Source organism: Staphylococcus sp. EG-SA-17 (assembly GCF_017151845.1).
Classification (GTDB): Bacteria; Bacillota; Bacilli; order Staphylococcales; family Staphylococcaceae; genus Staphylococcus; species Staphylococcus aureus.
In genome coordinates this window covers 1-115,343 of the sequence record NZ_JACVZO010000001.1, presented here as the reverse complement: position 1 = coordinate 115,343, position 115,343 = coordinate 1, and the positions used below count along the sequence as shown (strand labels likewise).

Sequence of the window (115,343 nt, the reverse complement as noted above, 5' to 3'; positions counted from 1 at the left end):
GCCAGTCTCTTAATATTAAACGCTCTGTTTCACAATAAATCATCGATTGACACTCCTATATAATTTCTCAATAAAAAACACAAAATCGATATTTTGATCAACTTTGCGTTTTAGATAGCAGTTTATTTTGATTTAGAAATATAACTTATAAGTTCAACATGAACTGGCACTTCTTTTAAACGTGCTCTATCTGATTTCAGCGCAGTAAAAGTAGCATCTATAAAATCTTGTTGATGGTTTAAACGATATGTAGCAACAAAAGTATCTGTATCGGACTCAAAGTTTGGTAAATGTGCAATTACACGCTTAATTTCGCCAGTAGAATCAGCAATCGTGCGTCCTGTAATATTTTCTAATTCTCTACCTAATTCTGGCAAAGTAATATCTTGACCCTCTAAAATTCTAAAATCTTGTTCATGCATGCCGTTTCTCTCCTTTATTAATTACGTTGTCTATTTTTACATTCTGTTTCAATCATGACCACATTTTAATTAATACATACCCTTAAAATAAGGTTTAAAACGCTGTACCTTTCATCTATAACAAGAAAGCAATTCAATTATGATTGGTGTTTGTCATTAGCTTTTTGATCTTTATCTGTTGATGTAGGCTTTTTGTGATTATCTTTATCCGATGACTTAGTTTGATCTTTTGATTGCTTATCTTGTGATGCCTCTTTATCTTTATCTTTATTTTTGTCTTCGTCTTTTTTATCATCCTTGTTATCTTCTTTTGAAGGTTTTAAATCTTTCACTTCTTTTTCAAGGTCTTTTTGCTTATCTGCTAATTTTTCTTTTTCTTGTTGAAGCTTTTCTTTTTTATCTTTTAATTCTTTATTTTCTTTTTGTAAATTATCGATGTCCTTTTCCAGAGTGGCTTTCTCTTGGCTTTTACCACAACCTGTTAAAAATAGCATGACCGCCATAATACTGATGATTAATTTCTTCATATAAAACTCCTTAACGTCATTAAATCTTTTTTAATTTTAACATGAATTAGCAACATAATCCTAATTCTAATCAATATCTTTATACATTTTCACATGACTCACTTGATAACCTAAATCTTTATTCAAAGATATCATTGGTAAATTACTTTTATGAATTGTACTGCTTATTCGCTTTGCATTCATAGTTTTTGCCCATTTTTCAAGCGCAATCTTCAGTTGCGTAGCTATTCCCAGTTTGCGAAATTGTGGTTCAACATATAGCAGTTCAGTGTTAACCATACTTTTTTCATTACTAAAATGTCCCCAAATAAACGCTATTAATTGACCTTCATTTTCATATATATAAATTTTATCATTTGTATGTTCTAATCTTGAACATATCATCTCGTACCTAAGAGCAATACTCAGTTTAGTACATTTATAGTTGGATTCTACTTGCGACAATAATGTCTCATGTATATTAGCTATTTGCTTGATATAATTATGTTCATCTTTATTAAGTGTCCTCATTTTCCTCTCCAATATTAATCGTTATATTTATGCGTTTAATATGATATGATTGACCTTATTAATACTATAAAATCATTTCCATTTTAATTTGGAATTAAACATTTTTAAAGGAGCGCTTAATTAACAATGAAAAGTACTGCGCAATTAACAAAAGAAAATAATGTTAAATCATTAAGATTAAGCAATACTGATAGAGAAATCTTCGAGAATTATATGACTTATATGCGCTCTGACTTTCGCGTCAATCCTCATGATACAGAGTTAATTATTAACCGTATACTTAAACAATTATTAAGCGCAGAACAACATGGTTTATTAGCCTTAGATTTTTTCAATCACGATCCAAAAGCACATGCAATAAAAGAACTAAAAGCGATGCCTAATGAAACATTTAAAAATATTTTTAAATATATATATCAGCACATCGTTCTATTAATTGGGATTGTTAGTTTTCTCAAAGGATTTTTAGGATTTTTCATGGAAAAAAGTGGAAGTAATTTATATTTTGTTTCGTTCCCGTTTTCAGTAGTCGTCGGATTCTTTATTGTCTTTTTATTTATATGGTTTAGTTTTAAAACAATACAATTGCAGTGTTTTAACAATTCAAATTGGATATGGATATTCACCTATTTAGCAATCATTCTACTAATTGTAGGATTTTTCTATGTATTCTTTATTCCACAATCATTACTTGCCTTTGGACCATATATTCAGGTAAGCAATTGGGTATTTATTATATTTTCATTTATTGTTATGCCTATTGGATTACGCATTGAAAGAAATATTTCGAAAAAACATTCTCATACATTTTTATAAACTAAAAGCTTATTACATCATATGCGAATTTGGTACTGTTCATGATAAAATCACAAAATTACAGTTACCGAAAAACATATTTTGCAATAAGCTTTTTATTAATTAATCAATAAAGCATCTATAAAGAACCATACAATCATTATAAACATAATGATTGCTTGAGCTATACTACTTGTTAAAAATGCTACGATTGAACCTATACTTACTTTAACTGCTCTTTCAAATGAATAGCCTTGTATTAATTCAACTATGAATACCAAAATAAAAGGTATAATAATAATTCCAAATGGCGGTAAAACAAAACATCCAATAACCACACCAATTAAAGCTGCATACTCTCCAAACTTAGAACCACCGAAGCGATTCACAAAATATTTATTAGCTAAAAAGTCCGCACATAAAATTAATATTGTTAGCAATGCCATAGATACATAAAACACCCATGATAAATGCTGATTATGAAAGCCAAATTGATAGATTAGAAAGCCAACCCATAATACTAAAACAGAAGGAATAATCGGCTTAATCAACCCAACAAATGCTAACATGAAGGCAGCAATGATAAGTAGCCATAAAATAATTGTCATGTTGATATCACATCCTCTTTTGTAATTTTTTGATTTTTAGTAAAGAATATAAGTATCATACCTAACATGATTGATGCTGCTGATACAAAAAATACATTTTCCAAACCTACCCAGTGACTCATAGCACCACCTAATAAGTTACCGCCTAACTGTCCAATAACCATTGCATTAGAAAATAGTGTTGAGGCGTATCCTGGGAAATCTGGTAAGATATCTTGGAAATAACTAATACCAATTCCTAAAAGAACCGCTAAGAAAATAGCTAAAAACACCTGTCCTGCTAACATCATATAGAAGTTTTTAAATACCCCAATGCTGAAGTAGAATAAACCACCAAATATCGCTCCATAAATCAACAATGTTCGAGTCTGTAATCTAGATGATAAAACGCCAAGAATGATCATAAATGGCACTTCTAAACCAGCACATAAACTAGCTAAATAACCGACATGTTGCTCATTTTCTTTTAAATAATCAGTAACAAATAAAGGCATATTCATCGTATACATCCATTGTCCAATGTGTAATAAAATAAATGCAATAAATGGTAATAAAAGTGTTTTGTCTTTAAACATATTAGGAGCAATTTTTTCAACATGTTGTTGCGTACTAATAGGGTGTTTAATGTTTAAATCCTTATAGAAAAACACTTGAAGTACTAAAGTAAATAAAATGATACTTATTGTTCCACCAAACAATCCAGCATAGCCTTTTAATCCGATTAATTGGGCACCAATAAATGGACCAAATAAAAAGCCCAATGAGAACATTGAACGTAATACTGTGTTGGCAAATTGAGCTCTATCTTTAGAGCTTGAAACATTGATAGATTCTCTAGCAGATGCGTAAAGTTGGGGCATTGCTGGTGCAAATAATCCTTGGAAAATCGCATATAGTAATATGAATAACCAGATTGTATCTACAAAAAAGTATATTGAAAAACCAAGCGCACCCATTAATAATGCGAGAATAATAATAATTTTTCTATTAAAGTGATGCGTATCCGAAAATCTAGCAATAATTGAATTTACTGTAAACTGGCTAATCGCTGCAGATGCTAGAAGTAATCCATACTGATTTGTTGTCATACCTAAATCTTTAGTTGCAAAAAGAACAAGATATGGGACCGTAACCGCAATACCCATACCTAGTAGAAACATATTAGCAACAAAGAGTTTATAATTCTTTATTTGTAATAACGCTGCAAACATATCCATAACCCCACTTCTTAGAGCCCCTTTTAATTTATTAATTAGGGGCTCTTATGCAGTTGGTGCGTTAGCAATCAACTGTAATCCTTTATCCCCTTTTAATTTATTAATTAGGGGCTCTTTTGCTGTTGGTGCGTTAGCAATCAACTGTAATCCTTTATCCCCTTTTAATTTATTAATTAGGGGCTCTTTTGCTGTTGGTGCGTTAGCAATCAACTGTAATCCTTCGTCCCCTTTTAATTTATTAATTAGGGGCTCTTTTGCTGTTGGTGCGTTAGCAATCAACTGTAATCCTTTATCCCCTTTTAATTTATTAATTAGGGGCTCTTTTGCTGTTGGTGCGTTAGCAATCAACTGTAATCCTTCGTCCCCTTTTAATTTATTAATTAGGGGCTCTTTTGCTGTTGGTGCGTTAGCAATCAACTGTAATCCTTTATCCCCTTTTAATTTATTAATTAGGGGCTCTTTTGCTGTTGGTGCGTTAGCAATCAACTGTAATCCTTCGTCCCCTTTTAATTTATTAATTAGGGGCTCTTATGCAGTTGGTGCATTAGCAACCAACTGTATTCCTTTGTCCCCTTTTAATTTATTAATTAGGGGCTCTTTTGCTGTTGGTGCATTAGCAAACAACTGCGTTCAACTTAACCGAATAGTTTAAAATTAAATACTAACCTTAAATTAGTTTAAGACTACGCCTTTGGTTGTTCAACAAAGCTCGCCATGAGATTTACAAACGAATCAACTTGTGGCAATTGCAACATGCTCGGATCATAACTCATAAATGTCGAACGAATCAGCGGTTCATTATCAATTTCTACTTTTTCAAACTCAAATTGTTCTTTGCTGATATTTTTCATCATAATTTCTGGCAAGATTGTAACACCTACACCACTAATCAACATTTCTTTGCAAGTTGCTACTTGATCCACTGTAATAGTTGCATGGTAATCTTGTTCTAAATTATCGTTATACCATTGTTTTATTTGATTTATATAAATCGGGTCAGCTTGAAACTCTATAAATGGTAACTTTGTAACATCATCTCGTCTATTTTTTGGAAAAATAAAATAATGATCATCATTAAATAAGTGTGTGTTAGCTAAATTCATTACCTTATTTCCACGAGTTATCATAACATGATAATCTCTATGATTTGCTTTAATTTGTTCAGTTGAACCAACTTGCACTTGTATTTCAACATTAGGAAATTGGGCATTATATAGGCTCAAAACTTCAGGAAGTAAGGTTTGTCCAATCAAAGAAGAACACCCGATTGATATTGTTCCATTCACTTCACCAATATGTGCCTGCATTTTGTCAAAAAATAATCGCTCTCTTTTCAACATGTCACGGGCATGCTCAATAATCATTGTTCCTTCAGTTGTTGTAATCAATTGTTTTTTTGTTCTGATAAAAATATCTACTCCAAAAGCATTTTCAATAGCTTTTAGTCTTTGTGTAACAGCAGGTTGAGATATATATAAAATTTCAGCCGCTTTACGTAACGTTTTCGTTTCGTCTAATGTTATTAGTAAACGATAGTCTTCAATCTTCATAATTTCCCCCCCATAAATTATTCAATTATTGAACTTTCATGACTACGAGCATTCAAGAGTTCATTACTAACGAATAATTTTCACCAATTTTATTGGTATGGCTGCAGCTTGAATTACTTAGTTTTCTTTTGTTGTTGGTGATTTTTAGTTTGATTATATTGCTTAGGTTTTATTTGTTTGCTTTTTTCAAAATTAGTTTTATTTTGTGGCTTTTGATGATTTTTTTGAGCCTTTGCATTAATTTTATTAAAGCAGTACATGATTTTCTTTTGGAATCCTTTAAAATCATTTTCTAACTCTGCCATAATTTGATGTGCAATCATATATGCTTCATGAAATTGCTTTTTTGTAATTTGCTCACTTTCTAATGCAAACATTAAATCATCTTCATCTACCAACTCATATTCACCACTTGGTAATGCTAAAACATCTAAACATAAATCTACTGTACGCGCATTACCTTTTTGCGTTATATTTTTGATATTTATATCAAAATAATATTCTAATGGATTGCCTTTATTATCAAACATTACAGTTATACTATAACGTTTCTTTTCAGGTAGTATTTGCAACCATTTATAATTGTCATCTGCGACAATGATATTTTGTCCAACTACCGTCACCTCTAAAGGATCACGAACCTTTTTCATCGTGACTAAGCCTATAATACCCTTAAACCTATTATTATTAACTTTTACCTCTGTGTATTCCCTATCAATTAGGCGACGCCAGTGACGTTTATCTATATACTTTACTTTCACAGTCACCAACTCCTTGTCATTATTATATAAAACTACATAAATGATGTCATGTCATGATACAGTTTTATAGTTTTTGTTAATCATATGAAAATATTTATTATTATTTTACTACAACTCGCTTCAATTTACTTAAAATAGACAATATTAATTAGATAGTACACACATTTCTTCATAAAAGTGATTTTTCAAAAATATAAATAACACACTCTTATCGTTTTCAAAATCATTTAATGCTATTTTCATTAAAAACATCTGAAGCATCAAATCTATTCTGATTCAATCAAGAATACATATAAAAATGAAGTGACTCAAAGGTTTATTAACAACCTTCAAACCACTTCATTGATTCTTTTTTATTTTAAAGCATATTTTTCGATTACTGATTTAAGATGCGGATATTGATCAAATAATTCAGATTGCTTAAACAATTCAAATTGCTTAAACTCAAATGCCGGTTGACACATACAACCTACTAAACTAAAAGTATTTGAATTTTCAATTGAAGAAGCAAAAATTGTTCCTTTAGGCACTACATATTGCAATACATCTCCATTTTGGATATCAGTACCCAATGTTGCAGTCATATATTCTCCATCCGGATTTATCATATGAATTGTTAGAGAATCACCGGCATGATAGTACCATACTTCATCAGCATCAATTCGATGAAAATGCGAAATATTGTCATCTGTAAGTAAAAAATAAATACTGCTAAACGGCGCTCTGTGTCCATCTTTTAATACTTCTCGGATTGTCTCTCTATAAAAACCACCTTCAGGATGCGATTCGAGTTGTAATTCATTAATCCATTGTTCTGCTGTTTTCATTATTTCAAATCCACATTATGGAATACGTTTTGTACATCTTCTAAATCTTCTAATGCATCGATTAATTTTTCAAATGTTACTTGGTCCGCTTCAGAAAGCTCAATATCTGTTTGAGGTAACATTTCAAATTCTGCTACTTTAAATTCTTCTACACCAGCTGCACGAAGCGCATCTTGAACAACCGCAAATTGATCTGGTTCAGCATAGACTATTGTCAATCCATTGTCGTCAATCACATCATTTACATCTACATCTTGTTCCATTAATGTTTCAAGTATATCGTCAACAGATTTACCTTCAATACCAAACGTTGCCACATGGTCAAACATATAAGCAACTGATCCAGATACACCCATATTACCGCCGTTTTTACCAAAAGCAGCACGCACATCAGATGCAGTACGATTTACATTGTTTGTTAACGCATCAACAATAAGCATTGATCCGCTTGGGCCAAATCCTTCATATCTTAGGTGATCAAAGTTTTCGTCTCCAGCACCCTTAGCTTTATCTATTGCTTTTTCAATAATATGATTCGGTACTGAATATGTCTTAGCGCGTTCAAGTACCAATCTTAAAGCTTGGTTAGATTCTGGGTTTGGTTCACCAGATTTTGCTGCAACATAAATCTCCTTACCAAATTTCGCATATATTCTACTTGTATTTTTATCCTTTTGGGCCTTTTTTTCTTTAATGTTATTCCATTTACGTCCCATAATGTCATCTCGCTTTCGAACTGTTTAATTAACAACATATATTATACATGATTTTTTTATGATTATATACATTTTCACAATTAACATTATTGAACTACGATTTCTTCAATCTGTTACTTAGTTTTAAAATATGTATAAATTAAAAATGTGCCGATAAGCAATTTCTATGCTTTCGACACTCAATTTCAATTAAATATTTAAAAATTGTTCTACATCTTCAAATAAAGCATTAAATTTAGATATATCATCATCATTTAAATAAATATAAATTTTACGCTCATCTTTAGATGATCTAACTTTACTAAGTCTTTCTTTTTCAATTAGTCTTCTTATAGAAACTAATAATTTTGTCCTACTTAAATCTAGCTCATCCATTGCAGTTTTTAAAAATGATTGCATAAGTACTTTTTCATCTTTGCAATACTTCATCGTTAAATCTAAGACTGCTAAATCATTTAGCGACAACTTATATTTTTTATCAATATATTCAGATAATGCTTTATATTGTTTATAGAAGCCAAGCAATGTTTCTAATTTCTCAGTATTCAAAATGTTGCACCCCCAAATATATAAAGACAATGCTTCTGTCATTATTATCTTAAATTTTTCTGCCATTGTCTTTCTCATTTGTTTTTAATACGTTGTCAAAATTACCAACAAATGCAAATTAAATTTTGCAATACATATCAAGGTGTTATTTTTTTCCTATTTTAATTATGTATAACGCATTAAAAGTAACGTTAATGTTTAAGGAATTATTACTAAAGTTATGCTCTTTAATCTCGATTGCTGGTTTAAGGTAGTTGTCAATTTTAGAGAGTAAACTGGGGTTCCATTCATATTTATCTCTTAATTCTTTAGAAATCAAATGATTAATGTTCCCACTATTTTCATCTAACGTTTCTATTACAATTAGATATTTATCGTTTAAAACATTATTTTTGAAATTTATATAAACTTGACTATCCTCAAAATTGCTCATAATTGTCTCGCTCTCAATCACTCGCCAATCATAAATAACCAGGCAATGATAATTCTCTATATCAAAAATAGAATAATAACTGTTTTCGTATTTTGGTTTCGAGACATATTCGATAAACTTTTCTAATATAAGACCTAGTGTTGTTTTAAATCCATTTTTATCATATAGATGCATCGCATTAAATGTTTGATGATTATCAAAAATGTTTAATCCAAAACCATCAAAGTTATGATACAGCGCACTTAATGTCTTATAAATTAATGGAGCACTATTACTTAAATCTCGTTCTTTATTATTAAGCAGTTTATGATTTTCAACATTTAGAAAAATCAGCTTTTCTTGTTCTATATCCAATTCGTTAATAACTTTTTTTAAATTTTTAAAATGCAAAATATTTTTCAATAGTAACTCATCACTTTCCCCCATCAAATAAGGGCTACTTAAATTTGCATTATCTATTATTAACGAATTGAATTTAAGTCGCTTTATTTGTGATACTAGTGATTTAAAAACTGAAGGTTTATCAAATAAACAGGTAATATTCAATCCTAATTTCACATTTAACATGATGTTATGTAGTTTTAAAATCATACGGTAAATTGTCCTAATTTCCATCAATGATAAATCAAAAACAAAATGCACTTCGTAATTATTATGATGATTTATTTCGTTTGGAGATAATTGTCTAATAACATTCATAAAAGCTTCTTCAACATAATAAGTCGTTTCAATATCATTTATATTAAATGCTATCTTTAAATCACTTTCAATTATGGTTTTAATGATTGTAAACTTTTCTTCTTCGGACATGGTATTTTTACTTTTTAAAATCGATGGCATGATGAAAAAGACAACTTGGCTGTTCTTGTTCAATAAGGTTTTAAAAATTCCTTCTAAGAAAACAAGTTTCATTTCTGTATAAGTATTAATTTGAACAACCGTTTGAAATAACTTAGGTATTTCAAATTTGTCTTCGTCAATATGTATAACATCAGTTAGGTGATTTTTATAATGATCAATATAATTCAATATGACTTCTTTTACTTCTTGGGCCATACCGCCTACAAGTGGCTCTGGATTAAGCATTATACATTTATTAAATTTTGATAAATTACGATATTCATTCGGTGTTATATCCATATAACTTTTAAACATTTTAGAGTACGTTGAGCTGCTGCTAAATCCTAAATGTTCACTTATATTGCTAATAGTACTATCTGTAGTAAGTAGAATCTCTATGGATTTACCAATTTTCAAAGTATCAATATATTTTTTAAAACCCATGCCCATAAGTAAGTGGAATTGCGAAGACAGATTTGACTTTGAAACAAATAATTTATCAGCGACACTTTTTAATGTCAATCGTTGATTTACATTTTGATAAATATATTCGAGCTCATCTCGCAAATCACCATAATAAGCATAACGATATTGATTTTGCGCAATCTTTTTATCCATACTTGCTTCTTTTGCAATGATTTTAATAATATCCTGTAATTTTCTAATATCAGCGTCATTAAGAGGCTGATTATCAAGGTATCGATATGTCAATTTTAATAATAAGCATTTCAAATTATAGGATGATTTAATTAACTTTGCTGTATAGTGATAATTAAAGAAAGTAAAGCCTAATTCCGCAAACCAATCGCTACTCAAATACAACATGATCGTTTTTTTATTATTCTTAATACTAAATACATCCAGATGATTAATGATATATATATCATCTTCAATTATTTTACTTTTACGAAATTTTTGTAGTTCGATTTCCCCGTCAATTGGCCAAAATAAGACTATGCCATCTTGGCAACGCGTTGTCGCATATTCATTATTAGTAAGTATATGCAAGCATGATTTTGCCATAACTTTACCTCTTTCTATATTTAAATACCACTTTTATCATTCCCTATAATATTTAACTTATTTAATTAAACGTAAATTTAACACAATACGAATACCAAATCAAAAATAAATAAAACTATATAATGGTTAATTTTTAAACTTATATATCAATCATTTAAACATTACAAAAATAGATGTAGTCAGTTTAATTAAACTATCTAATTGAAAACGCACTACTTTTTAGCATTTTCAAAATAATTTTAAATGACCACATCTACAACGTATTACTATTATCTTTTGTTAGCCTTACATTCATTTTCAATTTAAAAATAAACACTTATTTAAATCACATTCTACTTTTGAGATGAGCTCAAACTAACATTAAATTGTTTATATTATCTATACTTATTCCTATTAATATTTCGATTTTAAAATTAATACGTAGCTATACTTTACTCTTCTAATAAAAGTGTAATTAGAAAGGCAAGTATACCTGTTTAAAGTTTATCTTCTAAGATTTGTTTACTTTAGAACTATAGCAGTTAATCATTTCAATGATTAATAATATCTTTACAATTAAGGTAATATATTTAAATTACCCTATCTAAATTTCTAATTTATGACAATCGCTCCAATTTAAGGTTGATATTCATTGTTGATTATTCCAAAACTTTATACAAATTTCTTTATTAATTTAAATGTTTATCTTCTGAACATATTAGCAAGATAAAGTATATCCTTAATAATATTCAACAAATTAATAAATAGATTAAATCCCATTTCTCTTGGTGAATAGTCACCTCTTTTTAAACGATTAAAATCATACAAAGTATAAAGTAGAAATAACAACAGACTAACGACGGTAATAACAGTATAAAAAATAGGATTATGCAGAAAAATACCAATTAGACTCGCAATAATTAAAGTTATTAATGTAACGAATAAATACTTACCTATACTTGATGCATCTCCAACGAAGAAATAACCAATAATACCAAATGCTATAAATGCAAAAATTGCTAATGCGATATTTTTATAGAAAATATCTGGTCCTAAATTTTGTAAATACGTGGTAAACGTTGCGTATGACAATAAGCCAATTACTACAGCGTAAATATGTGAAATGATTAAACCGAACCGTCTCGCTCTCTCAAATACAAGTGTTGCTAAAATAATAATCAGTAATCCAAATGACAAGGGTTGTCGCCAACTTAATGGTAAAAACTGACCTAGATAGCATCCTATGCCAAATATAATCCAGTAATACATAAAATAAAGCCACACTTTACTTATTGATTGAGCATGCTGGTTTTGCTGAAAATATGAATGATTTGTATTTTGCGACAAAATAATTCCTCCTTCTACTGTCGTTTTATGCGTCAAATTTTACAGTAAATTTTGCTTCATCAAAAGAAATAACCTTTAACAAGTACAGTAATTTTACATTTTACAATGTTACAAAATATAAATTTTTATAATTAGTTAAAATCACTAAAACGCTTTTATACACTATCAAATCAGCATTTATAAAAATATGAACCGATATCCTAAAATGTTAATAATATTACAAGATAATAACAAACCACACAAAGCTACTTATTTTTGATAATATGGAAAGCGTAATATAAAACGAAAACTTAATTTACTATATAAATTGTCTTAATAATTTTTAAAAGTAGTAAATCTTAATTTTAAGGAGGAGTCCCTTTGAAAAAATTAGCATTTGCAATAACAGCAACATCTGGTGCAGCTGCATTTTTAACGCATCATGATGCACAAGCTTCTACACAACATACAGTACAATCTGGTGAATCATTATGGAGTATTGCTCAAAAATACAACACTTCAGTAGAGAGTATTAAACAAAATAACCAATTAGATAACAACTTGGTATTCCCTGGTCAAGTTATCTCAGTAGGTGGAAGTGATGCACAAAATACGTCAAACACTTCTCCACAAGCTGGTTCAGCATCATCTCATACTGTACAAGCTGGTGAATCATTAAATATCATTGCTAGCAGATATGGTGTTTCAGTTGATCAATTAATGGCAGCCAATAACTTACGTGGTTATTTAATTATGCCTAACCAAACATTACAAATTCCTAATGGTGGATCAGGTGGTACAACACCAACAGCTACAACAGGTAGCAATGGCAATGCATCATCTTTTAATCACCAAAATTTATACACTGCTGGTCAATGTACATGGTACGTGTTTGACCGTCGTGCTCAAGCTGGTAGTCCAATTAGCACATATTGGTCAGACGCTAAGTATTGGGCTGGTAACGCAGCTAATGATGGTTACCAAGTAAACAACACACCATCAGTTGGTTCAATTATGCAAAGCACACCTGGCCCATATGGTCATGTTGCTTATGTTGAACGTGTCAATGGTGATGGTAGTATCTTGATTTCTGAAATGAATTACACATATGGTCCATACAATATGAACTACCGTACAATTCCAGCTTCAGAAGTTTCTAGCTATGCATTCATCCATTAATTAAATAAATTGTACTGATATATACTAGCAATTCACATCATGTGAGATTGCTAGTTTTTTATTTTTGAAAAAAATTTTCATTTTGGTACAAAAAATTATCTCACCCTTCCCTATCATACTTATTTATATTTTGTATGAATGGTAGTTAGGTAAAAAATAATAACCTACCTATTTGATTAAATTAAATGCATAATATATTAAAAATCAAAATAATGCAACTAAGTTGACTATATAATGATTTAATTTGTTATACCAGTATTTTACGCTTTTTCGTCTACATATACAAATTTATATTAAATAAAGTCCAATACAATTTAGGTTAATCAAACAAGTTGATAGCTATTTAATTATTCATTCATTGCAGAATATAAACTATTAAATCATTATTTTACGCTTACTTATATTTTAATGACCTAACTGTTTATGTTCCATGGAATACATTTATAACTTAGCCCCTAATTAAAATGCTTTGTCTTGGTCATTCTATGTAAATTCTATAAAATATGTTATCTATTTACATAAAAAACTGAACTTCAATACCACCACATTTTTGTGATACTGAAGTTCAGTTTAGTTTTATTTTCAATTAGAAAAATAAGTTAAGTATATAGAATAGTAAACCTGCTAACAATGCTGAAATAGGTAATGTAATCACCCATGTAATGATCATTCGTTGCGCAGTACTCCATTTTACACCTTTAGCTCGGTTAGAAGCACCAACACCTAAGATTGATGATGACACAACGTGAGTTGTTGATAATGGGAAATGTAGCGATGATGCAACAAAAATTGTTAATGCAGATGATAAATCGGCCGCAGCACCATTTGCTGGACGTATTTTCATAATATTACCACCTACAGTTTTGATAATTTTCCAGCCACCAATTGCAGTACCAAGCCCCATTGCTGTCGCACAGGCAAATTTTACCCATAACTGTGGTTCAACGCTGCCATCATTCTGTACATTAGCAACAATCAATGCCAACGTAATAATACCCATTGATTTTTGCGCATCATTCGTACCGTGAGAGAATGATTGTAACGCTGCTGTGAAAATTTGGAAAAATCTAAAGTTACGATTCGCTCTTGTTAAATTTGCATTTTTAAAGATAACTTTAAAAATTGAATACATCAAGAAACCAACACAAAATGCGATAATCGGTGAAACGATTAATACAATAATAATTTTTGTGAAACCTTGGTAATGTAACACTCCAAATGAGCCTTCAGATGCGATTGCTGCTCCCGCAATTGAACCTATAAGTGCATGTGAAGACGAACTTGGAATTCCGTAAAACCAAGTAGCTAAATTCCAAACAATAGCCGCAAGTATTGCAGCTAACACAACAACTAAGCCATTTTCCAATTTAAATGGATCGACAATGTCTTTAGTAATGGTGCCTGCAACGCCCGTAAATGTTAAAGCACCTATAAAGTTCATCACTGCTGCCATTAAAATTGCCGTTTTAGGCGTTAACGCTCTAGTAGATACAGCAGTAGCTACTGCATTGGCTGTATCATGGAATCCATTGATAAAGTCAAATATCAGCGAGAAAATAACTACAGCTATAGTGACGATGATTATATATGACATAAATATAAACTCCCCTTAGCTATTTTTCATAATAATAGTTTCAAAATTATTTGCTACGATTTGACATTTATCAGCGATTTCTTCCATGCTTTCATAAATATCTTTTATTTTAATTAAAGTGATTGGATCTGTTTCGCTATTGAAAATATGTTTAATTGACTGTCTTAAAATACCATCACAGTTTGTTTCAAATTCTTTAATATTAATTGAATGAATACGCATATGTGATAATTTTTTATCGACTAATAAGCCGACAGCAAGTTTCATTTCTGCAACTGCTTTTTGAATGTTATCAACAAACTCAGCCATATATTCATCTGTGTATTCGATTGAATACATTTCAAACATAGCTGCCGTTTCTTCAATTGCATCTAAAACATCATCAATTGCATCACATAATGATAAAATATCTTCACGTTCAATTGGTGTGATAAATGTTTGATTTAAATCAGTAATTACTTGATGTACTAATTCGTCACCATGTGACTCATAAGTTTTAATGTTGTCTGAGTATGCTTTTAAATCTAAATGAGTATTGAAATCCATTTTACCGAATTCAATAGCAGCACGATCCAGATTGAAAACCATCTCTTCTAATTGAACCATAAACTTATCTTTTTTCTTACTAAACATTTAAAATCCTCCATTTAAGCGATTGTCACCAATCACATTCAGTTATAATTTGTTTCAAATTAAGACAAGTGAATTTACAAACTAATGATACAAATTTGTTATTATCAATCGTCAGTATAATTTAAGTGTACTGATATTAATTTCAAAAATGCCTCACAGTAAACAATTTACTGTATTTGCCCTTATATGAAAATAGCACAAAATTTACAATCCCACAATTCAATTTACAAATTTTTAACAATTCCGAAACTTAACTTTTACATAAAATTTAAATAGTGGTAGGCATTTGTTTTGAAAAACTTGATATATAGGCAATTTGTTATCTACAAAACTCTAATAATTGTAAATGGACATAGTTGGAAATTAAACAACGATGCAATATTTATTACATATCTTTTACATATTAAAACTCACTTATCTTTCTTCTAACTATTCTTATTTCATATTTCTTTCAATGCCTATGGCTCTATTTTCTCACATTTAATACAATTTACAAAGTTGAAACATATACATTAAAACTGTCGTGCCCGGATTTATAACTATCCAAAAATAAAAGCTTTCAGTATAGCTCATGAATCTTAATTCACTAGCCTACTGAAAGCTGCTATATATATTAAATTGAGTGTCTGATTGTACGCTTAGAATGATTATAAGCTGTTATTGCAAAAATGGCATACATACAAATATATAATCCCATTACTATAAATATCGGTATTTGATTCGTTGTCCCCATCAATTTCATATATGCTAATGATGTAAAATATGCATGTGAAAGTGCAATGACTAATGGCAATCCAAAATTAAACGCAATTTTAAATTTTAATCCTTTTGCCATATCTTTTTGTGTAAATCCAAGTTTTCTAAGAATACTATAATTTTCTAACTCGTCTTCAGTTTCATCTATTTGTTTAATGTATATGATACAACATACGGCAATTAGGAAACTAATTCCTAAAAATGAGGTTACAAATAACAATATTCCCGTTAAACTCGATATCGAACTTATGGCTTCACTTCTTGTTTCAATAGATTTGTCAACTTTATTTGTTGCTTTTTCCAAAGCTAACATATCTTTTTTATGTTTTAAATCAAATCCAAATTGAGAAACAATGTGTTTTGGCTTAGTATACTTTCTTATCTCTTGATAATCTTGATCGTTTAACACAAATGTCGGTCCACCTAAGTCAACATCAGTCATAAAGTAAATTTTATTGATATCTTTACGTAATTTAATATCCACATGGTGCTTTTTCGTTCCTATCACTGCCTTACCATGTTTCTTATGCTTCACTAAATCTTTAATAGAGCCTTCCGCTACAAATAAATCAGCCTGACCACGTTTCAAATCCGTATTAGGAATATATTTATCACTAGTAATTGTTACATTATATGGTTCCTTTGCTTTTATATCAAATAAGTCATCCTTATAAAGTTTTGTATGAATCACTTCTTTATAATTATAAAAATGAGGAATTTTTTGGTTGTTCAATTCACTTGCTAACTGATTCGCCTTCTGTTGATCTTTAATCGTAACATCATGAGGTGACGTGTACTTAATTTCACTTGATAAAGTTGCTCTACTGATAGCAGCAAAACAAAGTACTGATAAAGTAATAGCTGAAATAATTGCCATAACAGTAAGTGAAAATGCATTTTTCTGAATACGATACATAATAGATGAAGAAAACATGACATCATTTACACTTATTACACCTTTTTTAAACCTTTTAATAATTTTAAATACCAGGGATACTGAACTTTTAAAAAATAAATACGCCCCAATTACTGTCGCAAACAATATAAACATAAGGACGCCAAATGCATCATAGTAATGTACAATGCGTAAAGAGTAGTAATACCCACTGATGATTAAAATAATACCTAGAATTCCTAGTATAACTTCTTCAAATGTAATTTTATTATGATTCATTTGCTTAGCCTGATTATGCTTTGATAGTTCTGAAATAGATTGTTTCAATACTAAGATAAGATTTTGAGCTGCAGTTAGGAAATAAGCAACGCCAATTAATAATAGCGTCTCAAACACTGCTTTAAAGCTGAAAATAATTGGAACCTTTTCTTTGATACCTAATAAAGTAAACACTATCATTAATAAAATTTTAGAACCAAAGATACCAATCGTAATGCCCAATATAGCTGTTATTGAAAATATTAATAATTGTTCAAACATCAATATATATATAATGTTGTATTTGGATAAACCTAATGTTTGATATAATGCAAGTTCAGAACTACGACGTTTAAGAAATAGTAAATTGGCATATAGCAAAAAGGCAATAATGATAAAAAATAGAAAGTAACTACCTACTTGCGATCCTTCTTTAATAATGGGATATGTCTCAGTTATGTTAATGCTATGAGTATATTTTAGTGCTACGAAGCTAAAAAACAAAACTACACTTGTAATTAGCGAAAAAAGATAAATGGCATAATGTGATAAATTTTGGCGGAAATTTTTAAATATAATCTCATTAAAACTCATAATTAATGCCACCTAAAACACTTTGTACACGTATGATTTCTTTAAAGAAAGTATGTTTGTCATCATCACCTTGATATAACTCCGTGAATATTTGCCCATCTTTAAGCATCACTACTCGATTTGCATAGCTAGCTGCAACCGGATCATGTGTCACCATAATAATCGTCGTCTTAATCTCTTCATTCATTTTCATTAATCGCTTTAATAAATCTTGTGTACTTTTCGAATCGAGTGCACCTGTAGGTTCATCGGCAAATATAATAGAAGGCAATGTTATAAATGCTCTGGCAGCTGATGTTCGTTGTCTTTGACCACCAGACAATTCGGATGGATATTTATCACTGATGTCTAATATATTTAATGCTTCTGCCACTTTTTCATAACGATCTAACATTGTGTCCTTATCTAATTTCTGAACCGTTAATGGTAACATGATATTTTCTTTAACAGTCAATGTATGCAGTAAATTATATTCTTGAAAAATAAAACCAATATCATGCTTTCGAATATCAGATAATGCTTTGTTTGAAAGCTTTTCAAGTTTGTGTCCTTTTAGTGTGATGGAACCTTGCGAAATATAATCAATTGAACTCAAAACATTTAATAAGGTCGTTTTACCAGATCCTGAAGGTCCCATAATAGCAATAAATTCACCTTCTTCAACAGACATATTGATATCTCGCAGAACTTCTTGTGCCATTTTCTTATTGCCATATATTTTTGTTAATTGTTTTACTTCTAATATTGTCACTTTAACACTCCTATATTTATCTTAACTTCATTTCCTTTATATTCAATTTGGCACGCTTACCTTCAATTTTGTATTTAATTAACATCTATTTGATTATATCGTTGAAGTGGTCATGATGTATCAATTCTAAGTAACAAAACGCATGTTTAAAATGACAGATTTGTCACTTCTGACATGCGCTCAACAATTTCATTTTGTAATGGGAAGATCAATTTAACCGTTGTTCCTTTTCCAATAGTCGAAGTGACTTGTAATTGTATTCCTAATTGATCTTTCACACTATCCACTAAGTATAGACCCATGCCGGAGGATGTCGTTTCATTTCTGTTAGCCGTTGACGTAAACCCACGTTCAAATATTCGAGGCATATCTTTTTTACTAATACCTCTTCCGTGATCCTTGATGATTAACGCAACATGTTGATCAATTAATTCCGTTGAAATATCAACATTATAATTCTCACTATATTTCAAAGCATTTGATAAAATCTGTCTAATAATCATACGACACCATTTTATATCCGTGTACACATGATTATCCACTTTAAAGTCAACATCAAAACCAATACCTTTAACCTGACTAATATGTCTTGTTAATTGTATTTCATCAATGACCATGCGTTTAAGTGACACGTAATCAAAATACATATCTTTGCGTTGAGATTCTAATCTCGTAATATACAATTGCGTATCTAACATCGAGTTAATACGTGACCATTCAAATAATAGCGCTTGTTTTCTTTCTTGATTCTCTTCTTGGTCAATTAATAATTTCATGGCTGTCACAGGTGTTTTTATGTCGTGCACAAATTCTGTAATGGTTTGTTCATGCATGTTCAATTGTAACTGTTGGTCGACCACTTTATCTTTATGCGCTAAAATTTGACGATATAAATAATCAACTGTATGACGTTGAAATGGCGTTTCCGCTAAATCTTTATGTTTAATTTCTTCTATTTCTTTATCTTTGTCAAAATGCTTATATAATTTTACTTCTTTAAAATATGTCAATATAAGAAAAATCATTGTTAAACTTAAATTCAAAGAAACAATATAAAATAAACTGTCTATTGGAAAATCATAATCGATAAGACTAATGCCTAACATAAGCAAGTTTAAAAACAATATCCAAAATATCCAGTTCATGCGAGATTTCAAAAAATAAGCTACCCATTTCAAATTATTCATGAGCCATATATCCTTTTCCTACTTTTGTTTCGATTGCACTATCCATACTAATTTCAGATAATTTTTTTCGTAAACGATTCACATTTACTGTTAACGTATTATCACTAACAAATGCTTCATCATCCCATAATGCAGTGATAATTGTATCTCTCGAAACGATTTGATTTTTTTTGGTAATAAGAATTTCTAAAATAATCATTTCTGTTTTAGACAGGAAAATCGTCTGATCACCTTTTTGTATACTGTCTTTTGATAGATCAACGACAGCATCTTGCCAAGTCAATGTACGTTTTTCTTCAGCTGTAAACTCATAGACACGACGATAAATCGCTTGTAATTTAGCAATTAATACATTTGTATAAAAAGGCTTTTGCATATAATCATCTGCGCCAAGTTCCATACTCATCACTTGATCCATCGGGTTGTCACGAGATGATAAGAATAATATTGGCACATTGGAAACTTCTCTCATTTTTCTGCACCAATAAAACCCATCATATTTAGGTAATTGAACATCCAATATAACAATTTCAGGATTAAAACTTTCAAATGTATCCATTACTTTGCCGAAATCTTCAATACCAGCAACATTAAAATCCCATTGTCCTAATTCTTTTTTCAATTCTTGAAACAAAGTATTGTCATCTTCTACTAGTAGTATTTGCATCCATATCACCCAATATCATTTAGTATATTTCATATTTTCTCCTGATTTTAATCGACTTTGAAAATCTTTAATCCGGCAGTCAACTTCAAAGCCATGAATCATCATTTTTTGCATTGGTGCTTGTATAAAGTAATAAATCGGCCAAAATAATCGAGGGATATAATCGTATAGATGTATATAAACGACTGCCGACTCTTTGATTAATCTAAATTCTAACTTCCCTTGATTAACTGTATATTTTTTCACTAAACTTCCACTCAATAAAATTAAAGTTATTATTCCATCAGCTGTCTCTTCTATTTTAAATACTGCGAGCGGTCGCACCTTATTCTTAATATATATCTTAAATTGATCATGTGATTTTTCTGTTTTCACAAAAGTTCCTTTAGTATAACCTATCCATGCAATAAAATGGTTTACAACGTTCTTTAATGTCCATCCCTTTGGTAAAACTACCTTCATCGTTGATCTAACATCATCATACTTTGAAACTTGTAATTCTACATTAACTAAAGAACGTTTAAAAACTAAATTTGTTGTTTCTACAGTTGTACCATATGCACCTAGGCGTTCAATTGTTTCATTATCATAACGACTCCCAGGTATGTAGATTACTTTTTTTACTTGATTGATAGCAGCTGCTCGACCAAAATTATCTGCTGCGATTAATGTTAAATCTCTTGCTGATGATTGTGTTATTTTGGCAGAGTTCTTTGTTGGGTCGATAAAGAATACAGCAATATCTACTTGATTCATTGCTGCAACAACCTGTTCGTAATGAAATATATCACACTGAATCCAAGTCATTTCAACATCATCTGTTTTTTTATTGTCTGGATATTTTGATATAGCAAAAAGTTCCGCATCATTTTCAATCACTTCACTTAAATACTTACCAATATACCCTGTTCCACCTGCTAATAAAACTTTAGGTTTCATCTAAAATACTCCTTTAAACTGTAACCAAAAAACATATTACTCTACCTTTTGGTTAAATATATATTATAATAGTAGCAAATGTTTTAAAATTTCAAAATACTGGAGGCTTTTTATGGCCCATATTATACGTAGAGTTAGTATCAAAGATGTAGAAAATTTCATTTCAATGTTAGCGAAAATATACGACGAATCTCCGTATATGTTTTACACACCAGGAGAATATGATCCTAGCGTCACATCGGCTAGTAAACAATTAGAAGAATATATCACTTCTCCACATAAAGTCATCTTTGTTGCTGAAAGTGATGAACAACTCGTTGGCTTTGCCTTTGTTAATACGACACCATTTCAACGCATTAAACATGTTGCTAAAATTGATTTAGGTGTAAAGAAATTATATCAACATCGTGGAATTGGCCAAGCACTTCTTGATGCCATTATGGCTTGGTGTTTAAACAATCAAATACACCGAATTGAAGCAAATGTACCACTCAATAACCAACCTGCCCTCGAGCTTTTTAAAAGTGCCGATTTTCAAATCGAAGGCGTTTTAAAAGATAAGTTATTTATCGATGGTAAATATTACGATGACTATATGATGGCTAAAATTCTTAATTAAAGCTATTTTATCATAATCTTGTATCAGAATCGCATAACAACGAATTTAATGGTTACCTAATACATTACTCATCCTTATCAATGTCATCTAATTTTAAATGAATGCGTATACTCTTATTCATTTATCAAATTTAAATTCAAAATAAAACACCACTAATGTGTAATTGATTAACTATCAACTACGGTTAGTGGTGCTTTATATATGTTGTTTAGTTTTCCTTACTATAAAAATCTTCGAGTCTAAAATCTATATCCGGTAATTTTTCATATATCTTATCCTGATACTGATTGTTTTGATTGTAAGCTTCTTCAGTAATTAACCTACCTTTACGCTTAATTCCATAATCTTGTACGAATAAATTATTATTTCTATTTATTTTGTAATACGGTACAACATTCGCACTAAATTTTACTCGTTGATGAATAAGTTCCATTGCCAATGCATAGTATTTATTTGTCTCATATAACCATAAATGATCTATTGATACACCTGAAACAAATACATCTTTTAATAATATTCTTACATTCGGCTTAAATGTGCTATGTCTATCTAAATAATTTTTAAACAAAACACGTTGTATACGTCCAGTAACCATAACGCGTTTATTTTTAAATGGTTTTAATGCTGACCTTGTCATTCCCTTTCACAACCTTATTTCAAATCACTTCGTGCTCAATCTATATTTTAATTTTTCTTTTGAATTCTTTTCAATTTATAAATTTATTATATCATGTACACACTGTTTTTCGACTATTTAGTTGTAAAAAGTTATTTTCAGGTTTAAAACAAATTAGTTTGTAAAATAAATGTCACATCATAATAGAGTGAGATAGAAATGATAAAGAACCGCTAACAATTTATTATATCTCAGACTCTTACACATTAGCCCCACATGTTTTAAATTCTTCGTTTTCAATTTGAAGGTCTTAAATGTTGTTTAAGTAATAAATTACTACTGTTTATTATTAGTTTAAAGGATTTAACGGTAATTCATTACTCGGATTTTCTATTTGTGGTTTCTCTTCAGTTTGAATACCACTAGAAGATGTATTACGACTTAAGAACAGTAACACTTTTTTGATATTATCTATCGATTCAGGTTTATTAAGGTGAAATTGATACTGATGATGTAAATGATGCGTACCATCATAAAACAAAGTATCTACTGGTACATTCAATTCTTGTAATTTCTTACTGAATTCTATATTTTGACTTTCGAATGGATCGCTATCTCCAACAGATAAAAATGTTGGTGGATAATTTTTTGTCGATTGTTTTACTGTCGACATTTGTGAAATGTTTTTAAAACTCTTTTCCCAATCTTCTTCGCCAGTATAACTTTTCATAAATAACTGTATTCTTGGAAACTCAGTTTCTCTAACTGTTTGCATATTATAAAAACCACCAAATAGTATAGCACCTTTAATTTGCGATGGTTTGAATGACTGATCAAATTTCATGGCTTTTCTTAAGCGATCATTCGTCTGTATTGCCGTAAATTGACTAGCCAGTTGTGCGCCAGCAGAATCACCGCCAATAACTACTTGATTAAAATCAATAGGTAAATTCATTTTATTTTCTTTAATGAATTGAGTTGCTTGATTCATTTGAATTAATGGTGTGGGATATTTATATTGTGGCGCCAATGCATAATTTACATTCACAACAATGTACCCTTGTTCAGCAATTTTCGCTAATAATGGGTTTTTATACTGCTTATCACCCGCAATATAACCACCACCGTGCATCCAAAAAATAACTGGCAGTTTGGCATTAGAAGACATATCAACAGGTGTAATAATATCTAATTTACTGTTAGGGAAAACTCTATTGTATGTAAGATTTTGATAAATGCGCACATTTTTATTTTTAATATTAATTTTGTCTTTATTAGCATGGTTCTCATTTGTAGTTTGGTCATAATGTTGTTTCAGATGAAATGCTAACAATACACTGATTACAGTTATAAAAAGCGCAGTTATCATCGTCCATTTATTATCTCTATTCATTACATCGTACCTCTCTATTTGTTAGACGCTCATATTAATAGACTGAATAAATATAAAAAGCAATTCGCCCAATAAGAGTAGAGACGAATTGCTTTTAAGGTTAAAACAAAGTGATTCAATTGTAAAGTTTCGGATATCCATCATATGATATTAAGCAATATGTTTTTTATCCGCATTTTTACGTTTGAAATATTTAATAATTACAGCTACTACAATAAATAAGCCTACATATCCCATAATTGTATATAACTTATTAATTAATTCAGCAAATCCTACGAAACTTAATAAATAACCTGCTACCATCATTATAATAATAAAGATATGATAATTTTTACTGTATGGTTCTGTAAAACGTGCTGCAAATGAATACATTAGTCCTAGAATAGTATTATACATAACCGCAAGCATAATAACAGATAACACGGTTGCTATTAACGGATGAATGTTATTGGCTAATGTTAATGTTGGAATTGATGCATTTTTAATTGTAGGATATTCACTTTGTAAAGCAAAGTTGATCAATGCTAGTAATACAGTATAGATAATACCACCATACATCGCGCCTGCACCTGACACTGTACGTTTTTCAGTATCCCCACCGATTGCTACGATGGTACTAAAACCTACAGAAAAAGCTAATCCACCATATATTGTACCAAACCAGATTCCCTTCCAGATACTTGCTTCAGGCACTACTTGGTTAACTTCTGCTAATGAAACATGACCTTTAAATAAATAAACGCCAGCGATTAATACAACTAAAACAATTAAAAATGGTGTAACAACACCAAGGGCACGTACTATCTTATTAAAGTCTAATAGCAATGTTACATAAATTGCTAATGTCATAATTAATGCACCTAGCCATGTAGGTATGTTATAACTTTCTTCAAATGTTGCGCCTGCACCAGCTATCATGGTTACAGCTATACCAAATAAGAAGAAGATTAAAATATAATCAAAGACTTTACTAAACTTTTCACCGAATACGTATTGTAATGTTGATTCATGGTTTGTCGCTTCAAAGGCAGTACCAATTTTTGCTACTTGGCGCCCAATAAAAGCTAAAATAAAACCAGATATAATCACACCCAAATAAGCCCACAAGCCATATTTAGTGAAAAATTGCATAACTTCTTGTCCTGTTGAAAATCCTGCGCCCACTACAATGCCGACGTAGGCAAATCCAATTTTTGTTGCTTCTTTATTCATCATCATGTGAATAATAGACCTCCTTAATTTTGCACAGTGTGCATTATAACGTACTGAAAATTAATTGCAAGTCACATAGGTTATTTTTCACTTTTTCAAAATTGCTCAATCCATTCACATTATCACGTTCAATGACATTTAAAAAAATTATAAATTTATGCTTTTATAATGCAGTCATACGAACCTTTGTATAGGAAAAATGATTAATAATTGTGCTTCTTAACTTACGTATTTTTAGTTAAATTTCGAAAAATACATATCAAAATCTCTCAGTTAATAAGGTTTAAACCATCTATCGTATGTTCTTTATTAAAATGTATAAATTTATAAAATGTTGTATAAAAACCATTTGTGCACACAAGTACACTTCGTTAGTTTTTAAGTATAAAAAAAGGCTGGAACATATGTCCCAACCCAACCAAATGTTAAAACTATTATTAAGCTAATATAATTGAAATGTAATTAACGTGCATTACGTTGGTGTAATTCATTTATATCAACAACAACGTTGTCCATACGTTTGGCAGTGTCTTTTAAGACGTTACGAGCAACATTATTATTAGGATCTAATTTTAAAATTTGCTTGGCGATATCAAAAGCCTTCTTATCTGAAATAACAGGTGTTGGTATCGCATGCAATAATAACATTTGTAACAAACTTTTAACTTCTTTGCCGTCAGTAAGTTTTATGGAAGCGTCTGCATGATAATAAGCAGAATCCAAAGCACCTTCATATTCACTTAGTGGATACACAAGCAATAAAAATGCTAAGTCATGCATTTCAGATGATTCTTCGTACTTAATCATATCTAAAATACATGTATAAAACATCATACTTTCTACTTCATGCGCACTTGAAATATATGCTTCTTCAAATTCCATAAAATCTGTTTCGGACATCAATTGTCGTACTAAATCAAACTCGCCATTCAATACATGTTTTTTTATAAGGTGTTGCATGGCAATGTCCTCCTATTTCTCCAGATTTTATTAAACATTTACATATATACTATCATATTTTTTATAAAGTTTCATTTGAAAAAGGTTTACATTTTTCATTATTAGTAAATTTTAACTAAAATGATTGTTTGATTTCTGCTAATGCATCATCAATTGAACCGCCGATTGACAGCTTTACTGCTGCGATAAAACTGCCTTCAACAATTGGTGCATCAACTTTTAACACACGATGATTACCATCATACATTTCAATTGCCATATCTACATTCATTTCTGAAGATCCAATATCGTAAAAACACATTGCATCATCATCTAATTCAGTTAAAGCTTCTTGAATGATATCAAATGAAGTTCCAATTGAACCATCTGGTAATCCCCCGATTGGTATAATATCAACGTCACCAGCCATTTGCTTTAACAAAGATTTTGTACCATTTGCAATTTCTTTACTATGGCTAACAAGTATAATTTTAGGCATTATCTTCATCTCCTATCAAAGCGTTTAAAATATAAACCATACTTTGAGCACCTGGATCTATATAACCTTTTGATTCTTCTCCAAAATATGCAGCTCTACCTTTCGTTGCTACCATATCTTTTGTATTATCTGCTAATTGTTGTAAATCATTAAATGTTAAAGTTTCACCATTTTTAAGCTTCTCTGCTGCTCGTGCTACTACATCATACATTGTCTTTTCATTTAAAGTAACTTTCCCACGTGATTCGACCGCTTCGGCAAATGCTTGAATTAGTGTAGTGAAATCTTGATTATCCATATCATCTTTAGTAACTGCAGACATTTTAACAAAGCTAAAGCCATACAGTGGTCCTGATGCACCGCCAACATTTGACATCAATGCCATACCAGTCGATTTGAACAATGATTGCATTGAGCTATCATCAAGTTTTTCTTTAAGACTACTAAACCCTCGAACCATGTTAACCCCGTGGTCACCATCACCAATTGCTCGATCTAATTCAGTTAATTCAGATTCATGTTTTTTAAACGTTTCTTCTAAATTTAATAAACGCGCTTTCATATCATTCACTTTCATTTGTGCCACCTCATAAATGTATATTTATTCATATTCACTGCTTATTTAAAGTATTGACTTGTTGTTGGTGCTAAAAATGCTTCCAGATATTCTGGTTTATTAGGCACGATAGTTATAGAAAAACCTTGCATGTCTAAAGATGTCATATAATCACCAACAAACCATTTAACAACATTAACCGTTCTTGCAGTTAAATTTTGTTGAATATATTTAGTTACGATATTTAATTCAGATAACGGCGTACCTCCCATTCCATTTACCATTACTATGACCTCATTGGCAGTAACTTCTTTATACAATTCGTCTAATAATGTTCTAACAATATGATCAATATCCTTTACTTCTTCCCTATGAATACCTTTTTCACCATGTATACCAATGCCAATTTCCATTTTGTCGTCTTCAATATCAAAGCCATATTTTCCAGTAGTTGGAACAAGCGGTGGCTCAATTGCCATACCAATACTTTTAATTTCAGGTAACAACGCTTCTACACGCGATTTAATCTCGCCTAATGCGAGCCCTTTTTCTGAAAGATAACCGGCAAGCTTATGAACAAACACTGTTCCTGCAACACCACGACGTTGTGCTTCATTTGTCACAGCAATGTCGTCACGAACAATAACTGTTTCAACATTTATACCTTCCATTTCTGCAAGCTCTTGTGCCATTTCAAAATTCATCACGTCACCTGCATAGTTTTTCACAACTAGTAATACACCATCACCTGTATCTACTGCTTTAATAGCTTCTAATATTTTATCTGGTGTAGGTGAAGTAAATACCTCGCCACAAACCGCTGCATCTAGCATACCTTCTGCAACAAAACCGGCATGCGCAGGTTCATGTCCGCTTCCACCTCCAGAGACTATTGCTACACCATGTTCTTTCTTATCTTTTTTTACAATAACTGTATTAGCAATCAGATCTAACTCTGGGTGCGCAATTAACAATCCTTCAAGCATATCAGTTAAAAATGTTTCTTTTTTATTGATTAACTTTTTCATCATGTTGTACCTCCTTGGTATTATCAGTCATAGTATAAAACAGAATAAATGAATGCGCTATCATAAAGGGTTAACCTGATACCGTTATCAAATATATTTTTGATAAGATCCTCTTGATAACTTAATGGTTCATTATTGAAAAAGTAAATAGTCTTGAGTGACTCATTAAATAAAAAATGCTATGAAAAGCCTTATAATAAAGTGCCTTTCATAGCAATATGTTGTGTCCTTTGACACTATACGTTTTTCGTTTTGTACATTAAATATAAGAAATACGGTGCACCAATAATTGCTACGACAATACCTGCTGGAACCCCACCTGGTTGTAATACAATTTTGCCAATTGTATCAGCTATAACAAGTAAACATGCCCCTACTAAAATGGCAATTGGTAAAAACAACTGGTGACGTGGTCCAACGATACGTTTGGCAATATGCGGGCCCATTAATCCGATAAACGAAATTGAACCTGCTACTGCTACAGCAGCAGATGATAACATCACTGCGATAAAGAATAATATTAAACGTTCTCTGCTTAACCTTACACCTAGACCTCGTGCAATATTATCACCCGTATGAATAATATTTAGTGTATTCGATTTAAATAGTAAGTAAGGAATAATAATCAACACCCACGGTAAAAATGCAATGACAAATGGCCATTCGTCACCCCAAATATTACCTGCAAACCAAGCAGCGATGAAATCAGATTGCTTATCATCAAATTTTGACATAATTGTAATTGAGCCACCATACAATGCTGTTTGTAAACCTACACCTATTAATACCATACTCGCAGGTGTAACACCTTCATTTTTATTAAAACTGAAAATAAAAATAATCAATGCAGCGGTGATACCACCTAGTATACTTATTAACGGCAGTACATAAACAAAGTTGTCAGCATTAATTTTACCAATTGCAATAAATAATGCGATTGCAAATCCGCCGCCTGCATTAATACCTAATATACCGGGTTCAGCTATTGGATTTTTTGTGACACTTTGCACTATTGCACCACTAATACTAAGCGCTGCGCCTGCCAAAATAGTAATCATCATCCGAGGTAACCTGAAATCTAATAAGATTAGCTCATCAATGGCATCACCTTGTCCAATTAAAGTTTTGAAAAATCTTTCAACTGGTATGTTGTATTCACCTGAGGTGATACTCCAAGTACAACCTAGAAATAGTAGAATGCTAAAAACAGCCAGTGCAATCCATCGTCTGCGTTTATTATTTGAACTAATCATATTGAGCGTCCTCCTTTTTTAACTAAATATAAAAAGTAAGGAACACCGATAAATGAAATGATTGCACCAACAGGCGCTTCTCCTAAATATCGTGCTATCACATCGGCAACAAGCACGAGTATCCCACCCAACAAGGCTGTTAATGGTAGAATTTTAGCATAATCAGTTCCAATTAAAAATCTTGCTATATGAGGTACCATCAAACCTACAAATGCAACTTGTCCAGCGATAGCAACTGCTATACCTGCTAGAATCATAGCAATAATTAAACATATGCCTCTGATCATTGTTACATTTTGACCTAAACCTTTAGCTAATGATTCACCAAGATTTAAAATGGTAAGTTGTTTACTAATTGTTAATATAATGAATAACGCAATTCCAATTAATGGAATTGCCCACTTAAGGTGTGACCATGTTGTGCCTGAAACGCCTCCAGCAGTCCAAAATGTTACTGTTTGATTTAGTCTAAAAGCTAATGCAATACCTTGACTTAGCGCTGTTAACATAGCACTTACTGCTGCACCCGCTAAAATAATACGCATCGGATTAAATCCATCACGTCTAGATCGGCCTATCATTAATACAATAGCCCCTCCTAGAATAGCACCTAAAAATCCAGCAAACATCAATATTAAAAATGAAGTGTTTGGTAAAACTGCATATGTTAATGCTAAAGCAAATGAAGCACCTGAATTTAAACCTATGAGCGCCGGATCAGCAAGACCATTACGAGTAACACCTTGTATAATCGCACCAGAAACTGCAAGCGCCATACCCACAATTACTGCTGCTATATTTCTGGGAATCCTAATCTCATTGATGATGTTTTGCTGCTGATTGCTAGGATTATAATTAAAAATAGCCTCTATAATTGTAGAGGCTTGAATTTTGGCGTCACCTATTAATGTAGAAATAAATAGTATGATTAGTAGTATCATACTTAAACCTATAATATAGTATAAAAACTTCAATGGCGTTGGATTCTCTCTATTTGTCATGTTAATTGTCCTTTTTATCATATTAACTTACTTAATTAAGAATAAGCTCTGCGACATAAGTCATAAGTTACCAGTAAAGGTTTTCCAGTTTTAGGATCTTTACTTAAAACAACATCAATATTAAAAACTTTTTCTAAAATTTCCTGTGTTAATACGTCTTCTGTTGAACCTGTAGCGATGATATCGCCTTCTTTCATCGCAATAAGATGATCTGAGAAACGAATCGCTTGGTTAATATCATGAAGAACCATGACAATTGTACAACCTTGTTCCTGATTTAACTTCTGAACTAATTCTAGTATTTCTAATTGATGACAGATATCTAAATATGTTGTTGGTTCGTCTAAAAAGATAATATCAGTTCTTTGTGCTAATGCCATTGCAATCCAAACACGTTGTCTTTGACCACCACTTAAATCATTGATTGAACGGTGTCGAAATGTATCAGTTCCTGTAACTTCCATTGCCCAATCAATTTCTTTCTTATCCTCAGCAGTTAATCTACCAAATCCTTTTTGATGTGGAAAACGACCATATGAAACTAATTCTCCAACAGTTAAGCCATCTGCTACTTCAGGTGATTGAGGTAAAATAGCTATTTTTTTTGCAATCTCTTTCGTAGATTGTGTATGAATATTTTCACCATCTAAAAATACTTCACCTTCTTTAACTGCCAATAAACGTGACAATGCCTTTAGCAAAGTAGATTTCCCGCAGCCGTTAGGACCAATGATTGACGTCACTTTGCCATCTGGTATTTCAACATCTAATTTATTTATAATCGTGTTATCCCCGTAACCAATTTTAACTTGTTGTCCATGCAAACGATTCATAATTTCCCTACTTTCATTAAATTCTTTCTGTTTATAAAAAATAATTTCTATTTTTAAATTATCAATTTTCAAAGGCACCCCAATTGATAATGATTATCATGAACATCATTATAACATTTTTCAATCTTATTGACTAACATTACTTTTTAAATTGGATAGCTCGATTTGTCATGTCTTGTATATTACTTTTATAAAATAAAAAACGCCCACAGATAAGTCTTCATAGTTCAAAAACTTGTCCGTGGACTTCTATTTAAGTATGTGTGCTCATACCATTTATTTATTCATCTGCAAGAAAGCCATTACCATAGACATCTCTTACATCATGAATTACAAGGAATGCATCTTTATCGATTTGTTTAATTAATCGCTTTGCTTTTGAAACTTGTGTTTTAGAAATAACAACGTATAAGACATCTTTTTCTTCACGCGTATAATAGCCATGTCCGTTTAAAATGGTTAAACCTCTTCCAATTTGCTCGTCTATTGCTTTGGCAAGTTTGTCGGGATTAGTTGAAATAATCGTCATAGCTTTTTTAGTGTTTAAACCTTCTATGACATATTCCATCACTTTTGTTCCTATATAAAGTGATATTACTGTTACTAATACTTTATCAAGTGGAATAACTGTAAGTGAAATTGCAACAACGATCATATCGAAGAAAAGCAAAGCATATGGCGTGCTTACATCGAGGTATTTCGTTGCAATTCTCGCCAAAATTGTTGTACCTGCTGTTGTACCGCCTGCAAGGATAATTACTCCGATTCCTAGTCCAACGCTTACACCACCAAAAATGGCATTCACAATGCTGTTTCCAGTTTCAACTTGCCATGATTCTGTTAAACTCAAAAATATTGAAATAAGAATTGTTACAAGAATAGTTAAGTACATACTTCTCTTACTCAAAAATTTATAACCTATGGCAATCAATACTGCGTTGACCAAGAAGTTAGTGATGGCTGGTGAAATATGAAACGCATAATATAAAATAATTGCTAAACCTGTAACCCCGCCTTCACCTAAGTTACCAGAAATAATAAATGCATTTACACCTGCAGCAAAGATAAATGAACCTAAGACAACTAGTATTAAATCTTTAACCGTTTTATTCACGAAACCATCCCCTTTATATATTTATTAGACTATAAAAATAGTAGCACAACAAAAATGCTGTCACAACTCTATGGAAAGAGTTCTAACAAAGATTTACTATTTAACTAATTTATATGAAAAATAGCTTTCCCTTATAAATATCACTCACAATATAATAATTAAAAATATTCTGAATTTTTAATTTACTTTCATTTCATTGTCTGCTATAATGTTTTTAACTTCTTCAATAGAGAAGTTATCTCCTTTGTGTTGTTTATAATAACAAAACAAATTTTGCTCGAAGTACTATGACTGTACCTAGTCCTTACTGTCATATGTACAATAATATTCATTTCCCATAAAAGCCAAGTGTATTACCATGTGCACTTGGTTTTTATAATGCTTCAATTTCGGTAACTTTAAAAATATTTAAATATCTTTATATCAATAATAAAAAAGTCCAAGCATCTCACCTATATCAATAGACGACATGCCTGAACATATTTATTAGTTAAAATGTATTATCGAAGTCACACTTCAACATATTACCATGCAAATAAACCAACGAAAGCTGCTGTTAATAATGAAACTAGGATACCTGATAATAGCATCATAGGCACATATTTAGATACAAAGTCTGATGTCTTTTTATCAACAATGCCTTTCAATGTACCGATAATCATACCAATCGTTGAGAAGTTTGCAAATGAAATTAAGAATGTTGTAATAACCGCACGATGGTGTGGTGTATACGATGCAATATCTTTAGAAATTTCACCCATAACAACAAATTCATTTGTAACAATTTTCTTAGCCATTTGTTGTGCTACCAACCACGCTTCATCATAAGGTAAACCGAGTAATAGCGCAAATGGATACATAAACACACCTAAAATTTGGTTTAAACCGAAACTACCTTTTATGCCTATCCATCCTGCTATCAATCCTGTAATCAAATTGATAAAACGATCAAATAGATCAGCTAACGCTACAAAACTAATAACAAATGCGATGATGATTAATACTAATTTACCTGCTGCTAATACAGAATCTCCAAGGAATGAGAAGAATGGTTGACGTTCAACTTCATTGTTTTTAAGACTGTAAATAATATCTTCTTTCTCTTCAACACTTACTGGATTCAACAAGCATGACACAATAATCGCGTTAACGATATTTAGTGGAATTGCCGTTAGTACCAGTTCTCCTGGTACCATTTGTACATACGCACCTACAATAGCTCCCGATACAGAGCTCATTGACATCATTGCGATTGTTAATACACGCATTTCATTCATACGTTTTAGTTGCTCACTTGATACGGCTAATGCTTCAGTATTTCCTAAGAACATCATTTCTATCCCAAAGAATGACTCGAATTTAGGTTGTCTTGTTACTTTAGCTAGTAACCAACCAATACCTCCAATAATTTTCGGTAAAATATTAAAGTACATTAAGATATCAAATAATGGCACTATTAATAATATTGGGAATAAGGCTGCAACAGCCATATCCATCATTTTAACATTTGTCAAACTTGCAAATGCAAAACCTGTACCAGCATGCGCTGACTGAACTACCCAAGCGATACCATTGGCTGCTCCTCTTACTGCTTTTTGACCCCAATCAAAATAAATAAAGAACCATGCTAAAAACAGGTTTAAAACAACTAAGATCCCAATTGATTGCCATTGGATATTTTTGCGATCTCTTGAAAATAATACCGCAATACCAAGAAATACAATTAGACCAATAATGTTGATTAATAAAAACATTTGGCACCCACCTATGATTTAATTTTTTAAAAATTTAGAAACATTGAAATATCAAACTTCTGTACCGTGGACTCTAAAATCAGTTAAATTGCTATGTAAAATATGAAGAATTATGACTCGTGGCTACAGTATTTAATATATGTATGTTTGCTTATAACTTGTATTATACCATGAGCATTTTTTTCTTAAAATATCGATTTCATTAATTTAAGAATTATTATGTCGTAACTTCTCAAATGATTTAAAATAGACAAAAGCTTGAAGCAATTTATTAACATCTATATCCATCAATGTGCCACGCTTTAATTTCCTCGATGGTATATCTGTACTTGCTCCAAGCTTACTTATATATATAAAATTAATCTGTTAATTTTTGAGACACTACAAAGTTTTTATACTTCGCATGTGATGCCATTAGTTCTGAATGCGTACCTTTACCTGTTACCTGTCCTTTGTCTAAGAATATAATTTGACCGGCTTTTTTAATTGTAGACAAACGATGCGCAATGACAATCGTTGTTCTACCTTCCATCAATGTTTCTAAAGCTTCTTGAATTTTCAATTCACTTTCACTATCGAGATTAGCTGTTGCTTCATCAAGTAACAAAATATCGGGATTTTTAACAAAACTTCTAGCAATATCAATACGTTGACGTTGTCCGCCAGACAGTTTCAATCCTCGTTCACCTACAAGCGTGTCATATCCTTCATCAAATTGCATGATAAAATCATGACAGTTCGCTAATTTAGCATAATTAATAAGTTCTTCATCTGAAACATGACGATTAATTCCGTATAAAATATTGTCTCTAATTGTACCACTCATCATCGAATTTGATTGCATAACATATCCAATTTTGCGTCGCCACTTAGATAACGGGATATCATAGACACTTTCAAGGCCATATTTAATATCACCTGACTCAATTTCATACATACGTTCTATCAGATTAAATATCGTACTTTTACCAGATCCAGAAGGACCTACAAAAGCACTCACTTGCCCTTGTGGGATTTGGAACGACACATCATCTAATATTTTCTTCACATCATATTTAAAGTCTACATGTTCAAATGACAACACACCGTCATCAATTAATACATTTTCAGAATCTTCAAGAGCTTCTGTCGGTTCAATAGGTTCTTGCATGATTTCGTATATTCTACTACTTGCACCGACTGCCTTTTTATAGTCTGTAACTAACGTTGAAAGATTGATTAAAGGCATCGATAATTGAATAACATAAAATATCATTGCAATTAATGTACCTGCAGTGATTGCACCAGTCGCAATTTCTAATGCACCAAAACCTAAAATAATTGCAATTGTTAGCAACATAACAATACCTGAAATTGGTTGTACAACTGCCGCAATTTTAGCCTGTTTCAAACCTAATTTATATATTTCATTCAAATTTTTATGTGCATTATCTAATTCAAGTCGCTCTGTATTTGATATTTTAACAAGACGCATTTCAGTTAGGACACGCCCTAACAAACCACTAAAGTTTGCAATTTCAGATTGTGTATTTGTCGATATTTTTTGCATAATACGTCCTAGAGGAATCATAATTAAAACAAATATCGGTATCGTTATAAATGTTAATAATGTCATTTTCCAATCTAAAATAAATAACATGATTAGTGACCCAACTAATGTAACGATTGATGGTAATAAGTTGGGTAGCTTTTGTGAAATAAATTCATTTATCACTTTCGTATCGTCAGTTAATCGACTCATTAATTGACCACTTTCATTTTTATCAAAGAATGGCATTTTTAATTGTATGATATGCTCCCATAAAACTGAGCGTATCGCGTAAATAATTTTTTCACCAATTTTACTTAATAAATATAAACCTAATCCGCTTAATAAAGCATTGATGACAAAGATACCACCAAATAATGCGATTAGATTCCAATTGATATGGCTCACGGAAAATTTATCTACAATTCGTCCAGTAAACAGTGGCACTAATAGTCCACTTAAGCTCCCTAGTGATGAAATAGTGATAGCTGCAACGATAAGACCCACTGGCCATGATAGTTTTTTAAATAAGAAAAACAATGGATTTTCTCGTTTCATAGTTTTACCTCTTTTGTTTGAAATTTATAGTTAATTCATTTAGATAGATACATGCATTTCTATCATATACTTTCTCCCAACAAAACTTTAAAAATCAAATAAAGTATTGCCCCAAAATACCGTTCATAACATTTATATGATAGAATATTTCTATTGCATTTTTTGTAATAACTTCTCAAAGTTTTTATATTAAAACATGATAATTAATCGCTTTTGAGTAAGTTTGCTCTTCGTACAAACATTATAACACCTTTAGCTACACACGTAATATATTTGCATTATTTTTCAAATAAACCGCAAGAAACTTAATTTTCAACAATTTAATTAAGGTGAAGTGAATTAGCAATGATTTCCGTAATTAGGAATGACCATTGCTTTTAGGGAATATTTAAGAATTGGAAAAGGGAAGATTAACGCTTTATGAAAAATTTAATATCTATTATCATCATTTTATGTTTAACATTAAGTATTATGACACCATATGCACAAGCTGCTAACAGTGACGTAACCCCTGTACAAGCAGCAAATCAATATGGTTATGCAGGTTTGTCGGCTGCATACGAACCGACGAGTGCTGTTAATGTTAGTCAAACTGGACAATTACTGTATCAATACAATATCGATACTAAGTGGAATCCAGCGTCTATGACTAAATTAATGACAATGTACTTAACATTGGAAGCTGTAAATAAGGGGCAGCTTTCACTTGATGAAACTGTCACAATGACGAACAAAGAATATATTATGTCTACACTACCTGAGTTGAGTAATACGAAACTATATCCTGGACAAGTATGGACAATCGCAGACCTATTACAAATTACAGTATCTAATTCTAGTAATGCCGCGGCATTAATTTTAGCTAAGAAGGTATCAAAAAACACCAGCGATTTCGTTGATTTAATGAATAACAAAGCTAAAGCTATCGGAATGAAAAATACACATTTCGTCAATCCAACGGGTGCTGAAAATTCAAGATTACGTACATTTGCACCAACAAAGTATAAAGACCAAGAACGTACTGTAACGACTGCTAGAGACTATGCCATTTTAGATTTACACGTGATTAAAGAGACACCTAAAATATTAGACTTTACAAAGCAGTTAGCACCAACAACGCATGCAGTTACGTATTACACATTCAACTTTTCATTGGAAGGTGCAAAAATGAGTTTGCCTGGTACAGATGGTTTAAAAACTGGATCAAGTGATACAGCAAATTACAACCATACGATTACTACCAAACGAGGTAAATTTAGAATTAATCAAGTTATCATGGGTGCGGGAGACTATAAAAACCTTGGTGGCGAGAAGCAACGTAATATGATGGGGAATGCATTAATGGAACGCTCATTTGATCAGTATAAATATGTAAAAATATTGTCTAAAGGTGAGCAAAGGATAAATGGTAAGAAATATTATGTTGAAAACGATCTTTACGATGTTTTACCAAGTGATTTTAGTAAAAAAGATTATAAACTTGTAGTCGAAGATGGTAAAGTACACGCGGACTATCCAAGAGAATTTATTAATAAAGATTATGGACCTCCAACTGTAGAAGTTCATCAGCCAATTATTCAAAAGGCAAATACTGTTGCTAAAAGTATGTGGGCAGAACATCCATTATTCACTATCATTGGTGGTGCATGCCTAGTCGCTGGATTAGCACTAATTGTTCATATGATAATCAATCGTTTATTTAGAAAAAGAAAATAAAACATACTAAAAACGGACAAGTTGCACATTATAAAGCTGCGAAACTTGTCCGTTTTATATTTATTTTATAATAACCTACGTTAATTTATCGTTTAGTATCGATAGTTCTATATAATTTATTTAGCATCTTTACCATATAATTCTTGTTTGATTTTAGTCGTCGAAATGCCTTCTGTACGTTTTAAATAAATGACTTCACATTTATCCTTTAAGAAGTCGAATTCACCTTCCCAGTCATGTCCCATAACAAAAACATCTACATCAAATTTTTCGACATCGTCTTCTTTTTGTCCCCAGCCCTTTTCTGGAATGACTAAATCGACATAGCGTATTGATTCAAGCATCATTTTTCGTTGTTCATAATCATAATAAGATTTTTTATGTTTAATTTGATTAAATTCATCTGTTGATAATGCTACTATTAAATAATCGCCCATCTCTCTTGCACGACGAAGCAATTCGATATGACCATAGTGAAGTAAGTCATATGTGCCATATGTTATTACACGTTTCATTAAGTTATCCTCCTCATATTGTCACATCATAGGATTGCAGTTTATGGTCATCAATGTACACGTTATCGTTTTAACATTGATTTTGTTCGATGTGCAAACTTTCTCCCTTTAAGTTGTATCAAGAATTTTTTATAAGTCGGCCTATTAATGCCCACTTGAATTAATGTTTGTCGCCACAATTCGTATATTTCTCTATCCCAATTCTCACCAATAAATTCAACTGTATTTATAATGTCAAACATGTTTTGCGATACATAATCAGAATGCTGCATAGACATAATATAGTCTTTTACGAGTTGAATTGTCGTGTGCGTTACTGCTGGGTGTTCATTCATATAATATTTTAATGAATTATTGAATAAAATACGATCAACCATATCACTATATAATAGCCTTTGTTCAGGTAATAGTAACATTTCCATGACTCGTTGTCTTATTTTCATAATTTCTGTGATATATCTATTAAAATCTTCATCGTTACTTGTAGCATGTGTATCTATATCGTTATCTCCGACAATCATCTGTGAAACTAAATGTATATCCGTAGCTTTTTGCATCGCCTTGACAAGTATTGCGTGATTGTATGTGTTAGCTAAAGTTTCGTCACACTGTAATTCAGCAAATTTAGCACTGAATAACTTTCCGTCAAAAGACATCATTGATAACAAATCTGGTTGTTCCATTAATGTAACGATTCGATTGTCTTTAATAAACTCATCAGCACTTTTCAATTTCCATTCACCATGGTAATTGTAAGCTCGCTGCCCTATTACCATATCAATATTATCATTATTTTTGAAAGCTGCAGTTAGACTATCTAATTTACCTGGCAATACGATTGATGTTGGATTTATGACCATAAATGCGTCACTATCATGTGGATCTGTCATTTTGATATCCATCAAACCTTTATTAATACACGTAGCTATCGAAGCATTTTGTAATTGTATTAATGAAATATGCTTGAGTTCTCTTTGTAACCGTTCAATCATAGGAATTGTTTGATCGGTAGAACCTCCATCAATACAAAGGATTCTATAGTGTTCTTTACTCTCAATAGATATTAACAATTGTCGAATTGTTGCCTCATTATTACATGTAGGTATGATTATCGTAAGCCTCATTTTGTCACCATCTTATCTATATATTCTGTGAGCTGATGTAAACTTTTATCAGTATTATACTTATGCCAATCTTTAAATAACGGACTTAATAGATGTTCTTTTTCTTGTATCGTCATTATTAAATCTTCTTCAGTATACACTTTGTAGCTATCCGGTATTGCTTTGTAAAATTGATTCAGGCCTCTCACTTTATCATATGCCTCTTCATCATACACATAAAATATAGTTGGAATATTTAACAAGCTAGCTTCTATTGGCAGCGAACTATAGTCGCTAATAATTATATCTGACATTAGCATTAATGTAGACGTGTCGATTGAAGATACGTCATCAATGTCTGAATGTTCAATTGATGGATGTAATTTATTAATCAGTGTATATCCTGGTAAACAGTTTTCAAAATAAGCTTTATCAATAGCCCTATTATCTGCTTTATCTTCTCTATATGTTGGTACATATAATGCCAACTTATTTGTAATTCCATATTTATGCTTTAACTCTGCCTTAACCGTTGCTCTATCAGCTGTGTAATATTTATTAATTCTCGGAAGCCCAAAATACAACATTTGCTCTTCTGTTGCACCTAAAGACTGTTTAAAACATTGTGACATTTGTTCACAACCCACTAAGTAAAAATCCGTCGCTTGATAAACTTTACGGTACTGCTGAACCATTCCCTTGTCAGACACATCGACTTGATGATCTGTTAATCCAAAGTTTTTTAATGCACCACTTGCATGCCACGTTTGAACAATGTGTTGATTAGAAGTCTTATTATATCCACCTAGTAATAGGTAATAATTATCGATAATAATCATCTGCGCGCTTTTCAAAGCCTTAATTTGTTTTACCAATGTTCGATTAGTCATTTCTATCACATCAACATCGTCGCTAAGTTCAGATAAATAAGGCGCTTGTTTTGGTGTTGTTAAAACAGTTTTCTGATACGACGAATTATTTAATGCTTTGATGATAGGCTTAATATCTTCTGGAAAAGTCATCATAAATACGATATGCGGTTTATCAATCACTTGAGGCGTAATCATTTTAGAAAGTATTCGAACTACCAAATGATAAAATTTCTTTATTAAAACGTTCATAATACACCAACTTAATATGTTATTTACTTAAATTATAAACAAAAATGAACCCCACTTCCATTTATTAATGGTTAGCGGGGTTTCGTCATATAAATATATTACAAGAAATCTGCAAATTGATCTCTATATTTCATGTGTAAGTACGCACCAATTGCAAAGAAAATGGCAACAATACCGAAATTGTATAACATTAATTTCCAATGATCCATGAAATACCATTCGTGATATAAAATTGCTGCACGGTATGATTCAGCAATAAAGTAAACTGGATTATATTTCATCATTTCATGAATTAAACCACTGATACCATGGTTCTTTGGTAGCCACAAAATTGGTGAAAAGTAAAATAATATTCTTAATATTGCTTGCATTAACATTTGTGTATCTCTAACTAACACACCGAGTGTTGATGTTAATAACGTCACCGAGGCAGTTAAGAAAAAACAAAACGGTACATATATCAATAATTGAATGATATGTATTGATGGATAAATACCAGTAAACATACATGCAATTATCACAAGTAAAAGTAAGCCTAAATGTCCATAAAATCTACTTGTCACAATATATGTCGGTATTATCGATAACGGGAAGTTCATTTTCGATACTTGATTAAACTTTTGTGTAATTGCTTTAGTACCTTCTAAAATACCTTGGTTGATGAAGAACCACATACTGATACCAACCAATAACCAATAAACAAAAGGTACACCATGAATTGGTGCATTACTTCTTATTCCTAATCCAAAAACCATCCAGTAAACCATAATTTGCATAACAGGGTTAATTAATTCCCAAGCCACACCTAAATAGTTACTATGATTAATAATTTTAACTTGAAACTGAGCCAGTCTTTGAATTAAATAAAAGTTCTTTACATGTTCTTTAAAAACTGTTCCTATTGCTGACATTCCATTAAACCACACTTTCAAATGTTTAACTATTTCTCTACTTAACTAAATAGTATTATAATAATTGTTGTAAATACTATCACTATACATGGATGCTATCAAAATTATTGTCTAGTTCTTTAAAATATTAGTTTATTACAAATACATTATAGTATACAATCATGTAAGTTGAAATAAGTTTAGTTTTTAAATATCATTGTTATCATTGATGATTAACATTTTGTGTCAAAACACCAACTCTGATAATAACAAAATCTTCTATACACTTTACAACAGGTTTTAAAATTTAACAACTGTTGAGTAGTATATTATAATCTAGATAAATGTGAATAAGGAAGGTCTACAAATGAACGTTTCGGTAAACATTAAAAATGTAACAAAAGAATATCGTATTTATCGTACAAATAAAGAACGTATGAAAGATGCGCTCATTCCCAAACATAAAAACAAAACATTTTTCGCTTTAGATGACATTAGTTTAAAAGCATATGAAGGTGACGTCATAGGGCTTGTTGGCATCAATGGTTCCGGCAAATCAACGTTGAGCAATATCATTGGCGGTTCTTTGTCGCCTACTGTTGGCAAAGTGGATCGTAATGGTGAAGTCAGCGTTATCGCAATTAGTGCTGGCTTGAGTGGACAACTTACAGGGATTGAAAATATCGAATTTAAAATGTTATGTATGGGCTTTAAGCGAAAAGAAATTAAAGCGATGACACCTAAGATTATTGAATTTAGTGAACTTGGTGAGTTTATTTATCAACCAGTTAAAAAGTATTCAAGTGGTATGCGTGCAAAACTTGGTTTTTCAATTAATATCACAGTTAATCCAGATATCTTAGTCATTGACGAAGCTTTATCTGTAGGTGACCAAACTTTTGCACAAAAATGTTTAGATAAAATTTACGAGTTTAAAGAGCAAAACAAAACCATCTTTTTCGTTAGTCATAACTTAGGCCAAGTGAGACAATTTTGTACTAAGATTGCTTGGATTGAAGGCGGAAAGTTAAAAGATTACGGTGAACTTGATGATGTATTACCTAAATATGAAGCTTTCCTAAACGATTTTAAAAAGAAATCCAAAGCCGAACAAAAAGAATTTAGAAACAAACTCGATGAGTCCCGCTTCGTTATTAAATAAACCGAAAAAACCGAGAATCTCCATTTAAGGATTTCCTCGGTTTTATTTTTGTCATCATGATTATTTCGCCTTTTTTATTTTTCTTTTTGCTTTGGCTATTTTATACATAAATATAGGAATACTCTTTAATCTACCAATACGTTTCCAATCTATTAATGCTCTATATATCCATTCAATGTTTAATTTTCTAAAGATATAGGGCGCTCTCTTTTTAGCCCCAGCAAATACTTCAAGAGAACCACCTACGCCCATCATCACTGTAGATTCAAATTGGTTTTCATGTGTCATAATCCATTCTTCTTGTTTAGGGAATCCCATACCTACAAATATGTAATCAGGTTTAAACAGTTTAATTCGTTTCACTACTGTCTCATCTTCCAAATCAATATAACCGTGATGATGTGCAAACGATATGTTTGGATATCTTTGTTGTAATGCATATTGTGCCGCTTCTACAACTTCATTAGTTGCCCCTAGCAAAAATACTTTTTGATGATTTACATGAGCAATTTTCAAACATTCATCCATCAACTCAATACCAGGTATACGATGCGCTAGAGGTTGCTTTAAACGATGCGAAGCTTTGACTACTCCTGTCCCATCAGCAACAATATAGCTCGCTTGATTTATTAACTCTAAATACGCTTGATATGTCGTCGCGTAATTCACTATTTCAGGGTTGGCTGTTACTATAAAAAGATTATTCGTTGATTGATTTGCAAAAAAGGTTTTAATATTTTCAACCATTTGCAACATTGTTGTATTATCAAAATCGACCCCTAAAATGTCAACTTTGGCTGTATTGGATCTTTCTTCAACAGTCATAACAGGAATCTCCTATCTTATTTCATTATTATGTTAGTGTAATCAATATTAACAGTATTTATATTTATCCTATTTATATCGAAATGATTTTGCTTTATTTTAACACATATTCACCTTTTCAAAAATTAAAATTAGTTTAACTAAGGTAAGTCTAAAGTCTAACGCTATTAATGCCAATATCATTTATAATAAGTGATAAGCAAACTTTAAATTAATATCTTATATGAGGTTAACAATGAATTATTTATCAAACTTTTTTAATACGACAATTCAACTTAATATATACATTATCGTTATTGTTGCAGCTTGTTATATTGCTATTCATCAATATAGACATAAGGCTGTTTTGAACTATTTAGATGTCATTTTAAACTATATCCCTGTTTTAACACATGAATTTGGTCATGTATTGTTTAATAAACTCGCTGGTGGCCGTGCAAAAGATTTAGTCATTGTAACAAGTCCACGAGAGCGACAACAGACATTACAACAAGGATTCGCAATTACACAATCTAGACATCTAGCAGGCCAATGGCTTACAACGATTGGTGGTTATTTTATGCCACCTATTATGTTATTGATAGGTTTAGCGTCGAGCCATTATCAGATACCTAGTTTCTTTATATTTACCTACTTATTGATATTTATTTATTTTTTAATTTTAACATCTAGAAAAGGCTCACCCATTGTTGTTATAACTTTAATTTCTATCATGTTGTATTTTATATTAAAAGATGAAAATATAGTAGAAATTCAACTACTTGTCACAATGAGTTATCAATATATTTTAGGTGTATTATTAGGCGAAGTTCTACAATCTAGTTGGACGATTGCTAAATTGACTTTCCAGCGTCCGAGTCCACAGTGGGATGGTAGTGCACTTAAAGAACTCAGTCATGTACCTATCTTCATTTATAGTACAATCTGGATTATCTTCAATCTTTATGCAGTGAATATTTTACTCAAATATACTCACTTGATAAATTAACTAATAAAAAAGAAGCCTAAAGCAATTATCCATATGTCTTTATCAGTACAATCATGGATATCTTTATGGCTTCTTTATTTTATTTTTCAGCAAACATGTTCATTGCATTTTCGTAACTGACAATAATTACATTATCATTACGTTTAATAATAATTACTTTATTCATTTCATCTTTCGATACAATTTCCACTTCATTACCAATAGAAATATCTTTACTAGACAAATATATTAGCAAATCGGTCTTATCTCTCACACGTTTGATTGTAACGATATCACCAGGTTCATAATTCAAAATCGTTGTTATATATTTCTCTTTATATTCATTATTTCTAGGAATCACACCGCCGTGCGGGCAAGTTTCTGGGAAATTTAACAGGCTATCCAGCCTTTCAACAAATAAATCTGAAATTCGATGTTCTAAAATTTCTGCTTCTTGATGTACTTCTTCCCAATTATATTTCAATATTTCTATTAAAAATAATTCTAATAGTCGATGTCTCTTAATGATATCAAGCGTATGCGTTAAACCATCCTCTGTTAATCTAACACCTTTGTATGGTTTTGTTTCAACATAGCCTGCTTTTTCAAGACGTCCTACCATTTCACTTACAGATGGAGGCTTAATATTTAAAAATTGAGATAAGATTTTATTTGTCACAAAGTTTTTATCGCCATTATTCGTAAGGATTGCCTTTAAATAGTCCTCTTTTTCTTCAGTTAACATACTTTCACCTCACATACATTGTCTATATTATATCACGAATTTACTTGACATGATAAATATTCTCAGTTTATTATACAATTAATTAGGTTAGCCTAAACTTTTAATTAGGAGGTATAAACGTTTGTTAGAAACAAAAGATTTAAATCTGTTTTTAGGTAATAAGCATGTACTTAAAAACATTTCCTTATCGATACCAGTACGCGGCGAAATAATTGGTATCATGGGCCCGAATGGTGCTGGTAAATCTTCCCTTATCAAGTCTTTAATTGGTGAATTTAATGCTACCGGTACTAAATTGTTATATAACAAACCTATACAACAACAACTGCAACATATTACATATATTCCACAAAAAGCACATATTGATTTAGATTTTCCTATAAGTGTGGAACAAGTGATTTTATCAGGTTGCTACAAAGAAATTGGATGGTTTAGACGACCTAATAAATCAGCAAGGGATAAACTCAAACAGTTATTAAGCGATTTAGAATTAGAATCTTTACGTCATCGACAAATTTCAGAATTAAGTGGTGGACAATTACAACGTGTGCTAGTAGCAAGAGCATTGATGTCCGAAAGTGAAGTTTATTTTCTAGATGAGCCGTTTGTCGGAATTGATTTTAGTAGCGAAAAATTAATCATGACAAAAATCGAGAACTTAAAACAACAAGGAAAACTTATTCTTATCATCCACCATGATCTATCAAAAGCAAAGCAATACTTTGATCGCATTATTCTATTAAATCAAACATTACGATACTTCGGTGATAGTGAAGAGGCTATGAGTGTCACTCGCTTAAACGAAACATTTATGAGTAGCACTGACTGTAGTGACCCTAGTCAAAGGAGCAATATAACATGTTAGAGTTTGTCGAACATTTATTTACATATCAATTCTTGAATCGAGCATTGATAACTTCAATTATTGTAGGGATAGTTTGTGGTACAGTTGGTAGTTTAATTGTATTACGTGGTCTTTCATTAATGGGAGATGCAATGAGTCACGCAGTATTACCTGGTGTTGCCCTATCATTCTTATTTGGTATTCCAATGTTTGTAGGCGCACTTATAACTGGTATGATCGCAAGTATTTTTATCGGTTATATCACATCTAGTAGTAAAACGAAACCTGACGCCGCTATTGGAATTAGTTTTACCGCTTTCTTAGCTTCGGGGATTATTATTATTAGCTTAATAAACACTACGACAGATTTGTACCATATTCTGTTTGGTAATTTACTGGCAATCACAAATAGTGCATTTTTAACAACTATTGTGATTGGTTCAATCGTCCTTATTCTAATCATTATTTTCTATCGTCCATTAATGATTTCTACATTCGATCCAACGTTTAGTAGAATGAGTGGTCTAAATACGACGTTATTACATTACTTTGTGATGTTGTTACTCTCATTAGTAACAGTAGCAAGTATTCAAACGGTAGGTATTATTCTTGTAGTTGCATTATTAATTACACCTGCATCTACAGCATTTTTAATTAGTAAAAAACTATACTCAATGATGATTATAGCAAGTTTAATAAGTGTCATAAGTTCAATTGTCGGACTTTATTACAGCTATATTTACAACATTCCTAGTGGTGCGACAATCGTACTTTGTACGTTTGTAATTTATATCATCACATTATTTTTCACAAAATTTACGAATAGAAAGAAACGAGGAAGTTTAACATGAAAAAATTAGTACCTTTATTATTAGCCTTATTACTTCTAGTTGCTGCATGTGGTACTGGTGGTAAACAAAGCAGTGATAAGTCAAATGGCAAATTAAAAGTAGTAACGACGAATTCAATTTTATATGATATGGCTAAAAATGTTGGTGGAGACAACGTCGATATTCATAGTATTGTACCTGTTGGTCAAGATCCTCATGAATATGAAGTTAAACCTAAAGATATTAAAAAGTTAACTGACGCTGACGTTATTTTATACAACGGATTAAATTTAGAGACTGGTAACGGTTGGTTTGAAAAAGCCTTAGAACAGGCTGGTAAATCATTAAAAGATAAAAAAGTTATCGCAGTATCAAAAGATGTTAAACCTATCTATTTAAACGGTGAAGAAGGCAACAAAGATAAACAAGATCCACACGCATGGTTAAGTTTAGATAACGGTATTAAATACGTAAAAACAATTCAACAAACATTTATCGATAACGACAAAAAACATAAAGCAGATTATGAAAAGCAAGGTAACAAATACATTGCTCAATTGGAAAAATTAAATAATGACAGTAAAGACAAATTTAATGACATTCCAAAAGAACAACGTGCCATGATTACAAGTGAAGGTGCCTTCAAGTACTTCTCAAAACAATACGGTATTACACCAGGTTATATTTGGGAAATTAACACTGAAAAACAAGGTACACCTGAACAAATGAGACAAGCTATTGAGTTTGTTAAAAAGCACAAATTAAAACACTTATTAGTAGAAACAAGTGTTGATAAGAAAGCAATGGAAAGTTTATCTGAAGAAACGAAGAAAGATATCTTTGGTGAAGTGTACACAGATTCAATCGGTAAAGAAGGCACTAAAGGTGACTCTTACTACAAAATGATGAAATCAAATATTGATACTGTACACGGAAGCATGAAATAACACGCTGTGTTTTAATGAAGTAAGATGAATTGATGTTGATGCAACCTAAAATATTGGTATCTCCAATATTTTAGGCCACACATCAACATAACAAAGTCGAAGGCTAATAGTCCCATATCGTGCGTTAAATATATATTACCCTCCTATTAATATATATACCGTTCCCGATCGCACGATATGGTGGTATTAGAACTTCTCTTTGAACGAAAGAGAAAAGCTAGAAGTTCTTATGCAGTTTTAATTAAACTGTCGTTCCCTTCATCTCTTTTAACCACAGAGATGCGTTAGAAGTTCTTCTAATACAATTTATACAACGCCATTCCCTACACACTCTTATAAAAGAGATTCACGCGCGTCAATAAATTGTATTACATACTAACTAAAAAGCTTTTCTTAATCGTACTAACGAAGTTAGAGGTTCTTATGTGATTGGACAACTGTTCTCCCTACTAGACTTTTAGCATAGCTGGTTAAAAGTACTATTACAGATTGTTCAATTGTATGCCCCTTTCCTTTGAACGGAATATTAAAAGCTATGTGCAGTAACTTTTAATAGGCATACCACTTTTGCATCAAGCTATAAATAATCGCATACTTTGATATTTAATCTGGCCTATCAAAGTAAACATCTATGGTTTCCTCCCCCCATAGATCCTTAAGCCACACTCATCCGATGTCATATGAGTGTGGCTATTTTTTGTGAATGCACGTATCTTCTTAATTTAAATGACTTCGATTAATCTATCTCCTCCAATTTTTAAAACTTATTTCAATTAATTCTCAAATATTAATAATTCGTATAGTTTAAAACTATCTATTCAATTCCCCTAAAATAAAAGGGATTGATGAAAAGCCATTCATTTTTTCATCAATCCCTTTTAGCATAATTACGAACTACGTCATACTATCTACAATAACCATTTCATCATAATTAATGGCCTCTCTTAGTTTTAACGCTGTACCTTCTGATACTTCATCTGTATCAATCAACTCACGTAAAATGCGACGTTGTTCTCTCAATGCATTTAATTTAATTTTAGTAATCGTATCTTCACTTGCTGAGTTGAAGAAATTAGATGGTGTTAAGTTTTCAATTCGCATTAAATAACCGTCACAAACCATTCCAACTTCAAGTGTATTATCTTTTGTTGTTTCCTTAGACAATCGACTAACCACATTATAATGGACTAATTTATTAATTTTATTTAATTCCATTAAGTTATCCGTAACACTAAGTGAAGATGCCGAGTTCACTCTCGTTTGTACTCTTCGTTTTAATAAAGCACCTCGTAATAATACAATCATTCTTCTTATTAATGATGCTTGTCTATATACTTGTGTTCTTTCAGCATAACGCATATAGTTTTCAAGTACACTATTCGTTATTTGTCCTTCATCTACTAAAGACTCTAATGTTTTTGTTTCTACATTAAAAGCAATTTTTTGTAGACGTTCTAATTCTTTAGAGTTTTCATCATCTTTCTCTACAGTTTTTAAAAATGCTAATTTATCATGATATTCTTTAATCACGTTACCATATTTAAAACTTGTTTCGAAAGTAGATTTTTGATTTAGATAATCAATAACTTGTTCTAATATATAAATTCTAGCAACTTTAAACGACATATTGCCAATTACTGTTTTAGGTGCAGGTTTCGTTAATAGTGGCAATAATACTTGCGCAACTACCAAACTAATAATAACCATACCAGATGCAATAAATAATAAGTCGTTTCTATACGTAAAAGCATGATGCCCTGCTAAAAAATACGGTAACGTTAATGCGATTGCTAAAGAAATTGTTCCATGCACACCACATAACGTCATAATTAAAGCGTATAAACTTCGCTTTGGTGGTTTCTCAGTCGTTGGATTATCATCATCATTTTTAGTCATCATTTTTTGGAATGGACTGATGGCTAAATAAAAATAAGGATATAAGACATAAACCCAAACAAATCTAAATAGATAGACAGCTAAAGCAACAACAATAGTGATGCCTATTAAAAAGATTAAATTGTGCGGTTCTGTTTTGATAATTTTAATAATAACTTCAGGTACTAAAAATCCTAATATTGAAAAAACAAAGCCATTTAAAACATAACCTAGTATATTCCATGTATGATTGTAACTCATTTGTAGTTGTGTACGTACTTGCATAATTCTGTCACGTTCGAAACCATGTACAAGTCCTGCAACTACTGCTGCAATGATTCCTGATGCGTGAAACAATTCAGCAATTAAATACGTAACAAATGGTGTTAACAATTGAATAATTGTAAACATATTAATGTTTTCATATCCTCGACGCATCAATGTTAATCGGAACCTTACTAATGCCATACCTATAAGTAAACCAACCACTGCGCCACCAATTGATGCAATTAAAAACAACTGAACAGCATCAACAAGTGAAAAAGCACCTGTAACTAATACTCCAACAGCTATTTTAAATGAAATAATACCAGCAGCATCATTCAATAATGACTCACCTTCAAGAATTGTCATTGCTCCTTTTGGCAAGACCTTTCCTTTAGTGATTGCTTGCACTGCTACTGCATCAGTAGGGCAAAGAATGGCAGCAATTGCAAATGCTGCTCCAATAGGTAAATCTGGCCAAATCCAATGAATAAATAAACCTACACCTATCACAGTAGTAATGACTAATCCTAATGCCATCATCATCACTGGCTTAATATATTTTCTTAAATGGACTCTAGAAACATTAACACCTTCTACAAATAACAAAGGCGCAATCATTGTTACCATAAACAATTCAGAATCAAAATTAAATTGAACAGGGATTGGGGTAATAAATAGTAACATGCCCAAGAAAATTTGTATAAATGCTAGGGGTACTTTAGGTATGAAAGTATGGACAAACGAACTTAGTATCACAACAGCTATAAATATAAGAATTGTTTCAAATATTTCCAAACTTTCACCTCTCTAAAAAGTATTGTTTAATTGAAAATTAAGTATCACATCTCGTTGTAATTATACTTTAGAGGATAAATTGAGTTAGCGACCACAAAAGCACTTTAATATAGATATATGTCTACGATTGCAGTACTTAAATTTGCAATTATTTAATTTTATTTTATCACTAATTGTTTGTATAAATAAACAACTTGCTTTCACATAACAACATTAACTTATAATACAAAAAATGAGCACCTTAAAATCGACTAACCAATTTCAAAGTACTCTTTTAATGATTAATTTTGAAAACAAATCTTCAAAAGCATCGTTATGCTTAACAATTTAGCCAACACTTCAATCGTTTTGATACCATTTCTTACGATGCTCTTCTCGTTTTTTAGCACGTAATTGTAATGCTTCTGTAGAGTTTTGTTCATTTGAACTTAATAATATTGATGCATGTGTGTGATCATCATTTTTTCGATACATATAAGCGCCGTTGCGATAAGCAGCGCGAGCGACTAAGTGCATGCCGACGGGTGAAGTTAAATTAATAAAAACAAGTGACAGTAATAAACGCACACTGAAAAATCCTGTATTCACAATAAAATAAATTAATACACCGATTAAAGTTAATAACACTGATAAAGTTGAACTTTTTGTCGCAGCGTGACTTCTTAAGAAAACATCTTGGAATTTCACGATACCTATTGCACTAATAAGAGCAATAAAACTACCTAACAACAACATCACAGCAGCAATAAGACTAAAGATTTCTTTTGTTATTTCCATTAAACACATGCCCCCCACCAATAAAGCGTGATATTGAAACAGAACTTACAAAAGATATAATGGCAATGAGCATGATTGAATCTAAGAAAGAAACGGTGCCCATAAGTACACTTAACACACCCACAATTGACATTACGACAGCACTTGTTGTATCAAATGTAACGACACGATCTGCTGTTGTAGGTCCCTTGATTAATCTAAATAAACAGATGATTAATGCAATTCCAAAAATAATGAGTGAACTAATAATCATAATATGTGTTATTGTTTGTATCATCGCGACACCTCCAATATTAAGTCTTCATAATGCTTAATACTTCTTAACAAACTATCTTTTTCTTTTTCTGACACGTCGATACTATGAATAAAAAACTTTTTAGAGTCTTGAGAAATTCGTATTACTGTAGACCCTGGAGTTATAATAATTAAAATTGTTAAAAATGTTATTGCCCAGTCACTTGTTAGTCTTGTTTCATATGAAAGTAATCCAGGGTTCATATCTTTTGTTTTAAAAAGAATATAATTAATCGTGCTAATGCTAGATGTTATTAATTGATATAAATAAACACCTAAAAATTTAATAGCTACCCAAATTTTTCTAACATAAAAATCATCGCTGAAAAACCTGTGTAATATATAAATGACAATTAGACCAATTAGATATCCAGAAAAGAAAGTCGAGAATTTAAAATGATCTTCATCTTGAAATAATACCCATAAGAATGCAATGATAATATTTAAAACTATTTGATTCATTTAGTCCTCTCCTTTCAAATGCGGATTTACAAGTTTTTGATATAATTGATCACTCGTGTTCAACTCAGTTGCATCACTTGTAACATTTAACACTACAGGCGCAGCAATTCCGATTGCGATAACCACAACTACTAAAATACTTAAAATTCTTTTTCGATATAGTGGGATTTTCTTAAAATTAACTTCCTCCCCATCTTTATCTCCAAAATACATATAAAAAAGTATCCTAAATAAACTGTACATTGCAATTAGACTAGTAATAATCATTAACGCTAGTCCAATATAATTGCCATTTTGCAATGCGCCTTGGAAAATAAGTACTTTCCCCGGAAAGCCACTAAATGGGGGCACGCCGCCAATAGCAAAAATCATTATAATAAACGCAACTCCAAATAAAGGTTCTTTTTTAGCTAAGCCATTCAAATATTGATATTGTCGATAGCCTGTAATGTAAACTAAACTACCAATAATAAAGAATAGCAATGTTTTTACAACAATGTCATTTACCAAATAAAATATTGCACCATTAATACCTGCAAACGTGTTTGTTCCCAAACCTAAAATGATAAATCCTATTGAGATTATGACTTGGTAAGCTGCAATCTTTTTAATATCTTTATAAGCAATGACACCTATAGCGCCGATGACCATAGTTATAGCAGCCATAGTTGCTAGCAATGGATGTATGAGATCATTATGTTGATCGAATAGTAAAGTGAAGAATCGAATTAATGCATAGGCCCCTACTTTGGTCATTAACGCTGCAAATAATGCTGCAAGCTCAGTATTTAACACTGCGTATGCTTTGGGTAGCCACATAAAAAGAACCAGCGCTGCTTTCGCACTAAATGCGACTAAGAAGATTAATGAAATCATTGTTACAGTGCGATTATCTCCCATATCATTCAAACGCATTGCAATATGTGAAAAGTTTAATGTACCTACTGTTTTATAAAGTAAACCTATACCTAATAAGAATAGCCATGAACCAATAATATTCAAGACAACATAAATAATTGCGGCACGTAATTGTTCAACAGATTGTCCAAGTGTAATGAGTACAAATGACGCAAGTAACATAATTTCAAACATGACGTATAAATTAAATAAATCTGATGTTAGAAAAGAGCCTATCACGCCAACGCTTAAAAATAATATGAACGATGGCAAGTGATAACGATTTGCTTTATGTTCGCCACGCCCAAATCCGTATGCCATAATTAAAGTAATCACAAATGAAGCGGTTGTAACCATAATTAAACTTAAAGAATCTCCTAAAAACTGTATACCAAAGGGCGCTGACCATCCTCCAAAGTCTAGCGTAATTGGACGGTGACGCTGAACATAAATTAATAACATTAATGAAATAATTGTGGTGATAGTCATTGTACCTAAGTATAAATATTTAGAAATACGATCATTATTTTTTAAAAATACAAGGATTAAGGCACAAAGGAATGGTAATAACATTGGTAAAATCAATAAGTTACTTAGCATCATCTTCCCCCCTTAGGCCTTCAATTTCATCTTCTTTTGTTACTTTATAAGTTCTATAAACAAGTACAAGTAAAAACGCAGTCATCCCAAACCCTATAACTATTGCAGTTAGTACAATAGCTTGTAACAAGGGATCAACAAACAATTGGTTTCCACCAGTTATTAATGGTTCTGATCTACTAGAACCATACGTTCCCATACTCATAATAATGAGATTACCAGCATGAGTATATATTGAAATTCCAATTACAATACGAATTAAATTGATTGATAAAATCATATATGTTCCTATAAACACTAAAAATCCTATAACTAGTAATAATATTAAATTCATGATCGACCTCCGCTAAGCGACAACATCACTGTGACAATAACACCAACAACTGAGAATAAAATACCTAATTCAAAAAGTGTTATTGTACTTACATGAATTTGCCCTAAAATTGGAAGTAACCAAGTTGTTTCATATTGAGACAAAAATGGTTTTCCAAAAAACATAGGTATTATCGCAGTAATAGATGATACCAATGCTCCAATAATCATTAAAATTCTAAAATCAATCGGTAAACTTTCTAAAACCTCTTCAACATTAAAAGCCAGAAACATTAAAATAAACGCTGAACTAAATATTAAACCACCAATAAAGCCACCACCAGGATTATTATGACCTGCGAAGAAGACATAGAATCCGAAAGTCAATAAAATAAATACAACAAGTTTCGTGACCGTTCTTAACACGACATCATTCTCTTTCATCTTGTCCCCTCCGATCTTGATAATTTAATAATGTGTAAATACCTAGCCCAGTAATAATTAACACTAATCCTTCAAATAATGTATCTAATGCTCTAAAGTCACCAAGTATCGCATTTACAATATTTTTACCACCTGTTAGTTTGTCAGCTTTTAAATAAAAGTCTGATATTGATGATAAACCATCTGTTTGTTGTGTAATAAAAATTAATGATACAACAATAAGTGCCATCAAGAGTGATACAGAAATTTTAATTATTTCTCTTTTTTTGTTAGCGTTAGATCTTGGCACGTTTGGTAATCTTGAAAAACTAACAATAAATAGTATCGTCGTTATTGTTTCAACTACTAGCTGAGTCAATGCTAAATCAGGGGCTTTCATTGCTATAAAGAATAAGGTCACAACAAATCCGATGACTCCATTTAAAATGACCATTGTCAGTCGTTGACGTATAAAAATTAAAGAAATACCAATTGTGACAGTTACGATTGCTAATATAATTTCTAATGCCCCAAATTCAGAAACATGTAACTGATGTACTTTTGGAAGTCCAATTCGAATATAACCATATCCAATGATAATCATAAATATGCCTAAGGTCATAATAATGTATTGGTTTAAACGATCTTGCATAACACGTTTAAATCGCTTCGTAGCAAACTTTTCAAAATGTCGATATACCATCTCATAGCTTTTTGAAACTGAAATCTGTCTAATTTTACCTGTGAACACTTTTTTCCAATCTACTTTGATTGCTAGTACACTACCCAATAAAATAATGATGATGGTTAAAAGAAGCGGTATGTTAAATCCATGCCATTGCGAAACATGTGGTGCCAATTGATCAATTTGATGATTACCACCTGATACAGCTCTTAATGCTGGAACGATAATCCCCTTCCCAAATATATTTGGTACAAAAAAGATTACAGGTACTAGCACCATTAATATAAGAGATGGTAAACTAAACAACCATGGTTCGTGGATATTTTTTTTAGTAAAAACCTTAGAATCATATTTTGTCCAAAATACTTCTTTTACCATGTATAATGCATATGTGAATGTAAAAACACTCGCAATAACACCAACAAACACAATACTTATCATTGAAATCAAACTAAATTGGGATAATTGTCCAGTTTGTGTTAATGCATCTAAGAACATTTCTTTACTTAAAAATCCATTTAAAAATGGTACTCCAGCCATAGATAGAGCCGCTATCGTCATGACTAGATTCATTTTAGGAAATAGTTGACGCATTCCACTTAAAATTCGTATATCCCTTGAACCTGCTTCATGATCTAAAATGCCTACTCCCATGAAAAGCGCACATTTAAAGATGGCATGATTCATTAGATGAAATAGCGCACCAAATAATACAAATACATAAATAGATGCTATTGCGTTTTGTTGGTGTTGAGCATATCCACCACCGATACCGACCATTGCCATAATCATTCCTAGTTGACTGATTGTTGAATATGCTAGGATTCCTTTTAAATCCCATTGTTTTAAAGCTGTGATTGAACCAAATAACATTGTTATTAACCCGACAAAGGTTACGATATAAATATACATATTGCTTAGACCTAACAAAGGTGTAAATCTAAGTAATAAAAAGATACCAGCTTTAACCATAGTGGCTGAATGTAAATATGCACTTACAGGTGTAGGCGCTGCCATTGCCCTTGGTAACCAAATATGAAATGGGAATTGTGCAGACTTTGTAAATGCACCTAATAAAAACATGATAATCATAGGGATAAATAAAGCATGGTTCTTAATATGATCTGCTTGTCCTAATATCTCTGTGATGTTATTCGTTCCTGTCATGATATACAACATGATAAAACCAACTAATAATGCCAAACCACCAAATACTGTAATCATAAATGATTGCATCGCACCAAATTGACTATCTCCGTTGTTATACCAATATGAAATTAATAGAAATGATGATACGCTAGTTAGTTCCCAAAACACATACATTAATATTGTATTATCAGCTAATACAATACCGAGCATGCTAAACATAAATAGCGTTAAGTATAAGTAAAACCTTGGTAAATTATCTTTACGAGAGGATAAATATTGTGTTGCATAGAAGAATACAGCAATTCCAATAAGTGAAATAATAAGAGAAAACATTAAACTCAAACCATCTAAACGTAAATCTACATTAATATCTAATGAGGTCATCCACGGAACGGAAACAGACAAATAATGCTGTTTAATTACTGATGGAACTTGTAACAAAAAATAAATAGATGCTATTACAGGTGCAGTCAGTGCTATGTATCCTGCATATTTAGCCATTGCTCTACGTTTAGATGTTAATAATATCATCGCCATAATTACTAGTACGGCAATTAATAGATAAACCAAACTCATTATTAGCCTCCTTTGTCGTTATAATTGTAATGAAATATAAATACTGTGTTCACATTCATTTTCTAAACCGATAAAATTTAGTGTTTCAATAGCAGATTGATGCCCTAAATACTTTTGAATGACAGGAATAGGTATGCCCTTTTGATATGCATGATACGCAAATGTCTTACGCAATGTCGTTAGTCCTACATTCTCTATGCCAGCCTTAATTGCTGCTTGATGAATAATACGATAGGCTTGTTGCCTAGATAATACTTGATTAGTTCTCAATGATTGAAATAATACATCTTCATTTGACAGACTTTTGTTTTCAATATAGTGAAGTAACTCATTAGATAATGTTTCTGGCAATCTAATTTTAATCAATGAGTGATAATGGGCTTTACACAATTCGCTTAGTGTCCCCTTTTCAATCAGTCGTTTAGTATCTTTAACAGTAATTGTTAATAATTCTGTAATTTTCATACCACTATGTATAGCTAATTTAAAAAACAAATAATCCCTATCAGATCGAGCTTTGAGTGCGTCATACATTTTATTAATATCATCATTGCATTTAATTACTTCTACCTTGTTCATATGTCCCACCTCGCTTTAAGTGTCTTAATCATAAACATTAAGTATTTAAGTCACATATAATTATAACCTTTTTTATAGAATTTAAACAAGAATAATAAAATTAACCCAATTATTTTTTTCTTTCGATATATAGTGTGAAAGGAGGTTTTAAAATATGAGTAAAACAAATCACATTACAATTGTATTATCATTTACAAAACTAGATACAAATGGTAAACAAACAGAATTTAAGCGTCGATTCGCCAATATTAATCCTGAAGTATCAAACGACCAAATTAAAACATTTAGCAAACTTATCGAACGACTTACTGGAGAAACATACAACAACATCGAAGTCATCAAATCTGTATCAATTTAATCAGGAGGACACTTTCATGACCAAAACACTTGAATTAAGTTTTAAATCTTCACTAGACAAACCTGTCAAATTGCAATTACCACAATTAAACAACATCGTAACCGAGCAAGTTGCACGTGATAGTATGAATGCATTAGTAGATTTAAATATTATAAAGTCAAATAGTGGCGCTATCACCAAAGTACATTCTGCTCAAATTATTGATAAAACGACGACCGTTTTATTTGAAGCAAAGAAATAGATATAAAGAAAGCGCAATTAATTTAGTATAAATACTAACACCCTAGACTTTCATGATGATTGTCTAGGGTGTTTTTGTTGTGTTAATGCCCTGTTTTTTTCAACATTATTGTAAATGAGTTGTATATTTTCTCTATAATGATAATGTATACATATGATTTTTATTATTAACTTTGGAAAGTGAGACTTTATTCATATGCTTCTTTTCTATATCATTGGTGTCCTAGTTGGAATGCTTATTCCTATCCAAACATCTGTCAATTCAAGACTATCACTGTATACTAAATCGCCTTTCTATACTTCATTCATTTCATTTTCAGTTGGAACAATTTGTTTAATTATTTTAAATATCATTATCAATCCAGAAGTATTTACTATTCACTTTTACAATAATCAATCATTTAACAATACATGGATAGTCGGTGGTTTGCTTGGGGTTAGCTTTTTAACTGGCAATTTATTGTTATTGCCAAAATTAGGTGCAACATTAACTGTAATTGCAACAGTTGCGGGTCAAATTATTATGGGTGTCATAATTGATACATTTGGCTTATTTGGTGCTACAATTCATGATTTTAATTTAATTAAAGCAATTGGTGTATTGTTACTCATTATCGGTATCGTCATAATGAATCAATTTAACAAGAATAATTTATTACTAACTGATCAAAAGTATTTACTGTTTTGGCTTCTATTAGGATTTATTTTTGGTTTCTTTCCACCTATTCAAACGACAATTAATAGTGCTTTAGCAAGTCATACTCATTCACCAGCCTTTGCATCATTAGTATCATTTACAATTGGGTCAATAACGCTATTGATTTTAACCGCTATTTTTAATCGTTCTTTAAAACTAAATACATATCATTTGAAATTCGGCAAACTAAAACCTATCTATTTTACTGGCGGTATACTAGGCATGGCTTTTGTAACAGCTAACATTATCTTAATGCCTCATATGGGTGCAGCATTAACAACACTTATTGGGATGTTTGGTCAGATTCTAATGGGCATATTGATAGATCACTTTGGATTATTTGGTTCACCTAAAATAGCAATGACATCCAGAAAAACTATTGGTCTATTATGTATTTTGACAGGCATTATACTTTTAAGATTATTTTAAATTAACTTTTAGCTTATCATTTTAACTTGTAATTATTTTTAAAAGTGATAAGCTATTTTTTTGTGGTCTAAATTAGTTTTAATAAGTACTAATATGGGTAGTATGCTTTGACACAACAAATTTTAATTTAGCAAATTCGATAGTCAACTCATTCTTAAGACCTAAATTAATGTTGTTTTTTAATAATTTATACCAAATTAATAGCAAAAATTATGTTATTCGTGCTAATATTTCATAGTTGGTTATTCAATTAATTAAAAATAAGTCAAAATGCACAACTTTAATTCATTCATTGAGTCGAGTTTGAAAAATAAAGGTGCTATAACGTATGATCAATTATCGTACTTTCTATTATTTGTTACCCGTTATCAATCGGAATAACGTATAGACACTTTAACGTGCTATAGATTGGTTTTAATCACTAAATTAGTGTGTTTTCCTTATCATTAAAACTGCACTGGGAATTACTAAATTAAAAAAATTATAAAAATTTTTCTTTTTTAGTGATAAAAGTTCGAAAAATGGGTATAAATATTAGAAGAAGTTAACTTGAAAGCGTTAAGCTATGACAATGAATCACTTTAGATACACATTGAATATTGAAACATTTAATTGCGCTAAATCGTTTCATAAAATAAATTACCTTATACTGACGATTAAATTAAGGTAAATTATAAAAAATGCTGATATTTTTGACTAAACCAAATGCTAACCCAGAAATACAATCACTGTGTCTAATGAATAATTTGTTTTATAAACACTTTTTTGTTTACTTCTCATTTTTAATTAGTTATAATTAACTAAATAATAGAGCATTAAATATATTTAATAAAACTTATTTAATGCAAAATTATGACTAACATATCTATAATAAATAAAGATTAGATATCAATATATTATCGGGCAAATGTATCGAGCAAGATGCATCAAATAGGGAGGTTTTAAACATGGCAATTACAAAAATCAATGATTGCTTTGAGTTGTTATCAATGGTCACTTATGCTGACAAATTAAAAAGTTTAATTAAAAAGGAATTTTCAATTAGCTTTGAAGAATTCGCTGTATTGACATACATCAGCGAAAACAAAGAGAAAGAATACTATCTTAAAGATATTATTAATCATTTAAACTACAAACAACCACAAGTTGTTAAAGCAGTTAAAATTTTATCTCAAGAAGATTACTTCGATAAAAAACGTAATGAGCATGATGAAAGAACTGTATTAATTCTTGTTAATGCACAACAACGTAAAAAAATCGAATCATTATTGAGTCGAGTAAATAAACGAATCACTGAAGCAAACAACGAAATTGAACTATAATTTTGTTTAGCGCAATTTGGTGAAGTTTGATAGATGATACATTCTATTAAACTTCCTTTTTTTATGCTCTTTTTACCTAATTGTTAAGAGGTTTTGCACTAATGGCACTTAATATAAGGAAGATAGCCGCATAACGAGCAGTATATATCAAATACATTTCAAAAAAAGCTGATTTCTATCAAATAATGAATAGTAATCAGCTTTTTCACATTGCCTAAGGACTTTATGCCCTAGGTTTATATATCACATATTATGATACGCTTTTTAAAAAATTTAAATAATAATTCATAAATGCTTCTGGTTCTTCAATATGCGGTGCATGTCCTGAATGTTCGAAGATTTTTTTCGTAACATTTAAAAAATGCGCTTCCAATTTAAAATGATTTTTATCTTTAATCAAAGGATCATGTTCCCCATTAATTAACAAAGTAGGTACACATGTACGTTTTTTTAAATACATAGGTTCATCTTTATGCAAAATTAATGAACGAATTGCCACCGCACTATCATCCTCAGACTTAGTGCTATATATTCTTTGTTTTTGATACCATTTCATCGTCTTCTCTTGATTTCTAAACAATTTAGAAAATAAAAGAATATACGCTTCAGACTTATTAAAACCCGCTATATCATCTTGATATTGTATTAACAATTGAGTAAAGCTGTGTATTAAGTCATCTTTCTTCGATGCAATGGTAGTTAATGATTTTACACGATAAGCATATTTATCTGTAAATAACTTAGCAACTACCCCACCTAAATCATGTCCTAGAATATGTGCCTCATGAATATTTAACTTCTCCATTAGAATTTTTAAATCCTCAACGTGATCGTTTAAATCGTATGATTCACTTTTAGAAGACTTGCCATGACCTCTTAAATCGTAAGTAAGTACATTATATGATGATGCTAGTTGATGTTGCAAATCTTCAAATCCAGCTAAATTACCATCCAATCCATGAAGTAATATTATAGGATCCCCTTTACCTTCAATTTGATAAGTTAATTGGATTTGAGGATTAATTGTGACTTTATTCATTGTGACACCTCCCTCAATAAACTATATACCCAACCTTCATTCTATATACGCTTCCATTTTATAAAAAATTTTTTTAAATTATTTATAAATTACCAAAAGTTATTCCAACAATAAAAAAACTATTCATCTCAATTAATACAATTAATCAAGTGAATAGTTTTATCATATTTATAATCTTGTACGTGAAGATAATCTAATTGTGAAATATATAACTAGAACTACTAATAATATCCATATAATTAATGAAAAAATCTGGGCTGATTGTGGATTATGAATCATTGCATCGACGGTTTTTTGACAAAATAATAAGCCGATTCCCGAAAACTCAAGTCGCTTATAAAATATGCGGCAATTACTAAAATAATACCAATGAAAAAGAAAAATTGATGTCCAAAATTTGTAATTGGTATAACGCCCCAAGTAATATTAAATGCTTGTAATATAATTAATAACAAGGATATGATAGCGATAATTGTACCCATAATCATTTCTATTTTATTACTACGCAAGTAATTCTTTTGAGACACTCTTAGGTATACAACAATAGTCATTGGAAAAATCACTAAACAATAAAATAGACTCATTCCAGTAATAGCTTGAAACTGAACATACTGTTTATCATATAAATAGGATATGAGAATGAAATTTATAATAAAGAAAATAACTGGATTCATTTGTAAAGCAAACAAATTCCTTTGAATCATTAATATGATTTGTGCTGGAGATTTTCTTTTATATTCAATATAATCTTGATCTTTCTTTTCAGAATTTTTTATATCAGTAATTACTTTCTCTTTAATATCATCAATCAAATGCGGTGATAAACCTTTATGATTAAAGTAATCTTCTATATTTTCTAGTAAAATTTTATCGTTAATACGCATTGGTAGTACTCCTTTAAAATGAAACATCTTTATTTATTGTATTGGTTTAATATCCCCTTCGCAAATCATAAAAATTAATATTCACTGTATTATGCCATGTAATAAAATAACCGACAAGTATTGCGATTTAACTTGTCGGTTAAGCACGATTAATTTAATTATTATTTTTCCAAATCAATACGATATAATTTTATGTTTTTATCTTTTGGTGCTGAGGCAAATTGATAAGTCGTTTTGCCTTTTTCAATATATCCAAAATTACCAGCAACTTTGCTATATTCCGTATGTGTTACTGCTTTGCCAACATAATTTTTAACAGCTTGATATGTTGGACCATTAGCATCATTATACATCATTGAAATATGAGTTACTTTACCATTGTTTTTCTTACCATCAGTAGTTACTAATAACATACCTTTTTTAGTATGGAATTCGTAATAATGTTCAGTTCCATCTTCATTGTAAGAATACATCGGATTTTTGTACTTAGTTAAAACATCTTTAATAGATTCGCCAATTTTCACATTTTCTAATGACTGATCACCCTTAATTAATTGTTTAACAGTATCAATAGAGTTGCCACTTGCTGCTTCGGCACTAGTGTTCACTAAGCCTACTCCCATTACAACAGAACATGCAATTATACTTGCCGTTAGTAGCTTTTTCATAAGCACTCTCTCCTTTTATTTATATCGTCTTGTGCTCACAACCATTATACAACAATCATTTCTAAAACAACAGTCATATTACAATTATATTACAAATAATAATTACTACTTTTAAATTTCACTTATCACTAAAAATTAAACATGCTTTTCATCGTGATGTTTGTTGATAAATGAAGCTGTATCTTCGACGAATCTTTCTTGCTCTTCAACAAATGGGAATGCACTTGATTCTTGATATACTTCAAAGTCCGCATTTTGGATTAAATCAGCTACTTCTTTAGCTTCTAATCTTGTTGTTCTTTCACCGAATTCTCCTGCAATAATTTTTGTCGGTACTACGACATTTCTATAAGTTTGAGAAATATCAGCGTTTTTGAATACCTCTTTAACTGCTTGAATTTCTTCTTTAGTTGATATTTCATTTGTATCTACGACATGTTTGAGGAATCGATTCATTTTTCTCGGACGATAATACTTACGCTTATTTAAAAATTTATCTTGTTTTTCAGGATCCCAGTTTCGAATAATATGGGCATATTTTCTAAATAAACGTTCTTCCGGTAATTCACCTTCAATAGATGTTGGATTTACCAACGTAAGTGATGATGTAAATTCAGGATAACGTACTGAAATATCCGCACCAATGATTCCACCCATTTCATGGCATACAAATGCAACTTCTTCAATATATAAATATTTAAGTAATTCAACAATGTCATCAGAAAAATCTTTTATTTCAATGTGACGAGGTTTATCAGAATAGCCATGTCCACGTAAATCAATTAACACAACTTGAAATGATTTTGCTAATTCTGCTGCTAATTTATTAAACACAGAATAATTATCAAGTACAGTATGAATCAATACGATAGGATAGCCTTCACCTAATGTACTGTAATGTATCGATGTTCCATCTTTTCTAGTAAATAGATCCATAATTTTCTCCTTTATTATCATTTTTTATTGGTAAAATGGTTAATAATTCTTCCACTGTTGTAATTGTAAAATCAACTTCTTCTTCGAGTGGTTCAATTTCAGCATCTTCTTGTTTATACCATACACTAACCATGCCCATAGCTCGTGCTGGAGCTACATCATTTAACGCATCATCGCCAACATACATAATTTGCTCAGGTAATACCCCTAGTTGATCAATCATATCTTCAAAAATTTTAGGATGTGGTTTACGAAAACCAACTGTTTCTGATGTTGATAAATAATTAATAACATGCATCAAACCAAGTGAATGTAATCGAAATTGTTTAATCTTAGATTTACCATTTGCGATAACACCAATTTGAAAGCCTTTTTGCGATAGCTTTTCTAGTGTATACAAAGTATCGTAATAAGGAAATACATAACGATAAAAATGCATTTCAAAATCATTAAATAAGTCTTTCCAAGTTAACCTATCTACATGGAAACGTTTAATGATTTCTTTATATAAATCAGGTTTATCATTATCTTCATCGTCATCTAGCTCAATAAATGCTTTTTTAAAATCTGCCAGTTGAACATGAATTAAGTAGTCATGAAATCGTTCATATTGCTCTTCGATAAATTTCTCTCGAGATTTAACTCTGTCCAACAACGTACCTTCTAAATCAAATACAACTGCTTTAATTTGATTCAAATCCATCGCTTATGCCCTCTTTATGTTTATAGTTATTTTTATTTTAGCAAATGTCATGTGCTAGTGTAACCGTTTCGACTGAGATATTAGCATGTAAAATAACACTGGTATACCAATTAATGCAATAATAATGCTTGCCGGTATTTGTACTGGTGACAGTATATGGCTACCAATAAAATCTGCCATAACCATTATTTGTCCTCCAATTACAATATTCAAAGCCAATTGTCTTCCTAATGATTGTTTCCACTGCCATTTTCTAATGAGTTGTGGTATCACCATACCAATGAATCCAATGATGCCAACATATGCGACATTTATCGCCGTTATCATAGAAGCTATACATAACGCGATATATGTAATCAATTGAACATTTAAGCCTAGTGACTGACTTTTTAGTTCTCCTAATTGCAATAACTTTAGTTGATTAAGAATGATAAATATACCAAACAGTGCAATGATAAATGTGATTGCTATTATGGATACATTTGAGTATTCTGCATCACCAAAACCACCAAACAGATAATTGGCAATTGTATTTAATTTGCGAGGTTTTAATAAAATCAAAAAATATAGAAGTGAATTGAATAACGCATCAATCATTAAACCACTTAATATTAAGATTCTAACTGGATAGCCTTGGCTCAATACCGACGTAATGACTAATACAGTTATTAATGTTATCAAACTAAATGTTATTGAAAATACAGGAATCCATAACGTTGTTAAACCTAAAAATAATGCTAATCCTGAACCAAATGTAGCGCCGCTTGCCAATCCTAATGTAAAGCTATCTGCCAATGCATTATTTAAAACTGTTTGAAATATAAGGCCTGCAACAGTTAATATCATACCTGTCAACAATGCTTCTAATAATCTCGGTAATCTAACATTGATTAGAATAGACTGGTTAAATACATCATTGATATCGCCCAACTGCCAAAATAGATATATGCTAGTTGTTATAATCAATATGACTATCCAGCTCAATAATACTTTATTAAATGTCATAGCATTCTCTTTTCTTTCATCGATAATTACATTCATTATAGCAATCACATACTCGCGTTGCTATCATTCACTAAATATATTTTAAAAACCCCTTATCTCAAACATGTATTTTTTTACATGTAGCAATAAGGGGCATAATTAGAATGGTTTATTTTCTATAAATTGCATCTCTTAATTCTTTTAATCCTTCATCAATACGTGGACCTGGTCTTGATACTTCATCACCATTTACAACTTCAATACGTGTATTCTTGACAGCATTAATTTTATTGAATCCACCTCTTTTTTTGATGATATCCATATAATCTGATCTTGTCTTAGCTTCCGTCGAAATTAATATATCTGGGTTCTTTTTAATAATACTTTCCTTCGTTACAGGGTTCCAACCATTAATGTCACTATACACATTTTGGGCTTCTAATTTTTCTAACATATCATTGAAAAATGTATGCTTCCCTGCTGTATATATTTCAGGCTTTGATGAAACCTCAATAAATACTTTTGATTTTTTATGATGAGCAGGAATTGAATCTATGACTTTATCGATATTATCTTTAGTTTCCTCAACAAGTTGTTCAGCCTGCTTATCATGATGCGTTAATTTCCCAATTTGCTTAAATGTGTTGTAAGTTTCATCAATTGATTGTGCATCTTTAACATATACTACTTTGATGCCTTGTTTCTCTAATGATGACAATACTTTATTAGCAGTTGCCTTTTGCGACTCATGCGCAAGAATTAGATCTGGCTTTGCCTTTAAAAGTTCCTCTTTATTTAGATTCAAAGCATCAAATTGTTTCTTACCCTTTTTCACATCTTTTGGATAATCATCAACCGTTGAAACACCAACTATGTATTTACCTAATCCTAATTCATATAAAATTTCAGTATTACTAGGCATTAACGAAACAATTCTATGGTACGGCGATTTAGACGAGCCATTATCATCGCTACCTTGTTTATGATTATCTTTCATACCACAGCCACTCAGGACAAGCATAAAAATCAAAATAAAAGCAATTAACGATTTCTTCACATTATCACATCTCCTTTTTAATCCCACTTTTCGCTTTAGCGATTAGAGGGATTTATGCAGTTGTGCGGTAGCATCCAACTGCGTTCCTCTTCATCTTTAGCGATTAGAGGCTTTTATGCAGTTGTGCCTTAGCATCCAACTGCGTTCCTCTTCACCTTTAGTGATTAGAGGCTTTTATGCAGTTGCGCGGTAGCATCCAACTGCGTTCCTCTTCACCTTTAGCGATTAGAGGGATTTATGCAGTTGTGCCCAAGCATCCAACTGTTTTTCACTTTATATGCTTCTATTTATTATATAAGTCCACATACTAAAAGAAAATAGTAAATTATTTTTTATATTTCATATAAACTCATCTATCTAACTTCACAGCGTTTACTTTTTAAAGTAAGGTTCTAAAAAATCATAATTCTTTATATCTTTGTCTCTAAAGTAATGTTTACCAAATACATCTAACAGAGCATGAAATTCATTAGCATCTTGATTTGTAAAATGATTTGGTAATGTGACTACTTTTTTTAATTGATCATAACTTTTAGTGTTTTCATATCCTAACTTATCATATATTTTTCTTGTATAGCTATCTGGAATAAATACAATGCGTCCGAATATATAAACAAGTAAGACATCTGCTGTTTCACTTCCAATACCTTTCAAAGATAATAATTCTTTTCTTAATTCACCTTTATATCGCTCATTAATCTCTTGATAATTGAAATGATGTCGTGCTAACCATGTTAATAATGTTTTAATCGTCAGTGATTTACTTTTATAAAAACCACTTGAATGTATCAATGATTGTAACGTTTCAATAGATAGTTCTAATATATGATTTGGATTAAAATGCGTGTGTTCTTTAATCTGATTCAATGCAATTTCTGCATTTCGCCATCTAGTATTTTGAACTAAAATTGCACCTAACATCATTTCAATGTCATTATCAGCAGGCCACCAATTTTGCGGTCCCATATGCCTATATAACAATTTATACAATTCATCAGTTCCTAACATTTACATCCTCCTTTTAGAGGGAGTGGGACAGAAATGATATTATCGTAAAATTTATTTCGTCGTCCCACCCCGGCAAGGTTGACTAGAATTGAAAAAAGCTTGTTACAAGCGAATTTTCGTTCAGTCAACTACTGCCATTATAACTTTGTAGAGCATAGAACATTAATTTATGTCTCAGGCTCTCTTATGCAGTTGTGCGCAAGCAAGCCAACTGCGTTCTCTTAACCTTATTCACATACTAAGCATTCCCCAATATGTCACATACCTAATTAAAAACACTCCAACACAAAGTATCTTTCGAGAAACTCTACGTTGGAGTGTATATAAATGTTCTTACATTGATTCAGGTGCGCTTACACCGACCATTGCCAATGCATTTTTCAATGTAATTCTAACCGCTTCAATCATAGCAACATGTGCTTTTGTTTTTTCAATATCATCTGTTAACACTTTTTCAGCATTATAGAATTTATGGAAATGAGAAGCTAAATCTTGAATATAATTAGTAATTCTATGTGCCGATCTATGCTCAGCAGCACTTTCAATTGTAGGTTCGAAATCAGCTACTTTTTTCAACAATTCAATCGCTTTTTCATTAGTAATCGTTGTAAAATCATTCGCAGCAGTCACTTCAATACCTTGCTCTTTTGCTTGTTTTAAAATTGAACAAATACGTGCGTGAGCATATTGAGCATAATAAACTGGGTTATCTTGAGATTGCTCTTTCGCTAATTCCATATCAAAATCAAAGTGACTATCAGGACTACGCATAGTTAAGAAATAACGTGCAGCGTCAACGCCAACTTCGTCCATAATTTCTCTTAATGTAATGGCATTACCAGTACGTTTACTCATCTTCACTTCTTTACCATTTTCCATTAAACGAACCATTTGCATGATTTGAATTTCTAAACGATTACTATCTACACCAAACGTTTCAAGAGATGCTTTCAAACGATTAATATAACCATGATGATCAGCACCAAATAAATCGATTAAAATGTCATTACCACGTTTAACTTTATCGAAGTGGTACGCAATATCTGGTAAGAAATACGTATATGTACCGTCATTTTTAATTAATACTCTGTCTTTGTCGTCTTTAAAATCAGTTGTACGTAACCATGTAGCGCCATCAGCTTCATACGTATAACCTAATTCTTTCATTTTTGCTAAAACTTCAAGAATTTCGCCTTTTTCATATAAAGATGTTTCACTAAACCAATTATCAAAATGCGTATTGAACTCTGCTAAATCATTTTTCAATTTAGCCATTTCGTATTCTACGCCTAATTTTCTAAATTCTTTCAAACGTGCTTCTTCAGAATAATCTTTAATTTCAGGGTGTTTCTCTGCTAAATCTTTACCTATTTCAATAATATCTTTTCCATTATAGCCATCTTCTGGCATTGAATAACTATTGTCACCTAAAGCTTCAAAGAAACGTGTTTCAATCGAACGCGCTAAGTTAGTAATTTGATTACCAGCATCATTAATATAATATTCACGTGTTACATTATAGCCAGCTGCAGTTAAAATATTAGCTAAAGCATCACCAACTGCTGCATTTCTAGCATGACCAATATGTAAATCTCCTGTAGGGTTAGCTGAAACATACTCAAGCAATACATTTTGCCCTTTTGATTCATTTACATGTCCAAATTGATCACCTTTTTCAATTGCTTCAGGAATAATTGCTGTTAAATACTGATTATCTAAGTAAAAATTAATGAATCCTGGACCAGCAATGTCAATTTGTTTTACATGTGCTTTTTCAGTATCTAAGTTATCAACAATCGCTTGAGCAATTTCACGAGGATTACGCTTTGCAATCTTAGTCAGTACCATCGCAATATTAGTAGCATAATCTCCATTTTTTGTATCTTTAGGAACTTCAATTTTAATATCAGGAATCTCATCTGCTAATCCTGCTTTGTTAATACTTGCTGCAATTTCTTCTACTAATGTTTGTTTCACTTGATCAATAATATTCATTCGCCTATCTCCTTATAGTTAATTTCATATTGATAAGAACCCATTTTTTCATTATCTTGATATAATTCATAATGAATCTTTAGCTTGCCACCGTCTCCACTTACGAAATGTAAAATGCGTAATGTTTTAACTTCTAGTGGAATTCGTCCAGCCGATATATCGTAAAAAGTTGTTGTCGTTTGTCCTTCAACAAAATGCAAATTCATATTAATGTCGCCTTTACGAATCAACTTAACGCTATCATCATCCACTTTTATTGTAACATTAACTGTTGCATCCTCAATTTGTTCTACATACCGAATAAAGTTAGATTGCCTTTGTTGCCAAGTTCCTTCAGTAGTAAATTCAAATTTTTCTTTTTCGTTGTGCTGTTTCAACACTTGCTTTGTTTGAATACTTACTTTTTTATCCAATTTACTACTCACCTTAATCTTCGCATAATAGAAATATTATAGCATAAAATAAGGTCATCTTGTTATGCCTTCTTAAAGCTAAATAGGTTCAATTAATTAACAATTCCATACTTAATCAACGCTTCATATATGTAAGCCATTTTATAAAATACAAACAACACCTCAAAACCAAAAAACACGAGATTTTCACTATCTTTCATGAAAACCTCGTGTTTGATTATAATGATAGTGTTCAGAGCACTACCTTCTTCATCTATATTTAATCAATTAATATTTTTAAAATTTAATAACCATTCTACCAGTTATAGTACCATTTTCCATTTCTTCAAAAATATCATTGATTTCTTCTAATTTTCTTAATTGAACTTTAGGTGTTACTTTATTTTCAGCAGCAAATTCAAACGCTTCACGTAAGTCTTGTCTTGTACCAACAAGTGAACCTACTACTTCAATACCGTCAAGCACTAATCTTGGGATATCTAAGTTCATTTTATCAACAGGTAAACCAACAGCAACAACTCTTGCACCAGCTTTTACAACATCAACCGCTTGGTTAAATGGCGTCTTAGCAACTGAAGTTACCACTGTTGCATCTAATCCTTTGTTATCAGTTAATTTCATAACTTCTGCAACTGGATCAACATCTTTAGAATTAATAATAGCATCAGCACCTAATTCTTTCGCGAATGCTAATTTATCATCATTGATGTCGAAGGCAACAATTTTAGCCCCCATAACGTTTTTAGCATATTGTAAAGCTAGGTTACCTAAACCACCTATACCAAAAACACCTAACCATTGTCCAGGTTTTACATTACTTACTTTTACAGCTTTATAAGTTGTCACACCTGCGCATGTAATAGAAGACGCTGCTGCTGGATCTAATTTTTCAGGTACTTTCACAGCATAGTCTGCAGTAACAATAACTTGTTCAGCCATTGCACCATCTACTGTATAACCAGCATTTTTCACACTACGGCAAAGTGTTTCACGACCTGTTGTACAATATTCACATCTTCCACAGCTTTCGAACATCCAAGCGATAGACACACGGTCTCCAATTTTTAATGATTCTACATCTTCCGCAACTTCGATGACTTTACCAATACCTTCATGACCTAAAGTAACGCCTGTAACATCACCAAAATCAGCATTCTTAACATGTAAATCGGTATGACAAACGCCACAATATTCCGTTTGTACCAACGCTTCACCAGGTTTTAAAGCTCTTATCTTTTTGTCCTCAATACTTACTTTGTGATCTTTCGTTACAACTGCTGCTCTCATAATAATGTCCTCCTTATAGTCACTCCAGTATGTATGATATTAATTGGCTATTACTTTCAAAAAAGAAAACGAATAATTATAGATGTAATTTTTATTTGTAATAGACGCCAGATTAAAACATACTACTGTGACCTTGTTTTTAGTTAGATATCAACCGTTAACTTTTAACGTTTCCCTAGTTAATATGTTAAAAGAAATGACATAATCGATATGCTAACGTGTAATTTTTACTTCACATATATTTATTTAAAGATAATTTATAATACTCTTATCTTCACTCTTATTATAATGTGAATTAATTCACAAAGTATATAGCTATGATCAAAAAAATGTGTCAGTTATTCAAATTTTTTATTAACTACAGATTAATTTAATTTCAAAAAAATTAAAAAAACTCCCAATCAATCTAAGACTTTATTTTCACCTCAAGATTTACGTCGTCATTGAGAAATGAATCATATCTTTATAGATTAATTGGGAAATTTTAGTTTCTAATATTTAATTAAATGCTTGATGTAAAGCATCAGAAGAATGCTTCCACATACCTTCATCATGGTTCATTAAAAAGTCTTTTAAAATAGCTTTATTCTCGTCACCAATTTGATCAATGATAATATGATGTTTCATTGATTTATCCATCATATTAACATGTTCAGGCATACTTTTATAACCACGACGAATTGCTTTATTCACTAATAAATAGCACGCTGTTAAACCAGCATAATATGGTCCTTGTTCATTACGTTCTGTTGTTACCCAACACAACCAATATTCTTTAGCTTCATCGCCTTCAACAGCAGCTTTATCAGTAATCCATTTCACGCCTTTTTCAACTTTGGCGCGAGCATGCATGCCTCCAATATCAATAAATGCTTCTTTGTTAGCAACATCGATAAAAACTGGTGCAATATTGTCTAAGCTAATTGAACCAATATTTGTACCTTTATGACCATCTAGAGGGTCATTTTTTATGATATTAAAATTAAAGCCTTTTTTCTCAGACAATGATATAACCTCCATATTTAACGATAACAATTTTAGCCCTTTTTAATTAAGCTCATTAATCAAATTTTCAATAGCTTCTCTAATTGTCTTATCTTTAATCTTTGCAACCATTTCTCTAGGATAATATAATTTATAGTCTTGGCGATTAATGCCTGTAATACTATGAATGACTAAAGATTGATTGCTTATTTCTCTAATCGTACCATCTTGTCTTAATAAATGAATCGGTTTGCGATTTGACCCAGGTCGATCATAGTCATATGGCAAATCCGAAAATGCTTCACTCACAAAATAATAATCTGGATTAATACCACCTGCTTCAAACAGTTCTTGCAGTTCTGATATTGTAATAATTGAGCCATCAAATGGAATATATTTAAATAAGTCTCGATTAATAAATCGACTTGCTAAATCACTTAAAATAGCATCATCTTCTTTTGTCCATTTTTCCAAATAATACGTAACTACCGCTTCATCGAGTTCAACATATTGTTCAATCGTAACTGTCTCTTCAAAAAATGGAATAAAATCATGTGGATGCAACTTAAATTCATAGCCTTCATTATAAAGCTGTTTTGCGCGTTTCAAACAATTATTAAGCAGCACTTCTCCACCACGACTAACTGGGTGGAAATAAATTTGCCAATACATTTGATAACGACTCATAATAAAGTTTTCAACTGCATGCATACCACTTTCTTTAATTAGTACTTCATCTTTAGAAGGTCGCATTAATCTTAAAATACGTTCCATATCAAAAGCACCATATGATACACCTGTGAAATACGCATCACGTTGTAAATAATCCATTCTATCCGCATCGATTTGTGAAGAAATCATCGAAATGACCAATTTATTATGATGCGTTTTATTAATTACTTCCGCAACTTCTCTTGGAAACTCAGGCGCCACTTTACGTAATACAGCATTCACCTCAGTATCTCCAGTAATAATCGCTTGTGTGTATGCTTCATGGTCTGTATTAAATATTTTTTCAAAACTATGTGAAAATGGACCATGTCCTAAATCATGTAATAATGCAGCACATAATGCCAACGGTCTATCTTTATTGTCCCATGCATCATGACCAATAAATGACTCATCAATTAATCGTCTAACTATTTCATACACACCTAAAGAATGTCCAAAGCGACTATGTTCTGCTGTGTGAAAAGATAGGTACAGTGTTCCTAGTTGTCTAATTCGACGTAACCTTTGGAATTCCTTAGTTTTAATTAAATCCCATATCAATTGATCTTCAACATGAATATATCGATGTATCGGGTCTTTAAAAACTTTTTCTTCTACTAATTTTAAATCTACATATGCGTTAGTCATTATTCCCCTCCTTTTCGTTTAATATAATATTTAATTTACTTAAAATGCTTTGTACATAAGTGCTAAGTCTAACTTTTCGCCATACATTTCTGGCTCATAAGAGCGTAAGATTGTAAAACCTTGCTCTTTATAGTAAGCTACTGCTTCTTCATTTTTATTATCTACTTCTAAGTAAACACCTTCAAATTTATCTTCAAAACGTGATAATCCTTCATTTAACAATGCTGTACCATAACCTGTATGTTGCGATTCTGGTTTAACATAATGAGCTGATAAATATAATTCTTCACCGTAAATAAAGTTAGCAAAGCCAACGATGTCATTACCTTCTTCAACGACTAAGAATAATTGTTCTTGAAGTCTTTTCTTTAAATGATGTTCATTATATGAAGCTTCTAACAAGTGATTAACTGTTGTCGCAGCGTATATATTTAAGTATGTATTAAACCAAGCTTTAGTTGCGACATCTCTAATTTGAACAACATCTTTTTCAGTTGCTTGTCTTACCTTGAACATGACTTTCTCCCCTTATTAACAAGTTTTAATAACGGCATTATACCACAACTTGCTCAATACTTAATAAACAATGATTGTCTATTCAATTTATATATTTATATTTTCCGTTAAAATTAAAAATAAAAAATAACGAAGCAAAAAATCACTTCGTTTAGTATGAGGTATGTCTTATTGCAATATACTATTCCACTCAGTTGCACGTGCTAAGGCATAGTTGTCTTTCATGATGTCACCAGGCTTTTCAGCAGTTCCAATAATATAACCATTTAAAGTGGCACCTAAAAAGTCTAAACTATATTTCATTTGCGTAATTGCTGGCTTCGCTTTTATTTTTGGACAATCTCCACCAACTAAAATAACTCTAAAATCCTTTTCGGCCATTTGTGCCTTAAAATTAGGATATCGTTTATCTTGTAATGTTTCTGACCAATGTTCGATAAATGCTTTCAATGGTGCTGAAATGCTATACCAATACACTGGTGATGCAAAAATAATTGTATCACTAGCCAATATTTTATCTAGAATCGGCAAATAGTCATCGTCATATGAAGTAATAGTCTCTGCTGTATGTCTCACGTCACGTATCGGTTTAAACTGATGTTGTGTCACGTCAATCCATTGATACTCTAAATCTTGCAAAGCGAATTTTGTTAATTGTGCAGTATTACCGTTTGGTCTACTCCCACCAAACAAAACAGTAATCATTTTAGCCTAACCTCACTTTTGATTAATAAATATCTGTGTTTTTCGTTACCTAATTATACTATCATAAGCTTTGCCTACCGAATAGTAAAACGCTTACAACTTTTATATAAATTTGACGAAATTTCGTCATCCTTATATAACGTCGTTTGTGATGGGAGTGGGACAGAAATGATATTTTCGCAAAATTTATTTCGTCGTCCCCCCCAACTTGCACATTATTGTAAGCTGTCTTTTCGCCAGCTTCTATGTTGGGGCCCGCCAACTTACATTGCCTGTAGAATTTCTTTTTGAAATTCTCTGTGTTGGGGCCCACACCCCAACTTGCATTGCCTGTAGAATTTCTTTTCGAAATTCTCTGTGTTGGGGCCCCTGACTAGGATTGAAAAAAGCTTGTTACAAGCGCATTTTCGTTCAGTCAACTACTGCCAATATAACTTCGTAGAGCATAGAACATTGATTTATGTCCCAGCCTGATATCACCATTAAATACAATTCATTTAGTCTTCAATCGGAAACAGTTCATCGATATATTGAATCTCATCATCTGATAAAACGATATCTGCAGCTTTAATATTTTCAACGACTTGTTCTGCAAGTTTTGCACCAGGAATAATCACATCGATAGCTGGTCTCGTTAAATAAAATGCTAATACAATGTTCGCAATTGAAGTTTGATGTGCTGCAGCTATGCTTTCCAAAGCTTTTACGCGACGCACATTTTCTTCAAATACACCTGGTTTAAAATCACGACGTGTAGTACGATGGTCACTAAATTTAGTGTTCTCATCATATTTTCCAGCTAAAATACCGGATGCTAATGGGAAATATGGAATAAATGTGATTTGGTGATCAACACAATATTGTAATACTGCCTCATTTTCGCGATGCAATAAATTATATTCTAACTGTACAACATCAACGTAACCATCTTTATTTGCTTCTTTAAGTTGATCTAATGTGAAATTTGATACACCAATGGCTTTAATCTTCCCTTGTTCCTTAAGCTCTTGTAATGCTGCAACTGCTTGATCTTTCGGAGTGTTGTCATCCGGAAAATGAATATAATATAAATCGATATAATCAGTTTGTAGACGTTTCAAACTATTCTCAACTTGTTGTTTTAAATATTCAGGTTGATTGTTCTGATGTACTTCTTGATTTTCATCAAATTCATGAGACCCTTTTGTAGCAATTTTAATTTGCTCTCGCGGATATTCTTTAACAACTTCTCCAACCAATTCTTCTGATCGTTCTGGCCCATAAATATATGCCGTATCTAATAAATTAATACCATGATTAATGGCTTGACGAACAACATCTTTTCCTTGTTCTTCATCTAAGTTCGGATATAAATTATGCCCACCTACTGCGTTCGTCCCAAGTGCGATTGGAAACACTTCAACATCAGATTTACCTAAGTTTACAAATTGCTTCATTAGACCCAGCTCCTTATCTTTATAACTTTTCCACTATCACACTACCATGATTTAATACAACTTCCAAATGTTAGAATTAGAGCTTGAATTTAAGCGGTGTAATAGGAAAACGTTATATAAAACTCAGTTAAAATAAGTATTGCTTAAATTGATATGCATATAGCGCGATTGCTCGTTGACCTTTAAATTACATGTACTTTTGAATCAGAAATTGAAAAACATTTAAGAACGACAACATTAAAGCCATTACAAATTTAATTAGAAATACTATAATGTTTTGATTTGCATAACAAAGAAATTAAAACTGTTAATATTAACATGGGATATCCATTATAAAATATTCATCTTTGTAGTTGATAATTCTATATTTCGGATTTTTATTCATTCTATCTATGAGTCAAATTTTTATATTAAATTTAATAATTTTAGATTTAAAAAACTCATTTATTATTCAGCTTTTTTAAGAAGTATTACATGAGCTTTTTTAATGCCAATGGGAACAATGTTTATAAAAAAGAAAAACATAGTTACTGCACCCCAACAGATAAATATAATTATATTTTGAACATCTATAGTTATCAGGGCATATAAAGTGAAAAATGAAAAACCACCGAAATATAAATATGCAAATATTATAAAGAAAAAATGTTTTAAATTAGGTAGCAATATCATTTTCTGACTTTTTTCTTTATTCATAGTAAAAACACTTAATGCTAGCCTACGATTTAAATTTAGGTAGAAAAATAAAATACCAAGAAATACAACAAAAAATATGGCTATTACTATTGTTTTTTCCAATCTAACATTAAATAAAGGCATATACTTTCTAAAAGTCACACTAAATAAAACTGAACTACCTAATGCTGGCCAAAATGCATTGTTTTTAGCAGGTTTGAAAGTATTTAAACTTTCTAATTCTTCTTGACTGATCTTGATGTATCTTTTTGGTGTCAACCAATTAAGCAATGGAATGAATAAAACTAACCAATTATTTATTATATTCACCATCAAATATTCATCATTATATTTAATAATTCTATATTTGGGATTTTTGTATATAGCTATTACCTCGCAAAGCAATGTCTCCACATCCCTTTAATTTTATGTGTAATACATTTTTCGATACTTCAAAAGACATTAAAATATTATCAACTTACTATCATTAAAAATTTTATTCATTGTTATTTGCATATCTTTAATCTGAATTTATTACTACCACTTAATTTTTAAGTATGACATGAATGTTTTTATCTATAATTAAAGCTATATTCACTAGAAAAAAACCCATTATTGCTGTAATCCAAGCAAAATATACTATTATGTTTTGATAACTCATTGATAATAGAGCATCTAGGAATAGCATAGTCAATCCGCCAAATAAAATATATCCAAATAATGTGAAACAAACATTTTTTAGTGTAGGTATTAAAAAAATTTTTGACCTTTTATTTTTAGTATTATAAATATTTAAAGATGATTTTTTAATTAGGCGTACATAAAATATTAAAATCCCTATAAATGTGATGCAACATATGGCAATAACTAATTTTTTATCAAGTTGAACGTCAAGTAAATGTGTATATTTTCTTAATGCAACTCCCAGCAAAGCAGAGCTACCTGCAACTGGCCAAAAAACATTCTTTTTAGCAGGTTTAACAATATTTAAATTTTCAAACTCTTCTCTACTAATTTTGACGTATCTTTTGGTGATGAACCAATTAATAAAAGGAAAAAACAAACTAATCCAAGTGCTTATTATATCGATCATTAAGTACTCATCATTATATTTAATAATTCTATATTTAGGATTTTTATTGATGATTTTAGATTCGCACAGCAATGTTTACACCCCCTAATTAGCAATTGAAAACCAACTAAATTTGTAACTATTTATTAGACTTTAAAAATATATGTACTTTTTTATCTATAATTGAATGCATATTCATTAACATAAATAGCATAGTCATGAAAAGCCAAGAAATATATAAGATTAAATTTTGTACATTTTCAAACACCAACAAGTAAAATGCCCCATAAGACATGAAACCAGTAAAGAGGTAATAAAAAATTGTGAAACACATATTTTTAAAGGAGGGTAATAATCTTAATTTAAGTTCATTATTTTTATTTTCCTTATAAACATTTAATGTTAATTTCTTATTTAGATAACAATAAAAAAATATAACCCCTAAAAAACTAATAAAACAGCTGCTCCAAACAATTAGTTTTTCTAATTGAAAATCAAATAAATAAGTATTTCTTCTTACAGTACCACCAAGTAACACAATACCCGCGAATATAGTCCATCCTATCGATTTATTTTTAACTGGTTTGACAATATTTAATTTTTCATAATCATTCTTAGTGATTTTGACATATGTTTTCGGTATGAGCCAGTTAATAAATGGAAAGAAGAAAACAATCCAATTACTTGCTAAATCAATCATTAAGTATTCACTTTCGTATTTGATTATTCGATATTTAGGATTTTTATTAATAACTTTAGATTCGCAAAGCAATATTTACCAACTCCATTTCATAGGATTAATATGATTACTAATACTTTTTGTGGCATCACCAATGGTATTACCAACACTATCTACAGCTTTTTCTGCAGTTTTGTTTACAGCATCAATACCCTCGTCTATTTTATGTCCTGCCCAGTCCACTTTATCTTTTATGCCAAAATAATTATTTTGATAAAGATAATCAGAAACAATAGATCCAATAATACCTGCTGTTAAAATACCTACCACAGCCCAACCGACTGGATTACTTACTAAAGCCGCTACACCAAATGCTGCAACAGATCCAGCTGCAAGCGTCATACCATTATGCGACAACGCCTCCCCAAATGTTTTATCATCATTTGCAAGGTCATCATACATACCTATACCAAATCCTACACCTGCAACACCTTTACCTAGATATTTTCCACCTTTAGCAAATTTACTACCATTTTCTATAAACACATTACCTGATGTACGTTTGACTTCCACAAATGAATTTGGACCGGCTGGGCCTTTCACTCCACCTGCTGTATTGATAAATACACCGAATTTACTTGCATTTATACCGCCTTGCTCTAAAAGTGTTGACGTAATATCTAATCCTATATCTCGTTTAATACTATCTTTATTGTCATTTATATATTTCATTATACTTTTCGGGATATCGTCTTCTGGATGTTCTTTGGCATATGCCTTTATAACAGCAAAGTCTGCTTTATTTAAAGTTTCTTTCTCTGCTTTATGTTCAATTTTCCCCATAGCAACTTTCAAATATTTTTCATGACTTGCTTTGGCCCAATCAAGTTCTTTACCTGAAGGAATGTTAAATTGATTTGTTGAAAAGTTCCAAAAATTTTGCGCTTGGGTAAGTCCTTGTTGGACAATTTTTTGAAATTCTTCAACTTCTTTAAATATTTCTGGTGATTTTTGATTAAACTCACGCAATTTGCGTAGCTTCTCTTCTAATTCATGTTTTTGTTGACCTAATGTTTGTATTATTTGTTGGTTCGATGAAATGGCTTGCTGATTATCGGAAGCATGCTTTTTCAAATTGTTAGTTAAATTTTCATATCGCGTAATTTGTTGACTTAATGATCTGATATCTTCTTCAAGCTCTGATTCTTTTAAAGATATGCTATCAACCTCACTCGTATAACGTGACACAAAATTATCGCAAGCTTGCTTCGTTAAATCACTCAATGTTTTCATACTTGTTGATAATGGAATTAACACCGTACTAAAAAATTGTTTAGCTGACGTATACGCTTTACCTTTAAGCGCATCATCATTGATAAATTGAGTAATTGCTTTTTCCAACGCATCATAATTTGAATTCATTGTTTGACTCAAATTACCCACACTTGAAGCTTGGTTTCGAGATCTGTCTAAATACATGTCAATACTCATCGGCATGCTCCTTTTTCAAAAATATATGATTTTCAAACTATTTAAAATTAAATGCTTTTTACATCTATAAAGTTGTAAAATTTTAAAACTCAGCGATGATTATTTCTTATGTAAAGGGGTCTAGATGCAGGTAAATTGAGATAACATGTCGCCTTTTTTCTTATTTTAGCATATGGATATAATGGTGTCTTTGTATATTCACAATTAATCAATAAAAATTATCTTTCAATATTTTAATTTTATTGCGACAACATCCTTAATCTAATATATATTAATATCTCAAAATATATTTACGATTTAAATATGTCACCAGTTGTTGAAAATACTTCCTCATCATGCGAAATATCAAAAAATATCTAAAATACGAATAAGTTTACAAAATCACACAACATCATCATTCAAAATTTTATTGCCCTCATTTCAATATTCATTTCATATTTAACAGTTCATACATAACTAAAATTTCAATTGTGCAATCTCACCGTTAATGCAACAACTTTCAAACAATAAATCATCACAATAACCACACCTAATTCAACACTTTTCAAACATAAGTATTGACACATTGAGCAAAATGATTTTTAATTGTAACTAATACAGTTACAATTATGAGGTGAGAAACATTGAATTTAGAATTTAACATTGCCGTGCATGTATTAGCTTTTTTAACTAAGCATCATTCAGAAAAATTCAATAGTAGTTCATTAGCTGAATTAACTTGTTTAAATCCTGTTCAATTACGACGCGTGACGACTCAACTTGTCGATTTAAAAATGATTAACACAATACGGGGTAAAGATGGTGGATATTTAGCAAATGATCAAAGTGCTGATGTCTCTCTAGCAACATTATATAAACATTTTGTCTTAGAGAAAAAACACCACACACGTCTATTTACTGGCGACGAAGGCAGTCACTGTCAAATTGCTCGTAATATTGCAACTACCATGTCACATTATCAGCAAGACGAACAGAATATCATTATTAATTTTTATAATGGAAAAACAATCAAAGATGTCATTGAAGACATTCAAAAGGAGGATTTATGTCATGAAAACATATGATTTAATTGTAATAGGATTTGGGAAAGCTGGTAAAACTTTAGCGAAATACGCTGCATCAACAGGTCAACACGTCGCAGTTATCGAACAATCTTCGAAAATGTATGGAGGCACTTGTATCAATATAGGATGTATACCTTCGAAGACACTTGTACATGATGGATTAGAAGGCAAATCCTTTGAAGCAAGTTATAATCGTAAAAACGATGTTGTCAATGCGCTAAACAATAAAAATTACCACTTATTAGCAGACGATAACAACATTGATGTACTGGATTTTAAAGCGCAGTTTAAATCTAATACTGAAGTGAATTTATTAGATCAGCATGGCGATATCGCCGATAGTATTACTGCACCTCATATCATTATTAATACCGGTGCTACCTCTGTCATTCCTAACATAAAAGACCTTGATCAAGCTAAACATGTCTTCGATTCAACAGGTTTATTAAACATTAACTATCAACCTAAGCACCTCGTTATTGTAGGTGGCGGTTATATCGCCTTAGAATTTGCTTCAATGTTTGCGAATTTAGGTAGTAAGGTAACAGTATTAGAACGTGGTGAATCATTTATGCCACGCGAAGATCAAGATGTCGTTGCACATGCTATTACTGACTTAGAAAATAAAGGCATTGCATTGCATACAAATGTTGAAACGACTGAATTGTCATCTGACGATCATCATACAACAGTCCGTACTAACGTTGGCAACTTTGAGGCTGATGCAGTACTTTTGGCTATCGGACGCAAACCGAATACAGATTTAGCTTTAGAAAATACTGATATCGAATTAGGCGACAGAGGCGAAATTAAAGTCAATGCTCATCTTCAAACAACTGTGCCGCATATTTATGCTGCAGGTGATGTTAAAGGCGGACTTCAATTTACGTATATATCTTTAGATGATTATCGAATTATCAAATCAGCGTTATATGGTAATCAGTCACGTACGACTGACAATAGAGGCAGCGTGCCTTATACAGTATTTATAGATCCACCATTATCACGTGTTGGATTAACTAGTAAAGAAGCAGCCGCTCAACATTATGATTACACTGAACACCAACTTTTAGTAAGTGCAATACCTCGTCACAAAATTAACAATGATCCAAGGGGTTTATTTAAAGTAGTCATTAATAATGAAAATAATATGATTTTAGGTGCTACATTATATGGTAAGCAATCTGAAGAATTAATTAATATAATTAAACTTGCGATTGATCAAAACATTCCATATACCGTATTACGAGATAATATTTATACACATCCTACGATGGCCGAATCATTTAATGATTTATTTAATTTCTAGACAAAACATAAAAACCTGGTGGCACGCATTGAATGATGCTGCCATCAGGTTTTATTGTTGTGCTTTTCGCTTTTCTAATTTTTCTTTAAGCTTTCTATCTTGTTCTTCTTTACGACGTTTACGTTCTTCATGTCGTTTTCTTAAACGCTCTTCTTCTTCAGAATCACGTGGTTTCTTTAATTGTTGAGAAACTTTTTCGATTAATTCTTCTTCAGTAAGCGCAGCCAGTGGGCGGTTATTAACAAAAGTGAATGTTTTTCGGCGTCCAGGTCCACAATAAGATTGACAACCTATCACGATTTCAGCATCGGGATCTAATTTTTCCAACTTCTTTTGTAACGTTCTTATATTGACTGCCTGACATTCATCACAAATAAGGAATGTATTTTTCATATTGCTACCCACCTTTCTTTATCATATCTATATCGTCGATTTCATTAATTTTTTCGTTAACTCTATCTATTTTACTCTTTTTAATATTTTTTTCAAGATACGTAACACGGCTGGCAATAAAAAATGGAGCATTTATCTTCTAATTAAATTAGATGATTGCTCCCCTATCAAATCATTTATTGCCCATGATAAATATTAAATTTTAATGGTTTAATACCATGTTTTGTCCATTCATCATAAATTTTTTCTTTATCTACATCTTTATTGATAATTGTAATACCACAGTCTCCACCACCAGCGCCTGATGTTTTAGATGCGCCGTGATACTTTTCAGCAATATCACACAAATATTTTAGCTTTTCAGTTTCTATATCAACTGTAGCTTCTTTATCCATACGTTGAATAATTGTACGATTCTGACGCACCATCTTTTGCACACCTTTAATGTTATTTGTTTTAAAAGCATGAATAAGCTTTTCAACACAACGATGTGAATCTTCTAAGAAGTCACCGTAAAATGAAGGATCTGATTTCAAACGTTTCACTTCGCTAACAAAGTGTGGTGATGACGCCGGTGAGCCAGTCCAACCGATAAGTACTTCCATATTTTCAGGTGCTTGTAATGGTTCGATGTGCAATCCAGGCCAGTTTTTGATTAAAACTTCTTCAACCGTAGTATCTTCAATTTGATGCTTAACCCATTCATGATCAAAAGTACTATACGCTAGCCATCCACTATATACACTCACAGCAATATCTCCGCATGAACTTAAACTTTGTAACTTCATATTTGCAATCACTGCTAGTTTATAAATGTATAAATTAGATAACTTCATATCATAAAATTCATTTAATACTTTTATAACTGACACAAGTACTGCTGCACTTGAACCTAATCCATATTTATGACCATTTGAATCATCTAAATTACTATCAATAGTCAGATGAAAATGCTTCATCGCTATATCGCAACTTTTCGCGTATTGTTCAAATATTTCAATAGCTGTGACCACATAATTTAATTGTTTTGCTGCATGTGGATCTGAAATGACAATACTATCTTCATCTCTACTAAATGTAACTGGGTTATGATGTAATGCTTTTGAATGAATGGTACCTTTATATTGGTCTGCTTCTTCAATAGTAGCAGTTACAAAACGATCTAACGCAATAAGTACAGATTTATATCCTGGTTCTGTTACAGCATATTCTCCAGCAATATAAAGTTTTCCGGGTGCTTTGACCTGAATCATTTTATCTCTTCCTTACTCAATTATTTCAATTCCTGTGGCAATAATGTCACTATCAATAATTTGGTTATTATCAAACTGTGTTAATAATTTATCTATAATCTGTTGCTTGTTTTTCTTTTCTACAAGTATTTTCACATTAGGACCCGCATCCATCGTAAAATAACACGGATATCCCGCTTCTCGGCATTCGTGAACGAGCGCCATTACATCATAACTTTCTTGCACAAGATATGTGAACGGCGGTGTTGATCCTAGATTCGTGGCATGCATACGCAAACCATTTTCTTCAATTACTTCACCAAGACGTTTAAAATCTTTGTCTTGAATCGCTGCTTTTGCTTCAGCTAAATCTTCATCAATATGATCTAACCAATATTGATAAAACCTTGATGTGTTTCGTGTCAATGACATACCATATCGACTAGGTACCTTTTTAGAATGTTGATTAATCACAACAAATATCATGGCAAGGTCATCTTCAAAATGATTCGATTCAAGTGGAACGGCATATGACGTCTCATCACTATACCCTTTTTCCCATTCTGCAAATCCACCATAAATACTACGCGACGCAGAACCCGAACCAATTCGCGCCAATCTCGATAAATCCTTATCTGACAGCTGCATGTCTAGCGCTTGATTACAAGCTGCTGCTAAAGCTGCATATGCGCTTGCCGATGAAGCCAACCCTGCTGCTGTTGGTACAAAATTGTCGCTTTCAATTTCTGCATACCAATCGATGCCAGCTCTATTTCTGACAATATCCATATATTTTGAAATTTTCTCTAATTCTTTGCCACTAACCTTTTCACCATTCAACCAAAATTGATCCTGTGTTAACTGGTCGTTAAAAGTGACTTTCGTTTCAGTGTAAAATTTTTCTAATGTAACAGATATGCTATTATTCATTGGAATGATTAGTGCTTCATCTTTTTTACCCCAATATTTTATAAGTGCAATATTCGTATGTGCACGTGCTTTGCCACTTTTAATCAACGCATTAACCTCCTAAATTCTCAATCCAAGTATGTGCTGCACCAGCTTTTTCTACAGCTTTTACAATATTTTTCGCTGTTGGTAAATCTTTGGCAAGCAATAACATACTTCCGCCACGACCAGCACCAGTAAGTTTTCCAGCAATCGCACCATTTTCTTTACCAATTTTCATTAATTGTTCTATTTTATCATGACTAACTGTCAACGCCTTTAAATCCGCATGACATTCATTAAAAATATCCGCTAAGGCTTCAAAGTTATGATGTTCAATCACATCACTCGCACGTAAAACTAACTTACCGATATGTTTTACATGTGACATGTACTGAGGATCCTCACAAAGTTTATGAACATCTTCTACCGCTTGTCTTGTTGAACCTTTCACACCAGTATCAATAACAACCATATAGCCGTCTAAACTTAACGTTTTCAATGTTTCAGCATGACCTTTTTGGAACCAAACTGGTTTGCCTGATACAATCGTTTGCGTATCAATACCACTTGGTTTACCATGTGCAATTTGCTCTGCCCAATTAGCCTTTTCAATGAGTTCTTCTTTCGTTAATGATTTCCCTAAAAAATCATAACTTGCACGAACAAAAGCAACCGCGACAGCTGCACTCGATCCTAATCCACGTGATGGTGGTAAATTCGTTTGGATCGTTACTGCTAGCGGCTCTGTAATATTATTTAATTCTACAAAACGGTTCACCAAAGACTTAAGATGGTCAGGCGCATCATATAACATACCATCGTAAACATCGCTTTTAATAGACGAATAGTTCCCGCTCTCTAAGGCTTCTATTAAAACTTTGATTTTACCTGCGTTAAACGGTACTGCAATAGCAGGCTCTCCAAATGTAACAGCATGTTCTCCTATTAAAATAATCTTACCTGTCGATTCCCCATATCCTTTTCTTGTCATGTCAATATCACCTTTTATATTTATCCTATACTTGATTCATTATTTTTATTTATTAGTAAAAGACATCATATTCTAAGTTGCATACGCATTCGCGTCAAATTTCATTGCAGTCTTTATCTCACATTATTCATATTATGTATAATCTTTATTTTGAATTTATATTTGACTTAACTTGATTAGTATAAAACTAACTTTCGTTTACTTCAAAGTTTAAATCTTATCGAGTGATATTTCAGATTCTTTATCTTTTTATAAAATAGCCCTACAATTTATAATTTTCCACCCTAACTATAATACTACAAATAATAATTGGAATATATAGATTTACTACTAAAGTATTAGAACATTTCAATAGAAGGCCGTTTCTTTCATAGTCATACGCATTATATATACCCTATTCTCAATCTATTTAATACGTAAAACATGAAATTTTCTTATTAAATTTATTATTTCAATCATATCATTACTTTTAATTTAATGATGTTCAATTTAAATATTAGGCCAATAACATATTTATGCTATTTATGGATACTTTCAAAAATAACAGCCCCAAACGATAACTTGAAAGGGGCTGTTAAATATTTAACTATTGCATTTGGTCTATCATTTTCTTGTTTCTTTCAATCATTTTATCAAAATACGTATCGTATCTTTGCCATTCTTCTTGAGTAATGGGCGTCATATTTAATACACCGCCAAGATCTTTGATTGCATATAATAGTAAAAACATTACATCTTGAACAGTAATCGTTTTGTTAAGCAATGTCTCTAATGAGGCCATACAAGATGGTTCAATTTCAGGATATTTAAATTTAGTCACTTCACCTTTTAAAGCATGTTCATAAAATGTTTGCATCATCAATGCACGTTCTGAACCAGAGCCTTCAACACAAAGATAAATTTGTACAGCAATACCGCCTCTAACTCTTCGTTGCGATATGCCTGCAAATTTTTTACCATCGATACTTAAGTCAAATTTTCCTGGGCAATAAGAATGTTCAATTTCCATCGTATCAATATCAACATTCTCATCTTCGAACATTTTGCTAATTAAAAGATACATCACAGTAAACGCTTCATCAATCGTTGTTTCTGTTTGTCCTTTGAACATCAGCGATATATTTAATACACCTTGATCTAGAACGACACCTAAGCCACCAGAATTTCTAACAATGGCATTATAACCAATCTCATTCGTTAAATAATCAATGCCATCTTTTAAAAACGGCAATCTTGAATCATGAATACCAAGAATAACAGTATGTTGATGAATCCAAGTACGCACAACATTATCTGATATATCTTTGCCCACACTTTCACAAAATGTATCATCGAATGCGAAAGATTGCATAGGCTCTAATCCAGAAGAATGATCGATATATCGCCAGTTGACGCCATTAAAATATTTACTCGCTAAATCCATCGTTATTGTAAGGCTTGCGCTGCTGTGATAATTGAAAGATTGTATACATCTTCAATTGAACAGCCACGTGATAAGTCATTTACTGGAGAATTTAAACCTTGTAATACTGGACCAACTGCATCATATCCACCTAAACGTTGTGCAATTTTGTAACCAATATTACCAGCTTCTAAACTTGGGAATACAAAGACATTTGCATCACCTTGTAATTTAGCACCTGGCGCTTTTTTCTCAGCAACACCTGGTACAATCGCAGCATCAAATTGGAATTCTCCATCAATGATTGCTTCTAATTTTTCTTCTTCAGCTTTTTGTTGTGCTAATTTGACAGCTTCTTGAACTTTTGTCACGTCGTCTGATTTAGCAGACCCTTTTGTTGAAAAGCTTAACATTGCAACTTTTGGATCCATGCCAAAGCTTAATGCTGATTTTGCACTTTCTACTGCAATTTCTGCAAGTCCTTGTGAATCAAGTTCTGGATTGATTGCACAATCACCAAAGATGTATTGTTCATCACCTTTAATCATAAAGAAGATACCTGATGTTCTTGATACACCTGGTTTCGTTTTGATGATTTGTAAAGCTGGACGCACAGTGTCTCCTGTTGAATGTGCTGCACCACTAACTAAACCATCTGCTTTACCAGCATAAACAAGCATTGTACCGAAGTAGTTCACATTGTTTAATAATTCTTGCGCTTGTTCTTCAGTCGCTTTACCTTTACGTCGTTCAACAAATGATTGGACTAATTCAGCTTTAAATTCACTTGTCGCAGGATTAATTAATTCAATATTAGAAATATCAAGATTAAGTTTTTGCGCTAAAGATTGAACCTTAGTCTCATCACCTAACACGATTGGTGTAACATAATCTGTTGCTTGTAATTGTGTTGCAGCTGTTAGAACACGCTCGTCCTCTCCTTCAGGTAATACGATTTTAACGTTTTTACCAGAAAGTTTGTCTTTTAATACATTTAATAAATCAGCCATAATGTCCTCCTGTAATATAAATCTTATTAATCATTCACGGTATAATTATACGCCATTTTATTTCATAATGCCACGTCACCAATTTGTAATCATAATTTTATCGTTACCCCTTTGCTTTATGATAAAATTTATAAAGAACTGATGATTTTTGAAAAGGAGCGATAAACATGAGTCAAGCAGCCGAAACATTAGATGGTTGGTATAGTCTACATTTATTTTATGCAGTTGATTGGGCATCATTACGTCTAGTTCCAAAGAACGAACGCGATGCACTTGTCACTGAATTTCAATCATTTTTAGAAAATACAGCAACTGTAAGATCATCAAAATCTGGTGATCAAGCTATTTATAATATAACTGGTCAAAAAGCAGATTTGTTATTATGGTTCTTACGTCCTGAAATGAAGTCTTTAAATCATATTGAAAATGAATTTAACAAATTGCGCATTGCTGACTTCCTAATCCCTACATATTCATATGTTTCAGTCATTGAATTGAGCAATTATTTAGCTGGTAAATCTGATGAAGATCCTTATGAGAACCCTCATATCAAAGCAAGATTATACCCAGAATTACCACATTCTGATTATATTTGTTTCTATCCAATGAACAAACGTCGTAATGAAACTTATAACTGGTACATGTTAACTATGGAAGAACGCCAAAAATTAATGTATGACCATGGTATGATTGGTAGAAAATATGCTGGCAAAATCAAACAATTTATTACTGGTTCTGTAGGGTTTGATGATTTCGAATGGGGCGTAACATTGTTCTCAGATGACGTATTACAATTCAAAAAAATTGTATACGAAATGCGCTTTGATGAAACAACAGCACGATACGGTGAATTCGGTAGTTTCTTTGTAGGACATATTATTAACACAAACGAATTCGATCAATTCTTTGCGATTTCTTAATACATTGGTACGTTTATAAATTAATAAAAAATTCCAAGCTTATCGGTTTAAGCTTGGAATTTTTCGTTTATCTTCAGTATATTCCCGTATACATAAGACGTGATTTGGTAAATAGTTGAAATCTGTATGTTTAAACTTATATATATGTGCTAATGTATTATCAATAACAAAGTACACTTTGCTCATAGCAAAGTGTACCCGAGTAGTCTTCCTTGGGAGAACTTTAACTACTATCACTACATATAAACGTTAACCTCAATAGAAATTATACAGTCGCTACTCTATACAATTTTTGTAATGGTTAACTAATATTATTTTAACCTATTTGAAATATTTGAAACATATTTTTGTCGAATTTTTTTCAATAATTTTTCCTTTTTATACTTCAAGAGAATTTTAACTACTAAAAATTCCGATGATTATTATTACAATAGTATCAAATATTAGTTTTTTAAAATCAATAACAACTTATCAAAAAGCTCATGTGGTTATTTTATAGTGTATAAACTATAATGAGTATTAAATTCTTATAAACAATGGTGATGAAATGGACATAAATTCAGAAGAATACAAACAAGAGGTACTTATCAAAGACGTTGTCATGCTTGCTGCTCGCATACTATTAGAATCTGGTGCAGAAGGTACGCGTGTAGAAGATACCATGACACGTATTGCAAAAAAACTTGGTTACAGTGAAAGTAACAGCTTTGTTACAAACACTGTCATCCAGTTTACGTTACATTCGGAATCGTTTCCTAGAATATTTAGAATTACCTCTCGAGATACAAACTTAATAAAAATTTCTCAAGCTAATAAAATTTCGCGTCAAATTACAAACAATGAAATTTCTTTAGCCGAAGCAAAAACGCAACTTGAAAAAATATATGTTGCTAAGCGTGACAGCAGTCTTCCCTTTAAAGGTTTTGCTGCAGCAATGATTGCAATGAGTTTCTTATATTTACAAGGTGGTAGATTGATTGATGTTTTAACTGCGATATTAGCAGGTAGTCTAGGATACCTAGTCACTGAGATTTTAGATCGCAAGTTACATGCACAGTTTATCCCAGAATTCATTGGTTCATTAGTTATTGGGATTATCGCCGTTATTGGACATACACTTATCCCAACAGGTGACTTGGCAACTATTATCATTGCGGCAGTCATGCCTATTGTTCCTGGTGTATTAATAACAAACGCAATACAAGATTTATTTGGTGGACACATGTTGATGTTCACAACGAAATCATTAGAAGCATTGGTTACTGCGTTTGGCATCGGTGCTGGCGTTGGTAGCGTATTAATTTTAGTATAGGAGTATCAGACTATGTTTTGGATCTTAAACTTTATCTTTAGCTTTTTAGCTTCAATGTTCTTCTGCGTCATTTTTGATGCACCTAGAAAATTATATCTATCATGTGGTTTCGTTGGTACATGTGGATGGATGGTTTACACCTTATTCTTCAACGGCTTTAATGTGCACACTATATACTCTAGTTTCTTTGGTAGTTTAGCATTAGGCTTGTTAAGTCATTATATGGCTCGTAAACAAAAAGAACCTGCCATCATTTTTATGGTAACGGGTATCATTCCATTAGTACCTGGTGGATTAGCTTACGATGCAACGAAAAATTTAGTCTTATTAAATTTCAGCACAGCAATAAATACAATGTTAGAAGTAACACTTATTGCAGGCGCCATCGCATTAGGTTTATTATTCGCCGACCAAATTTCCAAATTAATTGTTTCTGGGTTCGTGAAATCTTTTAAACGATTATAAATATTGTTAGAAATGGCTCAGCCCAAACTCTTAGCAATTATATATAAGGTTCAGCTGCCTCGTCTTAAATGTCAATTTATAATACAAAAAATCGCACGATACGCCTCCGAATGAAGAAGGTATATTGTGCGATTCTTTTATTATTTAGTTTTTTCTTTTTCAGGTTCTTCAATCATATCATCAACTTCATTTTCACTTCTATTTAAAATCAAGCGACTTAATTCATCATTATCCATATTTTTCAATTTAGGATATCGAATCACAAAGAATATTAAACCGATGATTAACCATCCAAGTAATGCAATATAAGACGGTGCAGTCAGTGCTGCAGGAGAACCTGGCACTAATAACAACGCTAAGAAAATGAATGATACAAATGAGCCGATAATAGCAAACGTTTTGTAAACCGGTGCATACGTATTACTTTGTTTGTTATAACTGAATAATTTCGCTGCAGACAAACATGTAATAAAGTAGGCAATGGATACACCTGTAGATGACATATCTACAATCCAAGTCAATGCAGTTCTTCCTAGCCAAGGTGCAATTAACGACACACCTACTAGGAATATGATTGCGACATATGGTGTTTTGTATTTACTATGTAATTTACTAAACATTGTTGGCATAATACCTGAACGTCCCATAGAAAATAACAAGCGACTTGAACTCATCAAGAATCCATTTAAACCAGTAAATATACCCATCATAATTGCAATTGCTAATACACCTAATCCAATATAACCAAATGCTGTTTGTGTAACAGCACCTGTTAACCACAACTGCCCATTTAAACTTTGATGACTTGTTGATAACCAACCAGTGTATAAAATCATGACAACATAAGTTAATGATGCTGCTAATAAACTGTACACGATAAGCTTAAATGTCTTGTTTGGTGCAAAGTTAAACTCTTCTGCTGTTTGTGGAATATTATCAAATCCAACATATGCCCATGGTGCCACGGATACAATAACCACAATAGACACTAACCATCCTTTGCTAGGTTCAGCTAACGGTTGTAAATTTTCAAGTGCAAAATTATTACCAAAGAATGAACCAAAGAACATCAATAATACGACGATTACCATCGCCACACAGAAATAATATTGTAATGATCCAGATACACTTGCGCCACGAATCGTTACTAGCATGAATACAAGTAGTAATACGGTCGCAATAATGATTTCCGTAATATAAACGTCCCAGCCCGCAATGGTGTATAGTTTCCCATTATTTAAGACATCTGGCAATAAGAATTTAACTAGTAAACTGAATGCGGTCGCATTTAAAGCAACGACACAGACATAACCAAAAGTTAAAAACCATGATGAGAAGAAACTCACATATCTGCCGAAACTTAAGAAACTAAAGGCAAACGCGCCCCCTGATACTGGAAATCTCTCTACTAATGCGCCATAACTAACCGCAATTAATATCATTAATAATGCACCAATAACAATACCAATTGATGCTGCAATCGGACCTGACTGCTTAATCCAGTCTCCTGGTAAGATGAATGCGCCCCATCCGATACATGAACCATATGCAATCGCCCATACAAACTTTTCAGATAGGTTTTGTTTTAAATCGCCTCTATCTATTTGCTTATTCTTTTTTTCCATAAATAAAAACTCACCTCGAAGGTATTCTATACCCAAAAGATGAGTTTGTAACTCTTTTTCTTGATTATTTTTATTAAAAATTTAATGTTTAGTTACATAGGTAATCTAAAGTTTTAAAATTTAACCAGCAAATTTGAATGTCGCAATGATTAACATTATCCATCCAATGATGAACAATACGCCACCAATTGGCGTAATCGCACCTAAAACTTTAATTTGAGTTAATACTAAAATATATAATGATCCACTAAAGAAAATAATACCAGCAAATATTAACCAGCCAGCCCAGTTAACATTGATTGAAGTTGTACCACTAATTACACCTATAATTAATAATGCTAAGCCATGGTACATTTGATACGTCGTTGCTTTTTCCCATACTGATAAATAGTGATCACTTATTTTTCCTTGTAAACCATGCGCACCAAATGCACCTGTTCCGACAGCCATCATCGCGTTTAATGCACCTAAAATAATAAATAATTTCATTGCTACCTCTCCTTATATAATTCAGTATTAATAAATGTTTAAATCCGAACACTCGAATATAAGTATATGTGTCTTGATTATTAACCTACATACTTAACAAGCTATTAAGTAATTATGTTTCATTGTTGCTTTTTAAAAATCAAATATGGATTCACCATTGCCAATGTCATCATCTGTCGCTAATCTTTGTTGTTGGTTTGAAGGTTGTGAATATGACTTATTATGATGATGTGCTGAATGCGTATTTACTTTACCACCCATCGCTTCAATTTCAGCAGCTGTCACTTGATGAGTTGGCTGCGTTATTTGTGATTGTGGCATTTGATTATGGTTAGCAATACGACGGTTCATTTGTTGTTCACCAATATGTGGTGTATTTGATGTTGAAGCATATAAAGATGTTAATATATGTATGGCATACATATGTTTTTCAAAGTCATGGTCATGCTGCGCCTGCTCTGCTTGTACTAATTCTTGCTCAATTCGTGCTATTAAAGTTTCTCTATTCACCATCTACGCCTCACTTTCACACCAATTAATTGGTGATTTTCCTACTGACTCTAAATAGGCATTCGCTTTGGAATACGGTTTTGATCCAAAGAATCCTCTATATGCAGACAGTGGACTAGGATGCACTGATTTTATAATACAATGTTTAGATGTATCGATAAGCTTTATTTTTTGCTGTGCAGGTTTCCCCCACAAAATAAAGACAACATGTTCTTTATAATCAGACACTGCTTTAATAATTTCATCAGTAAATGTTTCCCAACCAATATCACGATGAGAATTTGCTTCACCCTGTCTTACGGTTAAAACTGTATTCAATAACAAGACGCCTTCTCTTGCCCAATCTTGTAAATGCGGTGTTTGTCTAACACATCCAATATCATCTGCTAATTCTTTATACATATTACGTAAAGATGGAGGGAATTTTGCGTTAGGTTGCACTGAAAATGCTAATCCATGTGCTTGGTTTGGACCATGATACGGGTCTTGTCCTAATATAACAACTTTGATATTTTCAAACGGTGTTAAATCAAACGCTTGATATATATTTTCCCTATCAGGGTATACGATTGCAGTCGAATATTCTTTTTCTAAAAAATCATGCATAACTTTAAAGTCATGTTTCGTTGTTATGTCATGAAAAATTTGCGACCATTCCATTCAATCTCACCTCAGGACATATTTTAACATATCACACTTATCTAAAGTGAATGACATTTTCAAAAGTTACAATAGTATGAATGATTCATTTCAACAATCATCAAATATTGAATGCTTAATATTTTTCAATTAGGTTAAAAATGATATGATGAATACAATATTATTATGTAGGAGTGAAGCTCAATGGCTTTAAAGAAAGTTTTAACAATTGCCGGTTCTGACACAAGTGCTGGCGCAGGTATGCAGGCAGATTTAAAAACATTTCAAGAATTAGATACGTATGGTATGGTCGCTTTAACTGCCATCGTTACTATGGATAAAGATACATGGTCACACGATGTCACACCATTACCTATGGATGTATTTGAAAAGCAACTTGAAACGGCTTTATCAATCGGACCTGATGCTATTAAAACAGGTATGTTAGGTACTGAGGAGATAATCAAACGTGCTGGAGAAGTATATGAGGCATCTAATGCACAATATTTTGTAGTAGATCCTGTCATGGTTTGTAAAGGCGAAGATGAAGTGCTTAATCCTGGAAATACTGAGGCGATGATTAAATATTTACTACCTAAAGCAACGGTAGTGACGCCAAACTTATTTGAAGCGGGTCAATTATCAGGATTAGGTAAATTAAATTCAATTGAAGATATGAAAAAGGCTGCAACAATTATCTTTGATAAAGGCGCACAGCATGTCATCATTAAAGGTGGCAAAGCTTTAGATCAAGATAAATCGTATGACTTATACTATGATGGTCAAACATTTTATCAACTAACAACAGACATGTTCCAACAAAGTTATAACCATGGTGCTGGTTGTACATTTGCTGCGGCAACAACTGCATATTTAGCTAACGGTAAGTCACCGAAAGAAGCTGTGATTAGCGCGAAAGCTTTCGTCGCTTCTGCTATTAAAAACGGTTGGAAAATGAATGATTTTGTTGGTCCTGTGGATCACGGTGCATACAACCGTATTGAACATATCGATGTTGAAGTAACAGAGGTTTAACGATTAGGCGGTTCATCTATAAATCAACATTATTAGCCACACCACTTAAATTGGGTATGAACTCAATTTATGTGATGTGGTTATTTTTTTATAATCATCATGCTCTGTATATAATTTGAATTTGAAAGTTACATATAAGCGTTATTAGCTTTTATTGAAAATTTCATACATATCGAACAATACATACAAATATTTCCTATACATCTACATCTATGACTAAATAACCCTTTATTTTCAAGATGAACTTAAACTCATCTATATGCTCAATACCTCTATCATTATCATTCTTTTGCGATAGATGCCTCTCTAATCATATATGTTATATTTCCCAAATGACTGCCAGGCGACTCATTAAATATATATTTATTTAGAACTTTTATACATAAATAGTCTTAGTAAATCATACGTTCTATGTCTGATAAAAAGTTGATACTTAAGGTTGATGTCACACATAAAAATGTTATTTATAATATAACCATAGAGTAGCAAAGGAGGTAATATAGGTTATGATTATTTATCGACAGTATCACCATGAAGGCGCACCAGTTTATGAAATTATAACCAAAACGTTTCAGCATGTTTCAATTAAATGTGACGATTCATTTAGTGATACTGAAATATTCAAATTGCTCTCTTTATTACAAGACGATATAGATCATATGAAAGTTAGTTAAATTGACTAATCGTTCCAATAATCCAGAATTTATTAAACATTGATATAGTTGTTATTATTATTTTAGATTAATGCATCCCCGTGCAAAGAAAGAATCGTAACCTATATTCATCTCTGTTCCCAATAATAATAACAATACATAACTGATATTAGCTGTCCTTTCATCTCCTAATTAATATGCGTTCATGCAGCTAATATCGGTTATTTTTTTGTGCTCAAAGAAATTTTTATTTTAATCTCTCCATCGTCATTAATTGCTATAATTTCTTGCTCGTGTTGTTCAATGAATTCGATATTTTCATTTATTAAAATAGGTTTAACGTAGTTAATTTGACACTGGTTTGTCTCTAATGACATAGCCATCAGCATCATTTGACTCACTAATTGTCCTGGCACAATCTCATTATGTATTGGATTATCATCATTTACGAGCGCCAAATATTCATTTATCCATATCTCATTAAACTTCATCTCTACTTCATCGCCTTAATAAAAGTTTGTGTAACCGTTATGACATGTTGATCATTTTTAGTTAATGTTAAAGCCATTGTATAACGTGTGATATTGCGAATCTGTCGGCATTCAATATCTTCTAAACGTCCTACATATATTGTGTCTACTTCTATCTTTTGAGTTTGATTAATTGCTGATTTTGTTAAAATCAGTTCGCTATTTGCATATTTTTTAAATAAATCAAATTTTGACCATAATGACGCACACATTAATGGTGGTACTTCTTTTCTATAAGGTTGGTTAAAACACTGATAATATGCAGCCACACTATCCTTAGAAAATGACACATTTAATCGCTGGTTAGAATCGAGTGAATAATGCTGCATTTCCTAGACCTCCCCCAATCCCCATAGATGCAATCATAGTCTCTTTGTCAAACATATAAAATAATCGCGTCACTAATTGGGCACCGCTTGCACCGTATGGATGACCTGATGCTAATGCACCACCCCATATATTTAATTGCGTATTTGAAATATTTAAAGCTTGTTGGCAGGCAACCACCTGTGCACTGAACGCTTCGTTAATTTCAATGACTTCAATATTTTCTATCGTTAATTGATTTCTTTTTAGTAAGTTGGAAATGGCTGGTACTGGACCAATGCCAGGAAAATTAGAATCAACACCTACCGTAACACCATCTTTAAATAATAAACCATGCTCGAAACCTAATTCGTATGCCATATCTTTTTCCATAATAAGCAATAAAACTGCACCATCATTTTTCATACAACTATTCGCAGCGGTAACGGTCCCACCTTTGATCACGGGCTTAAATCGGCCAAAGTTATCTTTCGGAATATGTGATTTTAGACTTTCATCAGTGTTGAATATTTCTCCTTTAACGGTTATAGGTAATATTTCCTGAGAAATATTTCCATTCTTTACATTTTCCGCTGTCAATTGATGACTTCGATAAGCAAATTCATCTTGTAATTCTCTTGAAACATCATACATCTTGGCCACATTTTCAGCACCTTGAATCATTGATGGGTCGCTCATTTCAGGTGCAAATGATGCACGCTCATAAAACTCAGGTAATGCTGTTTCGTACACAGAATGCGGTCGTTTGATTTTCCAAGGTGCTCGACTTGTACTTTCAACACCACCTGCAATATATACCTTGCCAGCTCCGGCTTGGATCATGCGACATGCATATTGAACACTTTCAAGTCCAGACCCACATTGCCGATCGATTGTGACGCCAGGTATTGAATCTTTAAGCCCCGCTTCAAGCAATGCTTTTCTTGCAATATTGCCACCATTCCCAACAACATTACCTAAAACTACATCATCTATTTTAGATATTACCTCTGGATACTTCTCTTTAAAATGTTGGAATAAAGGTTTAAGCAATTGTTCTGGCTCTAAATGTTTTAAAGTGCCACCATATTTCCCAAATGCAGTTCGTTTAGCTGCAACTATGACTGCTTGATTCATATTATAATTCACCTCTCAAATACATCGATATCATTTTTTCTCTAGCAATTTTACCACTTGCAGTGTAATACATCTTTTCTACATGATGAATCATCGATGGAATTTCATAGCGTTTCACTTTCTTTTTTAAAAATTGTTTTACATTTTTATGTGTAAGTGTCACATCACTAGAATAAAGCAATACGCCTATTTGACCAAAACGCTCATTTGGAATACCGATGATAATTGCTTCATCAATGCTCGACGATTGCGTTAAAAGGCGTTCAACATGTGCTGGATATATATTTTGACCACCAATAATTAACATATCCTGTTGACGTCCCGTTAAATATAAATACTGCTCTTTTACATAGCCATTATCATTAGTAACAAACCATTCATCATTATTTATACATTGTTCACTTACATAGCCACTAAACATCATATTACTTTTTATACAAATAGTTCCTATACCATTGTGATCGTGATCCGTTGTTTTCAATTCCACATTTGGAAATAGCACACCTACTGATTCAACTGGTGCTTGCTGATTCAAGTTATAGCTGATAAAACTGGTTTCCGATGTACCAAAAAATTCAATCAAATTTATGTCATTTGCTTGATTTTTTATCTTTTTAAAAATAGAAGAATGCAGCTTATCTCCACTGCTAAAAAATGATTGGATTGTATGTTCATTGTTGTAAACTAACAATAATGATTTAATCATCGTTGGAACAAGAAACATAGCAACTTTGTATGATGATATTTTACGACATTGATTAAGTAACTTTTCAGGATGAAAAGTGGTCTGTCCTATAAAAGTACGACCGGAACTTAAAGCAAACAATAACGCATATAATGTTAACGAGTGCGATAGTGGTCCAGGGGCTGCTATTGCATTTTCATTTTTTAACATCAACATTTCATTAACTTCAAAAGAAGCCAACCATGAATCTTCATCACGATAATATGCTTTTGGCAGTCCAGTTGTCCCTGAAGTAAAACCAATATGTAATAAATTGGGATAGTGCTGTAATTGCGTTGAATCAATAAACATCGGTGAATCTATACTCTGCATGAGACCTGTATCTCCAATTACATCTTTAATACCATATTTTTCAATCAATTGACGATGTATAGTACTTTGCCATTTACCTTCCATCATCATAGGCACTTTATGTAAACGATGCAAAGCTAAATAACAAATAATACTTTGCACCGGTGATTTCATATTAATAGCAACGACAGGATTAAGTGAATATTTCTGCAAAGATTCAACTGCACTAGTGATGCGGGCATTTAGTTGACTATATGTAATTGTTTCATCATCGATATGTAATGCTATGTCATTAGGTTTATTTTGAGTATGTGTTTTCAACTGTTCTAAAATTACGTTCATCAATATCCCTCACTCAATGTAAACTTTAAAATACATCTTGTTAACATTATATAATGAATAAGTATTTTTATCAGGTAAACCTGCCTATTATAAAAATCAAACTTAAGCCCTAGATAAATTTGATACTGTAGTACCATGTTTTTTATTAGATAAGACGTTACTATATGTATATAGAGAAAAGAAGTTATCGCAATCGCAATAACTGACACAAATAAGTCACCCAATCTATTTAAGTTTGTGTTCTCTATAATAATATTGAAGGTTAGAGTCTCAATATTAATTGCGTTGGACAAAATACTCTAAGACATATTTACATCCTAACATTTCAATAGCAAGAGAATTTTAAGTATTCAAAGCTAAACATATGCTTTAAGTCCCCTCTTTCCCCCATTGCGATAATCATTGCAGTGGGGGTTTATGTATATACAAAAACTTTATTACGGCTAATTACAGTTCTCAATTTAAAAAGCACTTTAAAGTTAGCAGAACCTACTAGCTTTAAAGTGCTTATATACGATTGATTTATACTTTTTATTAAAATCTCTAATTCTTACGTTCTTTAACCCACCATAATGCTTCTTTTGGGTGTTCTGCATAATAAGCTCTATCTTGCTCGTTATCTACATTTGGATACGAACCTTTTAGAGATTTTCCTGCTGTACTTAAATGTAAGAATGTAATAACTAAAAAGCCAATAACACTGATTGCTGTTAAATAATACGCAGGTGCTAATGGATCTCCAGTTTTCGTAACTAACCATGTTGCAACTAATGGCGTCGTACCACCAAATATCGAAACAGAGATATTAAATGTTACTGATAAAGTTCGATATCTTATATGACTGTAAAACATCGTTGGTAACGACCCTGGCATTGTCGCTTCGTAAGTTGATAAGAAAAATCCTAATATAAATATACCGATTACTATTACAACAAATGATTGTGAATGTAATAACATAAATGCGATGATACTAAATAATGTTAGCCCACCAGTACCAATTAGAAATACTTTCTTTTCACCTATTTTATCCGCTAACTTACCAAACATTAATGCTAATGGAATCATTATTGCCATGACACAAGTAATTAATACACTTGTTGTCGTTGCATCTAATTTAATAACTTGTTCTAAATAGGTTGGTAAATATGCAGTTACCATATAGTTCGTAACATTGAAGAATACAACAGCTACAAAACACACAAATATATCTTTGTAATAAAATCTGATGATTTGTAAAAAGTTAATGTTGTCTCGTTCTGGTTGTGTTGCAACATCATTTTCGAAAACTGGTGATTCTTCAAGCTTACGACGTAAATATAAGCCGAATAATCCTAGGAATAAACCAAGTAAGAATGGGATTCTCCAACCAAATGATGCCATTTGTTCATCTGTTAAAAAGAATGTTAATACAGCAATCATAATTGAAGCAGCTATGTAACCTGATAATGTCCCAATTTCTAGTCCACTACCTAATGAGTTACGAAGCTTATCTGGAGATGATTCGGCAACATATGTCATTGCCCCCGCATACTCTCCACCTGTTGAAAATCCTTGCAGTACTCTTGCAAGCAATAATAGTATTGGTGCCCAAAGTCCAATTTGATCATAGCTTGGCAATAATCCAATGGTTAATGTTGAAAATGCCATTAAAATAATTGTAGATGTTAATACAACTTTACGTCCATATTTGTCACCAATAATACCAAATACGACACCACCAATTGGTCTTAATAAAAACGCAATGGCTAATGCTGCGAAAGTCAACATTTGTCGAATGTCTGCATTCTCTACTGGAGAGAAGAAGTTCGCTCCAATGTACGCAGTTGTATATGCATAGACACCAAAATCGAACCATTCCATTGCATTACCGATACCGGTTGCAACAACGGTTTTTTTAGCTTTCTTTGCATCCACCATGTTAATATTCTCTTTATTAAAATCCATGAATTCATACACTCCCTCTTGTATGTTTCATAATTATACGGAGTTAATTAGTTTTGTCAAATTTATAAGAATTTAAACTTTTATATAAATACAAAAGTATGTTTGTTCAAAAATTTCACTTTATCGAATTAAATTCAATGATTTTATACCCTCATACATTTGAATTAAACAATAATAATTCTTAAATCATCGAACGATTAACTTTTTGGAATTATAACTAAAAATAGCGATAGCACACAACTTCATGTAAGTCATATGCTATCGCCATTTTCGACATCATATTTAAATGTTTATATTCGATTTACTTCAATAACTTTGTCTTTACTTTAATTTATTTGTACAAAAATAAATGATCAACGAATCAGACATCACTCTTTAAAAATTCATGATGTTTAATAAATATTTATTTTAAATTCCTAATCTAAAGCGAAATATTTCTATGTATAATCTAATATTTATGAATATACATTTTAACCATGGTATTCTCTGTTTTAACAAATTTTATAATACTGTATTAATTTCTGATGGATCATTGATTATAAAATCTGGATTTGAATGAAGTAATGACCTTGCATCATGTGCTCCCCATGTTACTGCTGCAGATGGTACACCAGCATGTTGCGCCATCTCAACATCAAATGTTGAATCACCAATATAAACCGTTTGTTGGCTATTTAAATTGTAGCGTTGCACAATTGTGTGTATGCCTTCAGGGTTTGGTTTATATGCACTTACTTGATCGGATCCAACAGCTTCGGTAATCAAGTGATTTAATCCAATAGCCGATAAATTTCTTTCTAATACATCACTCTTCTTACTAGACACCACGAAAAGTTTTTTCCCTTGGTTATACAAACTTGTAATGGCTTCAGTTATACCCGCAAATTCATAAATATAGTCCTTTTCAATAGATTGATATGTATGTCTAAATGTATCGATTAACTTTGCTAATGCTACTTCATCTAATGGTCGGTCTGCTAATTTTAAAAATGATTCTTCAATAGGTATTCCCATATAATGCGTTATTTCTTTAGATGATGGTTCCGTTAAGCCACATGCTTTAAATGCACTTTGTGTTGCTACTTCACCACATTTTTTCGTGTCTGCCAACGTACCATCAAAATCAAAAATATAATTGTCAAACTTCAATATTAACACCCCTATTCGTTTATTATTGATATTATACTATAATTTATTATTTAAATAAAAAAATAATCGATAATATTTCTGCCTAGGCCTCATATTATCGACTATCTTTGTTTTATTCTAAATTAGCATGATTTTGTTGCATCGTTTGTTCCGTTACATTCATTTCAGTCATCAATCCCATTACAACACTATCTAAAAATAATTGAGATGCTTGTTCAAACAAACTTCCTAATGGTTGTGCCGAGCCTTGTTCATCATATTTTGTACCTGCAGGCAAAACGATGTTCGTCCCAGCTAGATTGCCTATTGCAGAATCTTTATTTGTAGTAATTAATACGATGTCAGCACCTACTGATTTTGCTTTGTCTGCTAATAATCTTAAATGTTCCGTGGAACCTGAACCAGAGATAATTACAAATACATCATTCGACTTAATCGCAGGTGTCGTTGATTCTCCAACAACATGTGCCTGTTTGCCGAGCTGATTTAAGCGCATTGCAAAGCTATTCGCCACGAATCCTGAACGTCCTTTGCCAGCTACAAATATATGTTTAGCATGTAGTATTTTGGACGCAAACGTTGAAAATTCATCCGCTTCAACATGTGACAAAGTCATCTTTAATTCATCTAGAATTAATTGATAGTCACTAAATTCAGCCATATTACTTACCTTCGATTGCAGCGCGACATTGTTTTGCAGCTTCTACTGGATCATCTGCATTTGCGATTCCGCCACCAACAATAACAAGATCAGGACTTTCAGCGACAATTTCTTTAATTGTATCTGGTTTAATTCCACCTGCTACTGCAACTTTAGAATTTTTAATAACAGATTTAACGGTTCTTAAACTTTCTAATGGTGATTGCCCTTCTGCTTGTAAATCATAACCAGTGTGTACTGCAATATAATCCGCACCCATTTCATCTAGTTCTTTTGCACGTTTTTCTAAATCTTGAACAGCAATCATATCAACTAGTAATTGTTTATTATTTTTATGAGCTTCTTCAATAGCTGCTTTAATTGATGCATCTTCTGCAACACCTAGTATTGTAATTACATCCGCGCCAAATTTAATTGCTTGGCTAACTTCATAATCAGCTGCATCCATAATTTTCATGTCTGCTAATACTTTTACATTACTAATGTTGTCTGCCATATGTTTAACTGCTGGTAAACCTTCGTTGTAAATGATTGGCGTACCGATTTCTACGATATCTACATAATCTTTTACTTTATTTGCTAACTCAGCCGCGTCTTCTTTGTTTAATAAATCAATTGCTAATTGTAATTCCACTAAAAATCATCCTTCCAATGCTTTTTATCTTTCTATTGGAACCTTTCCCGAGGCATTTCTTAATTAAACATTGCAATCAATCCATTTCATCGACATGAATTTTCGCAACATTTTTCGGGCAAGCTTCGTCGTCTAAATATATCTCAACATTCGGGTGTTTGTGAAGTAATGTGGCTGGAACATCAACAGAAATTTCCTGATTTAATAAATGTGTAATAGCAGCACGTTTCTTTTCACCAAATGCGAGTAAAATGATACGTTTGGCTTGAAGAATATTAGCAAGTCCCATCGAAATGGCTTGCTTTGGAACATCATCTTCGTTTTTAAAATATCGACTATTAGCCTTAATAGTACTTTCAGTCAAATCAACGATATGAGTAACGCTATCAAACGGCGTACCAGGTTCATTAAATCCAATATGACCATTTTCTCCAATACCTAAAATTTGAATATCACGTTGACCTTGTTGTTCTAAAACGTCATTATATTTTGACGCTTCCGCATTCATATCATCGGCATCTCCATTTGGAATATGAATGTTCTTTCTATTAAAATAAGGATATTGTTTGAAAAGCATGTCATCCATATAATAGTGATAACTTTGCGGATGTGATGCGGTTAAACCTACATATTCGTCTAAATTAAACGTGGATACATTATCTACGTTTAACTGATTTTTATTTAATAACTTAACAAGTTGTTCATACAAATCTGTCATTGTACCACCAGTTGCTAAACCTAGTTTACAGTGCTGATTAAATGCCATCTCTTTATATAACTCACATGCAACATAGAATGATGCTTGTTTTTTCGATCCTAAGTTTAATACTTTCATTGTTTACATGCCTCCACAAATTTAATACATTTTAAAAACTTATGAATTCATTCATACACCATTAATATAGCATCATTTTTAATGTTTAACACTTTTCAAATTCCAACAAATTTTTGATTTTTAAAAGTAAAAAACGAATGCTGTATGATTACGTAATCCTGAGTAATTACCCTTCATGAAAATTAATTTATAAATAATTGAGCAATCGTATACAATTATCGAATAGTTTTTAGTAAAATAGAAAGATAAACACATTGATAGTGTAAGGAGTGAACGTGTTGGAACCAATTAAAGAACAAGAAGTTATAGATTTACTTGCTTCTTTTGAACATAAACCTGTGTATCTGCATGTTGAAACGACAAATGGGGCCTATGCGAACCATTTCGATCAACGTGTTTTTAATGCTGGTACTTTTTTAAGAAACATACAAATAACATATACGCATGCACAACTAAAAGGTGGTAATAAAGAACCTTATCGCATTGGTCTTAAACTATCAAATGGTGGTTGGGTTTATGTACAAGGTCTAACGCATTTTGAGGTCAATGAACATGATGAATTTTTAATTGCAGGTTTTAATTACGAAGGTCAACTCGCTGCAGCACTTCAAATTAGTGAGCGACCATTTAATTTATAGAGGAGGCATCAACATGACTGACGAAAGACATGTATTAGTAATATTTCCACATCCTGATGATGAAACCTTCTCATCTGCAGGCACATTAGCAAGTTATATCCAAAAAGGCATACCTGTAACATATGCATGTTTAACCCTAGGACAAATGGGCAGAAATTTAGGTAATCCCCCATTTGCAACACGCGAATCATTACCAAGTATTCGTGAGCGTGAACTAGAAGAAGCTTGTAAAGTTATTGGTATTACTGATTTAAGAAAAATGGGTTTACGTGACAAAACTGTCGAATTTGAACCCTACGAACATATAGATGGTATGATTAAATCTTTAATCGATGATACAAATCCATCATTGATTATTTCATTTTATCCTGGATATGCAGTACATCCTGATCACGAAGCAACAGCAGACGCTGTAATTCGAACGGTTGAACGCATGCCTAAAGAAGAACGCCCTCGTTTAACTTTAGTTGCGTTCAGTAATGATGCAACCGAAGCTCTTGGAGAACCTGATATTCAAAATGATATTACAGATTTTAAAGAACTTAAAATTAAGGCATTTGAAGCACATGCTTCTCAAACAGGTCCATTTTTAAAACAATTAGCAAGTCCTGAAATCGATGGTAAACAACACAGCTTTTTAACAGTCGAACCATATTGGACATATCACTTTAAATCTTAACGGAGGAAAAAAATGACTGAATTTGATTTATCGACACGAGAAGGTCGTTGGAAACACTTTGGTTCCGTAGATCCTATTGAAGGCACGAAACCTACTACTAAGAACGAAATGACAGACTTACAAAGTACACATAAAGATTTTTTATTTGAAATAGAAGAAGTTGGTATTAAAAACTTAGTGTACCCTGTACTTGTTGACCAGTATCAAACAGCTGGCACATTTAGTTTTTCAACAAGTTTAACAAAAGACGAAAAAGGTATTAATATGAGCCGTATAATTGAAAGTGTTGAAAAGCACTATGATAATGGTATTGAACTTGAATTTAATACACTTTATCAGGTGTTACGCACTTTACAAACGAATATGAAACAAAATGCGGCAGGCGTTGATGTTTCTGGGAAATGGTTCTTTGATCGCTATAGTCCAACCACAAATATTAAAGCAGTTGGTAATGCCGATGTCACTTATGGATTAGCAATTGACGGTGATAAAGTTACACGTAAAGAACTTACTATTGAAGCAACTGTCACAACGCTATGCCCTTGTTCAAAAGAAATAAGTGAGTATTCAGCGCACAACCAACGTGGTGTTGTCACTGTTAAAACATATATTAATAAAGATCAAGACATAGTTGATGACTATAAAAATAAAATTTTAGATGCAATGGAAGCTAATGCAAGTTCAATTCTATACCCTATTTTAAAACGTCCTGATGAAAAACGTGTGACAGAGCGTGCATATGAAAATCCACGTTTTGTCGAAGACTTAATTCGTTTAATTGCCGCGGACTTAGTTGAATTTGATTGGTTAGACGGTTTCGATATCGAATGTCGTAATGAAGAGTCTATCCATCAACATGATGCTTTCGCTAAATTAAAGTATCGCAAATAATATCATATGATTAATTCAAACGCGTAACAGTAGTTGCGCGTTTTTATTATACCTTCTAGAGTTGTATATCTCTTTTATAAATCTTCTCATTTGATGTGCCTGAGTCATAAATCAATTTCCTAAACTCTACAATGATATATTGGTCGTAGTTGACTGAATAACTACTACCATTATAAATATCAAAACTTGTTGTTTTATAAATAAACACATCTTCCAGTTAAAAGAAGTAATTAAATATTATGTGATATAATTATAAAAAATAGATATAAGTGGTGTTGTAAATGAATTATTTTGTAGGTAATAGTTTAGGTGTTAATTTAACTGGGATAGAGAAAGCAATTATTAATCGTTTAAATTTATTTAAAGAAATGGGAAGACCAGCGCAATGTGTATTTCTGTCATGGAATAGATATTTATATAGAAATGCCCAAAATTATATTACTAGTTCTGACTATATTAATATGTATGATTTCTTCCAAGAAGCAACATATTTAGAACGCAATGAACCATTTGACTGGTTGTCGTATTGGACTGATGAATGTCATTATACTTTAAAACATGTTGAAAATAGTCATGACTTTAGAATATATGATCAAGAGCGTTTCTTAATGTATGCCCATTTTCAAGATCCTAAATATCGTATATTAGATTATGTGAATCATTTTGATAGTCAAAGACGAAAAGTAAAACGTGATTTTTATGATGTGCGTGGCTTTTTAAGTTGTAGTAGGATTCTTGTTGATAAACAACAAACATTATGTGAATTTTTCTATAATCCAGAAGGTGACACAAAATTAGAAAAGTATTTTTCTTACAAAGATGGCAAACCAGAAGTACAAAAAATTATTGTTTACTATGCTAACAAACAATATTTCTTTAATAATGAAACGGAATTAGGCGCATTTTTCATTAAACAACTATATCAACATGGGGATTTATTTTTCAGTGACCGTAATGTGTACACAGCACCTATTTTCAACTTAACGCCTGAGTCAATCCCAGTAGTAGCTGTGCTTCACAGTACACACATTAAAAATATTGATGCATTAGATTCATCGCCATTTAAAAATGTATATAAAGCGATGTTTGAAAATTTATCTCGATATCGTGCAATTATCGTTTCTACTGAGCAGCAAAAATTAGATGTTGAAAAACGTATTAACCGTACTATTCCAGTTGTTAATATTCCTGTCGGCTATAGTGAAACAATTGATACACCAGTCCAAACATTAGATCAGCGCAGTGTTAAATTAATTTCCGTTGCTCGTTATTCACCTGAAAAACAATTACATCAACAAATTGAATTAATTAAACGCTTAGTATCGTATGTCCCAAAAATAGAGCTTCATATGTATGGTTTTGGTTCTGAAAGTAAAAAATTAAATGAATTGATACAAAAATATGGATTGGAAAATCATGTTTACTTACGCGGCTTTTTAAGCAATCTAGACCAAGAATATAGCGATGCCTATTTGAGTTTAATAACAAGTAACATGGAAGGTTTCTCTTTAGCGCTACTTGAATCTTTAGCACATGGTGTTCCAGTTATTAGTTATGATATTAAATATGGACCTAACGAATTAATTACGCCTGATTTCAATGGTTATTTAATTACTAAAAATGATGAAGATGCCCTATTTGATAAAGTAAAATATGTGATTGATCATCCTGAAGTACAGCAACGACTGTCAAAAGGTAGTTTGGCAAAAGCGCAACAATATAGTAAAGCGTCGTTAATTAAACAATGGGACCAATTTGTTCGTCTTATATAAATGTACTTCACCTTTATTTTTATAAAAAAAAAGCGTTTTCCTATGTCATTTAACTAAACATGTAAGTTCGTATGAACGTTGTTTGTTAAATAGATGATTCTAGGAAAATGCTTTTTTCTTTTGACTTAGTTTAAAATATTTTGCCACTTTGTACTGATAGTAGTTGCATTGTACTGTTGTGCAGATTCTATGCTATTAATCGAAAACTGTTGCAATTTTTGAGTATTATTTAGTAATTGGTCGACCTTTTCAACCATTTGATTGATGTCACCTTGAGGTACTAAATAGCCATTAAATCCATCTTGAATCAGTTCTGATGGACCATAATCTACATCATAACTGATCACTGGTGTACCTACTGAAAGCGACTCTAAAATTGCTAAGCCAAAACCTTCCATTTTACTTGTCGATAACATCAGTTCTGCTTTAGCAATCTCTTCATTAATATGCGTCTTAAAACCATGAAATTTTACATGTTCCGATAAATGATAATCTTCTACAAGTTGTCGATATTCTGACAAACCATTTCCATGTCCATAAATATTTAATTGAATATTGGGATGTTTTGTTACTAATTGCTTGATCACTTCAACTTGATGTTTAATTTGTTTATTTTCAACGAGGCGAGCAATTGATATGATATGATTTTTCTCCTTTTGATTGATGTCAAATTGATACTTTAAATTTGCCACGTAGCCAACCGGAATATTGATAACTGGTATTTTATTTTCAATATATTGTGAAATATCTTGGCATTGCTGTTCTGTTGATACAACAATCGCTTTATAACGTGTTAAATTATTAAACACTGTTTTATAAAAACTTTTTATACCATTACCGGTGTCGGCTAAATGTGTACTGTGGAGCACAACAATAACTGGAATACTTTGATTTAATCCCGCTATAACATTTCCTAATTCATGAGGACGATCTAATATGATTTGATCATTATTTTTACATAATTGATGGAGAAAATATTGAACTAATTCATCTTCTGTATCAAAAAATTGTTGATGCTGATCTTCATTTAAGATAACCTTTGTGAGCGTGTTTTTCCCTTTTATATCGTCGAAATATTTTTGGATGACGATTTCCCCATTAGGTGTATAGTAATTTTCGAGTACAATCCGTTGTCCTTCACCTAAAATTCGAGAACAACTTAAAAAGCCTCTTCCATCATACAATTCGCGTTTTACTTTTCTTCTTTTATGATCAAAATAATTCACATAGTTTAAATGATGATACTGTTTATCTAAAAAATGTGCATACATTACAAATTGCTCTTCATCATATATTCTGACATCATTTGAATTTTCCACAAATTTCAATGTGTACCTACATGACTTTTCCCAATACTGTATCCAGTTAACTTGCTTTGTCTTTTTATAATTGATTGCTTTTTGAAAATAGTCATACATTGTAAATACATCATTTTCAATCTGATGTTGCTTCGCATATGTGTATGAATAAGGATTCCATTTAACATATACACATTTTGAAGATATGCCGTGTTGTTTGAACAACTTCAATCTATTTATTTGCGCTTTTTCTACACCTGTAATTTTACTTTCTAAAATTGTTCCTAAAATGTAATTCATATTATCGCCTCATATAAGTTTTATTCCGTATCTTTATTGTTTATTTTATATGAAAAATACATCTATTGCATGTGTAATTATAAAAAAACCAGGCCACAAGGACCTGGGTCATATTGTATTATTTGTTTTGTTTTTTGCGACGACCGAATAACAATAATGAACCTAATGCTGCAAATAATCCACCAAATAACGTTGCGTTATTTGAGCCGTTATTTTCACTACCTGTTTCTGGTAATGCTTTTGCTTTATTGTGATGGTCTTTAGTAGTACTCATTGGTTTAACAGGTGTATGTTTTCCTGCATCCGAGTCCGAATCGCTATCTGAGTCTGAGTCGCTGTCCGAATCTGAGTCGCTATCTGAGTCTGAGTCGCTGTCCGAATCTGAGTCGCTGTCTGAATCTGAGTCGCTATCTGAGTCTGAATCACTGTCCGAATCTGAGTCGCTATCTGAGTCTGAGTCGCTATCTGAATCTGAATCGCTGTCTGAGTCTGAGTCACTGTCTGAGTCTGAGTCGCTATCTGAGTCTGAGTCACTGTCTGAATCTGAGTCGCTATCTGAGTCTGAATCGCTGTCTGAATCTGAGTCGCTATCTGAGTCTGAATCGCTATCTGAGTCTGAATCGCTGTCTGAGTCTGAATCACTGTCTGATGTATCTTCTTCGAAGTATCCGTTATCAAGTGTGAAATCATCATGATCCGTAATTGTTACGTCAACTTCGCCACCATCTGCATCTTTATCATCTTCAGTTGTATTTGTAACTGTTTGTGTTAAGCCAGCAGGCTTTTCAAAAATAACTTTGTATTTACCGCTATCTAAATTATCGAAACGATATTTACCATTTTCATCTGTTTTAGTTGTTCCAATTACTTCGCCTTTTTCGTTTTGCAATGTAACTGTCACATCTTTAATACCTTTTTCAGTTGAGTCTTGTTTGCCGTCTTTGTTACTGTCGTACCAAACATAATCACCTAAACTGTATTTTGGTGTTTTATAGAAACCACTGTCTAATGTCATATTATCTGCATCTTTAATGACACCTGTTGTTGTTAAACCATTAGAATCTTTATCTTCAGCTGTAGTATTTTTAACCGTTGGCGTGTAACCTGCTGGTGTTTCAAATTCTACTGTATAGTTACCATTATCTAAATCTGTAAATTTATATTTACCCGAGGCATCAGTAGTAGTTGTACCAATAACTTTTCCAGTACTATCTTTCAATGTAACCTTGACATCTTTGATACCAGGTTCATTAGCATCTTGGATACCATCTTTATTTGTATCTTCCCATACATAGTCACCAAGATTATATTTAGGTTCTTTATAAAAACCAGTGTCTAAAGACATATCATCTTTACCATTAATTTTAACAGTTACAGAACTACCATTTGAGTCTTTTTCACCATCAGTTGTTCCATTTTCTTTTGTTGGAAGGTATCCAGCTGGCGTTTCGAATTTAACTGTATAAGTTTCTCCGTCTTTCAAACCACCGAATTCATAATGACCATTCGCATCTGTTCTTACTGATTTTGTAGTACCGTCCGGGTAAGTTAATGTAACTAAAACGTTTGCCATTGGCTTTTCTTTTGAATCTGTACCTTGAACACCGTCTTTATCAACGTCTTCCCATACATAGTCACCAATTTTGTATAACTTTTCTTCAGGTTTAACAGTACCGTCACCACCGCCAGAGTCATTAGAAGTTACGATGAAGTTTGAATATCCTGCATAATTATAATAACCATATTTATCAGTTGTTCTCATACTAGTACCTTGGGCAATATCTAGTTCGCCATCTGATGTAGGTGTATATTTACTAACAACTTTGATAATATAGGCTGAATTAATATCACCAAAATCCAATGTTGCTACATTATTACTAAATGATTTTTTATTATCAAATTGACTTGTTACATCTTCGTATTGACTAAAATCATAGATTCTATTACTTTGAGGCAATTGTTGATCAGAGTTAACTTTATAAACCTTTATTTCTGTATTTTGGTCAATAATGGTACTACCATTTCCTAGTTTAATATTTCCATAATCATCTACTTGACTACCAGCTATATCAACTTTAGTGTTGGTTGCTGATTTTTTCAATGGGTTAACATAAATTTGTTGTTCAATAGTTTGCTTATCTTCATCTAATTTTGTAAAGATAGATTGAATGTTTGAATCACCATGGACCATTGGATCTTGATAATCAACAGTGACATTTTGGCTTGTTTCTTTACCTGCTGTAGCAAATGTTAAATTCAAACTTGTCTCATTTGGAACTGTTTTTTTATCAATATACGAATATAGAGTTAAGCGTGATTTTATATCTTCATATTTATCTACATAGTCTGTAAATGTATATGTGATTTGCTTAGTTGCTTTATCAAATGTTCCTTTAGCAATGACCTCTCCTGATGGATCAGTAATATCGATAGGATCATTTTTATCTGTTAAATCCGAAGGAATTACATTCTTATCATAATTAATCGTCATTGTATCGCCTTTTTTGACTTTATTGTCAATTGTAAACTCTGTATCATATTCAATATCTTTACCGTCATGCGCTGCTGCCACATTATCTTTACCATCGCCAACTTTGATTGTTTGCTTCGTCACTTTAATTAAATCATTTACATTGTTTGAAGCAACTGCTGCTGGTTGTGCAACTGCAAAGCGCATTTTTGCGTTTACACGTTTTGGTGCAACACTTGTTGGAGCTGTAGCAACTGGTTTAGTTGAATGATCTGTATTGCTATCATTTCTAACCAATTCTTTTAATTTCTCAGGATTATTTTTAAGTTCTTCTTTTGACACATTTACTGGTTCTTTTGGATTAGTTGCATCTGTAACTTGATTGTCTACTTTTGAAGGCGTTGGTTGCGGTTGTGAATTTTCAATATTTGTAGATTCTTGAGGTGTAGTTGGTTTTGTTTGAATTTCACTTGTAGATGGTTTTGTAGTTACATCGTTATTTGTATTATTTGGTGCTTTCTTCTCTTCTAAAATAACAGATGTATCTTCTGTCGCGGTTTTATCAGTTGAAGGTTTAACATTTTCTTTTTCAATGTTTTGAGGCTTAGTTTCAGTTGTAGCTGTAACGTTATTTTGCTGTTGTTGAGTACTTGATGTAGTTGATTCTTCTTTAGCTTCTGGTTGTGAATCAGTATTTGTTTCTTTCTTAATTGGATTTGTTGAATCATTTTCTGTTGTCGAATTATTTTCAGCTTCTGACACTACTTCTTTATTATCACTAGTCGTTGCATCATCTTGTTTTGCATTTTCTGTACTAGTGTTTTCAGCAGCTTTAGCTTCTTGGTTCCCTAGACCAAAAATCAATGTCGTACCTACTAAAATCGATGCAGTTCCTACAGTATACTTTCTAATCGAAAATTTGTTTAAGCGATTTGAAATCATACCCTTTTTTGTTATTGCCTTTTTATTATCCCTGTTAATCATATAAATCTCCTTTAAAATATCAATATTTGCAAAAAATTAATATTTTTACATATAAAAATTTGTATTCCCATCGTAATACATTTTTAGATAAAGCACAATACTTTAAATAAATTTATTTATCTAAGACTGTTATTTTACACTTTGGTTTGAATAAATTAATTCTAGTAATTTTTAATTATTCGTTTGTTTTTTATATCAATTGTTTTAAATGGTTTGATACTGTGTTTAATTGCTTTTCTTATTCGTTTGTACTTTTAATGTAAAGATGAATTAAATTTATGTTGATTTATGTTATATTTTTTAAAAAATTGCACTATTTAATCTCAAACATAAGATACATTTCATAAATTTTGAAATAAAAAACCAGGCCTCACGGACCTGGTATAAGCTGTATTATTTATTTTGTTTTTTACGACGACCGAATAACAATAATGATCCTAATGCTGCGAATAATCCGCCAAATAACGTTGCGTTATTTGAGCCGCTATTTTCATTACCTGTTTCTGGTAATGCTTTTGCTTTATTGTGATGGTCTTTAGTAGTACTCATTGGTTTAACAGGTGTGTGCTTACCTGCATCTGAGTCTGAATCACTGTCTGAATCTGAGTCGCTATCTGAGTCTGAGTCGCTATCTGAATCTGAATCACTGTCTGAGTCTGAGTCGCTGTCCGAATCTGAGTCGCTGTCTGAATCTGAATCGCTATCTGAGTCTGAGTCTGAATCGCTATCTGAATCTGAGTCTGAATCGCTATCTGAGTCTGAGTCGCTGTCTGAATCTGAATCACTGTCTGAATCTGAATCGCTGTCTGAATCTGAGTCGCTATCTGAGTCTGAGTCGCTATCTGAGTCTGAATCGCTGTCTGAGTCTGAGTCGCTATCTGAGTCTGAATCGCTGTCCGAATCTGAGTCGCTATCTGAGTCTGAGTCGCTGTCTGAATCTGAATCGCTGTCTGAGTCTGAATCGCTATCTGAATCTGAATCGCTATCTGAGTCTGAGTCGCTATC

At 31.8% G+C, this 115,343-nt stretch carries 118 protein-coding genes and 1 pseudogene (1 of these 119 running past the window's edge); 24 read left to right on the top strand and 95 right to left on the bottom strand.

From position 1 onward, the window contains the following. The 4 genes from IDG65_RS00595 to IDG65_RS00580 form a co-directional block, all read right to left on the bottom strand. Positions 1-43, bottom strand: partial view of a GNAT family N-acetyltransferase gene (locus tag IDG65_RS00595; protein WP_000638615.1) — the beginning only. The gene continues 500 nt to the left of window position 1, outside the view; 43 of the gene's 543 nt are visible here — the first part of the coding sequence; its start codon is at positions 41-43; its stop codon lies beyond the left edge, outside the window. A 79-nt stretch (positions 44-122) separates the two neighbouring features. Continuing rightward, positions 123-422, bottom strand: a complete 300-nt coding sequence (locus IDG65_RS00590) for a hypothetical protein (RefSeq protein WP_000545116.1) — start codon at positions 420-422, stop codon at positions 123-125. Between the two features lie 137 nt (positions 423-559). Then, positions 560-949, bottom strand: coding sequence for an SA0632 family lipoprotein (locus tag IDG65_RS00585; protein WP_000733435.1), 390 nt, complete (start codon positions 947-949; stop codon positions 560-562). 66 nt (positions 950-1,015) lie between these two features. Next, the gene (locus IDG65_RS00580; RefSeq protein ID WP_001259682.1) at positions 1,016-1,459 is read right to left on the bottom strand and encodes a GNAT family N-acetyltransferase; all 444 of its coding nucleotides are present in this window, start codon (positions 1,457-1,459) and stop codon (positions 1,016-1,018) included. A gap of 126 nt (positions 1,460-1,585) precedes the next feature. Here IDG65_RS00580 and IDG65_RS00575 point away from each other — a divergent pair, with 126 nt between their 5' ends. Next, positions 1,586-2,275 carry a DUF1129 domain-containing protein gene (locus IDG65_RS00575; RefSeq protein WP_000842865.1) on the top strand — a complete coding sequence of 230 codons (690 nt, stop codon included), beginning with the start codon at positions 1,586-1,588 and terminating at the stop codon, positions 2,273-2,275. Positions 2,276-2,373: 98 nt separating this feature from the next. On the opposite strand, the gene IDG65_RS00570 is transcribed toward IDG65_RS00575, so the two are convergent. From IDG65_RS00570 to IDG65_RS00520, 11 genes are all read right to left on the bottom strand, one after another. Then, the gene (locus tag IDG65_RS00570) at positions 2,374-2,862 is read right to left on the bottom strand and encodes a DUF456 domain-containing protein (protein WP_000152582.1); all 489 of its coding nucleotides are present in this window, start codon (positions 2,860-2,862) and stop codon (positions 2,374-2,376) included. Further along, the gene (locus IDG65_RS00565) at positions 2,859-4,079 is read right to left on the bottom strand and encodes a sugar efflux transporter (protein ID WP_000367064.1); all 1,221 of its coding nucleotides are present in this window, start codon (positions 4,077-4,079) and stop codon (positions 2,859-2,861) included. The genes IDG65_RS00570 and IDG65_RS00565 overlap by 4 nt, the downstream gene beginning before the upstream one ends. Positions 4,080-4,124: 45 nt before the next feature. Beyond that, complete coding sequence (locus IDG65_RS00560; protein ID WP_142671197.1) at positions 4,125-4,565, bottom strand: hypothetical protein; 441 nt, start codon at positions 4,563-4,565, stop codon at positions 4,125-4,127. Between the two features lie 197 nt (positions 4,566-4,762). Further along, a complete protein-coding gene (locus IDG65_RS00555) occupies positions 4,763-5,629 on the bottom strand; it encodes a LysR family transcriptional regulator (RefSeq protein WP_000687412.1) in 867 nt (288 codons plus the stop codon). A gap of 113 nt (positions 5,630-5,742) precedes the next feature. Then, a complete protein-coding gene (locus IDG65_RS00550; protein ID WP_000865623.1) occupies positions 5,743-6,390 on the bottom strand; it encodes a ribonuclease FAU-1 family protein in 648 nt (215 codons plus the stop codon). A gap of 144 nt (positions 6,391-6,534) precedes the next feature. After that, positions 6,535-6,651 (bottom strand): hypothetical protein, encoded by a 117-nt coding sequence (locus tag IDG65_RS00545; RefSeq protein WP_001805577.1) that lies wholly within the window; start codon positions 6,649-6,651, stop codon positions 6,535-6,537. A 92-nt stretch (positions 6,652-6,743) separates the two neighbouring features. Beyond that, positions 6,744-7,217 carry a cupin domain-containing protein gene (locus IDG65_RS00540; RefSeq protein WP_000844688.1) on the bottom strand — a complete coding sequence of 158 codons (474 nt, stop codon included), beginning with the start codon at positions 7,215-7,217 and terminating at the stop codon, positions 6,744-6,746. Continuing rightward, positions 7,217-7,933, bottom strand: a complete 717-nt coding sequence (locus tag IDG65_RS00535) for a YebC/PmpR family DNA-binding transcriptional regulator (RefSeq protein WP_000532965.1) — start codon at positions 7,931-7,933, stop codon at positions 7,217-7,219. Before IDG65_RS00535 ends, IDG65_RS00540 begins: the two co-directional genes overlap by 1 nt. Before the next feature lie 189 nt (positions 7,934-8,122). Further along, on the bottom strand, positions 8,123-8,482 hold the full coding sequence (gene sarX / locus IDG65_RS00530) for an HTH-type transcriptional regulator SarX (protein ID WP_001805574.1): 360 nt from the start codon (positions 8,480-8,482) through the stop codon (positions 8,123-8,125). A gap of 145 nt (positions 8,483-8,627) precedes the next feature. Next, positions 8,628-10,778, bottom strand: a complete 2,151-nt coding sequence (locus IDG65_RS00525; RefSeq protein WP_001129745.1) for a helix-turn-helix transcriptional regulator — start codon at positions 10,776-10,778, stop codon at positions 8,628-8,630. Between the two features lie 681 nt (positions 10,779-11,459). Further along, positions 11,460-12,104 carry a Bax inhibitor-1/YccA family protein gene (locus IDG65_RS00520; protein WP_000081595.1) on the bottom strand — a complete coding sequence of 215 codons (645 nt, stop codon included), beginning with the start codon at positions 12,102-12,104 and terminating at the stop codon, positions 11,460-11,462. A 360-nt stretch (positions 12,105-12,464) separates the two neighbouring features. Between IDG65_RS00520 and IDG65_RS00515 the strand changes: the two genes are divergently transcribed. Continuing rightward, positions 12,465-13,262, top strand: a complete 798-nt coding sequence (locus IDG65_RS00515; RefSeq protein ID WP_000731644.1) for a LysM peptidoglycan-binding domain-containing protein — start codon at positions 12,465-12,467, stop codon at positions 13,260-13,262. A 586-nt stretch (positions 13,263-13,848) separates the two neighbouring features. On the opposite strand, the gene IDG65_RS00510 is transcribed toward IDG65_RS00515, so the two are convergent. The 7 genes from IDG65_RS00510 to graX form a co-directional block, all read right to left on the bottom strand. Then, the gene (locus IDG65_RS00510) at positions 13,849-14,856 is read right to left on the bottom strand and encodes an inorganic phosphate transporter (RefSeq protein ID WP_000120370.1); all 1,008 of its coding nucleotides are present in this window, start codon (positions 14,854-14,856) and stop codon (positions 13,849-13,851) included. A 15-nt stretch (positions 14,857-14,871) separates the two neighbouring features. After that, positions 14,872-15,489, bottom strand: coding sequence for a DUF47 domain-containing protein (locus IDG65_RS00505; RefSeq protein ID WP_000491755.1), 618 nt, complete (start codon positions 15,487-15,489; stop codon positions 14,872-14,874). A gap of 613 nt (positions 15,490-16,102) precedes the next feature. Then, positions 16,103-17,992, bottom strand: coding sequence for an FtsX-like permease family protein (locus tag IDG65_RS00500; protein ID WP_000009398.1), 1,890 nt, complete (start codon positions 17,990-17,992; stop codon positions 16,103-16,105). Continuing rightward, positions 17,982-18,743: an ABC transporter ATP-binding protein VraF gene (gene vraF, locus IDG65_RS00495; RefSeq protein ID WP_000153733.1), complete on the bottom strand. Its 762-nt coding sequence runs from the start codon at positions 18,741-18,743 to the stop codon at positions 17,982-17,984. Before vraF ends, IDG65_RS00500 begins: the two co-directional genes overlap by 11 nt. Before the next feature lie 146 nt (positions 18,744-18,889). Continuing rightward, positions 18,890-19,930, bottom strand: coding sequence for a histidine kinase GraS/ApsS (gene graS / locus IDG65_RS00490; protein WP_001061259.1), 1,041 nt, complete (start codon positions 19,928-19,930; stop codon positions 18,890-18,892). Beyond that, positions 19,923-20,597, bottom strand: a complete 675-nt coding sequence (graR, locus tag IDG65_RS00485; RefSeq protein ID WP_206174004.1) for a response regulator transcription factor GraR/ApsR — start codon at positions 20,595-20,597, stop codon at positions 19,923-19,925. Before graR ends, graS begins: the two co-directional genes overlap by 8 nt. Before the next feature lie 15 nt (positions 20,598-20,612). Next, on the bottom strand, positions 20,613-21,536 hold the full coding sequence (gene graX / locus IDG65_RS00480; protein WP_000802952.1) for an auxiliary protein GraX/ApsX: 924 nt from the start codon (positions 21,534-21,536) through the stop codon (positions 20,613-20,615). 112 nt (positions 21,537-21,648) lie between these two features. Here graX and IDG65_RS00475 point away from each other — a divergent pair, with 112 nt between their 5' ends. Then, positions 21,649-22,155 carry a GNAT family N-acetyltransferase gene (locus IDG65_RS00475; RefSeq protein ID WP_000940129.1) on the top strand — a complete coding sequence of 169 codons (507 nt, stop codon included), beginning with the start codon at positions 21,649-21,651 and terminating at the stop codon, positions 22,153-22,155. Positions 22,156-22,363: 208 nt separating this feature from the next. On the opposite strand, the gene IDG65_RS00470 is transcribed toward IDG65_RS00475, so the two are convergent. The 14 genes from IDG65_RS00470 to IDG65_RS00405 all read right to left on the bottom strand — a co-directional run bounded on the left by IDG65_RS00470 (position 22,364) and on the right by IDG65_RS00405 (position 36,439). Then, entirely contained in the window at positions 22,364-22,792 is a 429-nt protein-coding gene (locus IDG65_RS00470) for a hypothetical protein (protein WP_000198504.1), read from the bottom strand. A gap of 328 nt (positions 22,793-23,120) precedes the next feature. Next, entirely contained in the window at positions 23,121-24,164 is a 1,044-nt protein-coding gene (locus IDG65_RS00465; RefSeq protein WP_001078080.1) for an alpha/beta hydrolase, read from the bottom strand. Positions 24,165-24,314: 150 nt separating this feature from the next. Beyond that, positions 24,315-25,382 (bottom strand): YkvI family membrane protein, encoded by a 1,068-nt coding sequence (locus tag IDG65_RS00460; protein WP_000980142.1) that lies wholly within the window; start codon positions 25,380-25,382, stop codon positions 24,315-24,317. Between the two features lie 456 nt (positions 25,383-25,838). Next, complete coding sequence (locus IDG65_RS00455) at positions 25,839-26,336, bottom strand: hypothetical protein (RefSeq protein WP_001164085.1); 498 nt, start codon at positions 26,334-26,336, stop codon at positions 25,839-25,841. A gap of 115 nt (positions 26,337-26,451) precedes the next feature. Continuing rightward, positions 26,452-26,814 carry a dihydroxyacetone kinase phosphoryl donor subunit DhaM gene (dhaM, locus tag IDG65_RS00450; RefSeq protein ID WP_001124162.1) on the bottom strand — a complete coding sequence of 121 codons (363 nt, stop codon included), beginning with the start codon at positions 26,812-26,814 and terminating at the stop codon, positions 26,452-26,454. After that, positions 26,807-27,391 carry a dihydroxyacetone kinase subunit DhaL gene (gene dhaL, locus IDG65_RS00445; protein WP_000867208.1) on the bottom strand — a complete coding sequence of 195 codons (585 nt, stop codon included), beginning with the start codon at positions 27,389-27,391 and terminating at the stop codon, positions 26,807-26,809. Before dhaL ends, dhaM begins: the two co-directional genes overlap by 8 nt. A 41-nt stretch (positions 27,392-27,432) precedes the next feature. Continuing rightward, positions 27,433-28,401 (bottom strand): dihydroxyacetone kinase subunit DhaK, encoded by a 969-nt coding sequence (dhaK, locus tag IDG65_RS00440; RefSeq protein ID WP_000976274.1) that lies wholly within the window; start codon positions 28,399-28,401, stop codon positions 27,433-27,435. Positions 28,402-28,634: 233 nt separating this feature from the next. Further along, positions 28,635-29,651: a FecCD family ABC transporter permease gene (locus tag IDG65_RS00435; RefSeq protein WP_000625899.1), complete on the bottom strand. Its 1,017-nt coding sequence runs from the start codon at positions 29,649-29,651 to the stop codon at positions 28,635-28,637. Next, positions 29,648-30,652, bottom strand: coding sequence for a FecCD family ABC transporter permease (locus IDG65_RS00430; protein ID WP_000184750.1), 1,005 nt, complete (start codon positions 30,650-30,652; stop codon positions 29,648-29,650). Before IDG65_RS00430 ends, IDG65_RS00435 begins: the two co-directional genes overlap by 4 nt. Before the next feature lie 35 nt (positions 30,653-30,687). Further along, entirely contained in the window at positions 30,688-31,485 is a 798-nt protein-coding gene (locus IDG65_RS00425; protein WP_001080809.1) for an ABC transporter ATP-binding protein, read from the bottom strand. A gap of 280 nt (positions 31,486-31,765) precedes the next feature. Then, positions 31,766-32,599, bottom strand: a complete 834-nt coding sequence (locus IDG65_RS00420; protein ID WP_001044662.1) for a YitT family protein — start codon at positions 32,597-32,599, stop codon at positions 31,766-31,768. Between the two features lie 177 nt (positions 32,600-32,776). Then, the gene (locus tag IDG65_RS00415) at positions 32,777-32,869 is read right to left on the bottom strand and encodes a hypothetical protein (RefSeq protein ID WP_001788321.1); all 93 of its coding nucleotides are present in this window, start codon (positions 32,867-32,869) and stop codon (positions 32,777-32,779) included. 254 nt (positions 32,870-33,123) lie between these two features. After that, positions 33,124-34,353 carry a NupC/NupG family nucleoside CNT transporter gene (locus tag IDG65_RS00410; RefSeq protein ID WP_000479279.1) on the bottom strand — a complete coding sequence of 410 codons (1,230 nt, stop codon included), beginning with the start codon at positions 34,351-34,353 and terminating at the stop codon, positions 33,124-33,126. 358 nt (positions 34,354-34,711) lie between these two features. Beyond that, complete coding sequence (locus IDG65_RS00405; RefSeq protein ID WP_000817950.1) at positions 34,712-36,439, bottom strand: ABC transporter ATP-binding protein; 1,728 nt, start codon at positions 36,437-36,439, stop codon at positions 34,712-34,714. Between the two features lie 420 nt (positions 36,440-36,859). Between IDG65_RS00405 and pbp4 the strand changes: the two genes are divergently transcribed. Further along, entirely contained in the window at positions 36,860-38,155 is a 1,296-nt protein-coding gene (pbp4, locus tag IDG65_RS00400; RefSeq protein ID WP_000793061.1) for a penicillin-binding protein PBP4, read from the top strand. 116 nt (positions 38,156-38,271) lie between these two features. Here pbp4 and tagD read toward each other — a convergent pair whose 3' ends face one another. The 4 genes from tagD to tagG form a co-directional block, all read right to left on the bottom strand. Beyond that, positions 38,272-38,670, bottom strand: coding sequence for a glycerol-3-phosphate cytidylyltransferase (tagD, locus tag IDG65_RS00395; RefSeq protein ID WP_000832260.1), 399 nt, complete (start codon positions 38,668-38,670; stop codon positions 38,272-38,274). Positions 38,671-38,732: 62 nt separating this feature from the next. Then, complete coding sequence (locus IDG65_RS00390; protein WP_001241193.1) at positions 38,733-39,794, bottom strand: glycosyltransferase family 2 protein; 1,062 nt, start codon at positions 39,792-39,794, stop codon at positions 38,733-38,735. Beyond that, entirely contained in the window at positions 39,791-40,894 is a 1,104-nt protein-coding gene (tarB, locus tag IDG65_RS00385) for a teichoic acid glycerol-phosphate primase TarB (protein ID WP_001101608.1), read from the bottom strand. The genes IDG65_RS00390 and tarB overlap by 4 nt, the downstream gene beginning before the upstream one ends. A gap of 98 nt (positions 40,895-40,992) precedes the next feature. Next, positions 40,993-41,805 carry a teichoic acids export ABC transporter permease subunit TagG gene (gene tagG / locus IDG65_RS00380; protein ID WP_001273058.1) on the bottom strand — a complete coding sequence of 271 codons (813 nt, stop codon included), beginning with the start codon at positions 41,803-41,805 and terminating at the stop codon, positions 40,993-40,995. A gap of 346 nt (positions 41,806-42,151) precedes the next feature. On the opposite strand from tagG, the gene tagH reads away from it, so the two are divergent. Then, the gene (gene tagH, locus IDG65_RS00375) at positions 42,152-42,946 is read left to right on the top strand and encodes a teichoic acids export ABC transporter ATP-binding subunit TagH (protein ID WP_001103232.1); all 795 of its coding nucleotides are present in this window, start codon (positions 42,152-42,154) and stop codon (positions 42,944-42,946) included. 60 nt (positions 42,947-43,006) lie between these two features. Here the strand turns inward: tagH and tarA are convergent, their stop codons facing one another. Further along, positions 43,007-43,771 (bottom strand): N-acetylglucosaminyldiphosphoundecaprenol N-acetyl-beta-D-mannosaminyltransferase TarA, encoded by a 765-nt coding sequence (tarA, locus tag IDG65_RS00370; protein ID WP_000215396.1) that lies wholly within the window; start codon positions 43,769-43,771, stop codon positions 43,007-43,009. Between the two features lie 235 nt (positions 43,772-44,006). On the opposite strand from tarA, the gene IDG65_RS00365 reads away from it, so the two are divergent. Then, entirely contained in the window at positions 44,007-44,759 is a 753-nt protein-coding gene (locus IDG65_RS00365) for a M50 family metallopeptidase (RefSeq protein ID WP_001108538.1), read from the top strand. Positions 44,760-44,838: 79 nt separating this feature from the next. On the opposite strand, the gene IDG65_RS00360 is transcribed toward IDG65_RS00365, so the two are convergent. Continuing rightward, complete coding sequence (locus IDG65_RS00360) at positions 44,839-45,483, bottom strand: metal-dependent transcriptional regulator (protein ID WP_000954654.1); 645 nt, start codon at positions 45,481-45,483, stop codon at positions 44,839-44,841. Positions 45,484-45,604: 121 nt separating this feature from the next. Between IDG65_RS00360 and IDG65_RS00355 the strand changes: the two genes are divergently transcribed. From IDG65_RS00355 to mntC, 3 genes are read left to right on the top strand one after another with little or no spacing between them, the layout of a single operon-like run. After that, positions 45,605-46,348 (top strand): metal ABC transporter ATP-binding protein, encoded by a 744-nt coding sequence (locus IDG65_RS00355; RefSeq protein ID WP_000894464.1) that lies wholly within the window; start codon positions 45,605-45,607, stop codon positions 46,346-46,348. Beyond that, complete coding sequence (locus IDG65_RS00350; protein WP_000889252.1) at positions 46,342-47,178, top strand: metal ABC transporter permease; 837 nt, start codon at positions 46,342-46,344, stop codon at positions 47,176-47,178. The genes IDG65_RS00355 and IDG65_RS00350 overlap by 7 nt, the downstream gene beginning before the upstream one ends. Further along, positions 47,175-48,104 carry a manganese ABC transporter substrate-binding lipoprotein MntC gene (mntC, locus tag IDG65_RS00345; protein ID WP_000737653.1) on the top strand — a complete coding sequence of 310 codons (930 nt, stop codon included), beginning with the start codon at positions 47,175-47,177 and terminating at the stop codon, positions 48,102-48,104. The genes IDG65_RS00350 and mntC overlap by 4 nt, the downstream gene beginning before the upstream one ends. 894 nt (positions 48,105-48,998) lie before the next feature. Here mntC and IDG65_RS00340 read toward each other — a convergent pair. The 9 genes from IDG65_RS00340 to IDG65_RS00300 form a co-directional block, all read right to left on the bottom strand. Beyond that, positions 48,999-51,041 carry a cation:proton antiporter gene (locus IDG65_RS00340; protein WP_000402172.1) on the bottom strand — a complete coding sequence of 681 codons (2,043 nt, stop codon included), beginning with the start codon at positions 51,039-51,041 and terminating at the stop codon, positions 48,999-49,001. Between the two features lie 339 nt (positions 51,042-51,380). Continuing rightward, entirely contained in the window at positions 51,381-51,818 is a 438-nt protein-coding gene (gene mnhG2 / locus IDG65_RS00335; protein WP_000406615.1) for a Na+/H+ antiporter Mnh2 subunit G, read from the bottom strand. Next, a complete protein-coding gene (gene mnhF2, locus IDG65_RS00330) occupies positions 51,793-52,095 on the bottom strand; it encodes a Na+/H+ antiporter Mnh2 subunit F (RefSeq protein ID WP_000616642.1) in 303 nt (100 codons plus the stop codon). The genes mnhG2 and mnhF2 overlap by 26 nt, the downstream gene beginning before the upstream one ends. Continuing rightward, positions 52,092-52,574 carry a Na+/H+ antiporter Mnh2 subunit E gene (gene mnhE2, locus IDG65_RS00325; protein ID WP_001071971.1) on the bottom strand — a complete coding sequence of 161 codons (483 nt, stop codon included), beginning with the start codon at positions 52,572-52,574 and terminating at the stop codon, positions 52,092-52,094. Before mnhE2 ends, mnhF2 begins: the two co-directional genes overlap by 4 nt. Continuing rightward, on the bottom strand, positions 52,575-54,071 hold the full coding sequence (gene mnhD2, locus IDG65_RS00320; RefSeq protein ID WP_000950548.1) for a Na+/H+ antiporter Mnh2 subunit D: 1,497 nt from the start codon (positions 54,069-54,071) through the stop codon (positions 52,575-52,577). Then, positions 54,061-54,405: a Na+/H+ antiporter Mnh2 subunit C gene (mnhC2, locus tag IDG65_RS00315; protein WP_001048985.1), complete on the bottom strand. Its 345-nt coding sequence runs from the start codon at positions 54,403-54,405 to the stop codon at positions 54,061-54,063. The genes mnhD2 and mnhC2 overlap by 11 nt, the downstream gene beginning before the upstream one ends. Further along, positions 54,402-54,827 carry a Na+/H+ antiporter Mnh2 subunit B gene (mnhB2, locus tag IDG65_RS00310; RefSeq protein WP_000661907.1) on the bottom strand — a complete coding sequence of 142 codons (426 nt, stop codon included), beginning with the start codon at positions 54,825-54,827 and terminating at the stop codon, positions 54,402-54,404. The genes mnhC2 and mnhB2 overlap by 4 nt, the downstream gene beginning before the upstream one ends. Then, positions 54,814-57,216, bottom strand: coding sequence for a Na+/H+ antiporter Mnh2 subunit A (gene mnhA2 / locus IDG65_RS00305; protein WP_000060793.1), 2,403 nt, complete (start codon positions 57,214-57,216; stop codon positions 54,814-54,816). Before mnhA2 ends, mnhB2 begins: the two co-directional genes overlap by 14 nt. Positions 57,217-57,234: 18 nt before the next feature. Then, on the bottom strand, positions 57,235-57,795 hold the full coding sequence (locus IDG65_RS00300) for a tyrosine-type recombinase/integrase (RefSeq protein WP_001044970.1): 561 nt from the start codon (positions 57,793-57,795) through the stop codon (positions 57,235-57,237). A 154-nt stretch (positions 57,796-57,949) separates the two neighbouring features. On the opposite strand from IDG65_RS00300, the gene sroA reads away from it, so the two are divergent. The 4 genes from sroA (at position 57,950) to sarA (ending at position 60,841) form a co-directional block, all read left to right on the top strand. Then, complete coding sequence (gene sroA / locus IDG65_RS00295) at positions 57,950-58,153, top strand: sigS mRNA-stabilizing protein SroA (RefSeq protein ID WP_000047745.1); 204 nt, start codon at positions 57,950-57,952, stop codon at positions 58,151-58,153. Positions 58,154-58,169: 16 nt separating this feature from the next. Continuing rightward, positions 58,170-58,394, top strand: a complete 225-nt coding sequence (locus tag IDG65_RS00290; protein ID WP_000169037.1) for a DUF2922 domain-containing protein — start codon at positions 58,170-58,172, stop codon at positions 58,392-58,394. Positions 58,395-58,589: 195 nt separating this feature from the next. Beyond that, positions 58,590-59,519, top strand: coding sequence for a DMT family transporter (locus IDG65_RS00285; protein WP_001670285.1), 930 nt, complete (start codon positions 58,590-58,592; stop codon positions 59,517-59,519). A 947-nt stretch (positions 59,520-60,466) separates the two neighbouring features. Next, positions 60,467-60,841 carry a global transcriptional regulator SarA gene (sarA, locus tag IDG65_RS00280; protein WP_001018677.1) on the top strand — a complete coding sequence of 125 codons (375 nt, stop codon included), beginning with the start codon at positions 60,467-60,469 and terminating at the stop codon, positions 60,839-60,841. A gap of 250 nt (positions 60,842-61,091) precedes the next feature. Here the strand turns inward: sarA and IDG65_RS00275 are convergent, their stop codons facing one another. The 22 genes and pseudogenes from IDG65_RS00275 to IDG65_RS00170 all read right to left on the bottom strand — a co-directional run bounded on the left by IDG65_RS00275 (position 61,092) and on the right by IDG65_RS00170 (position 81,298). Beyond that, on the bottom strand, positions 61,092-61,880 hold the full coding sequence (locus IDG65_RS00275) for an alpha/beta fold hydrolase (protein WP_001045427.1): 789 nt from the start codon (positions 61,878-61,880) through the stop codon (positions 61,092-61,094). Positions 61,881-62,048: 168 nt separating this feature from the next. Continuing rightward, positions 62,049-62,764 (bottom strand): annotated as a pseudogene (locus IDG65_RS00270) (hypothetical protein). A 161-nt stretch (positions 62,765-62,925) separates the two neighbouring features. Further along, positions 62,926-63,432 (bottom strand): SA0570 family protein, encoded by a 507-nt coding sequence (locus tag IDG65_RS00265; RefSeq protein ID WP_000735558.1) that lies wholly within the window; start codon positions 63,430-63,432, stop codon positions 62,926-62,928. A 135-nt stretch (positions 63,433-63,567) separates the two neighbouring features. Then, on the bottom strand, positions 63,568-64,368 hold the full coding sequence (locus IDG65_RS00260; RefSeq protein WP_000362969.1) for an alpha/beta fold hydrolase: 801 nt from the start codon (positions 64,366-64,368) through the stop codon (positions 63,568-63,570). Next, positions 64,352-65,071: an HAD family hydrolase gene (locus IDG65_RS00255; protein WP_000365354.1), complete on the bottom strand. Its 720-nt coding sequence runs from the start codon at positions 65,069-65,071 to the stop codon at positions 64,352-64,354. Before IDG65_RS00255 ends, IDG65_RS00260 begins: the two co-directional genes overlap by 17 nt. 54 nt (positions 65,072-65,125) lie before the next feature. Further along, positions 65,126-66,076 carry a FecCD family ABC transporter permease gene (locus IDG65_RS00250; protein ID WP_078151913.1) on the bottom strand — a complete coding sequence of 317 codons (951 nt, stop codon included), beginning with the start codon at positions 66,074-66,076 and terminating at the stop codon, positions 65,126-65,128. 148 nt (positions 66,077-66,224) lie between these two features. Next, positions 66,225-67,112, bottom strand: coding sequence for an ABC transporter substrate-binding protein (locus tag IDG65_RS00245; protein ID WP_000749061.1), 888 nt, complete (start codon positions 67,110-67,112; stop codon positions 66,225-66,227). Between the two features lie 372 nt (positions 67,113-67,484). Continuing rightward, positions 67,485-68,120, bottom strand: a complete 636-nt coding sequence (locus tag IDG65_RS00240) for an endonuclease III domain-containing protein (RefSeq protein WP_000901762.1) — start codon at positions 68,118-68,120, stop codon at positions 67,485-67,487. A gap of 333 nt (positions 68,121-68,453) precedes the next feature. Beyond that, the gene (argS, locus tag IDG65_RS00235; protein WP_001021145.1) at positions 68,454-70,115 is read right to left on the bottom strand and encodes an arginine--tRNA ligase; all 1,662 of its coding nucleotides are present in this window, start codon (positions 70,113-70,115) and stop codon (positions 68,454-68,456) included. After that, on the bottom strand, positions 70,112-70,528 hold the full coding sequence (locus IDG65_RS00230) for a YwiB family protein (protein WP_000359086.1): 417 nt from the start codon (positions 70,526-70,528) through the stop codon (positions 70,112-70,114). The genes argS and IDG65_RS00230 overlap by 4 nt, the downstream gene beginning before the upstream one ends. Before the next feature lie 92 nt (positions 70,529-70,620). Continuing rightward, positions 70,621-70,728, bottom strand: a complete 108-nt coding sequence (locus IDG65_RS00225; protein WP_000655099.1) for a hypothetical protein — start codon at positions 70,726-70,728, stop codon at positions 70,621-70,623. Between the two features lie 76 nt (positions 70,729-70,804). Then, positions 70,805-71,815, bottom strand: coding sequence for an alcohol dehydrogenase AdhP (gene adhP, locus IDG65_RS00220; RefSeq protein WP_001200743.1), 1,011 nt, complete (start codon positions 71,813-71,815; stop codon positions 70,805-70,807). A gap of 498 nt (positions 71,816-72,313) precedes the next feature. After that, on the bottom strand, positions 72,314-72,835 hold the full coding sequence (locus tag IDG65_RS00215) for a YwhD family protein (RefSeq protein ID WP_001788287.1): 522 nt from the start codon (positions 72,833-72,835) through the stop codon (positions 72,314-72,316). A 27-nt stretch (positions 72,836-72,862) separates the two neighbouring features. Next, a complete protein-coding gene (locus tag IDG65_RS00210; protein ID WP_000180230.1) occupies positions 72,863-74,158 on the bottom strand; it encodes an HD domain-containing protein in 1,296 nt (431 codons plus the stop codon). 39 nt (positions 74,159-74,197) lie between these two features. Further along, entirely contained in the window at positions 74,198-74,674 is a 477-nt protein-coding gene (locus IDG65_RS00205) for a GNAT family N-acetyltransferase (RefSeq protein ID WP_000477504.1), read from the bottom strand. Positions 74,675-74,842: 168 nt separating this feature from the next. Next, on the bottom strand, positions 74,843-75,379 hold the full coding sequence (locus IDG65_RS00200) for a flavodoxin family protein (RefSeq protein ID WP_000633782.1): 537 nt from the start codon (positions 75,377-75,379) through the stop codon (positions 74,843-74,845). A 497-nt stretch (positions 75,380-75,876) separates the two neighbouring features. Next, the gene (locus tag IDG65_RS00195; protein ID WP_000808893.1) at positions 75,877-76,815 is read right to left on the bottom strand and encodes an aldo/keto reductase; all 939 of its coding nucleotides are present in this window, start codon (positions 76,813-76,815) and stop codon (positions 75,877-75,879) included. Between the two features lie 447 nt (positions 76,816-77,262). Beyond that, positions 77,263-77,895, bottom strand: coding sequence for a DUF443 family protein (locus tag IDG65_RS00190; protein WP_000882191.1), 633 nt, complete (start codon positions 77,893-77,895; stop codon positions 77,263-77,265). 139 nt (positions 77,896-78,034) lie between these two features. Next, complete coding sequence (locus tag IDG65_RS00185; RefSeq protein ID WP_000882094.1) at positions 78,035-78,655, bottom strand: DUF443 family protein; 621 nt, start codon at positions 78,653-78,655, stop codon at positions 78,035-78,037. A 46-nt stretch (positions 78,656-78,701) separates the two neighbouring features. After that, positions 78,702-79,337, bottom strand: a complete 636-nt coding sequence (locus IDG65_RS00180) for a DUF443 domain-containing protein (RefSeq protein ID WP_100185067.1) — start codon at positions 79,335-79,337, stop codon at positions 78,702-78,704. Further along, on the bottom strand, positions 79,338-80,732 hold the full coding sequence (locus IDG65_RS00175; RefSeq protein ID WP_000020813.1) for a T7SS effector LXG polymorphic toxin: 1,395 nt from the start codon (positions 80,730-80,732) through the stop codon (positions 79,338-79,340). Positions 80,733-81,196: 464 nt separating this feature from the next. Then, the gene (locus IDG65_RS00170; RefSeq protein ID WP_031789458.1) at positions 81,197-81,298 is read right to left on the bottom strand and encodes a hypothetical protein; all 102 of its coding nucleotides are present in this window, start codon (positions 81,296-81,298) and stop codon (positions 81,197-81,199) included. 57 nt (positions 81,299-81,355) lie between these two features. Here IDG65_RS00170 and hypR point away from each other — a divergent pair, with 57 nt between their 5' ends. Next, positions 81,356-81,796 (top strand): redox-sensitive transcriptional regulator HypR, encoded by a 441-nt coding sequence (gene hypR / locus IDG65_RS00165; RefSeq protein ID WP_001047245.1) that lies wholly within the window; start codon positions 81,356-81,358, stop codon positions 81,794-81,796. Continuing rightward, positions 81,783-83,105: a hypothiocyanous acid reductase MerA gene (merA, locus tag IDG65_RS00160; protein WP_000860590.1), complete on the top strand. Its 1,323-nt coding sequence runs from the start codon at positions 81,783-81,785 to the stop codon at positions 83,103-83,105. Before hypR ends, merA begins: the two co-directional genes overlap by 14 nt. A gap of 51 nt (positions 83,106-83,156) precedes the next feature. On the opposite strand, the gene IDG65_RS00155 is transcribed toward merA, so the two are convergent. From IDG65_RS00155 to pta, 6 genes are all read right to left on the bottom strand, one after another. After that, the gene (locus tag IDG65_RS00155; RefSeq protein WP_000798969.1) at positions 83,157-83,498 is read right to left on the bottom strand and encodes a YuzB family protein; all 342 of its coding nucleotides are present in this window, start codon (positions 83,496-83,498) and stop codon (positions 83,157-83,159) included. A gap of 176 nt (positions 83,499-83,674) precedes the next feature. Next, positions 83,675-84,751, bottom strand: coding sequence for a phosphomevalonate kinase (locus tag IDG65_RS00150; protein ID WP_000616885.1), 1,077 nt, complete (start codon positions 84,749-84,751; stop codon positions 83,675-83,677). A 12-nt stretch (positions 84,752-84,763) separates the two neighbouring features. After that, positions 84,764-85,747: a diphosphomevalonate decarboxylase gene (mvaD, locus tag IDG65_RS00145; protein ID WP_000597335.1), complete on the bottom strand. Its 984-nt coding sequence runs from the start codon at positions 85,745-85,747 to the stop codon at positions 84,764-84,766. Positions 85,748-85,751: 4 nt separating this feature from the next. Beyond that, a complete protein-coding gene (gene mvk, locus IDG65_RS00140; protein WP_000197034.1) occupies positions 85,752-86,672 on the bottom strand; it encodes a mevalonate kinase in 921 nt (306 codons plus the stop codon). 586 nt (positions 86,673-87,258) lie between these two features. Further along, positions 87,259-88,095: a lipoate--protein ligase family protein gene (locus tag IDG65_RS00135; protein ID WP_000362356.1), complete on the bottom strand. Its 837-nt coding sequence runs from the start codon at positions 88,093-88,095 to the stop codon at positions 87,259-87,261. Between the two features lie 2 nt (positions 88,096-88,097). Then, the gene (gene pta / locus IDG65_RS00130) at positions 88,098-89,084 is read right to left on the bottom strand and encodes a phosphate acetyltransferase (protein WP_000774284.1); all 987 of its coding nucleotides are present in this window, start codon (positions 89,082-89,084) and stop codon (positions 88,098-88,100) included. A 167-nt stretch (positions 89,085-89,251) separates the two neighbouring features. Between pta and hemQ the strand changes: the two genes are divergently transcribed. The 3 genes from hemQ to IDG65_RS00115 all read left to right on the top strand — a co-directional run bounded on the left by hemQ (position 89,252) and on the right by IDG65_RS00115 (position 91,781). After that, positions 89,252-90,004, top strand: coding sequence for a hydrogen peroxide-dependent heme synthase (hemQ, locus tag IDG65_RS00125; protein ID WP_000075715.1), 753 nt, complete (start codon positions 89,252-89,254; stop codon positions 90,002-90,004). A gap of 547 nt (positions 90,005-90,551) precedes the next feature. Further along, a complete protein-coding gene (locus IDG65_RS00120; protein ID WP_000354088.1) occupies positions 90,552-91,316 on the top strand; it encodes a threonine/serine exporter family protein in 765 nt (254 codons plus the stop codon). A gap of 12 nt (positions 91,317-91,328) precedes the next feature. Next, a complete protein-coding gene (locus tag IDG65_RS00115) occupies positions 91,329-91,781 on the top strand; it encodes a threonine/serine exporter family protein (protein ID WP_000498572.1) in 453 nt (150 codons plus the stop codon). A 140-nt stretch (positions 91,782-91,921) separates the two neighbouring features. Here IDG65_RS00115 and IDG65_RS00110 read toward each other — a convergent pair whose 3' ends face one another. From IDG65_RS00110 to IDG65_RS00095, 4 genes are all read right to left on the bottom strand, one after another. After that, positions 91,922-93,406, bottom strand: coding sequence for an APC family permease (locus tag IDG65_RS00110; protein ID WP_000412514.1), 1,485 nt, complete (start codon positions 93,404-93,406; stop codon positions 91,922-91,924). A 120-nt stretch (positions 93,407-93,526) separates the two neighbouring features. Next, positions 93,527-93,895, bottom strand: a complete 369-nt coding sequence (locus IDG65_RS00105) for a DUF423 domain-containing protein (RefSeq protein ID WP_000765183.1) — start codon at positions 93,893-93,895, stop codon at positions 93,527-93,529. A 132-nt stretch (positions 93,896-94,027) separates the two neighbouring features. Continuing rightward, positions 94,028-94,408 carry a DUF5327 family protein gene (locus IDG65_RS00100; RefSeq protein WP_000248117.1) on the bottom strand — a complete coding sequence of 127 codons (381 nt, stop codon included), beginning with the start codon at positions 94,406-94,408 and terminating at the stop codon, positions 94,028-94,030. After that, positions 94,409-95,065: a uracil-DNA glycosylase gene (locus tag IDG65_RS00095; RefSeq protein WP_000455265.1), complete on the bottom strand. Its 657-nt coding sequence runs from the start codon at positions 95,063-95,065 to the stop codon at positions 94,409-94,411. Between the two features lie 183 nt (positions 95,066-95,248). Here IDG65_RS00095 and thiD point away from each other — a divergent pair, with 183 nt between their 5' ends. Both thiD and vraX read left to right on the top strand, forming a co-directional pair. Then, positions 95,249-96,079: a bifunctional hydroxymethylpyrimidine kinase/phosphomethylpyrimidine kinase gene (thiD, locus tag IDG65_RS00090; protein ID WP_001185462.1), complete on the top strand. Its 831-nt coding sequence runs from the start codon at positions 95,249-95,251 to the stop codon at positions 96,077-96,079. Between the two features lie 506 nt (positions 96,080-96,585). Beyond that, positions 96,586-96,753, top strand: a complete 168-nt coding sequence (gene vraX, locus IDG65_RS00085; RefSeq protein WP_000587958.1) for a C1q-binding complement inhibitor VraX — start codon at positions 96,586-96,588, stop codon at positions 96,751-96,753. A gap of 200 nt (positions 96,754-96,953) precedes the next feature. On the opposite strand, the gene IDG65_RS00080 is transcribed toward vraX, so the two are convergent. From IDG65_RS00080 to nagB, 9 genes are all read right to left on the bottom strand, one after another. Continuing rightward, a complete protein-coding gene (locus tag IDG65_RS00080) occupies positions 96,954-97,223 on the bottom strand; it encodes a hypothetical protein (protein ID WP_000671101.1) in 270 nt (89 codons plus the stop codon). A 2-nt stretch (positions 97,224-97,225) separates the two neighbouring features. Further along, complete coding sequence (locus IDG65_RS00075; protein ID WP_001165072.1) at positions 97,226-97,591, bottom strand: hypothetical protein; 366 nt, start codon at positions 97,589-97,591, stop codon at positions 97,226-97,228. After that, entirely contained in the window at positions 97,566-98,705 is a 1,140-nt protein-coding gene (locus IDG65_RS00070) for a thiolase family protein (protein ID WP_001070676.1), read from the bottom strand. The genes IDG65_RS00075 and IDG65_RS00070 overlap by 26 nt, the downstream gene beginning before the upstream one ends. Before the next feature lies 1 nt (position 98,706). Beyond that, positions 98,707-100,083, bottom strand: a complete 1,377-nt coding sequence (locus IDG65_RS00065) for a long-chain fatty acid--CoA ligase (RefSeq protein ID WP_001100840.1) — start codon at positions 100,081-100,083, stop codon at positions 98,707-98,709. Positions 100,084-100,626: 543 nt separating this feature from the next. After that, positions 100,627-102,027, bottom strand: a complete 1,401-nt coding sequence (locus IDG65_RS00060; protein WP_000347056.1) for an MFS transporter — start codon at positions 102,025-102,027, stop codon at positions 100,627-100,629. A gap of 501 nt (positions 102,028-102,528) precedes the next feature. After that, positions 102,529-103,176 (bottom strand): HAD family hydrolase, encoded by a 648-nt coding sequence (locus IDG65_RS00055; RefSeq protein ID WP_000667102.1) that lies wholly within the window; start codon positions 103,174-103,176, stop codon positions 102,529-102,531. A 112-nt stretch (positions 103,177-103,288) separates the two neighbouring features. Then, positions 103,289-103,837, bottom strand: a complete 549-nt coding sequence (gene hxlB / locus IDG65_RS00050) for a 6-phospho-3-hexuloisomerase (RefSeq protein WP_000807391.1) — start codon at positions 103,835-103,837, stop codon at positions 103,289-103,291. 1 nt (position 103,838) lies between these two features. Beyond that, on the bottom strand, positions 103,839-104,471 hold the full coding sequence (gene hxlA / locus IDG65_RS00045; protein ID WP_000422864.1) for a 3-hexulose-6-phosphate synthase: 633 nt from the start codon (positions 104,469-104,471) through the stop codon (positions 103,839-103,841). A 76-nt stretch (positions 104,472-104,547) separates the two neighbouring features. Then, positions 104,548-105,306 carry a glucosamine-6-phosphate deaminase gene (gene nagB, locus IDG65_RS00040; protein WP_000866415.1) on the bottom strand — a complete coding sequence of 253 codons (759 nt, stop codon included), beginning with the start codon at positions 105,304-105,306 and terminating at the stop codon, positions 104,548-104,550. Positions 105,307-105,581: 275 nt separating this feature from the next. On the opposite strand from nagB, the gene IDG65_RS00035 reads away from it, so the two are divergent. The 4 genes from IDG65_RS00035 to sdgB all read left to right on the top strand — a co-directional run bounded on the left by IDG65_RS00035 (position 105,582) and on the right by sdgB (position 109,286). Then, positions 105,582-105,944: a YojF family protein gene (locus tag IDG65_RS00035; RefSeq protein WP_001547756.1), complete on the top strand. Its 363-nt coding sequence runs from the start codon at positions 105,582-105,584 to the stop codon at positions 105,942-105,944. 13 nt (positions 105,945-105,957) lie between these two features. After that, positions 105,958-106,623, top strand: a complete 666-nt coding sequence (bshB2, locus tag IDG65_RS00030) for a bacillithiol biosynthesis deacetylase BshB2 (protein ID WP_000129068.1) — start codon at positions 105,958-105,960, stop codon at positions 106,621-106,623. 12 nt (positions 106,624-106,635) lie between these two features. After that, positions 106,636-107,514, top strand: a complete 879-nt coding sequence (folE2, locus tag IDG65_RS00025) for a GTP cyclohydrolase FolE2 (RefSeq protein WP_000134232.1) — start codon at positions 106,636-106,638, stop codon at positions 107,512-107,514. A 281-nt stretch (positions 107,515-107,795) separates the two neighbouring features. Further along, positions 107,796-109,286 (top strand): serine-aspartate repeat adhesin O-glycosyltransferase SdgB, encoded by a 1,491-nt coding sequence (sdgB, locus tag IDG65_RS00020; protein ID WP_001106118.1) that lies wholly within the window; start codon positions 107,796-107,798, stop codon positions 109,284-109,286. 125 nt (positions 109,287-109,411) lie between these two features. Here sdgB and sdgA read toward each other — a convergent pair whose 3' ends face one another. The 3 genes from sdgA to IDG65_RS00005 form a co-directional block, all read right to left on the bottom strand. Further along, the gene (gene sdgA / locus IDG65_RS00015) at positions 109,412-110,884 is read right to left on the bottom strand and encodes a serine-aspartate repeat adhesin O-glycosyltransferase SdgA (RefSeq protein WP_001106735.1); all 1,473 of its coding nucleotides are present in this window, start codon (positions 110,882-110,884) and stop codon (positions 109,412-109,414) included. A gap of 118 nt (positions 110,885-111,002) precedes the next feature. Then, positions 111,003-114,338, bottom strand: a complete 3,336-nt coding sequence (locus IDG65_RS00010) for an SdrD B-like domain-containing protein (RefSeq protein ID WP_061385065.1) — start codon at positions 114,336-114,338, stop codon at positions 111,003-111,005. Positions 114,339-114,731: 393 nt separating this feature from the next. Continuing rightward, a partial coding sequence (locus IDG65_RS00005) for an LPXTG cell wall anchor domain-containing protein (RefSeq protein ID WP_142301511.1) occupies positions 114,732-115,343 on the bottom strand: 612 nt, incomplete at its 5' end.

Coding starts and splice junctions, on each gene's coding strand:
- IDG65_RS00590 (WP_000545116.1), bottom strand. CDS start 422: ATGCATGAACAAGATTTTAGAATTTTAGAGGGTCAAGATATTACTTTG.
- IDG65_RS00585 (WP_000733435.1), bottom strand. CDS start 949: ATGAAGAAATTAATCATCAGTATTATGGCGGTCATGCTATTTTTAACA.
- IDG65_RS00580 (WP_001259682.1), bottom strand. CDS start 1,459: ATGAGGACACTTAATAAAGATGAACATAATTATATCAAGCAAATAGCT.
- IDG65_RS00575 (WP_000842865.1), top strand. CDS start 1,586: ATGAAAAGTACTGCGCAATTAACAAAAGAAAATAATGTTAAATCATTA.
- IDG65_RS00570 (WP_000152582.1), bottom strand. CDS start 2,862: ATGACAATTATTTTATGGCTACTTATCATTGCTGCCTTCATGTTAGCA.
- IDG65_RS00565 (WP_000367064.1), bottom strand. CDS start 4,079: ATGGATATGTTTGCAGCGTTATTACAAATAAAGAATTATAAACTCTTT.
- IDG65_RS00555 (WP_000687412.1), bottom strand. CDS start 5,629: ATGAAGATTGAAGACTATCGTTTACTAATAACATTAGACGAAACGAAA.
- IDG65_RS00545 (WP_001805577.1), bottom strand. CDS start 6,651: ATGCTTCAGATGTTTTTAATGAAAATAGCATTAAATGATTTTGAAAAC.
- IDG65_RS00540 (WP_000844688.1), bottom strand. CDS start 7,217: ATGAAAACAGCAGAACAATGGATTAATGAATTACAACTCGAATCGCAT.
- IDG65_RS00535 (WP_000532965.1), bottom strand. CDS start 7,933: ATGGGACGTAAATGGAATAACATTAAAGAAAAAAAGGCCCAAAAGGAT.
- IDG65_RS00525 (WP_001129745.1), bottom strand. CDS start 10,778: ATGGCAAAATCATGCTTGCATATACTTACTAATAATGAATATGCGACA.
- IDG65_RS00510 (WP_000120370.1), bottom strand. CDS start 14,856: ATGTCATATATAATCATCGTCACTATAGCTGTAGTTATTTTCTCGCTG.
- IDG65_RS00505 (WP_000491755.1), bottom strand. CDS start 15,489: ATGTTTAGTAAGAAAAAAGATAAGTTTATGGTTCAATTAGAAGAGATG.
- IDG65_RS00500 (WP_000009398.1), bottom strand. CDS start 17,992: ATGAGTTTTAATGAGATTATATTTAAAAATTTCCGCCAAAATTTATCA.
- graS (WP_001061259.1), bottom strand. CDS start 19,930: ATGAATAATTTGAAATGGGTAGCTTATTTTTTGAAATCTCGCATGAAC.
- graR (WP_206174004.1), bottom strand. CDS start 20,597: ATGCAAATACTACTAGTAGAAGATGACAATACTTTGTTTCAAGAATTG.
- graX (WP_000802952.1), bottom strand. CDS start 21,536: ATGAAACCTAAAGTTTTATTAGCAGGTGGAACAGGGTATATTGGTAAG.
- IDG65_RS00475 (WP_000940129.1), top strand. CDS start 21,649: ATGGCCCATATTATACGTAGAGTTAGTATCAAAGATGTAGAAAATTTC.
- IDG65_RS00470 (WP_000198504.1), bottom strand. CDS start 22,792: ATGACAAGGTCAGCATTAAAACCATTTAAAAATAAACGCGTTATGGTT.
- IDG65_RS00465 (WP_001078080.1), bottom strand. CDS start 24,164: ATGAATAGAGATAATAAATGGACGATGATAACTGCGCTTTTTATAACT.
- IDG65_RS00460 (WP_000980142.1), bottom strand. CDS start 25,382: ATGATGATGAATAAAGAAGCAACAAAAATTGGATTTGCCTACGTCGGC.
- IDG65_RS00455 (WP_001164085.1), bottom strand. CDS start 26,336: ATGCAACACCTTATAAAAAAACATGTATTGAATGGCGAGTTTGATTTA.
- dhaM (WP_001124162.1), bottom strand. CDS start 26,814: ATGCCTAAAATTATACTTGTTAGCCATAGTAAAGAAATTGCAAATGGT.
- dhaL (WP_000867208.1), bottom strand. CDS start 27,391: ATGAAAGTGAATGATATGAAAGCGCGTTTATTAAATTTAGAAGAAACG.
- dhaK (WP_000976274.1), bottom strand. CDS start 28,401: ATGATGAAAAAGTTAATCAATAAAAAAGAAACATTTTTAACTGATATG.
- IDG65_RS00435 (WP_000625899.1), bottom strand. CDS start 29,651: ATGATTAGTTCAAATAATAAACGCAGACGATGGATTGCACTGGCTGTT.
- IDG65_RS00430 (WP_000184750.1), bottom strand. CDS start 30,652: ATGACAAATAGAGAGAATCCAACGCCATTGAAGTTTTTATACTATATT.
- IDG65_RS00425 (WP_001080809.1), bottom strand. CDS start 31,485: ATGAATCGTTTGCATGGACAACAAGTTAAAATTGGTTACGGGGATAAC.
- IDG65_RS00410 (WP_000479279.1), bottom strand. CDS start 34,353: ATGTTTTTATTAATCAACATTATTGGTCTAATTGTATTTCTTGGTATT.
- IDG65_RS00405 (WP_000817950.1), bottom strand. CDS start 36,439: ATGAAACGAGAAAATCCATTGTTTTTCTTATTTAAAAAACTATCATGG.
- pbp4 (WP_000793061.1), top strand. CDS start 36,860: ATGAAAAATTTAATATCTATTATCATCATTTTATGTTTAACATTAAGT.
- tagD (WP_000832260.1), bottom strand. CDS start 38,670: ATGAAACGTGTAATAACATATGGCACATATGACTTACTTCACTATGGT.
- IDG65_RS00390 (WP_001241193.1), bottom strand. CDS start 39,794: ATGAGGCTTACGATAATCATACCTACATGTAATAATGAGGCAACAATT.
- tarB (WP_001101608.1), bottom strand. CDS start 40,894: ATGAACGTTTTAATAAAGAAATTTTATCATTTGGTAGTTCGAATACTT.
- tagG (WP_001273058.1), bottom strand. CDS start 41,805: ATGTCAGCAATAGGAACAGTTTTTAAAGAACATGTAAAGAACTTTTAT.
- tagH (WP_001103232.1), top strand. CDS start 42,152: ATGAACGTTTCGGTAAACATTAAAAATGTAACAAAAGAATATCGTATT.
- tarA (WP_000215396.1), bottom strand. CDS start 43,771: ATGACTGTTGAAGAAAGATCCAATACAGCCAAAGTTGACATTTTAGGG.
- IDG65_RS00365 (WP_001108538.1), top strand. CDS start 44,007: ATGAATTATTTATCAAACTTTTTTAATACGACAATTCAACTTAATATA.
- IDG65_RS00360 (WP_000954654.1), bottom strand. CDS start 45,483: ATGTTAACTGAAGAAAAAGAGGACTATTTAAAGGCAATCCTTACGAAT.
- IDG65_RS00350 (WP_000889252.1), top strand. CDS start 46,342: ATGTTAGAGTTTGTCGAACATTTATTTACATATCAATTCTTGAATCGA.
- mntC (WP_000737653.1), top strand. CDS start 47,175: ATGAAAAAATTAGTACCTTTATTATTAGCCTTATTACTTCTAGTTGCT.
- mnhG2 (WP_000406615.1), bottom strand. CDS start 51,818: ATGGAAATAACAAAAGAAATCTTTAGTCTTATTGCTGCTGTGATGTTG.
- mnhF2 (WP_000616642.1), bottom strand. CDS start 52,095: ATGATACAAACAATAACACATATTATGATTATTAGTTCACTCATTATT.
- mnhE2 (WP_001071971.1), bottom strand. CDS start 52,574: ATGAATCAAATAGTTTTAAATATTATCATTGCATTCTTATGGGTATTA.
- mnhD2 (WP_000950548.1), bottom strand. CDS start 54,071: ATGCTAAGTAACTTATTGATTTTACCAATGTTATTACCATTCCTTTGT.
- mnhC2 (WP_001048985.1), bottom strand. CDS start 54,405: ATGAATTTAATATTATTACTAGTTATAGGATTTTTAGTGTTTATAGGA.
- mnhB2 (WP_000661907.1), bottom strand. CDS start 54,827: ATGAAAGAGAATGATGTCGTGTTAAGAACGGTCACGAAACTTGTTGTA.
- mnhA2 (WP_000060793.1), bottom strand. CDS start 57,216: ATGAGTTTGGTTTATCTATTAATTGCCGTACTAGTAATTATGGCGATG.
- IDG65_RS00300 (WP_001044970.1), bottom strand. CDS start 57,795: ATGAACAAGGTAGAAGTAATTAAATGCAATGATGATATTAATAAAATG.
- sroA (WP_000047745.1), top strand. CDS start 57,950: ATGAGTAAAACAAATCACATTACAATTGTATTATCATTTACAAAACTA.
- IDG65_RS00290 (WP_000169037.1), top strand. CDS start 58,170: ATGACCAAAACACTTGAATTAAGTTTTAAATCTTCACTAGACAAACCT.
- IDG65_RS00285 (WP_001670285.1), top strand. CDS start 58,590: ATGCTTCTTTTCTATATCATTGGTGTCCTAGTTGGAATGCTTATTCCT.
- sarA (WP_001018677.1), top strand. CDS start 60,467: ATGGCAATTACAAAAATCAATGATTGCTTTGAGTTGTTATCAATGGTC.
- IDG65_RS00275 (WP_001045427.1), bottom strand. CDS start 61,880: ATGAATAAAGTCACAATTAATCCTCAAATCCAATTAACTTATCAAATT.
- IDG65_RS00265 (WP_000735558.1), bottom strand. CDS start 63,432: ATGAAAAAGCTACTAACGGCAAGTATAATTGCATGTTCTGTTGTAATG.
- IDG65_RS00260 (WP_000362969.1), bottom strand. CDS start 64,368: ATGGATCTATTTACTAGAAAAGATGGAACATCGATACATTACAGTACA.
- IDG65_RS00255 (WP_000365354.1), bottom strand. CDS start 65,071: ATGGATTTGAATCAAATTAAAGCAGTTGTATTTGATTTAGAAGGTACG.
- IDG65_RS00250 (WP_078151913.1), bottom strand. CDS start 66,076: ATGACATTTAATAAAGTATTATTGAGCTGGATAGTCATATTGATTATA.
- IDG65_RS00240 (WP_000901762.1), bottom strand. CDS start 68,120: ATGTTAGGAACTGATGAATTGTATAAATTGTTATATAGGCATATGGGA.
- argS (WP_001021145.1), bottom strand. CDS start 70,115: ATGAATATTATTGATCAAGTGAAACAAACATTAGTAGAAGAAATTGCA.
- IDG65_RS00225 (WP_000655099.1), bottom strand. CDS start 70,728: ATGAAAGATAGTGAAAATCTCGTGTTTTTTGGTTTTGAGGTGTTGTTT.
- adhP (WP_001200743.1), bottom strand. CDS start 71,815: ATGAGAGCAGCAGTTGTAACGAAAGATCACAAAGTAAGTATTGAGGAC.
- IDG65_RS00215 (WP_001788287.1), bottom strand. CDS start 72,835: ATGGAGGTTATATCATTGTCTGAGAAAAAAGGCTTTAATTTTAATATC.
- IDG65_RS00210 (WP_000180230.1), bottom strand. CDS start 74,158: ATGACTAACGCATATGTAGATTTAAAATTAGTAGAAGAAAAAGTTTTT.
- IDG65_RS00205 (WP_000477504.1), bottom strand. CDS start 74,674: ATGTTCAAGGTAAGACAAGCAACTGAAAAAGATGTTGTTCAAATTAGA.
- IDG65_RS00200 (WP_000633782.1), bottom strand. CDS start 75,379: ATGATTACTGTTTTGTTTGGTGGGAGTAGACCAAACGGTAATACTGCA.
- IDG65_RS00195 (WP_000808893.1), bottom strand. CDS start 76,815: ATGAAGCAATTTGTAAACTTAGGTAAATCTGATGTTGAAGTGTTTCCA.
- IDG65_RS00175 (WP_000020813.1), bottom strand. CDS start 80,732: ATGAGTATTGACATGTATTTAGACAGATCTCGAAACCAAGCTTCAAGT.
- IDG65_RS00170 (WP_031789458.1), bottom strand. CDS start 81,298: ATGTGTCAATACTTATGTTTGAAAAGTGTTGAATTAGGTGTGGTTATT.
- merA (WP_000860590.1), top strand. CDS start 81,783: ATGAAAACATATGATTTAATTGTAATAGGATTTGGGAAAGCTGGTAAA.
- IDG65_RS00155 (WP_000798969.1), bottom strand. CDS start 83,498: ATGAAAAATACATTCCTTATTTGTGATGAATGTCAGGCAGTCAATATA.
- IDG65_RS00150 (WP_000616885.1), bottom strand. CDS start 84,751: ATGATTCAGGTCAAAGCACCCGGAAAACTTTATATTGCTGGAGAATAT.
- mvk (WP_000197034.1), bottom strand. CDS start 86,672: ATGACAAGAAAAGGATATGGGGAATCGACAGGTAAGATTATTTTAATA.
- IDG65_RS00135 (WP_000362356.1), bottom strand. CDS start 88,095: ATGGATTTAGCGAGTAAATATTTTAATGGCGTCAACTGGCGATATATC.
- pta (WP_000774284.1), bottom strand. CDS start 89,084: ATGGCTGATTTATTAAATGTATTAAAAGACAAACTTTCTGGTAAAAAC.
- hemQ (WP_000075715.1), top strand. CDS start 89,252: ATGAGTCAAGCAGCCGAAACATTAGATGGTTGGTATAGTCTACATTTA.
- IDG65_RS00120 (WP_000354088.1), top strand. CDS start 90,552: ATGGACATAAATTCAGAAGAATACAAACAAGAGGTACTTATCAAAGAC.
- IDG65_RS00115 (WP_000498572.1), top strand. CDS start 91,329: ATGTTTTGGATCTTAAACTTTATCTTTAGCTTTTTAGCTTCAATGTTC.
- IDG65_RS00110 (WP_000412514.1), bottom strand. CDS start 93,406: ATGGAAAAAAAGAATAAGCAAATAGATAGAGGCGATTTAAAACAAAAC.
- IDG65_RS00105 (WP_000765183.1), bottom strand. CDS start 93,895: ATGAAATTATTTATTATTTTAGGTGCATTAAACGCGATGATGGCTGTC.
- IDG65_RS00100 (WP_000248117.1), bottom strand. CDS start 94,408: ATGGTGAATAGAGAAACTTTAATAGCACGAATTGAGCAAGAATTAGTA.
- IDG65_RS00095 (WP_000455265.1), bottom strand. CDS start 95,065: ATGGAATGGTCGCAAATTTTTCATGACATAACAACGAAACATGACTTT.
- thiD (WP_001185462.1), top strand. CDS start 95,249: ATGGCTTTAAAGAAAGTTTTAACAATTGCCGGTTCTGACACAAGTGCT.
- vraX (WP_000587958.1), top strand. CDS start 96,586: ATGATTATTTATCGACAGTATCACCATGAAGGCGCACCAGTTTATGAA.
- IDG65_RS00080 (WP_000671101.1), bottom strand. CDS start 97,223: ATGAAGTTTAATGAGATATGGATAAATGAATATTTGGCGCTCGTAAAT.
- IDG65_RS00075 (WP_001165072.1), bottom strand. CDS start 97,591: ATGCAGCATTATTCACTCGATTCTAACCAGCGATTAAATGTGTCATTT.
- IDG65_RS00070 (WP_001070676.1), bottom strand. CDS start 98,705: ATGAATCAAGCAGTCATAGTTGCAGCTAAACGAACTGCATTTGGGAAA.
- IDG65_RS00065 (WP_001100840.1), bottom strand. CDS start 100,083: ATGAACGTAATTTTAGAACAGTTGAAAACACATACTCAAAATAAACCT.
- IDG65_RS00060 (WP_000347056.1), bottom strand. CDS start 102,027: ATGGATTTTAATAAAGAGAATATTAACATGGTGGATGCAAAGAAAGCT.
- hxlB (WP_000807391.1), bottom strand. CDS start 103,837: ATGGCTGAATTTAGTGACTATCAATTAATTCTAGATGAATTAAAGATG.
- nagB (WP_000866415.1), bottom strand. CDS start 105,306: ATGAAAGTATTAAACTTAGGATCGAAAAAACAAGCATCATTCTATGTT.
- bshB2 (WP_000129068.1), top strand. CDS start 105,958: ATGACTGACGAAAGACATGTATTAGTAATATTTCCACATCCTGATGAT.
- folE2 (WP_000134232.1), top strand. CDS start 106,636: ATGACTGAATTTGATTTATCGACACGAGAAGGTCGTTGGAAACACTTT.
- sdgB (WP_001106118.1), top strand. CDS start 107,796: ATGAATTATTTTGTAGGTAATAGTTTAGGTGTTAATTTAACTGGGATA.
- sdgA (WP_001106735.1), bottom strand. CDS start 110,884: ATGAATTACATTTTAGGAACAATTTTAGAAAGTAAAATTACAGGTGTA.
- IDG65_RS00010 (WP_061385065.1), bottom strand. CDS start 114,338: ATGATTAACAGGGATAATAAAAAGGCAATAACAAAAAAGGGTATGATT.